The organism is Lelliottia jeotgali, from assembly GCF_016771845.1.
GTDB lineage: Bacteria > Pseudomonadota > Gammaproteobacteria > Enterobacterales > Enterobacteriaceae > Enterobacter > Enterobacter jeotgali.
In genome coordinates this window covers 1-113,929 of sequence record NZ_JAENMQ010000016.1, presented here as the reverse complement: position 1 = coordinate 113,929, position 113,929 = coordinate 1, and the positions used below count along the sequence as shown (strand labels likewise).

At 55.3% G+C, this 113,929-nt stretch carries 102 protein-coding genes, 1 rRNA gene and 1 riboswitch; of the genes, 51 read left to right on the top strand and 52 right to left on the bottom strand.

Translation table 11 applies throughout. The features are described from left to right. Positions 1–109: ribosomal RNA gene (gene rrf, locus JBO43_RS21455) — 5S ribosomal RNA — on the top strand; the annotation flags it as partial. A 91-nt stretch (positions 110–200) separates the two neighbouring features. Here the strand turns inward: rrf and mobB are convergent. Then, entirely contained in the window at positions 201–707 is a 507-nt protein-coding gene (gene mobB / locus JBO43_RS21450; protein WP_095284063.1) for a molybdopterin-guanine dinucleotide biosynthesis protein MobB, read from the bottom strand. Further along, positions 704–1,288: a molybdenum cofactor guanylyltransferase MobA gene (mobA, locus tag JBO43_RS21445; RefSeq protein WP_095284062.1), complete on the bottom strand. Its 585-nt coding sequence runs from the start codon at positions 1,286–1,288 to the stop codon at positions 704–706. Before mobA ends, mobB begins: the two co-directional genes overlap by 4 nt. A 68-nt stretch (positions 1,289–1,356) precedes the next feature. Here mobA and JBO43_RS21440 point away from each other — a divergent pair, with 68 nt between their 5' ends. The 3 genes from JBO43_RS21440 to dsbA all read left to right on the top strand — a co-directional run bounded on the left by JBO43_RS21440 (position 1,357) and on the right by dsbA (position 3,338). After that, positions 1,357–1,626, top strand: a complete 270-nt coding sequence (locus JBO43_RS21440; RefSeq protein ID WP_095284060.1) for a YihD family protein — start codon at positions 1,357–1,359, stop codon at positions 1,624–1,626. A 75-nt stretch (positions 1,627–1,701) separates the two neighbouring features. Next, entirely contained in the window at positions 1,702–2,688 is a 987-nt protein-coding gene (locus JBO43_RS21435; protein WP_202675009.1) for a serine/threonine protein kinase, read from the top strand. Between the two features lie 26 nt (positions 2,689–2,714). Beyond that, entirely contained in the window at positions 2,715–3,338 is a 624-nt protein-coding gene (dsbA, locus tag JBO43_RS21430; RefSeq protein WP_202675008.1) for a thiol:disulfide interchange protein DsbA, read from the top strand. Positions 3,339–3,353: 15 nt separating this feature from the next. Here the strand turns inward: dsbA and JBO43_RS21425 are convergent, their stop codons facing one another. Then, positions 3,354–4,262, bottom strand: coding sequence for a 1-acylglycerol-3-phosphate O-acyltransferase, YihG family (locus JBO43_RS21425; protein ID WP_095284056.1), 909 nt, complete (start codon positions 4,260–4,262; stop codon positions 3,354–3,356). 438 nt (positions 4,263–4,700) lie between these two features. Between JBO43_RS21425 and polA the strand changes: the two genes are divergently transcribed. Next, positions 4,701–7,493 (top strand): DNA polymerase I, encoded by a 2,793-nt coding sequence (gene polA / locus JBO43_RS21420; protein WP_202675006.1) that lies wholly within the window; start codon positions 4,701–4,703, stop codon positions 7,491–7,493. Positions 7,494–7,659: 166 nt separating this feature from the next. Next, positions 7,660–7,707: a small protein SpfP gene (locus JBO43_RS23300; RefSeq protein ID WP_071892919.1), complete on the top strand. Its 48-nt coding sequence runs from the start codon at positions 7,660–7,662 to the stop codon at positions 7,705–7,707. A gap of 101 nt (positions 7,708–7,808) precedes the next feature. Here JBO43_RS23300 and yihA read toward each other — a convergent pair whose 3' ends face one another. After that, complete coding sequence (yihA, locus tag JBO43_RS21415; RefSeq protein ID WP_095284052.1) at positions 7,809–8,435, bottom strand: ribosome biogenesis GTP-binding protein YihA/YsxC; 627 nt, start codon at positions 8,433–8,435, stop codon at positions 7,809–7,811. Positions 8,436–9,013: 578 nt separating this feature from the next. Between yihA and yihI the strand changes: the two genes are divergently transcribed. Both yihI and hemN read left to right on the top strand, forming a co-directional pair. Then, positions 9,014–9,529, top strand: coding sequence for a Der GTPase-activating protein YihI (yihI, locus tag JBO43_RS21410; RefSeq protein ID WP_103947804.1), 516 nt, complete (start codon positions 9,014–9,016; stop codon positions 9,527–9,529). A gap of 188 nt (positions 9,530–9,717) precedes the next feature. Continuing rightward, on the top strand, positions 9,718–11,091 hold the full coding sequence (gene hemN / locus JBO43_RS21405) for an oxygen-independent coproporphyrinogen III oxidase (RefSeq protein ID WP_095284045.1): 1,374 nt from the start codon (positions 9,718–9,720) through the stop codon (positions 11,089–11,091). A gap of 70 nt (positions 11,092–11,161) precedes the next feature. On the opposite strand, the gene glnG is transcribed toward hemN, so the two are convergent. From glnG to glnA, 3 genes are all read right to left on the bottom strand, one after another. Then, the gene (glnG, locus tag JBO43_RS21400; RefSeq protein WP_095284043.1) at positions 11,162–12,574 is read right to left on the bottom strand and encodes a nitrogen regulation protein NR(I); all 1,413 of its coding nucleotides are present in this window, start codon (positions 12,572–12,574) and stop codon (positions 11,162–11,164) included. A 10-nt stretch (positions 12,575–12,584) separates the two neighbouring features. Then, positions 12,585–13,634, bottom strand: coding sequence for a nitrogen regulation protein NR(II) (glnL, locus tag JBO43_RS21395; protein WP_095284042.1), 1,050 nt, complete (start codon positions 13,632–13,634; stop codon positions 12,585–12,587). Positions 13,635–13,819: 185 nt separating this feature from the next. Continuing rightward, the gene (gene glnA, locus JBO43_RS21390; RefSeq protein WP_095284040.1) at positions 13,820–15,229 is read right to left on the bottom strand and encodes a glutamate--ammonia ligase; all 1,410 of its coding nucleotides are present in this window, start codon (positions 15,227–15,229) and stop codon (positions 13,820–13,822) included. Between the two features lie 389 nt (positions 15,230–15,618). On the opposite strand from glnA, the gene typA reads away from it, so the two are divergent. From typA to fabY, 5 genes are all read left to right on the top strand, one after another. Then, positions 15,619–17,442, top strand: coding sequence for a ribosome-dependent GTPase TypA (gene typA, locus JBO43_RS21385; protein ID WP_095284037.1), 1,824 nt, complete (start codon positions 15,619–15,621; stop codon positions 17,440–17,442). 166 nt (positions 17,443–17,608) lie between these two features. Then, positions 17,609–18,208 carry a glucose-1-phosphatase gene (gene yihX, locus JBO43_RS21380; protein ID WP_202675004.1) on the top strand — a complete coding sequence of 200 codons (600 nt, stop codon included), beginning with the start codon at positions 17,609–17,611 and terminating at the stop codon, positions 18,206–18,208. Continuing rightward, a complete protein-coding gene (locus JBO43_RS21375; protein WP_095284034.1) occupies positions 18,202–19,074 on the top strand; it encodes a virulence factor BrkB family protein in 873 nt (290 codons plus the stop codon). The genes yihX and JBO43_RS21375 overlap by 7 nt, the downstream gene beginning before the upstream one ends. Continuing rightward, positions 19,071–19,508, top strand: a complete 438-nt coding sequence (dtd, locus tag JBO43_RS21370) for a D-aminoacyl-tRNA deacylase (protein WP_095284033.1) — start codon at positions 19,071–19,073, stop codon at positions 19,506–19,508. The genes JBO43_RS21375 and dtd overlap by 4 nt, the downstream gene beginning before the upstream one ends. Positions 19,509–19,552: 44 nt before the next feature. Further along, positions 19,553–20,494 carry a fatty acid biosynthesis protein FabY gene (fabY, locus tag JBO43_RS21365; RefSeq protein WP_157738432.1) on the top strand — a complete coding sequence of 314 codons (942 nt, stop codon included), beginning with the start codon at positions 19,553–19,555 and terminating at the stop codon, positions 20,492–20,494. Positions 20,495–20,507: 13 nt separating this feature from the next. On the opposite strand, the gene JBO43_RS21360 is transcribed toward fabY, so the two are convergent. Next, entirely contained in the window at positions 20,508–21,431 is a 924-nt protein-coding gene (locus JBO43_RS21360; RefSeq protein WP_202675002.1) for an alpha/beta hydrolase, read from the bottom strand. A 198-nt stretch (positions 21,432–21,629) separates the two neighbouring features. On the opposite strand from JBO43_RS21360, the gene JBO43_RS21355 reads away from it, so the two are divergent. Both JBO43_RS21355 and JBO43_RS21350 read left to right on the top strand, forming a co-directional pair. Further along, positions 21,630–21,872, top strand: a complete 243-nt coding sequence (locus JBO43_RS21355) for a ribbon-helix-helix protein, CopG family (protein ID WP_095284028.1) — start codon at positions 21,630–21,632, stop codon at positions 21,870–21,872. 3 nt (positions 21,873–21,875) lie between these two features. Continuing rightward, entirely contained in the window at positions 21,876–22,247 is a 372-nt protein-coding gene (locus tag JBO43_RS21350; protein ID WP_095284027.1) for a type II toxin-antitoxin system VapC family toxin, read from the top strand. A gap of 39 nt (positions 22,248–22,286) precedes the next feature. On the opposite strand, the gene fdhE is transcribed toward JBO43_RS21350, so the two are convergent. From fdhE to fdnG, 4 genes are read right to left on the bottom strand one after another with little or no spacing between them, the layout of a single operon-like run. Next, positions 22,287–23,216, bottom strand: coding sequence for a formate dehydrogenase accessory protein FdhE (gene fdhE / locus JBO43_RS21345; protein ID WP_202675000.1), 930 nt, complete (start codon positions 23,214–23,216; stop codon positions 22,287–22,289). Further along, positions 23,213–23,848, bottom strand: a complete 636-nt coding sequence (fdoI, locus tag JBO43_RS21340; RefSeq protein ID WP_095284024.1) for a formate dehydrogenase cytochrome b556 subunit — start codon at positions 23,846–23,848, stop codon at positions 23,213–23,215. The genes fdhE and fdoI overlap by 4 nt, the downstream gene beginning before the upstream one ends. After that, positions 23,845–24,747, bottom strand: coding sequence for a formate dehydrogenase subunit beta (gene fdxH, locus JBO43_RS21335; RefSeq protein ID WP_095284023.1), 903 nt, complete (start codon positions 24,745–24,747; stop codon positions 23,845–23,847). Before fdxH ends, fdoI begins: the two co-directional genes overlap by 4 nt. A 12-nt stretch (positions 24,748–24,759) precedes the next feature. After that, a complete protein-coding gene (gene fdnG / locus JBO43_RS21330; RefSeq protein WP_202674998.1) occupies positions 24,760–27,810 on the bottom strand; it encodes a formate dehydrogenase-N subunit alpha in 3,051 nt (1,016 codons plus the stop codon). A gap of 381 nt (positions 27,811–28,191) precedes the next feature. Here fdnG and fdhD point away from each other — a divergent pair, with 381 nt between their 5' ends. Further along, entirely contained in the window at positions 28,192–29,028 is an 837-nt protein-coding gene (gene fdhD / locus JBO43_RS21325) for a formate dehydrogenase accessory sulfurtransferase FdhD (RefSeq protein ID WP_202674996.1), read from the top strand. Between the two features lie 112 nt (positions 29,029–29,140). Continuing rightward, positions 29,141–29,353: a YdgH/BhsA/McbA-like domain containing protein gene (locus JBO43_RS21320; protein WP_095284019.1), complete on the top strand. Its 213-nt coding sequence runs from the start codon at positions 29,141–29,143 to the stop codon at positions 29,351–29,353. Between the two features lie 44 nt (positions 29,354–29,397). Here the strand turns inward: JBO43_RS21320 and JBO43_RS21315 are convergent, their stop codons facing one another. From JBO43_RS21315 to JBO43_RS21290, 6 genes are all read right to left on the bottom strand, one after another. After that, positions 29,398–31,080, bottom strand: coding sequence for a putative frv operon regulatory protein (locus tag JBO43_RS21315; RefSeq protein ID WP_202674994.1), 1,683 nt, complete (start codon positions 31,078–31,080; stop codon positions 29,398–29,400). Between the two features lie 9 nt (positions 31,081–31,089). Continuing rightward, positions 31,090–32,151, bottom strand: coding sequence for an aminopeptidase (locus tag JBO43_RS21310; RefSeq protein ID WP_202674992.1), 1,062 nt, complete (start codon positions 32,149–32,151; stop codon positions 31,090–31,092). Then, entirely contained in the window at positions 32,141–33,586 is a 1,446-nt protein-coding gene (locus JBO43_RS21305; protein WP_103947796.1) for a PTS fructose-like transporter subunit IIBC, read from the bottom strand. Before JBO43_RS21305 ends, JBO43_RS21310 begins: the two co-directional genes overlap by 11 nt. A gap of 10 nt (positions 33,587–33,596) precedes the next feature. Next, entirely contained in the window at positions 33,597–34,043 is a 447-nt protein-coding gene (locus JBO43_RS21300) for a PTS fructose transporter subunit IIA (RefSeq protein WP_095284015.1), read from the bottom strand. Between the two features lie 185 nt (positions 34,044–34,228). After that, a complete protein-coding gene (locus tag JBO43_RS21295; protein WP_095284014.1) occupies positions 34,229–34,552 on the bottom strand; it encodes a branched-chain amino acid transport AzlD family protein in 324 nt (107 codons plus the stop codon). After that, entirely contained in the window at positions 34,552–35,211 is a 660-nt protein-coding gene (locus tag JBO43_RS21290; RefSeq protein ID WP_202674991.1) for an AzlC family ABC transporter permease, read from the bottom strand. The genes JBO43_RS21295 and JBO43_RS21290 overlap by 1 nt, the downstream gene beginning before the upstream one ends. Before the next feature lie 102 nt (positions 35,212–35,313). Between JBO43_RS21290 and JBO43_RS21285 the strand changes: the two genes are divergently transcribed. The 4 genes from JBO43_RS21285 to JBO43_RS21270 all read left to right on the top strand — a co-directional run bounded on the left by JBO43_RS21285 (position 35,314) and on the right by JBO43_RS21270 (position 40,407). Then, entirely contained in the window at positions 35,314–35,862 is a 549-nt protein-coding gene (locus JBO43_RS21285) for a helix-turn-helix domain-containing protein (protein WP_095284012.1), read from the top strand. A 20-nt stretch (positions 35,863–35,882) separates the two neighbouring features. Continuing rightward, entirely contained in the window at positions 35,883–36,878 is a 996-nt protein-coding gene (locus JBO43_RS21280; RefSeq protein WP_202674990.1) for a substrate-binding domain-containing protein, read from the top strand. Positions 36,879–36,982: 104 nt separating this feature from the next. Then, positions 36,983–39,106, top strand: a complete 2,124-nt coding sequence (locus JBO43_RS21275; RefSeq protein WP_202674989.1) for an alpha-galactosidase — start codon at positions 36,983–36,985, stop codon at positions 39,104–39,106. A gap of 44 nt (positions 39,107–39,150) precedes the next feature. Further along, positions 39,151–40,407, top strand: a complete 1,257-nt coding sequence (locus tag JBO43_RS21270) for an MFS transporter (protein ID WP_202674988.1) — start codon at positions 39,151–39,153, stop codon at positions 40,405–40,407. Between the two features lie 52 nt (positions 40,408–40,459). Here the strand turns inward: JBO43_RS21270 and rhaM are convergent, their stop codons facing one another. From rhaM to rhaB, 9 genes are all read right to left on the bottom strand, one after another. Beyond that, a complete protein-coding gene (rhaM, locus tag JBO43_RS21265) occupies positions 40,460–40,774 on the bottom strand; it encodes an L-rhamnose mutarotase (protein ID WP_202674987.1) in 315 nt (104 codons plus the stop codon). Then, positions 40,771–41,919, bottom strand: a complete 1,149-nt coding sequence (gene fucO / locus JBO43_RS21260) for a lactaldehyde reductase (RefSeq protein ID WP_202674986.1) — start codon at positions 41,917–41,919, stop codon at positions 40,771–40,773. The genes rhaM and fucO overlap by 4 nt, the downstream gene beginning before the upstream one ends. A 123-nt stretch (positions 41,920–42,042) precedes the next feature. Further along, complete coding sequence (locus tag JBO43_RS21255) at positions 42,043–43,047, bottom strand: ABC transporter permease (protein ID WP_202674985.1); 1,005 nt, start codon at positions 43,045–43,047, stop codon at positions 42,043–42,045. Further along, positions 43,044–44,048, bottom strand: a complete 1,005-nt coding sequence (locus JBO43_RS21250; RefSeq protein WP_202674984.1) for an ABC transporter permease — start codon at positions 44,046–44,048, stop codon at positions 43,044–43,046. The genes JBO43_RS21255 and JBO43_RS21250 overlap by 4 nt, the downstream gene beginning before the upstream one ends. After that, on the bottom strand, positions 44,048–45,559 hold the full coding sequence (locus tag JBO43_RS21245; protein WP_103947788.1) for a sugar ABC transporter ATP-binding protein: 1,512 nt from the start codon (positions 45,557–45,559) through the stop codon (positions 44,048–44,050). The genes JBO43_RS21250 and JBO43_RS21245 overlap by 1 nt, the downstream gene beginning before the upstream one ends. Before the next feature lie 109 nt (positions 45,560–45,668). Continuing rightward, a complete protein-coding gene (rhaS, locus tag JBO43_RS21240) occupies positions 45,669–46,655 on the bottom strand; it encodes a rhamnose ABC transporter substrate-binding protein (RefSeq protein ID WP_095283999.1) in 987 nt (328 codons plus the stop codon). Positions 46,656–46,737: 82 nt separating this feature from the next. Beyond that, positions 46,738–47,574: a rhamnulose-1-phosphate aldolase gene (rhaD, locus tag JBO43_RS21235; protein ID WP_103947787.1), complete on the bottom strand. Its 837-nt coding sequence runs from the start codon at positions 47,572–47,574 to the stop codon at positions 46,738–46,740. Between the two features lie 313 nt (positions 47,575–47,887). Beyond that, on the bottom strand, positions 47,888–49,147 hold the full coding sequence (rhaA, locus tag JBO43_RS21230; RefSeq protein ID WP_202674983.1) for an L-rhamnose isomerase: 1,260 nt from the start codon (positions 49,145–49,147) through the stop codon (positions 47,888–47,890). Then, positions 49,144–50,613 (bottom strand): rhamnulokinase, encoded by a 1,470-nt coding sequence (rhaB, locus tag JBO43_RS21225; protein ID WP_202674982.1) that lies wholly within the window; start codon positions 50,611–50,613, stop codon positions 49,144–49,146. The genes rhaA and rhaB overlap by 4 nt, the downstream gene beginning before the upstream one ends. A gap of 301 nt (positions 50,614–50,914) precedes the next feature. Here rhaB and rhaS (JBO43_RS21220) point away from each other — a divergent pair, with 301 nt between their 5' ends. Beyond that, positions 50,915–51,751 carry an HTH-type transcriptional activator RhaS gene (gene rhaS, locus JBO43_RS21220; protein ID WP_103947784.1) on the top strand — a complete coding sequence of 279 codons (837 nt, stop codon included), beginning with the start codon at positions 50,915–50,917 and terminating at the stop codon, positions 51,749–51,751. A 72-nt stretch (positions 51,752–51,823) separates the two neighbouring features. Further along, complete coding sequence (gene rhaR, locus JBO43_RS21215) at positions 51,824–52,672, top strand: HTH-type transcriptional activator RhaR (RefSeq protein ID WP_202674981.1); 849 nt, start codon at positions 51,824–51,826, stop codon at positions 52,670–52,672. On the opposite strand, the gene rhaT is transcribed toward rhaR, so the two are convergent. Further along, the gene (gene rhaT, locus JBO43_RS21210) at positions 52,673–53,707 is read right to left on the bottom strand and encodes an L-rhamnose/proton symporter RhaT (protein WP_103950006.1); all 1,035 of its coding nucleotides are present in this window, start codon (positions 53,705–53,707) and stop codon (positions 52,673–52,675) included. Positions 53,708–53,996: 289 nt separating this feature from the next. Here rhaT and sodA point away from each other — a divergent pair, with 289 nt between their 5' ends. Both sodA and yiiM read left to right on the top strand, forming a co-directional pair. Further along, the gene (sodA, locus tag JBO43_RS21205; protein WP_063144341.1) at positions 53,997–54,617 is read left to right on the top strand and encodes a superoxide dismutase [Mn]; all 621 of its coding nucleotides are present in this window, start codon (positions 53,997–53,999) and stop codon (positions 54,615–54,617) included. A gap of 74 nt (positions 54,618–54,691) precedes the next feature. Next, the gene (yiiM, locus tag JBO43_RS21200; protein ID WP_202674980.1) at positions 54,692–55,366 is read left to right on the top strand and encodes a 6-hydroxyaminopurine reductase; all 675 of its coding nucleotides are present in this window, start codon (positions 54,692–54,694) and stop codon (positions 55,364–55,366) included. 313 nt (positions 55,367–55,679) lie between these two features. Here yiiM and cpxA read toward each other — a convergent pair whose 3' ends face one another. After that, the gene (gene cpxA / locus JBO43_RS21195) at positions 55,680–57,053 is read right to left on the bottom strand and encodes an envelope stress sensor histidine kinase CpxA (RefSeq protein ID WP_095283986.1); all 1,374 of its coding nucleotides are present in this window, start codon (positions 57,051–57,053) and stop codon (positions 55,680–55,682) included. Then, complete coding sequence (gene cpxR / locus JBO43_RS21190) at positions 57,050–57,748, bottom strand: envelope stress response regulator transcription factor CpxR (RefSeq protein WP_006179159.1); 699 nt, start codon at positions 57,746–57,748, stop codon at positions 57,050–57,052. Before cpxR ends, cpxA begins: the two co-directional genes overlap by 4 nt. Before the next feature lie 150 nt (positions 57,749–57,898). Between cpxR and cpxP the strand changes: the two genes are divergently transcribed. From cpxP to JBO43_RS21160, 6 genes are all read left to right on the top strand, one after another. Next, entirely contained in the window at positions 57,899–58,399 is a 501-nt protein-coding gene (gene cpxP, locus JBO43_RS21185) for a cell-envelope stress modulator CpxP (RefSeq protein ID WP_095284427.1), read from the top strand. A gap of 153 nt (positions 58,400–58,552) precedes the next feature. Next, positions 58,553–59,458 (top strand): CDF family cation-efflux transporter FieF, encoded by a 906-nt coding sequence (gene fieF / locus JBO43_RS21180; protein ID WP_095283982.1) that lies wholly within the window; start codon positions 58,553–58,555, stop codon positions 59,456–59,458. Positions 59,459–59,629: 171 nt separating this feature from the next. Then, the gene (gene pfkA / locus JBO43_RS21175; RefSeq protein WP_095283980.1) at positions 59,630–60,592 is read left to right on the top strand and encodes a 6-phosphofructokinase; all 963 of its coding nucleotides are present in this window, start codon (positions 59,630–59,632) and stop codon (positions 60,590–60,592) included. 311 nt (positions 60,593–60,903) lie between these two features. Further along, positions 60,904–61,893, top strand: a complete 990-nt coding sequence (locus tag JBO43_RS21170) for a sulfate ABC transporter substrate-binding protein (RefSeq protein ID WP_095283979.1) — start codon at positions 60,904–60,906, stop codon at positions 61,891–61,893. A 104-nt stretch (positions 61,894–61,997) separates the two neighbouring features. Continuing rightward, positions 61,998–62,741, top strand: coding sequence for a CDP-diacylglycerol diphosphatase (locus JBO43_RS21165; protein ID WP_103950008.1), 744 nt, complete (start codon positions 61,998–62,000; stop codon positions 62,739–62,741). A 73-nt stretch (positions 62,742–62,814) separates the two neighbouring features. Continuing rightward, complete coding sequence (locus JBO43_RS21160; RefSeq protein ID WP_095283976.1) at positions 62,815–64,119, top strand: SLC13 family permease; 1,305 nt, start codon at positions 62,815–62,817, stop codon at positions 64,117–64,119. A 110-nt stretch (positions 64,120–64,229) separates the two neighbouring features. Here JBO43_RS21160 and tpiA read toward each other — a convergent pair whose 3' ends face one another. Next, positions 64,230–64,997: a triose-phosphate isomerase gene (tpiA, locus tag JBO43_RS21155; RefSeq protein ID WP_095283972.1), complete on the bottom strand. Its 768-nt coding sequence runs from the start codon at positions 64,995–64,997 to the stop codon at positions 64,230–64,232. Positions 64,998–65,108: 111 nt separating this feature from the next. Next, on the bottom strand, positions 65,109–65,699 hold the full coding sequence (locus JBO43_RS21150) for a DUF1454 family protein (RefSeq protein ID WP_202674979.1): 591 nt from the start codon (positions 65,697–65,699) through the stop codon (positions 65,109–65,111). Positions 65,700–65,811: 112 nt separating this feature from the next. Here JBO43_RS21150 and JBO43_RS21145 point away from each other — a divergent pair, with 112 nt between their 5' ends. After that, a complete protein-coding gene (locus JBO43_RS21145) occupies positions 65,812–66,231 on the top strand; it encodes a DUF805 domain-containing protein (RefSeq protein ID WP_095283969.1) in 420 nt (139 codons plus the stop codon). Here the strand turns inward: JBO43_RS21145 and fpr are convergent, their stop codons facing one another. The 4 genes from fpr to JBO43_RS21125 all read right to left on the bottom strand — a co-directional run bounded on the left by fpr (position 66,232) and on the right by JBO43_RS21125 (position 70,622). After that, positions 66,232–66,978 (bottom strand): ferredoxin--NADP(+) reductase, encoded by a 747-nt coding sequence (fpr, locus tag JBO43_RS21140; RefSeq protein WP_202674978.1) that lies wholly within the window; start codon positions 66,976–66,978, stop codon positions 66,232–66,234. A 96-nt stretch (positions 66,979–67,074) separates the two neighbouring features. Beyond that, a complete protein-coding gene (gene glpX, locus JBO43_RS21135) occupies positions 67,075–68,085 on the bottom strand; it encodes a class II fructose-bisphosphatase (protein WP_202674977.1) in 1,011 nt (336 codons plus the stop codon). A gap of 161 nt (positions 68,086–68,246) precedes the next feature. Continuing rightward, complete coding sequence (glpK, locus tag JBO43_RS21130; protein WP_095283965.1) at positions 68,247–69,755, bottom strand: glycerol kinase GlpK; 1,509 nt, start codon at positions 69,753–69,755, stop codon at positions 68,247–68,249. A 21-nt stretch (positions 69,756–69,776) separates the two neighbouring features. Further along, on the bottom strand, positions 69,777–70,622 hold the full coding sequence (locus JBO43_RS21125; protein ID WP_095283963.1) for an MIP/aquaporin family protein: 846 nt from the start codon (positions 70,620–70,622) through the stop codon (positions 69,777–69,779). 395 nt (positions 70,623–71,017) lie between these two features. Here JBO43_RS21125 and zapB point away from each other — a divergent pair, with 395 nt between their 5' ends. After that, entirely contained in the window at positions 71,018–71,263 is a 246-nt protein-coding gene (gene zapB, locus JBO43_RS21120; protein ID WP_095283962.1) for a septal ring assembly protein ZapB, read from the top strand. A gap of 184 nt (positions 71,264–71,447) precedes the next feature. Here the strand turns inward: zapB and rraA are convergent, their stop codons facing one another. From rraA to priA, 7 genes are all read right to left on the bottom strand, one after another. Next, complete coding sequence (gene rraA, locus JBO43_RS21115; protein WP_095283960.1) at positions 71,448–71,933, bottom strand: ribonuclease E activity regulator RraA; 486 nt, start codon at positions 71,931–71,933, stop codon at positions 71,448–71,450. Between the two features lie 92 nt (positions 71,934–72,025). Then, complete coding sequence (gene menA / locus JBO43_RS21110; protein ID WP_103947774.1) at positions 72,026–72,946, bottom strand: 1,4-dihydroxy-2-naphthoate polyprenyltransferase; 921 nt, start codon at positions 72,944–72,946, stop codon at positions 72,026–72,028. Between the two features lie 67 nt (positions 72,947–73,013). Next, the gene (gene hslU / locus JBO43_RS21105) at positions 73,014–74,345 is read right to left on the bottom strand and encodes an ATP-dependent protease ATPase subunit HslU (RefSeq protein WP_095283957.1); all 1,332 of its coding nucleotides are present in this window, start codon (positions 74,343–74,345) and stop codon (positions 73,014–73,016) included. Between the two features lie 9 nt (positions 74,346–74,354). Further along, positions 74,355–74,885, bottom strand: a complete 531-nt coding sequence (gene hslV, locus JBO43_RS21100; RefSeq protein ID WP_095283956.1) for an ATP-dependent protease subunit HslV — start codon at positions 74,883–74,885, stop codon at positions 74,355–74,357. A 92-nt stretch (positions 74,886–74,977) separates the two neighbouring features. Next, positions 74,978–75,997 carry a cell division protein FtsN gene (ftsN, locus tag JBO43_RS21095; protein ID WP_103947773.1) on the bottom strand — a complete coding sequence of 340 codons (1,020 nt, stop codon included), beginning with the start codon at positions 75,995–75,997 and terminating at the stop codon, positions 74,978–74,980. 93 nt (positions 75,998–76,090) lie between these two features. After that, positions 76,091–77,116: a DNA-binding transcriptional regulator CytR gene (cytR, locus tag JBO43_RS21090; RefSeq protein ID WP_095283953.1), complete on the bottom strand. Its 1,026-nt coding sequence runs from the start codon at positions 77,114–77,116 to the stop codon at positions 76,091–76,093. Positions 77,117–77,247: 131 nt separating this feature from the next. Next, complete coding sequence (priA, locus tag JBO43_RS21085) at positions 77,248–79,443, bottom strand: primosomal protein N' (RefSeq protein ID WP_202674976.1); 2,196 nt, start codon at positions 79,441–79,443, stop codon at positions 77,248–77,250. 202 nt (positions 79,444–79,645) lie between these two features. Between priA and rpmE the strand changes: the two genes are divergently transcribed. Next, the gene (gene rpmE / locus JBO43_RS21080; protein WP_015960996.1) at positions 79,646–79,858 is read left to right on the top strand and encodes a 50S ribosomal protein L31; all 213 of its coding nucleotides are present in this window, start codon (positions 79,646–79,648) and stop codon (positions 79,856–79,858) included. Between the two features lie 48 nt (positions 79,859–79,906). Here the strand turns inward: rpmE and metJ are convergent, their stop codons facing one another. Beyond that, entirely contained in the window at positions 79,907–80,224 is a 318-nt protein-coding gene (gene metJ / locus JBO43_RS21075; protein WP_015960995.1) for a met regulon transcriptional regulator MetJ, read from the bottom strand. A gap of 274 nt (positions 80,225–80,498) precedes the next feature. Between metJ and metB the strand changes: the two genes are divergently transcribed. From metB to katG, 4 genes are all read left to right on the top strand, one after another. Next, on the top strand, positions 80,499–81,659 hold the full coding sequence (metB, locus tag JBO43_RS21070) for a cystathionine gamma-synthase (protein WP_095283949.1): 1,161 nt from the start codon (positions 80,499–80,501) through the stop codon (positions 81,657–81,659). 2 nt (positions 81,660–81,661) lie between these two features. Continuing rightward, the gene (locus JBO43_RS21065; RefSeq protein WP_202674975.1) at positions 81,662–84,094 is read left to right on the top strand and encodes a bifunctional aspartate kinase/homoserine dehydrogenase II; all 2,433 of its coding nucleotides are present in this window, start codon (positions 81,662–81,664) and stop codon (positions 84,092–84,094) included. Between the two features lie 269 nt (positions 84,095–84,363). After that, on the top strand, positions 84,364–85,254 hold the full coding sequence (metF, locus tag JBO43_RS21060; RefSeq protein ID WP_095283946.1) for a methylenetetrahydrofolate reductase: 891 nt from the start codon (positions 84,364–84,366) through the stop codon (positions 85,252–85,254). Between the two features lie 210 nt (positions 85,255–85,464). Continuing rightward, a complete protein-coding gene (katG, locus tag JBO43_RS21055) occupies positions 85,465–87,642 on the top strand; it encodes a catalase/peroxidase HPI (protein ID WP_095283944.1) in 2,178 nt (725 codons plus the stop codon). 108 nt (positions 87,643–87,750) lie between these two features. On the opposite strand, the gene gldA is transcribed toward katG, so the two are convergent. Genes gldA through ptsP form a run of 3 tightly spaced genes read right to left on the bottom strand, consistent with a single transcriptional unit; the run spans position 87,751 to position 92,045 of the window. Beyond that, positions 87,751–88,854 carry a bifunctional L-1,2-propanediol dehydrogenase/glycerol dehydrogenase gene (gldA, locus tag JBO43_RS21050; RefSeq protein WP_095283941.1) on the bottom strand — a complete coding sequence of 368 codons (1,104 nt, stop codon included), beginning with the start codon at positions 88,852–88,854 and terminating at the stop codon, positions 87,751–87,753. A gap of 12 nt (positions 88,855–88,866) precedes the next feature. Further along, complete coding sequence (fsa, locus tag JBO43_RS21045) at positions 88,867–89,529, bottom strand: fructose-6-phosphate aldolase (protein ID WP_202674974.1); 663 nt, start codon at positions 89,527–89,529, stop codon at positions 88,867–88,869. 14 nt (positions 89,530–89,543) lie between these two features. Further along, a complete protein-coding gene (ptsP, locus tag JBO43_RS21040; RefSeq protein WP_202674973.1) occupies positions 89,544–92,045 on the bottom strand; it encodes a phosphoenolpyruvate--protein phosphotransferase in 2,502 nt (833 codons plus the stop codon). A 315-nt stretch (positions 92,046–92,360) separates the two neighbouring features. Here ptsP and JBO43_RS21035 point away from each other — a divergent pair, with 315 nt between their 5' ends. From JBO43_RS21035 to JBO43_RS21015, 5 genes are read left to right on the top strand one after another with little or no spacing between them, the layout of a single operon-like run. After that, positions 92,361–93,440, top strand: a complete 1,080-nt coding sequence (locus JBO43_RS21035) for a PTS fructose transporter subunit EIIC (RefSeq protein WP_095283936.1) — start codon at positions 92,361–92,363, stop codon at positions 93,438–93,440. A gap of 14 nt (positions 93,441–93,454) precedes the next feature. Then, a complete protein-coding gene (locus JBO43_RS21030; RefSeq protein WP_023326311.1) occupies positions 93,455–93,775 on the top strand; it encodes a PTS fructose-like transporter subunit IIB in 321 nt (106 codons plus the stop codon). A gap of 51 nt (positions 93,776–93,826) precedes the next feature. Further along, entirely contained in the window at positions 93,827–96,121 is a 2,295-nt protein-coding gene (locus tag JBO43_RS21025) for a formate C-acetyltransferase (protein WP_202674972.1), read from the top strand. After that, the gene (locus JBO43_RS21020; RefSeq protein WP_202674971.1) at positions 96,087–96,962 is read left to right on the top strand and encodes a [formate-C-acetyltransferase]-activating enzyme; all 876 of its coding nucleotides are present in this window, start codon (positions 96,087–96,089) and stop codon (positions 96,960–96,962) included. Before JBO43_RS21025 ends, JBO43_RS21020 begins: the two co-directional genes overlap by 35 nt. A 1-nt stretch (position 96,963) precedes the next feature. After that, a complete protein-coding gene (locus tag JBO43_RS21015; RefSeq protein WP_202674970.1) occupies positions 96,964–97,320 on the top strand; it encodes a PTS fructose-like transporter subunit IIB in 357 nt (118 codons plus the stop codon). Here JBO43_RS21015 and JBO43_RS21010 read toward each other — a convergent pair. The 3 genes from JBO43_RS21010 to argE form a co-directional block, all read right to left on the bottom strand. Further along, entirely contained in the window at positions 97,307–98,155 is an 849-nt protein-coding gene (locus tag JBO43_RS21010; protein ID WP_202674969.1) for a helix-turn-helix transcriptional regulator, read from the bottom strand. The genes JBO43_RS21015 and JBO43_RS21010 overlap by 14 nt on opposite strands. 94 nt (positions 98,156–98,249) lie before the next feature. Next, positions 98,250–100,901, bottom strand: a complete 2,652-nt coding sequence (gene ppc / locus JBO43_RS21005; RefSeq protein ID WP_095283932.1) for a phosphoenolpyruvate carboxylase — start codon at positions 100,899–100,901, stop codon at positions 98,250–98,252. Positions 100,902–101,172: 271 nt separating this feature from the next. Continuing rightward, positions 101,173–102,324 carry an acetylornithine deacetylase gene (gene argE, locus JBO43_RS21000; protein ID WP_103947764.1) on the bottom strand — a complete coding sequence of 384 codons (1,152 nt, stop codon included), beginning with the start codon at positions 102,322–102,324 and terminating at the stop codon, positions 101,173–101,175. A gap of 88 nt (positions 102,325–102,412) precedes the next feature. On the opposite strand from argE, the gene argC reads away from it, so the two are divergent. From argC to oxyR, 4 genes are all read left to right on the top strand, one after another. Then, positions 102,413–103,417 (top strand): N-acetyl-gamma-glutamyl-phosphate reductase, encoded by a 1,005-nt coding sequence (argC, locus tag JBO43_RS20995; protein WP_202674968.1) that lies wholly within the window; start codon positions 102,413–102,415, stop codon positions 103,415–103,417. Between the two features lie 6 nt (positions 103,418–103,423). Further along, positions 103,424–104,200, top strand: coding sequence for an acetylglutamate kinase (argB, locus tag JBO43_RS20990; protein ID WP_095283929.1), 777 nt, complete (start codon positions 103,424–103,426; stop codon positions 104,198–104,200). A gap of 104 nt (positions 104,201–104,304) precedes the next feature. Continuing rightward, entirely contained in the window at positions 104,305–105,678 is a 1,374-nt protein-coding gene (argH, locus tag JBO43_RS20985; protein ID WP_095283928.1) for an argininosuccinate lyase, read from the top strand. Positions 105,679–105,981: 303 nt separating this feature from the next. After that, the gene (gene oxyR, locus JBO43_RS20980; RefSeq protein WP_095283927.1) at positions 105,982–106,899 is read left to right on the top strand and encodes a DNA-binding transcriptional regulator OxyR; all 918 of its coding nucleotides are present in this window, start codon (positions 105,982–105,984) and stop codon (positions 106,897–106,899) included. On the opposite strand, the gene sthA is transcribed toward oxyR, so the two are convergent. Then, positions 106,882–108,282: a Si-specific NAD(P)(+) transhydrogenase gene (gene sthA, locus JBO43_RS20975; RefSeq protein ID WP_095283926.1), complete on the bottom strand. Its 1,401-nt coding sequence runs from the start codon at positions 108,280–108,282 to the stop codon at positions 106,882–106,884. The genes oxyR and sthA overlap by 18 nt on opposite strands. 196 nt (positions 108,283–108,478) lie before the next feature. Between sthA and fabR the strand changes: the two genes are divergently transcribed. Beyond that, positions 108,479–109,123 carry an HTH-type transcriptional repressor FabR gene (gene fabR / locus JBO43_RS20970; protein WP_123429959.1) on the top strand — a complete coding sequence of 215 codons (645 nt, stop codon included), beginning with the start codon at positions 108,479–108,481 and terminating at the stop codon, positions 109,121–109,123. A gap of 3 nt (positions 109,124–109,126) precedes the next feature. After that, a complete protein-coding gene (locus JBO43_RS20965) occupies positions 109,127–109,486 on the top strand; it encodes a YijD family membrane protein (RefSeq protein ID WP_095283924.1) in 360 nt (119 codons plus the stop codon). A 101-nt stretch (positions 109,487–109,587) separates the two neighbouring features. On the opposite strand, the gene trmA is transcribed toward JBO43_RS20965, so the two are convergent. Further along, a complete protein-coding gene (trmA, locus tag JBO43_RS20960) occupies positions 109,588–110,688 on the bottom strand; it encodes a tRNA (uridine(54)-C5)-methyltransferase TrmA (protein ID WP_095283923.1) in 1,101 nt (366 codons plus the stop codon). 104 nt (positions 110,689–110,792) lie between these two features. Then, a riboswitch (cobalamin riboswitch) is annotated at positions 110,793–110,969 on the top strand. Positions 110,970–111,035: 66 nt separating this feature from the next. On the opposite strand from trmA, the gene btuB reads away from it, so the two are divergent. Together btuB and murI are read left to right on the top strand one after the other, a co-directional pair. Next, on the top strand, positions 111,036–112,880 hold the full coding sequence (btuB, locus tag JBO43_RS20955; protein WP_095283922.1) for a TonB-dependent vitamin B12 receptor BtuB: 1,845 nt from the start codon (positions 111,036–111,038) through the stop codon (positions 112,878–112,880). Then, complete coding sequence (gene murI / locus JBO43_RS20950; protein ID WP_095283921.1) at positions 112,825–113,676, top strand: glutamate racemase; 852 nt, start codon at positions 112,825–112,827, stop codon at positions 113,674–113,676. The genes btuB and murI overlap by 56 nt, the downstream gene beginning before the upstream one ends. Positions 113,677–113,929 lie beyond the last annotated feature (253 nt).

The following is a 113,929-nucleotide window of genomic DNA, read 5'->3' as shown; positions in this document are numbered from 1 at the left end:
GCTTTAGCGCGGTGGTCCCACCTGACCCCATGCCGAACTCAGAAGTGAAACGCCGTAGCGCCGATGGTAGTGTGGGGTCTCCCCATGTGAGAGTAGGGAACTGCCAGGCATCAATTAAGTGAAGAGGCCATCCGGAAGGATGGCCTTTTTGCGTTTTTGTTATTTATATAAATAAGCCATAAAACTGAAAAACCGCTCAATTATTTCCCCGCCATCCACGCCTGAATAAACTCGACGATCGCATTAGTATCATTTAAATCCAGCACTGGAACTTCAAGCGACAGCGAAACGTCAGTGGCCACTGCAATAACATGCTGATCCACAGTTAACTCATCGATCTCATGCCCCGCATCGCTTCTGAAAAGCAAAATCTTGGGCACTGATTCATGTTTAAACCCCTCGACCAGCACCAAATCCAGCGTTGAATGGTCCATTCGGCTTACAAGATAATTCAGATCCAAACTTTCTGTTTCGAGGGTCTCCGTCATTAATGCCCATCGCTGCGCGCTGGCTACCATAGTTTGCGCCGCGCCGGCTTTACGCAGCTCGTAACTGTCTTTCCCCGGCTTATCGATATCCATGTTGTGGTGAGTGTGCTTAATCAATCCTGGACGGATTCCCTTAGCACACAGAGCCGGGATCAACTTTTTGAGAAGCGAGGTTTTCCCGGTACCGCTCCATGCGGCGATCGCTAAAACAGGTTTCATTCTTTCCCCTGCATCATTTGCAAATCCTCAGTAGTGTTCACGTTAATAAAAGCAGATTTCAAATCACTAAAATCAACGGAATGGCCGCCAGACTGATGCATAAACACCATGACTCGTCGTTCTCCCGCAGCCAGATAAGCTTCTAATTCAGGGATTAATTTCCGGTTAACAAGCGCAATCGTTGGATGATCGCGCTCGCCGTCATGAACCCAGACAACGGGCGCATCTTCACGTTGATGAATCAGCCGCTCAGCAAGGCTGGAGGGGATAAACGGCGTATCACACGGACAAAAGAGGAACCATTCCCCGTCAGATTGCTGCATAACGCTCAGCATTCCGGCCAGTGGACCAAGGTAATCTTCTTGGTTATCCTGGTAGACCGGATTTCCGCTTTGCCGATAAATATCGATGTGGCGGTTAGCGCTGATAGCGATGGTTTCCACTTGATTACTAAGCGTAGCGGCAACATGCTGCCATAATGGCTTGCCATTAAGCTCTTGTAAGCCCTTATCTTTCCCGCCCATTCTCGTCGCTCTTCCCCCGGCTAGAACGACGCCGATCACTTCTCGGCACTGATTCACTAATGTCGCCTCTTTTATTGTGGGATTGACCCTGCTAACGTGTTCCTATCAATGAAAGGAGCACGACAATGAAATGTAAACGTCTGAATGAAGTTATCGAACTTCTCCAGCCAGCCTGGCAAAAAGAGCCAGAACTCAACCTGATGCAATTTTTACAGAAACTGGCGAAAGAGTCAGGTTATGACGGTGAACTGACCGACCTTTCTGATGACATCCTGATCTACCATCTTAAAATGCGTGATTCTGATAAAGATGCGGCCATTCCGGGCATTAAGAAAGATTATGAGGAAGATTTCAAAACTGCACTGCTGCGTGCCCGTGGCATAATTAAAGAGTAAAACCTTGTAAGCGGCGCCACCGAAATCGCTGTGAAATGATATCCTGAATCATTCGTATAATTTCCGGATGATCGGATGAACGACACGGCTTTTACTTTCCAGACATTAAACCCGGATACCATTATGGATGCCCTCTTCGAACAGGGTATTCGGGTGGATTCCGGGCTAACTCCCTTAAACAGCTACGAAAACCGCGTCTATCAATTCCAGGACGAGGATCGTCAGCGCTTCGTCGTCAAATTTTATCGGCCCCAACGCTGGTCGGCTGAGCAAATTCAGGAAGAGCATCAGTTCGCTCTCGATTTGGTCAACGATGATGTTCCGGTGGCCGCACCCATTCAGTTTAATAACCAGTCACTGCTCACGCATCAAGGATATTACTTTGCTGTTTTTCCGAGCCTGGGTGGCCGCCAGTTTGAGGCGGATAATATCGATCAGATGGAGTGGGTTGCTCGTTATTTGGGACGAATCCATCAGACGGGACGTAAAAAAGCCTTCAACGTACGCCCTACGATCGGGATTCAGGAATATTTGACGGAACCCCGCCAGGTATTCGAAACATCAACGCTGATTCCGAAAGCCTTGAAAGTGAATTTCCTGAAAGCCACGGATGCCCTTATTGCGGCGGTAACTGAGCGCTGGGACGATCAAACAGATATTCTGCGCCTTCATGGTGACTGCCACGCCGGGAATATTCTCTGGCGCGACGGCCCGCTATTTGTCGATCTCGACGATGCGCGTATGGGGCCAGCGATTCAGGATCTGTGGATGCTGCTGAATGGCGATAAAGCCGAACAGCGAATGCAGCTTGAAACTATCATTGAAGCCTACGAAGAGTTTAGTCCCTTTAATTCAGACGAAATCGCCCTGATTGAACCTTTACGAGCTATGCGACTTGTATATTATCTCGCTTGGCTAATCAGGCGTTGGGACGATCCCGCGTTTCCTAAAAACTTCCCGTGGTTGACCGGGGAAGATTACTGGCGTAGCCAGACAACCACCTTTATTCAGCAAGTTAAGGTTCTACAGGAACCGCCACTACAATTAACGCCAATGTATTAATCGGACACATCAGGAGAAATTTGATCATGAAAAAAATATGGCTGGCGCTGGCAGGTATGATTCTGGCATTTAGCGCATCTGCTGCTCAATTCAGCGATGGCAAACAGTTTACTACCATTGAAAAACCGGTCGCCGGTGAGCCTCAGGTGCTTGAGTTCTTCTCATTCTATTGCCCTCATTGCTATCAGTTTGAAGAAGTTCTGCACGTTTCTGATAACGTGAAGAAAAAGCTGCCTGAAGGCACCAAAATGACCAAGTATCATGTCGAATTCCTGGGTCCTTTGGGTAAAGATCTGACGCAAGCCTGGGCTGTTGCTCTGGCGCTGGGCGTGGAAGATCAAGTGACGGCGCCAATGTTTGAAGCCGTACAGAAAACCCAAACCGTTCAGACCGTTGCCGATATTCGTAAAGTTTTTGTTGATGCCGGCGTGAAAGGTGAAGATTACGACGCAGCATGGAACAGCTTCGTGGTGAAATCTCTGGTCGCTCAGCAGGAAAAAGCTGCCGCTGATCTTCAGTTGCAGGGTGTTCCTGCAATGTTTGTTAATGGCAAATATCAGGTTAACCCGCAGGGCATGGATACCAGCAGCATGGATATCTTCGTGCAGCAGTATGCCGAGACCGTGAAATATCTGGTTGAGAAGAAATAAAAGTGAAAACGCCGGTCAGAGACCGGCGTTTTTGTTTGTAGATTTTAAATCGTTTATGAGCACATCTTTATCATTCCACAACGTATTCAGCCACAGCTGGAAGCGACGTTTGAAATTCTTATCATTGATGTAATCACCGTGTAGCTCTTCATTCACGGGCACCAGATTTACTCTCACCACGATCCGCGTCAGCTTTCCGCTCAACATATCGTAGAACGGTGTTGCGTCATTTTCTGGATAGCACAGAGTGACGTTCAGCAATTTATCAAACTGCTCTCCAAGAACATTAAGCGCCATCGCAATCCCTGCCGCTTTAGGCGGCAATAAGTTTTTATAAGGGGAGCGAGTTTGCTGGCGCTTCATTTCCGTGAAGCGTGAGCCTTCCACGAAGTTAACGATCGTCGTCGGATGTGCGCGGAATTTTTCGCAGGAGCGCCGCGTCGTTTCAACATCTCGACCGCGACGTTCCGGGTGACGAATAAGATAGCCGCGAGAATAGCGTTTCATAAACGGCATATCCAGAGCCCAACAGGCCAGCCCGATAAACGGTACCCACGCCAGTTGCTGCTTAAGAAAGTATTTATTCATTGGGATATGTTTGCGAAACAGCACGCATAACACCACGATATCTGCCCAGCTATGGTGATTACACAGCAGCAAATACCAATTTTTCTTGTTCAGGCCTTCTAGCCCTTCGATATCCCATGTCAGATGCGGATTCAGACGCAACAACAGCGCCAGACCTTCACACCAGCAGTACATCATAAAATTGCAGAACGCAGATACCGCTCGCCAGACGCCAGGAACAGGCAATAGCAGCTTAATGATTCCGGCAATGATGATCGGAACAGAACAAGCGATGGTCACCAGGATGGTTAAAATGATGCTTAACAGTAATGTTATCGCAGCGAGTAATCTCGACATGATGAGCTTTTTCAGGTAGTTAGCTGGATTCTGGCGGCCAGATCGCTGCGCAGGGCGCTGATTTTACCAGAAAACGAATAAAAGCAGGCGGCTTTCACTCTGAGAGGGTCGGGCAAATGTGCCTCAACAGAGTATTTGTCTGCAAAACAGGATTCACCGTTTCTTATATCCACATAGAGCAAATAGTCATCAATTGGAAATATGCCAACAAGATCTATTAATAACATACTGATAAAATTGGATAAATAATTAAAACAAGATCCGGTAGTGACACGATTATTCATATGAATTAAAAGTATGCACAAACTTATCCACAGTTTGATTTTGCGAGCGATCCTGACGATCGCAAAATCTTTTCCTGTATTCCGAGCTAAAAACTGATGTTTTCATCCTTCTGTGGCATCCTTTAGCCATTAATTGATTAAAGGCACGGACATTATGGTTCAGATCCCAGAAAACCCTCTTATTCTCGTCGACGGCTCTTCATACCTGTATCGGGCGTATCATGCGTTTCCTCCTCTGACCAATAGCGCAGGAGAGCCAACCGGCGCGATGTACGGTGTGCTGAATATGCTACGCAGCCTGATCCTTCAATATCAGCCGTCCCATGCAGCCGTGGTATTCGATGCGAAAGGTAAAACGTTCCGCGATGAGCTGTTTGAGGATTACAAATCCCATCGTCCGCCAATGCCGGACGATCTGCGCGCGCAGATTGAACCACTGCACACTATGGTGAAAGCAATGGGCCTGCCGTTGCTGGCGGTCTCTGGTGTCGAAGCTGATGACGTCATCGGTACCCTGGCACGTGAAGCGGAGAAACTGGGCCGTCCGGTGCTGATCAGTACGGGTGATAAAGACATGGCGCAGCTGGTTACGCCTGGTATCACCCTGATCAATACCATGACTAACACCATTCTTGGGCCGGAAGAGGTCGTCACCAAATATGGTGTACCACCAGAACTGATCATCGACTTCCTCGCCTTGATGGGTGACTCCTCGGATAACATTCCGGGCGTGCCGGGCGTAGGTGAGAAAACCGCGCAGGCGCTGCTGCAGGGACTCGGTGGATTGGATACGCTGTATGCCGAATCAGACAAAATCGCCGGGCTGACGTTCCGGGGTGCCAAAACCATGGCCGCGAAGCTGGAGCAAAATAAAGATGTGGCTTACCTTTCCTATAAGCTGGCCACCATCAAAACTGACGTTGAGCTGGAACTCACCTGCGAACAACTCGAAGTTCAGCAGCCAGTTGCAGAAGAGCTCCTCGGCCTGTTTAAGCAATATGAGTTTAAACGCTGGATAACCGACGTCGAAGCCGGGAAATGGATGCAGGCGAAAGGCGCGAAACCTGCCGCTAAGCCAAAAGAGACCATCGTTGTTGATGCCGAAGAGGAAGTGGAAGAAGCAGCCAGTACGCTCTCCTTCGAAAACTACGAAACGGTACTCGAAGAAGTGCAGCTCGTCGCCTGGATTGAGAAACTGAAGAAAGCACCGGTCTTCGCATTCGATACCGAAACCGACAGCCTCGATAACATCTCTGCCAATATGGTCGGACTATCCTTTGCCACAGAGCCGGGTATCGCCGCCTATGTTCCTGTCGCGCATGACTATCTGGACGCGCCGGACCAAATCTCCCGTGACCGCGTGCTTGAGCTGCTCAAACCGCTGCTGGAAGATGACAAAGCGCTCAAGGTGGGGCAAAACCTGAAGTACGATCGCGGCATCTTGCAGAACTACGGCATCGAGCTGCGCGGTATCGCCTACGACACCATGCTGGAATCTTACATTCTGAACAGCGTGGCGGGCCGTCATGATATGGATTCGCTTTCCGATCGTTGGCTGAAACATAAAACCGTCACCTTTGAAGAAATTGCCGGGAAAGGAAAAAACCAGCTGACGTTTAACCAGATTGCCCTGGAAGAAGCGGGTCGCTACGCGGCTGAAGATGCTGACGTGACGCTACAATTGCACCTGAAAATGTACCCGAAACTGCAAAAGCAGGAAGGGCCGCTGAACATTTTCGAGAATGTCGAAATGCCGCTGGTGCCTGTGCTGTCGCGTATTGAGCGCAACGGCGTTAAAATCGATCCAGCCGTTCTGCACAAGCATTCGGAAAAGATTGCCCTGCGTCTGAACGAGCTGGAACTTAAAGCACACGATATTGCTGGCGAGCCCTTCAACCTGGCGTCGACCAAACAGCTGCAAACGATTCTGTTTGAAAAACAGGGTATTAAACCGCTGAAGAAAACCCCGGGCGGCGCACCATCGACGTCTGAAGAGGTGCTGGAAGAACTGGCGCTGGATTACCCGCTGCCCAAAGTCATTCTTGAATACCGTGGTCTCGCGAAGCTTAAATCGACGTACACCGATAAGCTGCCGCTGATGATCAACCCAAAAACCGGTCGCGTTCATACTTCTTATCATCAGGCGGTTGCCGCGACAGGACGATTGTCATCAACCGATCCAAACCTGCAAAACATTCCGGTGCGTAATGAAGAAGGGCGTCGTATTCGTCAGGCCTTTATTGCCCCGAATGACTACCTGATTGTCTCTGCCGACTACTCGCAAATCGAACTGCGCATCATGGCGCACCTGTCACGTGACAAAGGTTTGTTGGCCGCGTTTGCTGAAGGAAAAGACATTCACCGCGCGACTGCAGCTGAAGTCTTTGGTTTGCCGTTAGAGAGTGTCACTGGCGAACAGCGCCGCAGCGCGAAGGCGATCAACTTCGGCCTGATTTACGGCATGAGCGCTTTTGGCCTCTCCCGTCAGCTCAATATTCCGCGTAAAGAGTCGCAGAAGTACATGGATCTCTACTTCGAGCGTTATCCTGGCGTTCTGGAATACATGGAACGCACTCGCGCCCAGGCGAAGGAAAAAGGCTACGTTGAAACGTTGGATGGCCGTCGTTTGTATCTGCCTGATATTACGTCCAGCAATGCGGCTCGCCGTGCTGGCGCGGAACGTGCGGCAATCAACGCCCCGATGCAGGGGACAGCCGCGGATATCATCAAGCGCGCCATGATTGCGGTTGATGCCTGGCTGGAAAACGACAAACCACGCGTAAAAATGATCATGCAGGTTCACGATGAACTGGTGTTTGAAGTGCACAAGGATGATCTGGAAGCCGTCTCGAAAAAGATCCATGAACTGATGGAAAGCAGCATGAAATTAGATGTGCCATTGCTGGTGGAAGTGGGGAGTGGGGTGAACTGGGATCAGGCTCACTAAGGGTTAGACGACAAAGCGGCTGATTATGTAAGTAAGCAACATAACAGCCCGCTTTTTGTGACAATCATTAGATTTACCTATGTAAAGAGTGAAAAAAAACTACAAAAAGTGCTTTGTCCAGCGATAAAAAAAGAGTAGAGTTATCGATGTAGGGTACAGAGGTAAGATGTTCTATCTTTCAGACCTTTTACTTCACGTAATCGGATTTGGCTGAATATTTTAGCCGCCCCAGTCAGTAATGACTGGGGCGTTTTTTATTGCGGCAAAGAAAATATTTGGACCAAAAAAAAGCGCGGTCATCGCCGCGCTTTTTTATTACTCTTCCGCTTCTGTCGCGGGTTCTATGCCGTTATACCAGCTGTCGAGCTTGTGACGCAGTACATCCACGCCCTGCTTTTTCAGGGATGAAAACGTTTCGATCTGCACATCACCGCCAAATTCTACAGCCGCGTCCCGCACCATTTTCAGCTGTGCTTTACGCGCCCCACTCGCCAGTTTATCGGCTTTGGTCAGCAGCACCAGCACCGGGATTTCGCTCGCCACACCCCAGTGGATCATCTGTTGATCGAGATCTTTAAGCGGATGGCGGATATCCATGAGCACAACCAGACCTTTCAGGCACTGGCGTTTTTCAAGGTACTCACCCAGCGCACGCTGCCATTTGATTTTTACCTCTTCTGGCACTTCTGCATAACCGTATCCCGGTAAATCCACCAGGCGTTTGCCTTCGGCGACTTCGAAAAGGTTGATCAGCTGAGTACGACCAGGTGTTTTTGAGGTACGCGCCAGGCTTTTCTGGTTAGTGAGCGTATTCAGGGCGCTGGATTTACCCGCATTGGAGCGGCCAGCAAATGCCACTTCAATACCCGTATCGGGCGGTAAGTGGCGAATATCAGGCGCACTGGTGACAAAATGCGTCTGTTGGTAGTTCCAGTTAGTCACGGGGTCGTCTCCTAAAATCTTATTCTGAAGGGGAGTATACCTGAATGCAGACAAAAGGCTTTTCACTTCGCTCCTGGGCAAGATTAAAACCATTGGCATTGTAAGACATCGACCATCATCGCTATGGGAGATTTAAGAGAATCCTCATGCGAAAAAAAACACAAAGCATTTAAAATCAGTTGGTTGATTATCTGGAATTATCCGAAAGTTCTATTTTGGACTATTTAGCGGCTTGTCTGACGCACTGAAAAAGGTAAAGTAGCACCCACGGCGAGGATGCCAACAGGATAAAGACTTAAGGAAGAGGGTCAGGAGCGCCAGGAGGCGAAGACTCAGGACCACAAGGGATCGTACACGCCTGGAGGCGTTTAAAAGGGAAAAGGAACCGTATCACGGACGGTATCCGCTAAAGGATAAACAGGGCGAGTTGTTGGCAAACACGGAATGTTTGACCCGTTAAGGGTTGAGAGTCAGGAAAAAAGGCGACAGATTGCTCTGTCGCCTTTTTTCTTTGCTTGCTTTCTGCTAGATTTCGCCGCAATTCTATACTGAAGAAAACGGCTTAAAGACAAGGCATCATGAAAAAACCGACATCCACAGCGGGCGCTAAACGCCCGGCAAAAGCGCACCGCAAAACCCGTGAAGAACTGAATCAGGAAGCTCGCGATCGCAAACGTGCGAAAAAGCACAGTGGTCATGCTTCGGGTAGCCGTGCGACCGGTAGCAATGCATCCGGTTCTGCCGCGCAACAATCTAAACTAAAAGATCCGCGTATCGGGAGCAAAACTCCTGTTCCACTGGGCGTGACAGACACCCCGGTTACCAAGCAGCAAAAACCGAAGAAGAGCGAGAAACCTATGCTTTCACCGCAGGCTGAGCTGGATATGCTGGAAAATGATGAGCGCCTGGACGCGCTGCTGGAACGTCTTGAGGCAGGCGAATCCCTGAATGCTGAAGAGCAGAAATGGGTAGATGCCAAACTGGATCGTATCGATGAACTGATGCAGCAGCTCGGTCTCTCCTACGACGATGATGAAGACGAAGAAGAAGAAAAGCAGGACGATATGATGCGTCTGCTGAAAGGTGGAAACTAACATTTGCACCCGGCGGGCTTAATAGTCCTCCTTATAACCCTTCCGGTTATATGTTATCTGGTGTGGTTATTCGTTAAACTACGGCGGTTGTCGCGGCGACAGAAGTGGCTGCGCACCCGAGTTTTAGCCCGCAATGGGGTTAAAACGGGCCGCCGTATACGAACGCGACACCAACGGAAGGAGTGAGCATGTCTGTACCAAGCATCGACTGGGATCTGGCCCTGATCCAGAAATATAACTATTCCGGGCCGCGTTATACCTCATACCCGACCGCGCTGGAGTTCTCTGAATCCTTCGGCGAGGCTGATTTTTTGCAGGCGGTTGCGCGTTATCCTGAGCGCCCGCTTTCGCTGTATGTTCACATTCCTTTCTGTCATAAGCTCTGCTATTTCTGCGGCTGCAATAAAATCGTTACTCGTCAGCAGCACAAAGCCGATCAGTATCTGGATGCGTTAGAGCAGGAAATCCTGCATCGTGCACCGCTGGTGGCTGGCCGCAACGTGAGTCAGCTTCACTGGGGCGGCGGTACGCCAACCTATCTCAACAAAGCGCAAATCAGCCGTCTGATGAGCTTGCTGCGCGCTAATTTCCGTTTTGATGCCGATGCCGAAATTTCTATTGAAGTCGATCCGCGTGAAATAGAGCTGGATGTTCTCGATCACCTGCGTGCCGAGGGCTTTAACCGCCTGAGCATGGGCGTTCAGGATTTTAACAAAGAAGTTCAGCGCCTGGTCAATCGCGAGCAGGACGAGGAATTTATTTTTGCGTTGCTGAATCATGCGCGTGAAATCGGATTTACTTCCACGAATATCGACCTGATTTACGGCCTCCCTAAGCAAACGCCGGAAAGCTTCGCCTTCACTCTGAAACGCGTGGCTGAGCTGAATCCTGACCGCCTGAGCGTTTTTAACTACGCGCACCTGCCGACGCTGTTTGCCGCCCAGCGCAAAATCAAAGATGCTGACCTGCCCTCTGCGCAGCAAAAGCTGGATATCTTGCAGGAAACCATCACTTCTCTGACACAAGCTGGCTACCAGTTTATCGGCATGGACCACTTTGCCCGCCCTGATGACGAGCTGGCGATTGCCCAGCGTGAAGGCGTGTTGCATCGTAATTTCCAGGGTTATACCACTCAGGGTGATACGGATTTACTGGGGATGGGCGTGTCGGCGATCAGCATGATTGGCGACTGTTACGCGCAGAATCAAAAAGAACTGAAGCAGTATTATCAGCAGGTGGATGAAACCGGCAACGCTCTGTGGCGCGGTATTGCGTTAACGCGCGATGACTGCATTCGTCGGGATGTCATTAAGGCGCTGATCTGCAACTTCCGCCTCGATTTTGCGGACGTCGAGTCCCAGTGGAAACTCACCTTTACCGACTACTTTGCTGAAGATCTGAAGCTGCTTGCGCCGCTGGCGAAAGACGGGCTGGTGGAGGTGACGGATAAGGCGATTCAGGTGACGCCGAAAGGACGCTTATTGATTCGTAATATCTGCATGTGTTTCGACGCCTATTTGCGCCAGAAAGCGCGACTGCAGCAATTCTCTCGCGTGATCTAAAATTTCCCGGTGGTGCTGCGCTGACCTGGCTGACAATACGTAGGCCTGATAAGCGCAGCGCCATCAGGCGTTATTCCATCCCTAATTCTTTCAACTTCCGCGTCAGGGTGTTTCGACCCCAGCCTAACAAGCGAGCCGCTTCCTGTTTGTGCCCCTGCGTATGACGCAATGCCGTTGTCAGCAAAGTGCGCTCCATTTCAGGTTGCGCTTCGGAAAGCAGGTTTTGATGACCGGAACGCAGCGCGCGATCCGCCCACTGTGCCAGCAGCGTCGCCCAGCTATCGGGTAACGACTGTCCGGTACTGCTTTCTGGTGCGGTGGCTTCAAACAATTCGCTGGGCAGATCCTGAATCAACACCTCCTGACCGGCCGCCATCACCGTCAGCCAGCGGCAGGTGTTTTCCAGCTGACGCACGTTGCCCGGCCAGGCCAGACGCGTCAGCGCTGCATCCGTTTCCGGGTGCAGCAGTTTGGCTTCGACGCCCAGTTCGCGAGCGGCCACCTGCAGGAAGTGACGCGCCAGACGAGGAATATCTTCCCGACGTTCACGCAGCGGCGGGAGATGAACGCGAATCACGTTCAGGCGGTGGAATAAGTCCTCACGGAACTTACCTTCCTGCACGCGCTGCTCCAGATTCTGGTGGGTTGCGGCGATAATACGCACATCGACTTTCACCGGCGCATAGCCGCCGACGCGATAAAACTGCCCATCGGCAAGAACACGTAGCAGACGCGTTTGCACATCCATCGGCATATCACCGATTTCATCGAGGAAAAGTGTCCCGCCGTCAGCCTGTTCGAAGCGGCCCTGGCGAATGGTATTCGCGCCAGTAAACGCGCCTTTTTCATGACCAAACAGCTCCGACTCGATCAAATCTTTCGGGATAGCGGCCATATTCAGGGCGATAAACGGGGCTTTTGCGCGTGGGCTGTGGCGATGCAGCGCGTGAGCGACCAGCTCTTTACCGGTCCCTGATTCACCGTTGATCAGTACGCTGATGGACGAACGCGACAGACGACCGATGATGCGAAAGACATCCTGCATCGCGGGCGCTTCGCCAATGATATCGGTTGTCGGGCCAAACACCGGTGCGTTGCGCGGCTGTTGCTGTTCCTGATAATGGCTGATCGCACGTTCCACCAGGGCGACGGCTTCATCAATATCAAAAGGTTTTGGCAGATAATCAAATGCGCCCTGTTGATAGGCGCTGACGGCGGCATCCAGGTCAGAGTGAGCGGTCATTATGATGACCGGAAGCATCGGATGGCGTTGCTTGATTTGCTTTAACAGCGCAAGCCCGTCCATGCCCGGCATCCGAATATCTGAAAGCAGCACGTCCGGAGTTTTGGTGATGAGCGCATCAAGCACTTCGCTGCCGCTTTCAAAGGTGGTGCAGTTTAACCCTGCGCCCGTGAGCGCGCGTTCAAGCACCCAGCGGATGGAGCTATCATCATCGACTACCCAGACTATCCCTCGTTGCATCGTCGTCACCTTATTTTTTTATTGGCAGGTAAACCGAAAACTCGGTATGACCCGGCCAACTGGTAAATTCAATTTTGCCGGAGTGTTGGTCGATCAAATTACGGGCAATGGATAAGCCCAGCCCGGTTCCGCCTTCGCGCCCGCTGACCATCGGGTAAAACAGTGTGTCCTGCAGATGCGAAGGAATACCTGGCCCGTTATCTTCAACGTCGATTCGTGCGGCGAGGCGATAGCGCACGCCATGCAGCGTCAGTTGGAACGCGGTGCGTGTGCGCAGAATGATTTGCCCGCCTTCAGCGCCAAGCGCCTGCAGAGCATTTCGTACAACGTTCAATAGAACCTGTTCAATCTGATCTGGATCGTGTGGCAATTCCGGCAGGCTCGGATCGTAGTCTCGAATCAGCGTCACGTTGGACGGTAGCTCCATCGATACCAGCTTCACGACGCGCTCAGCCACTTTGTGGATGCTTTCCGTTACGTGCATACCCGGCTGTTGCGGGCCCAGCAGGCGATCCACCAGATTGCGCAGGCGATCGGCCTGTTCAATGATGACGTTGGTGTATTCGGCAAGTGCCGGGTCGGGCAGCGCTTTGGTTAACAGCTGTGCGGCGCCCCGCAGGCCACCCAGGGGGTTTTTAATTTCATGGGCAAGGCCACGTACCAGATCGCGGGCCGCGATTTGCTGAGCGTGCTGGAGCTGCTCCTGGCTGAGTCGACGGAGATTATCCATCGGTGCCATTTCCAGCAAAATTAATCCGTCCGGCAGGCGCTGTGCTGTTAGCGAGAGAATATGCGAACGTCCGTCGATGACCAGGGTGACTTCGTTGTCGGTAAAGCCCTGTCCGGCGGCTAAACTCTCCTGCATCAGCGCAATATTCAGCGAAAAATAACTCAACAGTTCCGGGAGCGGTGTACCAAATAATTTACGCGAGCTTTGGGCGAGCAATTGCTGTGCCGCAGGGTTGGCGTAATGCACCGCCAGCTCATCGTCGACCAGTAAGATACTGTTGATTAAAGAATTGAGGATCTGCCCAGCATCGGGCAGCGTGCCAGTTGCCATTAAGCAGTCTCCTGGAGTTGGGTGCACTAATTTAGTGCAGTATAGCTTTTTCAGTGTAAAAAGCGCGTGAGATCAGTTTGTTGGTGGAGAAAAAAGCCCATCCGGAGATGGGCTAAAAAGTTTCCACGGCAACAAAAAATCTGCTTTCGATTTCAGGCGTAAAAGGTCGCCTGAAATCGTCAAACTTAAACGCTGTAGTACAGTTCGAACTCAACCGGATGTGGAGTCATGCGCACGCGGTCGTTCTCTTCGATCCGCAGGGCGATGTAAGCATCGATGGCGTCGTCAGTGAACACACCGCCAGCCGTCAGGAACTCACGGTCGGCGTCCAGCGCGTTCAGCGCTTCTTCCAGAGAGCCGGCAACCTGTGGGATCTCTTTCGCTTCTTCTGGCGGCAGGTCGTACAGGTTTTTATCCATCGCTTCGCCTGGGTGGATCTTGTTCTTAATACCGTCAAGACCCGCCATCAGCAGCGCTGCGAAGCACAGGTATGGGTTAGCCGCTGGGTCCGGGAAGCGCACTTCGATACGACGCGCTTTTGGAGACGCAACCACTGGGATACGGATAGAAGCAGAACGGTTACGGGCAGAGTAAGCCAGCATAACAGGCGCTTCGTAGCCTGGGACCAGACGCTTGTAAGAGTTGGTGGTTGGGTTCGCCAGGGCGTTGATCGCTTTAGCGTGTTTGATAACACCACCGATGTAGAACAGCGCCTGCTCAGACAGACCCGCATATTTGTCGCCTGAGAACAGGTTGGTACCGTTCTTGGACAGAGACATGTGGCAGTGCATACCGGAACCGTTATCGCCGAACATCGGTTTTGGCATGAAGGTCGCGGTTTTGCCGAAGCGGTGGGCAACGTTGTGAACCACATATTTGTAGATCTGAATCTCATCCGCTTTTTTGGTCATGGTGTTAAAGCGGGTTGCGATTTCGTTCTGACCGGCTGTCGCCACTTCGTGGTGATGCGCTTCAACCACCAGGCCCATCTCTTCCATGATCAGACACATGGTAGAACGAATGTCCTGTGAAGAATCGACCGGAGGAACCGGGAAGTAACCGCCTTTCACGCCTGGACGGTGACCTTTGTTACCACCTTCGTATTTGGTGGAGGAGTTCCATGCGCCTTCGATATCGTCGATAGCCACGTGGGAACCGGAGATAGACGCACCAAAGCGGATGTCGTCAAACAGGAAGAACTCTGGCTCTGGCCCGAACAGCACGGTGTCCGCGATGCCGGTAGAACGCAGGTACTCTTCAGCGCGTTTAGCGATGGAGCGTGGGTCGCGGTCGTAGCCCTGCAGCGTGCCTGGCTCAAGGATGTCGCAACGGATAATCAGGGTAGACTCTTCGTAGAACGGGTCAATGAGCGCAGTGGTTGCGTCTGGCATCAGAACCATGTCGGATTCGTTGATGCCTTTCCAGCCGCCGATTGAGGAGCCGTCAAACATTTTGCCTTCTTCGAAGAATTCGGCATTTACCTGATGAGCAGGAATTGTGACGTGCTGTTCTTTGCCTTTGGTATCGGTGAAGCGCAGATCAACAAACTTCACTTCGTGTTCGTTCAGCATCGTCAAAACGTGTTCAGCGGACATACTTAACTCTCCCGGATTGGTCATTGTCGTCGTGGTAACGAGGTCTTCAATTCTGTTTAAGGCTGGCGTGGTCGCCATGTTTTTGCCGTATTTTTATAAAGCGAAATCTGTGCCAACTTTTAAATCACCCCAAAAAGGCGTTATCATGCACGTCATAGTGCAAATGAACTGCACCACGAAAGTCATCTTGCACCAGTATAGTGCTTCATTGTGAACATTGAGCACCATATTGGTGCAATTTTCGTTAAAGTGCACTTTTTACGCTGCGTGAAAGCGGTCACAAAGCAACTCTGCGATACTTGTTTGCGGAGGATGTTTGTGATCCTGTTTAGTCCTGCGATTAATCCGTGTACAATAACGCGCTATTTCTAAATGCCTGAGGCAAAGTTGTGATCGAAAATCTGCGTAATATCGCCATCATCGCGCACGTTGACCATGGTAAAACTACCCTGGTTGATAAGCTGCTGCAGCAATCCGGTACCTTCAGTAATGATCGTGCTGAAGCCACCGAACGCGTGATGGACTCCAACGATTTGGAGAAAGAGCGTGGGATTACCATCCTCGCTAAAAACACCGCTATCAAATGGAATGACTACCGTATCAACATCGTTGATACCCCAGGCCACGCCGACTTCGGTGGTGAAGTTGAACGTGTAATGTCCATGGTAGACTCCGTTCTGCTGGTCGTTGACGCAATGGATGGCCCAATGCCGCAGACGCGCTTCGTAACCAAAAAGGCATTTGCCCATGGTTTGAAGCCAATCGTGGTTATCAACAAAGTTGACCGTCCTGGCGCGCGTCCTGACTGGGTTGTGGATCAGGTGTTTGACCTGTTCGTAAACCTGGATGCGAGCGACGAGCAGCTCGACTTCCCAATCATCTATGCATCAGCATTGATGGGTATCGCGGGCAACGATCACACTGATATGGCGGAAGACATGACCCCGCTGTACCAGGCGATTGTTGACCACGTTAAAGCACCAAGCGTTGACCTCGATGGTCCGTTCCAGATGCAGATCTCCCAGCTGGATTACAACAACTACGTTGGCGTAATCGGTATCGGTCGCATCAAGCGCGGTAAAGTGAAGCCTAACCAGCAGATCACTGTTATCGACAGCGAAGGTAAAACCCGCAACGGTAAAGTCGGCAAAGTTCTGACTCACCTCGGTCTGGAGCGTATTGAATCCACCGAAGCCGAAGCTGGCGACATCATCGCGATCACCGGTCTGGGCGAGCTGAACATCTCCGACACCCTTTGCGATCCGCAAAACGTCGAAGCACTGCCAGCGCTGTCTGTCGATGAACCGACTGTAACCATGTTCTTCAACGTCAACACCTCTCCGTTCTGTGGCAAAGAAGGTAAATACGTTACCTCTCGTCAGATTCTTGACCGCCTGAACAAAGAGCTGGTGCACAACGTTGCACTGCGTGTTGAAGAAACCGAAGATGCGGACGCGTTCCGTGTATCCGGTCGTGGTGAGCTGCACCTGTCCGTTCTTATCGAAAACATGCGTCGTGAAGGCTTCGAACTGGCTGTGTCCCGTCCGAAAGTTATTAACCGTATGATCGATGGCCGTATGCAAGAGCCGTTCGAGAACGTGACTCTGGATATCGAAGAACAGCATCAGGGTTCTGTGATGCAAGCTATGGGCGAGCGTAAGGGCGATGTCAAAGACATGATCCCTGATGGCAAAGGCCGTATTCGTCTGGATTACCTGATCCCGGCACGTGGCCTGATCGGCTTCCGTACCGAGTTCATGACCATGACTTCCGGTACTGGTCTGCTGTACTCCACCTTCAGCCACTACGATGACGTTAAACCGGGTGAAATCGGCCAGCGCCAGAACGGCGTGCTGATCTCTAACGGCCAGGGTAAAGCAGTTGCGTTCGCACTGTTCAGCCTGCAGGACCGCGGTAAGCTGTTCCTGGGTCACGGTGCAGAAGTTTACGAAGGCCAGATCATCGGTATTCACAGTCGTTCTAACGACCTGACTGTAAACTGCCTGACCGGTAAGAAACTGACCAACATGCGTGCTTCCGGTACTGACGAAGCAACCACGCTGGTTCCAGCACAGAAAATGTCTCTTGAGCAGGCTCTGGAATTTATCGATGACGACGAACTGGTAGAAGTTACCCCTACCTCCGTACGTATCCGTAAACGTCACCTGACTGAGAACGACCGTAAACGTGCGGGCCGTGGCAGCAAAGACTAATACGATACCTCTCTGAGGTGCGTAGTGCGAAAAGCCGCTGAGTTTCAGCGGCTTTTTTATTTGTATAAATTCCAGGACTCTCTCTACCTTTAACCTGAATCTGGCGCATAGCCAAAGCCTCTCTTTCCCGCTACAGTTATTTCTCCACGGCGCGAAGGGGATAAACATGCTTTATATCTTTGACTTAGGAAATGTCATCGTCGATATCGATTTCAATCGAGTGCTGGGGGCATGGAGCGATTTTAGCCGTGTGCCGCTGGCGACGCTTAAGCAGAATTTCACTATGGGAGAGGCTTTCCATCAGCATGAGCGGGGTGAAATCAGCGATGAAGCCTTCGCTGAAGCCATGTGTCATGAGATGGACCTGCCTTTAAGCTACGAGCAGTTTGCTCACGGCTGGCAGGCGGTCTTTGTGGCGCTCCGCCCGGAGGTCATCGACACCATGAATAAACTGCGCGAGCAGGGGCATCGCGTGGTCGTGCTATCCAATACCAATCGTCTGCACACCACCTTCTGGCCAGGTGAATATCCGCAAATCCATGACTCCGCAGATAAAATATACCTGTCGCAGGAGATGGGGATGCGCAAACCCGAAGCACGAATTTACCAGGCAGTATTGCAGGTAGAAGGTTTCTCGGCTGCCGATACGGTCTTTTTTGACGATAACGCCGATAATATAGAGGGAGCTAACCAGTTAGGTATCACGTCGATCCTGGTGACCGGGAAAGAGACGATACCGAACTACTTTGCGAAGTTGTTATGCTAAAAACCGTTCATCAAAAAGCCACTCATCATACGCGTCCATTTCGGGCGTGGATAAAACTGCTCTGGCAGCGCATTGATGAGGACAATATGACCACGCTGGCGGGTAATCTCGCCTATGTGTCGTTGCTCTCGTTAGTGCCGCTGGTAGCGGTGATTTTCGCGTTGTTCTCTGCCTTTCCGATGTTTGCCGACGTGAGCCTGCAACTGCGTCATTTCGTTTTTGCGAACTTCATTCCCGCTACCGGGGATGTGATTCAGGGATATATCGAGCAGTTCGTCGCCAACTCCAGCAAGATGACCGCCGTGGGCGCGTGCGGATTAATTGTCACCGCGCTGCTGCTGATGTATGCCATCGATAGCGCGCTGAATACTATCTGGCACAGTAAAAAGGCGCGGCCCAAAGTGTACTCCTTTGCGGTGTACTGGATGATTCTGACGCTGGGGCCGCTGCTGGCCGGGGCCAGTCTGGCAATCAGTTCTTATCTGCTCTCGTTGCGCTGGGCGAGCGATCTCAACAGCGTTATCGACAACGTGTTACGCATCTTCCCACTGATTTTGTCCTGGCTCTCTTTTTGGCTGCTCTATAGCGTGGTGCCGACCACGCGTGTTCCGAATCGAGATGCCATTGTCGGGGCGCTGGTCGCCGCTGTTCTCTTCGAACTGGGTAAAAAAGGCTTCGCGGTTTACATCACTATGTTCCCGTCGTATCAGCTGATTTATGGCGTGCTGGCGGTGATCCCGATTTTGTTTGTCTGGGTCTACTGGACCTGGTGTATCGTCTTGCTAGGTGCCGAAATAACTGTCACTCTCGGTGAATATCGCAAACTCAAACAAGCCGCAGAACAAGAAGAAGCAGACCAACTATGATTGCATTGATTCAGCGCGTAACCCGTGCCAGCGTCACCGTGGAGGATGAGGTGACGGGTGAAATTGGCCCAGGACTTTTGGTGTTATTAGGTGTCGAAAAGGATGATGACGAACAAAAAGCGAACCGTTTAACCGAGCGTGTGCTGGGTTATCGCATCTTCAGTGACGCTGAAGGGAAGATGAATCTTAACGTACAGCAGGCGGGTGGCAGCGTGCTGGTGGTGTCTCAGTTTACCCTGGCCGCCGATACGGAACGCGGAATGCGTCCTGGGTTCTCCAAAGGGGCAGCTCCTGAGCGTGCAGAAGCGCTCTATGAATATTTTGTTGAACGTTGTCGCCAGCAGGAAATGAATACGCAAACCGGACGATTCGCTGCAGATATGCAGGTTTCGCTGGTGAACGATGGCCCCGTCACGTTCTGGCTCCAGGTATGAGCCAGCTGGCGGCATGGCCGCGGGTAACAAGAGAGAGTACAGCTATGTATCACCTTCGAGTACCGCAAACAGAAGAAGAATTAGAGGTTTACTATCACTTCCGCTGGGAAATGCTGCGTAAACCGTTGCATCAGCCAAAAGGCTCCGAGCGCGACGCCTGGGATGCGATGGCGCATCATCAGATGGTGGTCGACGAAGAGGGCAACCTGGTTGCCGTCGGGCGTTTGTACATCAACGCGGATAGCGAAGCCTCAATTCGTTTTATGGCCGTGCATCCTTCGGTGCAGGATAAAGGTCTTGGGACCCTGATGGCGATGACACTCGAATCCGTTGCCCGCCAGGAGGGCGTCAAGCGCGTCACCTGTAGCGCCCGTGAAGATGCGGTGGAGTTCTTCTCCAAACTGGGTTTCGTCAACGAAGGCGAAATCACTGCGCCGCAGACTACCCCGATTCGTCATTTTTTGATGATCAAACCCATCGCCACCCTCGATGATATTCTCCACCGTGCCGACTGGTGCGGTCAGTTGCAGCAGGCCTGGTATCAGCATATCCCGCTGAGCGAAAAGATGGGCGTGCGCATCCAGCAATACACTGGGCAGAAATTCATTACTACTATGCCGGAAATCGGCAATCAGAACCCGCACCACACTCTGTTCGCCGGTAGCCTGTTCTCACTGGCCACCCTGACCGGCTGGGGCCTTATCTGGTTGATGCTGCGCGAAAGGCATCTCGGCGGTACGATTATCCTCGCCGATGCCCATATTCGCTACAGCAGTCCCATCAGCGGAAAGCCGAGCGCGGTGGCGGATTTAGGCTCGCTCAGCGGCGATCTGGACCGTCTGGCTCGCGGACGCAAAGCGCGCGTGCAGATGCAGGTTGAGCTGTTTGGCGATGAGATCTCCGGTGCGATCTTCGAAGGTACTTATCTTGTACTGCCTGCAAAACCCTTCGGCCCGTATGAAGAGGGTGGAAACGAGGAAGAGTAAGCTCCATTCCTGATTAATCCTTACGGCCTGGTGAGCTCACTCGCCAGGCGATATCTCTCATTACATCTCGCGCAGCCTGGCTTACACCGCCCAGTTGAAAGAATCCGTGGATGACACCAGACCAGCGCTGACACGTACAGTCAACGCCCTGGTCCGTCATACGTTGATACATCGCTTCGCCTTCATCGCATAGCGGGTCGAACTCGGCAGTAATGATGTGCGTTGGCGGTAGTCCACTAAAATCATCACGCCATAATGGACTGGCCTCCGGATGATGGCGATCGGTTCCAGCAAGGTAGAATTCATAGCCACTGAGGAGCGTATCGCGAGTAATGACATAATCCGCGCCGTTACGGGTGTAGCTTTCAAAGTACGCCGTCGCATCGAGCATCGGATAGATCAGGAGCAACTGTGCCGGTTGCCATTCTCCGACTGCTTTTAACCGCATAGAGGTCACCAACGCCAGATGCCCGCCAGCACTGTCACCGGCAAGGGTGATCCGATTTTTATCTGCACCAAATCTTTCGGCATATTGCCAGATCAGACGGGCGGCTTTCTCTGCATCATCATGAGCGGCGGGGAAGGTGTGTTCTGGTGCCAGCCGATACTGAACGGCAATGACCCGACAGCGACTGTAATACGCCAGCTGACGCAGCTGGTTATCGTGCGTGTCAAAGCCACCGCTGATAAAACACCCGCCGTGAAAATAGAGGACTGCCGGTAGCGTTTCGGCGGAATCCAGCGGCGAGTAAACTCGGAACAGCAGTCCTTCGAGTTCAGTCGTTTCAATGTGAACACGGGTTTCCGTCACGCCCGCCAGTACCGTGCTGGCAACATACCCTGCGCGCCGGTCATCAATACTCTGCTTCCTGGCAGATGGCCGCCCGGAGGAAACAAAATCTTGAACCAGTTCAGCAATTCCTTTTTCCAGAGCCATAACCATTCCTGATAACTGTTTGGATATACAGTGTTATAACCTGGTTTTTGGCAGAAGAAAATGATGGATTTTAGTGGGCATGAAAATCTGGAAAGAGGCTCGCAAAATTGATCATACCTGCAAAATTACGCTTTAAAACCCTATTGCTGGTGTGTACTTTGTCGGTTAAATAACCACGATGATATACTAAGGGTATATATGAGCATAATGGTTGGAATCGATATGGGTAGAATACTCCTCGACTTGTCAGACGATGTCCTTCAGCGGCTTGATGATCTCAAGCAACTCCGTAATAAGCCGCGCGCCGAATTACTACGGGAAGCAGTTGAACAGTACCTCGACAGGCAAAGTACCTCGGTGATTCGCGAGGCTCTGGGATTATGGGGCGATAAACTGGAAGATGGGCTTGAGTATGAACGTAAGCTGCGTGAGGAGTGGTAAAGCATGGAGCGCATGGCGGTATTCGATACCAATATTCTGATCGATCTTCTGAACAATAACGCTGACGCAGCGGATGCTATTGAAAAAGGGGCTGCTCATCGGGCAATCAGTATCATCACCTGGATGGAGGTGATGGTCGGTGCACGAAAGCATAACCAGGAAGAGAAAACAGCTGCGGTATTGGGAGCATTTGAACTTATTGATGTCTCGCGGGATGTGGCGGAGCGGAGCGTGCAGCTGCGAGCAGAATTTGGCATGAAGCTGCCAGATGCCATTATTCTTGCCAGCGCCCAGATTAGACATTGCCAGCTGATCACGCGCAACACGAAAGATTTTGCCGGCATTCATGGAGTCAAAACGCCCTACTTTCTGTAGGCCGGGCAAACAAGCTATGCCCGGCAATATCACAGAAAATTACTCCCCTTCACCCGGGAACAGGAACGGGTTGATGGAGCTGCGGGCGAAGCCCTCTTGTTCCATGCGTGCGTCGAGTACCAGGGTAGCGAGATCGTCGGCGACAGCTTCCACTTTTGGGTCCTTTTCCTGATAGAGAATCTTCAGGTAAGTCCCGCAGTCACCGCAGCTTTCTGCTTTAACCGCCGCATTCTCGTTTTCCAGAGACCAGTAGTTCAGATCACGGGTCTGCTCGCAGTTACTGCATTTGATGCGCACCACGTGCCACTCGGTCTCACACAGGTTGCAGTGCAAATAGCGCAAACCTTGTGTGGTGCCAATTTGCACCATGCTGGTCACCGGCATCGAGCCGCACACTGGGCAGAACTGACGCGCTTCACCGTATTCGGCGCGGGCTTTACCTGGAATCAGGCTGGCCATTTGCGCCCAGTAAAGAGAAAGAGCGGCCCAGATAAATGGCGCTTTATCGCTGCTCACCAACGCGAAGTCGGATGCAAACAGCGCGTTCGCCATCTCTTCCAGCTCCAGTTCGGAGGCTTTTTCCAGGTTCTCGATAACCGCTAATGCGGGACCGCTCATCTCAGGTTTTAGCTCAGCAATCAGCGAGTGCAGCAGCTTCTGCCAGTGCTTATCACGCGGCAGCACGTGGATATCCAGCGGCGGCTTACCTTGCTCGTTGGCTTCTTTGATGCGCGCAGCCAGTTCCATTTGCAGCGGATGGTCGTACAGCACCACTTCCTGCGCGTGGGCGATCAGTGCAGCAAAGCGAAGAAATTCACCGAGTGGATTGTTCTCTGCCAGCTCGCGCAGACGCTCTGCGCGGCGGTTGTAGAGGTTTTTGAGTCTGGGGAATAGCAGCGGCGGAATGTATTCCGCCGTGCGTTTCTCGCTCGAACCCAGCTCATCTTGCGGGATTATGCGAATACTCATTCAGATGACTTTTCCTGTTTCTGGCGGACTTCACGGTACCAGCGCGGGTGATGCTTTTTCGCCCACGTGCTGGTTACCCATCCTTCCACCATCGCGGTAATGGTGCCTTTCACCCAAAGGGCGGCGTAGATATGCACCATGATAACCACAATTAATGCTACTGCGGCAAATGAATGCAGCATCAGCGCAAATCGGATCACCGGGATTGAGAAAGCAGGCGCAAAATACGGACGCCAGATGATCACGCCGCTTGCCAGCAACAGGACCAGGAAGATAATCGCCGCCCAGAATACGCATTTCTGGCCGAAGTTATAACGCCCGGTATCACCCACTTCCTCGTTGACGACGATCTTACGAATATTCTTCGCCCAAAAGATATCATCCCGATTGATTAGGTTATGGTGCCAGTAACGGAAAAACATGATGATAAACGAGGCAAACATAATCACACCGACAAACGGGTGCAGAATACGTGCCAGCTGCGGAGTGCCCATAATTTGCATCAACCAGTTGAAGGACGGGAAGAAGAACCCCAGCCCGCTTATCGCCGCCAGCATGAAGCAGAAGGCGGTGACCCAGTGGTTGATACGTTCCGGCGCCGTATAGCGCACGATGGTGTCACGTCTTTTCATTTGCGCACCTCGTCTTTCTCTTCATGCAGATTATCGTCTTCCTCTTCCGCACGGTTCGGACCGACGCCGACGTAATGGAAGATACTGGCGGCAAAGGTCGCAGCAAAGCCAACGGCGGCCAGCGGTTTCCAGATGCCTTTCCAGAATTTCACCGTGGCGCTGATTTCCGGGTTCTCCGGCAGGCCGTGATACAGATTCGGCTTGTCGGCGTGGTGCAGCACGTACATCACGTGCGTCCCGCCAACGCCCGCTGGATCGTACAGACCGGCGTTATCGTAACCACGGGTTTTCAGCTCCGACACACGTTCTCCCGCCAGGGTTTTCATATCCTCTTTAGAGCCAAAGTGGATAGCACCCGTCGGGCACGTTTTCACGCAGGCCGGTTCCTGGCCGACGTTCACGCGGTCGACGCACAGCGTACATTTGTAGACGCGGTTGTCTTCCGGGTTCAGTCGCGGCACGTTGAACGGACAGCCGGCAATGCAGTAGCCGCAGCCGATGCACTGCTCAGACTGGAAGTCGACGATGCCGTTGGCATACTGAATGATAGCCCCTTCTGACGGACACGCCTTCAGGCAGCCCGGATCGGCGCAGTGCATGCAGCCATCCTTACGGATCAGCCACTCCAGTTTGTCGTTCTGCTCCACTTCCGAGAAACGCATCACCGTCCAGGATTTGGCGGTCAAATCGGCGGGGTTGTCGTACACCCCGACGTTATGACCCACTTCGTCACGGAGATCGTTCCACTCCGAGCACGCCACCTGACAGGCTTTACAGCCGATACAGGTGGTCACGTCGATGAGTTTCGCCACTTCCTGCTGGTGGTCCCGCGCCTGAGGCGCGGGCGTGAGACCGTTAGTCGCGGAACGACGAATGATGTCTTGCGATTGATAAGCCATAAGTCGTCTCCGTTACACCTTTTCCACGTTCACGAGGAAAGCTTTGAACTCCGGCGTCTGCGTGTTCGCATCACCGACGAACGGCGTCAGAGTGTTGGCGATAAAGCCTTTCTTCGCCACGCCCTCGTAACCCCAGTGAATCGGGATACCGATGGTGTCCACCTGTTGCCCATGTACATTCAGCGTGCGAATACGTTTAGTCACCACTGCCTTGGCCTTAATGTAGCCACGGTTAGACGAGACTTTCACCGTATCGCCGTGCGCGATACCGAGCTTGTTCGCCAGCTTCTCACCGATTTCCACAAACTGTTCCGGCTGCGCGATGGCGTTAAGCAGCGCGTGTTTGGTCCAGTAGTGGAAGTGTTCGGTCAGACGGTACGTGGTGCCGACGTACGGGAACTTATCTTTTTTACCCAGCGCGTCAAAATCGCCTTTAAAGATACGGGCAGCCGGGTTAGAGATAACGTTCGGGTGCAGCGGGTTGGTGCCCAGCGGCGTCTCAAACGGCTCGTAGTGTTCCGGGAACGGACCTTCTGCCATCTTGTCGATCGCAAACAGGCGGCCCATGCCTTCTGGCTGCATGATAAACGGCCCAACGTCGCTACCTGGTGCGGCTGCGCTGTAGTCCGGAATATCCACGCCGCCCCATTTCGCGCCGTCCCATTTCAGGAGCTGACGCTCCGGATCCCACGGTTTACCCTGCGGGTCAGCGGATGCGCGGTTATACAGAATGCGGCGGTTCAGCGGCCACGCCCATGCCCAGCCCAGCGTATTGCCGAGGCCCGACGGATCGGCGTTATCGCGGTTCGCCATCTGGTTGCCTTTCGGCGTCCAGCTTCCGGCGAAAATCCAGCAGCCGCTGGCGGTTGAGCCGTCATCACGCAGATGCGCAAAGGTGCTCAGCTGATCGCCTTTCTTCGCCAGCACGGTGCCGGTGGCCGGATCAATCACATCCGCCAGCGCTTTACCGTTGCTCTCCATCGCCACTTCTTCAGGGGCTGGATTGTCAGGCGTCGAATAGTTCCAGGTCATGTTCAGAACCTGCTCTGGATTCGCACCGCCTTCTGCCGCGTACATCTTGCGCAGACGCAGGAAGATACCGGCCAGGATCTCGCCGTCGTTCAGGGCGATGCCCGGGGCGTCCGCGCCTTTCCAGTGCCACTGCAACCAGCGACCGGAGTTGACGATTGAGCCGTTCTCTTCCGCGAAGCAGGTGGAGGGCAGACGGAACACTTCGGTCTGAATCTTGGACGGATCGACGTCGTTCGATTCGCCGTGGTTCTGCCAGAACGTTGACGTTTCGGTATTGAGTGGGTCAATTGTCACCAGGAACTTCAGCTTCGACAGCGACTCCACCACCTTGTTCTTGTTCGGGAACGAGGCGACCGGGTTAAAGCCCTGGCACAGATAGCCGTTCACTTTTCCCTGATGCATCATGTCGAAATACTGCAGCACGTCGTAACCCTTGTCCCACTTCGGCAACCAGTCAAAGCCCCAGCTGTTTTCCGCCGTCGCTTTATCGCCGTAGAAGGCCTTCATCATTGAGACGAAGAATTTCGGGTAGTTGCCCCAGTAGTTCACCTGGCCTTCCAGCAGCGGTTTCGGCGTGTTGGCGGTCAGGTAGGTCTGGATGTCGGTCTGCTTTTCGCTTGGCAGCGTCATGTAGCCCGGCAGGCTCTGCGACAGCAGGCCAAGGTCCGTCAGGCCCTGAATGTTGGAGTGACCGCGCAGGGCGTTTACGCCGCCGCCTGCCATCCCCATATTGCCAAGCAACAGCTGAACCATTGCCATAGTGCGGATGTTCTGTGCGCCGACGGAGTGCTGCGTCCAGCCCAGCGCGTAGAGGAACGACGCGGTTTTGTCATGAGCGCTGGTTTCGGCGATATACTCGCAGACTTTCAGGAAGTCGGCTTTCGGTGTGCCGCAGATGTTCTCGACCACTTCTGGCGTGTAGCGGGAAACGTGCGTTTTCAGCAGGTTCCATACACAGCGCGGATGGGTCAGCGTGGTGTCGCGTTTCGCAAAGCCGTTTTCATCCAGCTCGTAGTTCCAGCTGGTTTTGTCGTATTTGCGTTTATCCGCGTCGTAGCCGCTGAACAGACCATCTTCAAAGCTGTAATCCTCACGCACGATCAGGCTGGCGTTGGTGTAAGCCTCGGTATATTCGCGGTTATATTTTTCGTTAGTTAACAGATACAGCAGTACGCCTGACAGGAAAGTAATGTCAGTACCTGAACGAATAGGGGTGTAGAAATCCGCCACTGACGCCGTACGCGTGAAGCGGGGATCGATAACAATCAGTTTCGCGCCATTGTGGATTTTGGCTTCCATCGCCCAGCGGAACCCGACTGGATGCGCTTCTGCCGCGTTTCCACCCATCACGATGATGAGGTTAGCGTTTTTGATGTCGACCCAGTGGTTGGTCATCGCACCGCGACCAAATGTTGGAGCAAGACTTGCTACCGTTGGTCCGTGTCAGACACGCGCCTGGTTGTCGACCGCGAGCATACCGAGTGCGCGCGTAAATTTCTGGGTTAAATAGCCGGTTTCGTTGCTGGATGCCGAAGCACAGAGCATGCCGGTGGAGAGCCAGCGGTTAACGGTGACGCCGTCGGCATTCTGCGCGACATAGTTGGCATCACGATCTTCTTTCATTAGTTTAGCGATACGATCAAACGCCGTTTCCCAGCTGATTTGCTGCCATTTATCAGAGCCAGGAGCGCGATATTCAGGGAATTTCAGGCGGCTTTCGGAGTGGATGAAATCCACCAGACCGGCCCCTTTCGGGCACAGCGCGCCACGGTTGACCGGATGGTCCGGATCACCTTCGATATGGAAGATAGATGCTTTAGCGTTTTTCGCGCCGTCGCCGAGGCTATACATTAACAGCCCACAACCGACAGAACAGTACGTACAGGTATTACGGGTTTCACGGGTGCGCAGCAGTTTGTACTGCCGTGTCTCCGCCAGCGCTACACCAGGGGCAAAGCCCAGCGCCGCTGCCGTCGTGCCTGCCATACCGCCAGCGCAGATCTTAAAGAACTGCCTTCTGCTGACCTGCATGGGTCACTCCTTGTTTCGACATTACTCGTTTTTTGTTTTTGCGCATGATTGCAAAGTAACCATAACGCTCAAAATTTGATGTATTCCCTCAATTCCACGAGGGATATGATTTGAGAATACCACAATGTCGGTAAGCCTGTTCCGATGGGGTTAATACAAAGTGAACGTATTATCACTCTGATGATTATAAAGTGTGATATTGATCACATTTCGGTCCTGGCTTGTTAAAGAGCTGTATCAGCGCTTCAGTTGTGCCACTCCCAAATGAGTAGGTAAACTTGATGAGTATGGCTGCCGAAAAGTTGATCCATACTATGCGTAAGGCCTGCGGTTTGTGGTGCAATAGCAGGCTCACCTTTGTGGTTGCTCAGGAATACCGTTGTGTCTAAACAAAATCGTGATACCCAGTCGTCTCCACTGCCTGTGGGCGTAGTGGAACATTCGGTACATCGACCCCCTCACATTGCGCACGCCGTCCCTGATTTTTTGGCGGAGGAAGTGCCTGTTGCCCTGGTTTACAACGGTATTTCACATGTCGTGATGATGGCCTCGCCAAAAGATCTTGAGCTGTTCGCGATGGGCTTTTCTCTCTCCGAGGGCATTATCGAGCGCCCGCAGGAAATTTACAGCATGGACGTGGTGAAGGTCTGTAACGGCCTCGAAGTGCAAATCGAGCTTTCCAGCCGCCGTTTTATGAATCTTAAAGAGCGCCGTCGTGCACTCGCAGGGCGCACGGGCTGCGGTGTGTGTGGCGTCGAGCAGCTCAACGATATCGGCAAGCCGATAGTCCCGCTGCCTTTTACCCAAACCTTTACGCTTAAACACCTCGATCACGCGCTCGAGCATCTCAATGACGTCCAGCCAATCGGCCAGTTGAGCGGCTGTACGCACGCAGCGGCGTGGGTTTTGCCTTCCGGGAAAATTGCCGGTGGTCACGAAGATGTCGGGCGTCATGTTGCGCTGGATAAACTGCTCGGGCGTCGCGCCGGAGAGAGTGAAGCCTGGCAGCATGGCGCGGCGCTGGTGTCCAGCCGGGCGAGCTATGAGATGGTGCAAAAAGCGGCTATGTGCGGCGTTGAAATATTGTTTGCCGTCTCGGCGGCGACCACCCTCGCGGTGGAAGTGGCGCAGCGCTGCAACCTGACGCTGGTGGGGTTTTGTAAGCCAGGAAGAGTGACCATTTATACCCATTCTCAGCGTCTTATTTTTGATCAATAAATTTGAATGACGTGAGCAAATCCTTCCGCTTTTAGTTGTCAGTGATGAAGCCTATTATTATCACATCAAGGCACAACGCCTTATCTAAACAACTTACTGAAGGATTTACATCATGAAAAACATCAAAACTTTTGTTGCAGTTATCGCTCTGGCCGCTTCTTTCGGTTCATTCGCTGCACAGACCGTGACAGCAACTTCTTCCACCATTGATGGTGCAGAAGCCAAAATCGCCGCTCAGGCTCAACAAGCTGGCGCATCGTCTTACACCATTACCCAGGCTTTCTCCGGTAACCGTGTGCACATGACCGCTGAACTGAACAAATAAGAACAGTAGCCACTGTCCCCTGCTCTTCGGAGCAGGGACAGGTCTTAGCGCAGTAACGCAATAAACCCCTCGTAGTCTGCAATTTTCTCGATTGTCTCCACCGAATGGCCGTTCAGTACGTTGGCCAGAAAGCTAAAAATTTTCAGCTCCTGTCGATTCGCCGCGCTGGCGCAAGCCATCACCAGATGCTGCACCTCTTCACCGTTCACCAGCAGTCCGCGTTCAAGCGTAATGAAAAATCCGCGAAACGGTTTTTGCCGATCGCTCCAGCAGTGGGGAATCGCGATGCGATTCACGATAAGATTTTCACCTTCCTGCTCTCGCTGACACATCCGCTGTGATTCTTCGGGCGTTAACCGCTTTTCGGCACACAGACGCGTTGCGATCGCCTCGACAATCTGCGCCCAGCTTTCGCCCGCCGCGTTGTGATAATGAAAATAGCCCTCAGGTGGGAAAAAGCGTTCCGGCTGCTGGCGAATAAACGCCGAGGCGAGGAAGTCTTTAATCTGATCGATGCCTGCTGAAGTGATGATATTGCGGATGGTCAAGACGTGACGCGGCCCGCCATCAAGTGTGTAAGGACCGTTGTTGACGATAAGCGCTGGCGTCAGCTCTTCACAGATGGCTTCAACGTCATCAGGATTGCGCGCCACAATCACCCGGCAGTTCAGCACCTCGCGCTCAATCGCCATTTTGTTGATAGCGGCAATGGCGTTCTGGTCAGCCAACAGGATCACCGGCGTCGCTTCGTGCTGATGGCGCTCCAGCGCACAGGCGAAGTAGAGTCCCGGAAGATCGCTGTCAATCAGCGGAATATCCATCACCGTTCGCAGATGATTGATAAATTTCACGCTCATATCAAATGCGGCTGGCCACGCGGTCTTAAGGTTATTCATCGATCCCTGACGATTTTCCACCAGCCACTGCGGCATCGCCACGCAGCGCTTAAGATGGCCGGTCAGATCGTCAATCAGCTGCGCATCTACCACATGCGGTGAGCCCGGGCTGGAACTGGCGGTGAGTAACTCCCTGACATACTCGGGCGTCATACTGTCGGCCTGGTCCTGCAAATGATTGAGCCGTTCCCGCACTTTCTCTGGAATCGTTGGGCCGGGGCATTGTGGACATTCCCGCAGCGCACAGGCTGCAAGGATCATACTCACCCGATAATCAGCGGAGATATTCGGCCAGCCTGTCTGCCGACGACCCTCTTCCAGCAGTCGGGCGTAAGCGTCAGGCGTGATACCCGGCAGAGGATACACAAAGGGGTCTTTGCGAAAGACATTGGCGAGCAGGAGAAAACGTTTTGCTTCATCAACTGCCACGAAATGGCCCGCACCGGGACGGCTCGCCAGGTTGAACGCCCTCTGGTGGCGAATTTTCAGTCGGGGTAGGCGCTCGGCGACCCAGCTATCAGGCAACTTGAGCGCGTCGGCTAATTGAGCGCGGGTAATCACCGGATGGATCAGCAGCAGGGCCAGCATCCGGTCATCATTATCATGGCGCTGTAAAAGCTGGAAATAGCTTTTGCGATCAACGATATCCAACTGATACAGGGCGTTGCCCGCCGTGCGAATGTGCGCCTTGCCGCTCAGGGTAAAGTTCAGATAATCAATATCACGCAGAATAGTGCGCGCCGAAACGCCAGTCTGCCGCGCCAGCACGCTGAGCGACACGGGCTGTGATTCAATGGCATCGAGCAGGGAAAACTGACGTTCATTCAACATGCTGCATCCTTAGCGAAACTGCGTAAACGCGGCGACGTGCTCCTCGTCGAGGGACATCAACAGCTCATGGACAATGGTGAATGCCGCGTTGTAATCCGTTGCTGAAATCATACCGCTGTTGGCGTGCAGATAACGTGTCGGCAGGCAAAGCGCCACCACCGGTCGCCCGCCGCCCATCACGTTATACCGCCCGCCGTCAGTGGCACCGGTTTTCATGGTGCTAAATTGCAGCGCCGCTTCCTGTTTTTCTGCGCTCGCTTTCAGCGCCGCCAACAATTTCTGATTCGGGAAGTAGCGTTTGTCGAACAGCATCACCCCCGGCCCATAACCCAGTTTCAGCGGATATTTCACCGCGTCGATGCCCGGAACATCGCCCGCTACGGCGGTGTCCAGCACGATCACCACGTCCGGTTTAATCGACTCGGCGGAGGTTTGTGCCCCACGAAGCCCAACCTCTTCTTCCACACTCCCGACGCCATAAAGGGTGATATTCGGGTTATCAACGCGCTGGAACAGCTCCGCCATCAGCGCACAGCCGACGCGATTATCCAGCGCCTTGGCGACGATTTTGTCCTCGCCCCATTGGGCGAAATTGGCTTCCGGGCTGATGAAATCACCCATCGCGATGCCGCATTTAACAACCTCTTCGCGGCTGTTCGCGCCAATATCGACAAACATCTCGTCAAAGGGCATCGGCTGCTGCTTCTGCTTTTCGCTCAGCGCGTGCGGCGCGACAGAGCCGATCACGCCGGGGATTTTGCGCCCGCTGCGGGTACGAAGGGTCACGCGATGATTCAGCATCGACTGGCTCCACCAGCCGCCGATGGTGTCGAAGCGGATAAACCCCTCGTCGGTAATATGAGTCACCATAAAACCCACTTCGTCCATGTGCCCGACGATGGCGACTTTCGGGCCGCGCGCGCCTTTGCGGGCGATAAAACTCCCCAGCCCATCAAAGCGGATTTCATCAGCGTGTTCTTCGAGGGTGTCGATAAGCACATCGCGCACCTCCTGCTCATCCCCGCTAACCGCGCTGCAATCGCACAATGTTTTCAGTAACTCAATGTTCATGAGACATCTCCAGACGGGCGGCCTGACGTTTCAGCCACCAGCCTTTCAGTAAAATAATCAGTGAGATATTCAGCGCCAGCCCAATCGCCAGCACCAGATAGAAAGAGCCTGCCGGAGACATCAGGCCGATCAGCGGATCGAACACGCCCAATCCCGGCGCCAGACGCTGAATGCCAAACGAAATCGTCAGCATCCCCGCAATACCGCCGCTCAGGGTATTCGCGGTCAACATCGGCAGCGGCGCGGCGAGGGCGTAAGGAATGGCCGGTTCGGTGGCGACGGTCGCGCCCACCACAATCGCGCTACTGGCTGCCGCTTTTTCCTGGGCGGTAAAGAGTTTCGGCGCGAGATAGGTCGCAATACCCGCCGCGACAGGCGGCATCAGGGCAACCACGCCGACGATGGCGTACCAATCGTAGATATGTTTTTCCAGCAGGGAGAAGCAGAAGAACCACGCGGTTTTGTTGACCGGGCCGCCCATATCAAAGGCCAGCATCGCGCCGACCAGGAAGGCCGCGCCGAGCTTCATCGACGGCGGAATGGTGTTCAGGAAATGCAGCAGGCCGCCCATTAAATCGGACATCAGCGGGCCAATCACGTAATACGTCAGCACGCCAAATACCAGCAGGGTAACAAACGGGATCAGCATCGACCCCAGCAGCGGTTGCAACGCCTTGCCCAGTTTCACCTTGCGGAACCACAGTACGAAATAACCGATTGCCAGCCCCAGCACCACCGCACCGAGAAACCCCGCGCCGGACTGGGTGCCGAGCAGCCCTTTGTCGTTCGCCAGATAGCAGACCAGAAACGCCGGGGCGAACGCCGGTTTATCGGCAATCGACAGGGCGATGTACGCGCCCATAATCGGGATCATAAAGGTGAACCCCAGATAACCGATGGACTCGATAACCCAGGTAAACGACGGTGCGCCCTTCGCCATATCGGTGTACGGCAGGCCAAACTGCACCAGCATATTGGCGAGGGCGACGAGAATACCGCCGCCAATCACAAACGGCAGCGCCGCTGAAACACCCGCCATCAGGTGGCTCATCACGCTGCCCTGCGGCACATCCTGCTTACCCAGCTTCACGCTGTTATCGGCGGCAAACCTCTGCGATTGCGTGGGTAAATTTTCAAAAATGGCGTCGATATTTTTCAGCGCCTGGGATATGGGAATCTGATAAACCTGCTTGCCCGCAAAGCGCGCGCGGTCGTCGGCGCTTAGGCCGCGGCCGGTCGCCAGAATCACATAATCGGCGGCAAGAATGGCGGCGTCGCTGAGGTGATTCTCCACGCCGCTCGACCCCTGGGTTTCCACCTGAATAGTGTGACCCAAATTGCGTGCTTTACGTTCCAGCGCTTCCGCCACCATATAGGTGTGGGCGATGCCTGCCGGGCAGTTGGTGATCGCCACCAGGCGTAAGGATTTTTCCATGATTGACCCCTTATTGGCTGAGCGTCTGGTTTAGCAGCGTCAGAATCTGGTCGGCATCGCCTTGTTTGAGTTGGGCGATAAAATCGGCGTGGATAATTTTGCGGCACAGGCTGCCGATCACTTTTACCTGATCGTCCTCGCCCTCCTGCGGCACACCGAGGCAAATCCAGCAGGTGACGGCCTCGTTATCGCTGGCTTTCCAGTCCACCCCTTCGGTTTGACGGGCAAAGAGAACAAAAGGCTGTTTGACGGCGACACTTTTGCCGTGTGGCACCGCAATGCCCGAGCCAAACCCGGTGGAATGCAGTTTTTCGCGCAGTAACAGTGTTTGCAAAAAGGCGCTGCGATCGGTGATAAAGCCATTCTGAAAGGCCATATCGGACAGCGCTTTCAGCACAGAATAGGGACTGTTGCCGCGAATGTTGAGGTCAATACAGTGAGGCGTAAGAAGGGCCATGATGCCACTCCATCAGAGAATGTCTGCTGCCATTCTACGGGGGCGATGCGCTGGCTATGAGAGGTAATATGTCAGTGAAAAGTGACAACAGAACAGGGAAGCAAAGCGGCGTTTTGTGGGCGAAACCACACTTTGACGTGTGAGGTTTCCCTGATGAATCTTTCATCATCAGGGAATGTGTTTTATCAATGGATGCCCGCTATGCGCAGCAGTGCCGTCACTACTGCCGCCGCGATAATCACCACGATCAGCGGCACTTTGCGCCACGCCAGGAACACCGCAAACGCCACGCCCAGCACCCGAGCCATTCCGGCAAAATGTTCGCCTTCGTAGAAAGTGGTCGCCAGCGCCACGGAAAACAGCAGAACCGTTGCGGCATCTGAGAGCAACGCCTGGGACCGCTCAGAGAGCGCCAAACGGTTGCCGAGTTTCGCCCCGCCGAGGCGCATCAGATAGGTTCCTGCCGACAAAATGGCGATGCCGAGGATAAAGACCGTCATGTTTTCCATTATTTCTTCCTTGCTGCCAGACCGAGTAACGACAGCAGTACCGGTAAACCGACCGGCGCGAACGGTACCGCGGCCAGCGACAGCGCCGCCCCGCTACAGGCGCGGACAAGCGTAGTACGGTTTTTAAACGCCGGGACCACTAACGCCAGCAAAATTGCCGGGAACACGGCATCGAGACCGATGGTTTCAGGCGCTGGCAGCAGTTTGCCGACCATCGCGCCTAAAAGCGTGCCGAGTGGCCAGATAATCGCCACGCCCATGCCGCACAGCCAGTAGGCGGCTTTGCGCTGCTCGGGCGTTTTTTGCGACAGGCCAAACACCACGCTTTCGTCGTTCATGATGTGGCAGCCGAGGAAGCTCAGTCCGCGTTTCCCCACCAGTTCGCGCACCGTCACGCCGAACGGTACGTGGCGTGCATTCACCAATAAACCCGCCGCCGCTGCCGCAAGCGGATTACCGCCGCTGGCGACAATGCCGATAAACATAAATTCCGACGCGCCCGCGAGAACGGTAATCGAGAGTAAAAATGGCACCCAAAACGGGAAGCCGTAAGCCATCGCCAGCGAGCCGTAGGACATGCCGACGACGCCCACGGCGAGGCACACCAGCACGATCGCTTTTATCGTGTCGCCTTTCAGGCAGGAGAGGGAGTTCTTCATACAATTTTAGCCATATCGAACGAGATTCCATTATAATGAACGCATCAGTATCGTTTTTCAAGATGAACGATTCGTTCGATTTATAGAACAAGAGGCCGTTTTATGACGCAGCCAATCAGCGTGATTGCCAAAAGCCTGGTGCGGGAACGCCTGCGGACCGGGCTGTCGCTGGCGGAGATCGCGCGCCGTGCCGGGATCGCCAAATCCACGCTGTCCCAACTGGAATCAGGCAATGGAAATCCTAGCCTGGAAACGCTCTGGTCGCTGTGCGTGGCGCTGGGTATTCCTTTTGCCCGGCTATTAGAGCCGCAGCAGCCGACCACGCAGGTGATCCGCCGGGGTGAAGGGACGAAGGTGATTGCCGAGCAGGCGAACTACCAGGCGATTTTGCTGGCGTCCTGTCCGCCTGGTGCGCGTCGGGATGTCTACCTCCTGATGACCCAGCCGGGCGCAGACCGCATTTCGCAGCCGCACCCGCCGGGCTCTGTGGAGCATATTATCGTCACTCAGGGCCGCGCGTTAATTGGCCTGACGGACGCACCGGAAGAGTTAGGTCCGGGCGATTACATCTGCTATCCCGCCGATCAGCCGCATATCTTCAAAGCGCTGGAGCCGGATACCCACGCGCTTTTAGTGGCGGAACAAAACTAACTTCTTCGGACCCGGAAATCATGTCGCTCAAAGCCATTGCCAAAGAACTGGGGCTGTCTGTTACCACGGTCAGCCGCGCCCTCAACGGATATGATGACGTTTCTCGTGAGACGCGTGCGCGCGTGGAAGACGAAGCGCAGCGCCGTGGCTATCGACCGAACACCTTTGCCCGTCGTCTGAAGATGGGCAAAATCGACGCCGTCGGGCTGGTGTTCCCCGTCCATCCGGTTCCGCTTAATAACAGCGTGTTTATGGACATGGTCGGCGAAATTAGCCACGAACTGGCGCGACATGAGATTGATTTGCTGCTGATCGCCGACGATGATCTTGCCGACAAACACAGCTACATGCGCATGGTGCAAAGCCGCCGCGTGGATGCCCTGATTGTCGCCCATACCCTCGATCAAGACCCGCGCCTCACGCAGCTGCAAAACGCCGGTTTTCCGTTCCTCGCCCTGGGTCGTAGCCAGCTGCCGAAACCCTACGCATGGTTTGATTTCGATAACTACGCGGGCACCTATCGCGCCACGCGCTGGCTGATCGACAAAGGCCATCAGCGCATCGCTCTGTTAGGCGAAAACAACAGTCAGGCGTTTATCACCCAGCGCCGTTTAGGTTATCTCGACGCCCTGCGCGAAGCGGGGTTGTCCAGCGAATGGCTGCGCGCCATGCCGCCGTCACGCCGCGCGGGCTATACCGCGACGCTTGAGCTGTTGTCGCTGCCCAACCCGCCCACCGCCATTGTCACCGACTGCAACACCCACGGCGACGGAGCCGCGATGGCGCTGGCCCAGCAGGGGCGACTCACCGGTCGCGATGCGGTTTCGCTGGTGGTGTACGACGGTCTGCCGCAGGACAGCATTGTCGAGGCCGATGTGGCGGCGGTGATCCAGTCCACCCGCGAGGGCGTAGGCAAGCAAATCGCCGACATGGTGCGCCAGCTGATTAATGGGGATGATATTTCCCAGCTGCAGGTGCTGTGGCAGCCTGAATTCTCACCGGGCCAGACGGCCTAAATCTCCGCAAAATTCAAAAGTCGATCACAGATCCGAAACGTTTGGGTTGGTATCCGAAACGTTTCGGATCAACACTCAGGACATCCGATGACAGGAGATGTCCGATGCAAGATTCCATTTTACGACTCACAAGCCCGACGACGGACGTGGTGATCAAAACTCACCCGTTCGCCGAAATTGTCTACTGGGGGCCACACCTTCACCACTTTTCGCCGCAGGATGCGCAAAGCCTGATTCGCCCGGTCGCCAACGGCAGAATGGATGTCGATATTCCACTGACGCTGATGGCCGAGCTGGGCCACGGTCTTTTCGGCGCGCCGGGCATCGAAGGCCACCGTCAGGGGCTGGACGGGTCGCCGGTTTTTAAGACCGTTGCCGTCGAGCAGCAGCGCCAGAGCCTGTCTATCACCGCAGAAGACGAACACGCCGGGCTACGCCTGACCAGCGAACTCGCCCTCGATAAGAGCGGCGTGCTGGTGGTGCGCCACGGTTTGACTAACCTGCGGGTGCAGCCGTGGCAGGTGGATCGCCTGGCCGTGACGCTGCCGGTGTCGGAGCGCGCAAAAGAGGTGATGGCGTTTCATGGCCGCTGGATCCGCGAATTCCAGCCGCATCGTCTGACCCTCGAGCACGACAGTTTTGTGATTGAGAACCGCCGCGGGCGCACCTCTCACGAACATTTCCCGGCGCTGATGACCGGCACACCGGCGTTCAGTGAAATGCACGGCGACGTGTGGGGCGTGCATCTTGGCTGGAGCGGTAACCATCGTCTGCGCGCCGAAGTCAAAACCGATGGCCGCCGCTACGTGCAGGCCGAAGCGCTCTATCTGCCGGGAGAAATGGCGATCGCCGAGGGCGAAACCCTCTGGACGCCGAAGCTCTACGCCAGCTACTCCGCGCAGGGGCTGAACGGGATGAGCCAGCAGTTCCACCGCTATCTGCGCGACAATATTATTCGCTTCCCGGAAAACAAACCGCGCCCGGTGCATCTCAACACCTGGGAAGGGATTTATTTCAACCACGACCCGGAATACATCATGCGCATGGCCGACGAAGCCGCGGCGCTGGGCGTGGAGCGTTTCATCATCGACGACGGCTGGTTTAAAGGGCGCAACGACGACCACGCCGCCCTCGGTGACTGGACCCTCGACGAGGAAAAATACCCTGACGGCCTGATGCCGGTGATCAATCACGTCAAAAATCTCGGGATGGAGTTTGGCATCTGGGTTGAGCCGGAGATGATTAACCCGGACTCCGATCTCTACCGCGCACACCCTGACTGGGTGTTGGCCCTGCCGGGGTATCTGCAGGCGACGGGGCGACATCAGCTGGTGCTGAATCTGAATATTCCTGAAGCCTTTGAGTATCTGCTGGAGCGCATGAGCTGGCTGCTGGGCGAGCATCCGGTGGACTACGTGAAATGGGACATGAACCGCGAGCTGGTGCAGCCGGGCCATCTCGGTAAAGCGGCGGCGGACGCGCAAACGCGCCAGTATTATCGTCTGCTTGAGACACTGGGCCAGCGCTTCCCGCAGGTGGAATTTGAATCCTGCTCGTCCGGCGGCGGGCGCATTGATTACGAAGTCCTGACCCGCTGCCATCGCTTCTGGGCGTCCGATAATAACGACGCGCTTGAGCGCAACACCATCCAGCGCGGAATGAGCTACTTCTTCCCGCCGGAGGTAATGGGTGCGCATATCGGTCATCATAAATGCCACGCCACGTTCCGCCAGCACAGCATTGAATTCCGTGGGCTGACGGCGCTGTTTGGACATATGGGACTGGAGCTGGACCCGCTTACCGTCGACGAGCACGAGCGCGAAGGTTACCGCCGCTATGCCGCGCTGCACAAACAGTGGCGCGAGGTGATTCACCACGGCACCCAGTGGCGCGTGGATATGCCGGATGCCAGCACCCAGGCACAAGGTATAGTGAGTGAAGACCAGCGACAGGGGCTGTTTATCGTCAGCCAGCTGGCGATGCCGGATTACACCCTGATGATGCCGCTGCGCATGCCGGGCCTGGCGCCAGATGCGCAGTACCGCATCACGTTGCTCGATCACCCGAATATCCGCCTGACCGGCGAAGGGGGCCACACCATGCGCAAACTGCCGGCATGGATGGAAGCGCCGCAAACGGTGAGCGGCGAATGGCTGATGCAGGCGGGGATCGTCCTGCCGATTCTGGACCCGGAAACCGCCATTCTGATTGGCGTTGAACGCGTGTAAGGGTGATGGGCCGGGCGACCGGCCCTGAGTTGAGGATAAAAATAATGAACACGACTGCCTGTACCCACAAAGACAACCCTAATTTCTGGATTTTCGGGGCGTTCTTCTTTCTCTACTTCTTCATTATGGCCACCTGCTTTCCGTTCCTGCCGATCTGGCTGTCGGATATCATCGGCCTGAATAAAACCCATACCGGGATTGTCTTCTCCTGCATCTCGCTCTCGGCGATTGCCTTCCAGCCGGTGCTGGGCGTCATTTCCGACAAGCTGGGGCTGAAAAAACACCTGCTGTGGATTATCGCGGTTCTGCTGTTTTTGTTCGCACCGTTCTTCCTCTACGTTTTCGCGCCGCTGCTGAAAATGAATATCTGGCTCGGGGCGCTAAGCGGCGGGCTGTATATCGGCTTTGTCTTCTCGGCGGGATCGGGTGCGATTGAGGCCTATATTGAGCGCGTGAGTCGCAACAGCTTCTTCGAATACGGCAAAGCGCGGATGTTCGGCTGTCTGGGCTGGGGGCTGTGCGCTTCAACGGGCGGCGTGTTGTTCAGCATCGATCCGTCGTATGTCTTCTGGATGGGCTCCGGCGCGGCGCTGCTGCTGATGCTCCTGCTGGTGGTCGCCAAACCTAAGCCAAACCAGACCGCTGAAGTGATGAACGCGCTGGGCGCGAACCAGCCGCAAATCACCGCCAAAACCGTTTTCACTCTGTTCCGTCAGCGCAAAATGTGGATGTTTATTCTGTACGTGATTGGCGTGGCCTGCGTGTATGACGTGTTCGACCAGCAGTTTGCCACCTTCTTCAAATCGTTCTTTGCGACGCCGGAAGAGGGAACGCGCGCCTTTGGTTTTGCGACTACGGCCGGGGAAATGTGTAACGCGATCATCATGTTCTGCTCGCCGTGGATCATTAACCGCATCGGCGCGAAAAACACTCTGCTGATTGCCGGGCTGATAATGGCGACGCGCATTATCGGTTCGTCCTTCGCCACCACCGTGACGGAAGTGATCGCCCTGAAAATGCTGCATGCGCTGGAAGTACCGTTCCTGCTGGTGGGGGCGTTTAAATACATCACCGGCGTGTTTGATACCCGTCTTTCAGCGACCATCTATCTGATTGGCTTCAACTTTGCCAAACAGTCGGCGGCCATTTTCCTGTCGGCGTTCGCCGGGAATATGTATGACCGAATCGGTTTCCAGGACACCTATATGATGCTCGGATGCTTCGTGCTGGCGGTGACGGTAATCTCGGCGTTTACGCTGAGCAGCAGGCAGGAAATCGCTGCCGCAAGGGCGGCAGCATAATCTTTCGTAGGCCGGGTAAGGCGCAGCCGCCACCCGGCAATCACACAACACCTTACTCGAGGAAAAACACCTCTTTCAGCTCCGCACTCACCGGGCTATTGTCCGCATTCGCGGGCATCACGTCACGCATGTGTTTCCACCAGCGCTGGCACACGTCGGTATTCGCCACCGCGTTCCAGCGCTCTTCCGATTCAATCTCCACGGTCGCAAACAGCAGGTTACGATCCTTGTCGAGATAAATGGCGTAGTGGTGCGCGCCGTGGTCTTTCAGCACCGATTCCAGTTCTGGCCAGATCGGGGTGTGGCGGCGCTGATACTCCTCGTGGGCGTCCGGGTTTACCTGCATTACAAAAGCTTTGCGAATCATAATGCCTCCAGATACAGCTCGCGCACGTCGTCGCGGCTGGCGGTGCGCGGGTTGCACGGCGCACACGGATCGGCGAGGGCTTTGTCCAGCCAGCCTTCGATGTCCGCTTTGGTGACGCCGAGTTTGCTGAAACCGGATGGAATTCCGACGCGCGTGCTCAGGGCGCGAATGGCGTTGATCGCCTCCATGCTCGCCGCTTCATCGCTCATCCCGCGCGTCTCCACGCCCATCGCCTGCGCCACGCGGGCAAAACGAGTGACCGCATTCGGACGGTTAAAGTTTTCGATGATCGGCAGCAGGATGGCGTTGCACACGCCGTGCGGCAGGTTGTGCGTTGCACCCGGCTGATGCGCCAGGGCGTGAACCAGGCCCAGACCGGCGCTGTTAAAGGCCATACCCGCCAGATACTGGCCGAAGGCCATTTGCTCGCGCGCTTCCAGATTATGTCCGTCGTCGACCGCTTTCGGCAGCCAGAGGCTGATCAGGCGAATCGCTTCCAGCGCGTTAGCGTCCGTGAGCGGGTGCGCGCCAACGGAAACATAGGCTTCAATAGCGTGGGTCAGGGCGTCCATCCCCGTAGCGGCGGTAACGGAGGCGGGAATATCGAGCATCACGCTGGCGTCGTCCACAGCGATATCCGGGATGATATTCGGGTCGATAATTACCTCTTTCACCTGGCGCTCGCTGTCGATGATCACCGCGTTGCTGGTCATCTCCGCCGCGGTGCCTGCCGTGGTGTTGATCGCCACCAGCGGCACACCAGCGTTTTTCACCTTGCCGACGCCGGAATAGGCGGTCGACGGGCCAGGGTTGGCGGTGAGGATTTTAATCGCTTTCGCCGTATCAATCGGGCTGCCGCCGCCGAAGGCAATCACGTAATCACATTCAGCGCTCTGATACGCCGCAAACCCCTTCTGCACCAGCGCTTCCGTCGGATTCGGGAACACCTCGTCAAACAGGTGATACGACATCTGATGGGCGTCCAGGGCGGTAAACAGGCTGTCGAGCAGGCCCATTTTCACCAGCTGGCCGTCGGTGACAATCAGCGCTTTGCCCCACTGTTTGCTCGCCACCAGATTAACCATATCGCCGATAGCACCTGCGCCGTGCAGGCTGATTTTCGGAAGTGCCAACATAAAGCTCATGATAATTCTCCTTAATGATTTTTTGGGTAATCCTTGCCCCTCACCCCAGCCCTCTCCCCAAGGGAGAGGGGGGGAAAGGCCGCACCGTGCAGTCCCCTCTCCCTGTGGGAGAGGGTGAGGGCATCAAATCCGTTTTCGCTGCAAAACCCGGCGGGTGATAATCGGCAGCGAAATCACCACAATCAGCATCGCGCCGATGATCACCGACATCACAATGCCGGGCACGTTGAGCAGGCTCAGTCCAAAGGTCACCAGCCCCATCAGGAAGGCGGCGATAATCACGCCCACCATGCTGCCGGACCCGCCGAGAATATTGACGCCGCCGAGCACCGCCATCGTCACCACCGCCAGCTCCCAGCCCATCGCAATGGTCGGGCGCGTGCTGCCGAGGCGTGAGGTGAGTAGCACCGAGGCCAGGCCCGACATCAGCCCGACCAGCGCAAACAGCAGCAGGTTGTGACGCTTCACGTTGATGCCCGAATACCACGCCCCGGTCGGGTTATTGCCGATGGCGTAAGTCCGGCGACCAAAGTTGGTGCGATGCAGCACGAAGGCAAACACCGCCGCCAGCAAGATAAACAGCGCGAACTCAAACGACAGCGCGCCCCACACGTAGCCCTGCCCGAACCAGGCGAAGCTCTCCGGCCAGCTGTTCAGCGCCTGATCGCCGAGCAAAATGTAGGTAATGCCGCGATACAGACTCATGGTGCCGATGGTCACCACGATCGACGACAGGTTAAAGCGCGTCACCAGAAAGCCGTTGAACAGCCCGCACAGCAGCCCGACGCCTAATCCCACGCCGACCAGCAGCGGCGTATCCACCCCCGCCGCCGCGCAAAAGCCCATCGCCGTGGAGCTGAGCGCGATGGTCGAGGCCACCGACAGGTCGATCTCGCGGGCGATAATCAGCATCGCCATCGGCAGCACGATGATCGCCTTTTCGGTGAAGTTGAAGGTGGCATCCGACAGGTTCCAGATATCGAGGAAATATGGCGAAGCCATCGCATTGACGATAAACACCGCCAGCGTCACCGCCAGCAGGAAGCCCTCCCAGCACAGCAGGCGCTGGAAAATGCCCGTCGGGGCGGGACGATTGTTGATCTCTTCGGTAGTCATCATTTTGCTCATGAGTTCACCGCCTGTTTCTGCTGCTGCCGCGCGGCATCGCGCAGAATTAACCGCCCTTTGCGTTTGTTGCCGCGCTCATTGAGCAACACCGCAATCACGATCACCGTTCCGGAAATCGCCATCTGCCAGAACGGCGAAACGCCGATCACCGGCAGCGCGTTGTTGATAACGCCAAGGAACAGCGCGCCGAACAGACAGCCCAACACTCGGCCCGTGCCGCCCATCGTGCTGATGCCGCCGATCACGCACGCGGCAACGACCTGCAATTCAAAACCGTTGGCGACATCGACGTAGGCCACGGCGAAGCGAGAAATCCACAAATAGCCGCAAAATCCGGCCAGCGCGCCCGAGAGGCAGAAGCTGACGAACTGCATTTTGCCGGCGTTGATCCCGGTGTAATACGCCGCCGTGGCGTTGCCGCCTGCGGTGTAGAGGGCGCGCCCGGTGCGGCTGTAGCGCAGGAAATAGCCGACCAGCAGCAGGGCGGCAATCGCGCACCAGCTCAACACCGGCAGACCGAGGAGCGCGGCGCGCGGCAGGGCGAGGAAATCTGCCCCCATCTGGTTGGAGTTCACCCAGCCGCCGCCGGTGAGTAAAAAGATAATTCCGCGATAAATGCTCATGGTGCCGAGCGTCACCACAATCGCCGGAATCCCCAGTTTCCACACCAGCAGACCATTGATGGCGCCCATCAGCAGGCCGAGTGTGGTCGCCAGAAACAGCAGAGCCCAGACCGGCACGTCGGGATAGTGGAAGTTAATCAGCGCGACAATCATCCCCGTTAGCGCCAGATTGGCCGCCATCGACAGATCGATGCCTTTGGTCAGCAGGACCATCATCTGGCCCAGCGCGAGGATTATCAGAATCGAGGTGTCGTTAAACATCTCCACCAGATTTCCCGGCGCGATAAACGACGGCACGCGGCTGCCGATGGCGATTATCATCAGCACGATGACCCCGCCCAGCAGGGCTTCGCGGTGTTTCAGGAGTGACTTGAACATTACGCGGCCTCCTGTTTGGCGCCGCTGGCCGCGCTGACGATGGTTTCCGCCGTCGCGCCGCCAGCCGGGTATTCCGCCACCATCAGCCCCTCGTGCATGACGATGATGCGATCGGCCATGCCCATCACTTCCGGCAGTTCCGATGACACCATGATCACCGCCAGCCCCTGGCCGACCAGTTCGGACATAAACTGATGAACGGCGGCTTTAGAGCCAATATCGATGCCTTTTGTTGGCTCATCGAGGATGATCACCTCAGGATGCGTCGCCAGCCATTTGCCAATAACGACCTTTTGCTGATTGCCGCCGGAGAGCGTCTCGACCGGCTGTTTCCAGCTAAAGGCCTTCACCTGCAAGCGTCGGGCGTACTCATCGGCCAGCGCCCATTCGCGATCGTGATTCAACACGCCGCCGGGATTGAGTTTGCTCAGCTGCGGCAGGCTGATGTTCTGCGCAATCGACAGCTCGATAATCGCCCCTTGCTTTTGCCGCTCCTCCGGCACGCAGACAATCCCCGCGCGAATGGCGTCGGCAGGCTGGCGGAAACGCTGCGCATTGCCGTTCAGCACAATTTCGCCGGAAGAGGGGCGCGTGACGCCGGAAAGCGCCTGCATCAGTTCGGTTCGCCCGGCTCCGACCAGCCCGTAAAAGCCGAGAATTTCGCCTTTGCGCAGAGAAAACGAGATGTGCGCGAACTCGGTGGGATGACAGAGATCTTTTACCTCCAGCACCGTCTCCCCTTTTTCGCACGCCACTTTCGGGAAGGTCTGGGTGATTGCCCGACCCACCATCATCGCCACCATCCGCTCTTCGGTGATGTCGTTGATCGCCCCCGCGCCGACAAATACGCCGTCGCGCAAAATGGTGTAGTGGTCCGCCAGCTCAAAAATCTCGTCGAATTTGTGCGAGATAAACAGGATCGCTTTCCCGTCCTGCTTGAGGCGCTCAACGATCTGATAAAACTCGAGGATTTCGTGCTGCGACAGGGCGGCGGTGGGCTCGTCGAGGATCACCACCTGTGCCTCAAACGACAGGGCGCGGGCAATGGCGACCATATGGCGTTGGGCGATGCTCAGAGTTTTAAGTGTCGCTCGTGGGTCGATTTGCACCTCGAGGCGCGTGAGGATCTCCTGCGCCCGGCGGTGCATCTGGGGCCAGTCGAGCTTTTTGAACAAGCCCTTATGCAGGTACTGGCCGACAAAAATGTTTTCGGTCACCGACAACTCATCGAACAGCACGGTTTCCTGATGAATCGCGGTTATCCCGACCTTGTGCGCCGATTCCGGCGTCGGGAGATGAATGGGGATCGCTTTATAAAGGATTTCGCCCTCTTCGGGCTGGTAAATCCCGGTCATCACTTTGACCAGCGTCGATTTGCCTGCGCCGTTTTCACCAATAAGGGCGGTAACTTTGCCGGGCCAAAGCTCAAGCTGCACGTTCTCAAGGGCGCGCACACCAGGGAAAATCTTGGTGATGCCCTTGAGCTCCAGCAGCGGGGTGGATGCGGTCATGAGAGTTCTCCGGATAATCCCCTCTCCCCCCGGGAGAGGGTTAGGGTGAGGGGACGTGCGGCCTGATGCCCTCACCCCGGCCCTCTCTCACAGGGAGAGGGAGAAGGGATTAAAAGATCTTCGAGAACTTATCAATATTGCTCGCATCGTAGACGAACGGCTCGGCCATTGCGCCGCTGCCGTCGGCATCAAGCTTCACTTTGCCCAGTTTGCCCATGCTGGCTTCGTCTTTGGTGGCGGTGCCTTTCACCAGGTCGTCGGCTAAATAGGTGGCGGCGTAACCCAGGTCAATCGGGTTCCAGATAGCGAAGCTTTTGCTCGCCCCGGATTTCACCGCGCCGGCCATTTCAGACGGCAGACCGAGGCCGGTGACGTACACTTTGCCAATCTTGCCCTGATCCTTCACCGCCTGCGCAGCGGCCACGATCCCGACCGACGACGGAGAGACGATCACTTTCAAATCCGGGTAGGTTTTCAGCAGGCCGACCGCTTCGCGGTAGCTCTTGTCCGAGAGATCGTCGCCATAGGCCACGGTCACCAGATTGACGGACGGGTACTGCGGCAGCACCTTTTTCATCTCGGCAATCCAGGTATTCTGGTTGGTGGAGGTCGGGGTGGCGCTCAGAACTGCCACTTCGCCTTTGTCGACGTTCAATGCTTTCAGCGCCTCGGCGGCCAGCTTGACGTTGGTTTCACCGATCAGCGCGTTATTCGATGGATTGAGGTGGATCTGACGCCCGGCTTTCGCCACGCCGGAATCCCAGGAAACGACTTTGATCCCGCGCTGCATCGCTTTTTTCAGCACCGGCACCAGCGCATCGGGATCGTTGGCGGAGATGGCGATCGCATCTACGCCCTGGGCGATCAAACCGTTCAGCACTTCGATCTGCGCTTCGGCGGTGGTGGTGGTCGGGCCGGTATAAATCACTTTCACATCACCCAACTCTTTGGCCGCCTCTTGTGCGCCAACGTTCGCTGCCTCGAAGAATCCATTTCCGAGAGATTTCGCCACCAGGGCGATTTTCACTTCTGCAAGTGCGGAACCGGACAACGCCAGAGCGGCAACGGTGAGGATTAAGCTTGTCTTTATTTTCATTGCTTTGACTCCACTTAGGATGACATGTGTAGGGTTTGCAGGTGTTTTTTCGCCCCGTCTCAATGAGCGGGGCGCGATGTTGTTATTTGTACAGCTCTAACGCCGATTTCAGCGGGGTGACGCCGAAGCGTTTACCCAGCGCGATCAGCTCTTCCTGAGTGATGGTCTGCTTCATTCCGCCCATGGAATAGACCTTCACCAGCACTTCAGCCGACTTCTCGGCGGTATCGATCAGGCCAAACGCTTCATCAAGCGTCGGGCCACTGCCGAACACGCCGTGGAATGGCCACAGTACCAGGGAATGTTTTTGCATCTCTTGCGCGGTGGCTTCGCCGATTTCATCGGTGCCTGGCACCATCCACGGCAGAATGCCTACGCCGTCCGGGAACACCACCAGACACTCGGTGCTGCCTTCCCACAGTTTGCGGGTGATGAAGTCGGTGCTGTTTTCCAGCACGTAGGTCAGGGCGATCAGGTTGGTCGCGTGGCAGTGCATGATCACGCGGTCTTTGCCGTCCGTCGCCTTGATGCGCTCGCAATGGGAGAGGAAGTGCGCCGGGAGCTCAGAGGTCGGCACCGCTTCGTTCGTCAGCCCCCAAAGAATGTGGTAGCCCGCGCCGTCGCTGTCCACTTTTACGATGCCTAAATTGGCGGCGGGATCGAGCTGCACGTTACGGAAGAATTTGCCGGAACCGGTGACGATAAACGGCGTGTTGGCGAGCAGCGGCATCGGCTGGCTCAGGGCGATATAGCGCGGCTTCTGGTGGAAATCGGCTTCGAACGGCGCGATATCGGCGTCGTCGAGGCGCAGCGTCAGGTTGCCGCCGTTGCGCTCGTCCCAGCCTTTCAGCCAGGCGTCGGTGGTGGCTTTGATCATGCCCTGGACGAACCAGGCGTTGGTGATGGTGATGGTGTGCATAGTGTTCATGTTCCTGTTAATTCGGCGAGGCCTGATGCCCTCACCCTAACCCTCTCCCACAGGGAGAGGGGACTGTTCGGAGCGCTGGTTTTCTCCCTCTCCCACAGGGAGAGGGGACTGTTTGGAGCACTGGTTTTCTCCCTCTCCCACAGGGAGAGGGGACTGTTCGGAGCACTGGTTTTCTCCCTCTCCCACAGGGAGAGGGGACTGTTCGGAGCGCTGGTTTTCTCCCTCTCCCTCAGGGAAAGGGGACTGTTCGGAGCGCTGGTTTTTCTCCCTCTCCCTCAGGGAGAGGGCAGGGGTGAGGGTTGTTTTACCCGCGCTGACTCAACACCTCTTTCTCATACGCCCGCACGTTGTCCAGCCACTGGCTGCCTGCTGGCGCATCGTTGCGCTGGCAGTACATTTCCCACACGGCCTGCCACGGCAGGGATTTTTGCTCTTCGAGCAGCGCCAGACGCGCGGTGTAGTCGCCTTGCTCTTCGAGCGTACGCAGGGCCGCCGTCGGCTCCAGCAGAGCGCGCAGCAGGGCTTTTTTCATGTTGCGTGTGCCAATCACCCACGCCGCGATGCGGTTGATCGAGGCGTCAAAGAAGTCGAGGCCGATATGCACGCGGTCGAACAGATCGTGGCGAATGATTTCGCTGGCGATGGCCTGGGTTTCGTCATCCAGCAGCACCACGTGGTCGCTGTCCCAGCGCACCGGGCGGCTGACGTGCAGCAGCAGGCGTGGGACGTAAAGAATGGCAGCAGAGATTTTGTCGGAGATAACCTCAGTCGGGTGGAAGTGGCCCGCGTCCAGGCACAGGGCGGTCTGGCGGCTGGTGGCGTAACCCATGTAGAACTCGTTCGAGCCAACGGTATAGCTTTCTGCACCGATGCCGAACAGTTTGCTTTCCACCGCATCAATGTGATGCGCCGGATTCAGTTTTTCACTGATCACCTCGTCGAGCGCCTCCAGCAAACGCTGGCGCGGAGCCAGACGGTCCACGGTGATGTCTTTCATGCCGTCCGGGATCCAGATGTTCATCACCGACGGCGTGCCAAGCTGTTCACCGAAGTAGGCCGATACGCGGCGGCTGGCTTTGACGTGGTCGATCCAGAACTGACGGATTTCGTCGTCGGCGTGGGAGAGGGTAAAACCGTCGGCGCTCAGCGGATGCGAGAAGCAGGACGGATTAAAATCAAGCCCCAGTTTGTTGGCTTTGGCCCACTCCACCCAGTTCTTAAAGTGTTCCGGTTTGATTTCGTTACGTGCGACCGGCTTGCTGGCTTCATGATAAATCGCGTGCAGATTCAGGCGTTTTGGACCAGGAATTAAACTCAAGGCCAGTTCCAGATCGGCGCGCAGTTCGGTGGCATTACGCGCTTTACCCGGATAATTGCCGGTCGCCTGAATGCCGCCTGTCAGCGCGCCGCCACTGTTTTCAAAACCCGCGACATCATCGCCTTGCCAGCAGTGCATGGAGACCGGCAGACGGTCGAGCTGACGCAGCGCCTCTTCGACATCCACGCCCACGGCGGCGAAACGCTGTTTAGCCAGTTCCCAGGCTTGTTCAAGTTGAGTGGTCATGCGCAAAGCTCCTTTGTCAGTCGTTTTTGCAGAAACTGCGCCTGATAGCGGGCAATTTCATGGCAGGGATTAGGGGTAAAAGTGGTGAGCGGGTAGTTGTGGGTCACAACCGCCCGGAAATCGTCAACGTTGGATAGCTCGTCCAGGGTCATCAGCTGAATGCCGATATTGCCCAGCGTCGAGGCCTCCACAGGGCCGGCAACCACAGTGATGCCGCAAGCGTCGGCGCAAAGCTGGTTCAGCAGCTGGTTCTGACAGCCGCCGCCAACGATGTGCAGTTGGCTAAACGGTTTTCCGCGCAGCGTCGCCAGCTCGTTCAGAACATCGGCGTAAAGCAGGGCGAGGCTGTCGAAAATGCAGCGTGCCAGCTCTGCCGGAGTTTGCGGCACGGGCTGCGCGCTCTCGCGGCAGGCTGTCTGAATTTCAGCGCTCATGTTGTGCGGATTGATAAAACGGTCGTCGTTCGGGTTGATCACGAAACGGCAGGCTGGCAGTTTTTCCGTGTCGGCAATCAGACGTGCCAGGTCGGTGATGTTCTGCTCTTTCAGCACTCGCTGGAGCAGCCATAGCCCCATGATATTTTTCAGCACCCGGTAGCGGCCTTCCGCACCGCCCTCGTTGGTGATGTTCGCCGCCAGCGATTTTTCACAGGTGTAGGGCGTTTTGCTCTCAAAGCCCATCAGCGACCAGGTGCCGGACGAGAGATACGCCGCGTCTTTGTCGGCCAACGGCGAGGCAATCACCGCGCTGGCAGTATCGTGGCTGGCCACGGCGACAACCGGGATTTCATTCTTCTGCGGGCAAATCCAGTGACCGATCACATTACCGGGATGGGTCGGCGTGCCGAACCAATTGGCGGAGGCGCCTGTCCAGTTGAGCAGGTTTTCGTCCCAGTTATCGGAATTGATGTTCACCAGTTGGGTGGTGGTGGCGTTGGTGTATTCCCAGTTCATTTTCCCGGTCAGGCGGTAGCTGAAGTAGTCCGGGATCAGCAGGGCGTGGGCGACGTTCGCCACCAGTTCCGGCTGCTGTTCCACCAGGGCGCGCAGCTGATAGAGAGTATTAAAGGGCAAAAACTGGATGCCGCTGCGCCCGTAGATGTCGGCTTTGCCGAGCTGTTCAATAGCGCGGGCCATCACGCCGTCGGTCCGGCTGTCGCGATAGGCAACGGGCAGGCCGACGCGATCGCCGCTGGCATCCAGCAGGACAAAATCGACGCCCCAGGTATCGATGCCGATGCTGTCGATTAAAATGCCTTCGTCGCAGACCTTGTTCAGCCCGGTGCGGATTTCCGCTTCCAGACTGTCAATATCCCAGGTCTCCACGCCGTCCTGCTTTTGCAGGCAGTTACCGAAGCGATGGATTTCACGAAGCGAAAGTGCACGCTGTGCAGGCACGTAGCTGGCGAGCATTACGCGCCCGCTGGATGCGCCTAAATCGACAGCCACACAATGGCGAGAGGTCATAATTCGGTCCTTCTTGAAGTCATTGCGAAACAGTCTAAGAAAGGGAAGAAAAACGCACCTTCTCGCCACTGACAGGCAAAATCCCGCGCTGGCAAGAAAGCAAAGATGAACGTGAGGAAGTTCACAGTTTCCAGTAATGACGGGGATTTCAGGCCATGTGACCGTTGCCGCATTTCCCGATCTTTCCCGCTGTTTCTTGAAAAACTGACAGGCTTTGCACGGTTTGATGTCGAAAATTGAAGGTGAGAAACCCGGCCCTTAATTACTATTTTGAGAACATTTCTCATTGGTGGTGGCCGTGATGACCGTACTGCACAGCGTGGATTTTTTCCCTTCAGGAAGTTCGCCGGTGGCGATCGAGCCGCGGCTGCCTCAGGCGGCCTTTCCGGAACATCATCATGATTTTCATGAAATTGTGATTGTTGAGCACGGGACGGGCATTCATGTGTTTAACGGCCAGCCCTACACCATCAGCGGTGGAACGGTGTGCTTTGTGCGCGATCACGACCGGCACTTGTACGAACATACGGACAATCTGTGCCTGACCAATGTGCTGTACCGTTCCCCGGATGCGTTCCAGTTTCTCTCCGGGCTGAACCAGCTGCTGCCGCAGGAGCAGGACGGGCACTATCCGTCGCACTGGCGGGTGAATCAGTCGACGCTGCAACAGGTGCGTCAGCTGGTGGGGCAGATGGAAAACGCGGAAGAAAATACTGAAACCCATGCGCGCGCCAGCCGTGAACTGTTGTTCATGCAACTGCTGGTCCTGCTGCGCCGCAGCAGCCTGGTGGAAGGGGCGGAAAACAACGACGCGCGCCTCAATTTGCTGATGGCGTGGCTGGAAGATCACTTTGCAGAAGATGTGAGTTGGGAAACGGTGGCGGACAGGTTTTCACTTTCGCTGCGCACCCTGCATCGTCAGCTCAAGCAGCACACGGGCCTGACGCCGCAGCGCTATCTGAACCGGCTGCGTCTGATCAAAGCCCGGCACTTGCTGCGCCACACGGACGATAGCGTTACGGATATCGCGTATCGCTGTGGATTTGGCGATAGTAACCACTTTTCGACGCTTTTCCGCCGGGAATTTAGCTGGTCGCCGCGCGAAATCCGCCAGGGAAGGGATGCGTCACTTCAGTAACGCGAGGACAATCACCGTTTTTTCGGCGCAAAACAGCTAATAATGTCAGGTTATTAGCTGTTGAGGTGTGTTGTGGGCGCTCCGTTAATCCTTCGCAAAACCGATTTCTTTGCTAACGCCGTGCAGGCCGTGGCGGTGGCCGATCGCTATCCGCAAAACGTCTTTGCCGAGCACACGCACGAGTTTTGCGAGCTGGTGCTGGTGTGGCGCGGCAACGGCCTGCACGTCCTCAACGACCGCCCGTATCGCATCACCCGCGGCGATCTGTTTTATATCCGCGCGGAAGACAAACACTCCTATGCCTCGGTCAACGATCTGGTTTTACAGAACGTGATTTACTGCCCGGAGCGGCTCAAACTCAACGTCGACTGGGCGGGGCTGATCCCCGGATTTCGTGAAGCACATTCCGCGCCGCACTGGCGTTTGAGCAGCAACGGCATGACCCAAGTGCGACACGTCATCACCCAGCTTGAACAGGAAAGCCTGAAAGCTGAACCGGGCGCGAATGAGATGGCCGAGTTGCTCTTTGCCCAGCTGGTGATGACTCTCAAGCGTTACCGCTACGCGATTGATAACCCGTCTGCCAATGAGCAGGAAGCGCTGCTCGACAGGCTGATTACCACGCTGGCGGGCAGCCTGAATCGCAGCTTTGTGCTGGAGAAGTTTTGCGAGCAGGAGCAGTGCAGTGAGCGCGCGTTGCGCCAGCAGTTTCGCACCCAGACGGGGATGACGGTGAACCACTATCTGCGCCAGCTGCGGATTTGCCACGCGCAGTATCTGCTGCAACATACGGAGCTGATGGTGAGTGAAGTTTCGACGCGCTGTGGCTTTGAGGACAGTAACTATTTTTCGGTGGTGTTCAATCGCGAGATCGGGATGACGCCGGTTCAGTGGCGTCATCACAGTCGAAAAGCAGCGTGATTAATTTGCCATGCCAAGTCCGACAATGTTGGCCGCAATAATAATCACTACGCAACCCAGACTCAGCACGCTCACCGGACGCCGTCCGGCGTTGTTCCACTCTTTCAGCACCAGCCCGACAATCCCGCCGCACAGCACGTAGAAGCTCATGTGCAGCATCCAGCTCATATAGTCATACTGCGGTGGAATGCTGGCGTGGCCCCAGGCGTAGAAGAAGAACTGCAAATACCACATCAGGCCGCCGAGTGCCGACAGCAGCACGTTGGTGATGATCAGGTTTTTTGCCAGCGAGAAGTCGGCTTTTACCGACAGATTCTTCACTTTTGCCAGACGAATGAAGCAGAAGCCGAGGTTAACCAGCGCACCGCCTCCCATGATGACTACGTAGCTTGGCAACGCGACGTACAGCGGGTCCACGCCAAGCGCAGCGGCAGCTTCATGCATCGGTTTGGCGGCGTTCATCGCAAATGACATCCCGGCGGAGAAAATACCGCACATTACCGCCAGGATCAGACCTTTCTTCAGATTGAACTCTTCCGCGCGAATCCCCATTTTGCGCTCTTTCAACTGACCTGCGCGGGTGACAATCCCCACGCCGACCACCGCCACCAGCACGCCCAGCAGCGTCATCTGGCCGCCTTTGGTGTTGATCAGCACGTCGAAATTACCGTTCAGGATTGGCGTCATCAGGGTGCCGACAATCAGGGTGATGCCAATCGCAATCCCGATGCCCATCGACATGCCGAGATAGCGCATGGTCAGGCCATAGTTGATATTGCCGATGCCCCACATCGCGCCGAACAGAAACACCGGCAGCAGCGTCGAGGCGCTAAAGGAGGAGAAATATCCCCAGAAATCGGGCAACAGCATGGCACTGATAGTCCACGGCAGGATCAGCCAGGAAACCGTACCGCCGACAGACCACATGGTTTCCCATGACCAATGTTTGACCTTTTTAAACGGGGCATAGAAACAGGCTGCACTGGCTGCGCCTATCAAATGCCAGAAAATACCCATCGTAATCGCATGATTCATTTTTACATCCTCATCGTTTTTATAGGCCGGTGGCTTCCCTCCGACTCCGATGAGTTTAAAAATTAAGCGGCGAGCGAACCTTCAGAAGGTTGCCGTACTTTTCTTGTCTATGGCAATCAGCGCGTTAACCGCGTGAGCAGACTCACAAATTCGCGTTTGCAGCAAAATGAATAACCTTATAAAAACTACGGCATTGATAATCATTTTCAATATCATTTAATTAACTATAATGAACCAACTGCTTACGCGGCATTAACAGCTGTGCCGCCCGACAATAATGGAGAGGATTATGAGTTATACACTGCCATCCCTGCCGTATGCCTATGACGCACTGGAACCGCATTTCGACAAGCAGACGATGGAAATCCATCACACTAAACATCACCAGACTTATGTGAACAACGCGAACGCAGCGCTGGAAAGCCTGCCAGAATTCGCCAGCCTGTCTGCTGAAGAGCTGATCACCAAACTGGATCAACTGCCGGCTGACAAGAAAACCGTTCTGCGTAACAACGCGGGCGGTCACGCTAACCACAGCCTGTTCTGGAAAGGCCTGAAAACCGGCACTACCCTGCAGGGCGATCTGAAAGCCGCTATCGAGCGCGATTTCGGTTCCGTGGACAACTTCAAAGCAGAATTCGAAAAAGCGGCAGCGACCCGTTTCGGTTCTGGCTGGGCTTGGCTGGTACTGAAAGGTGACAAACTGGCTGTGGTTTCTACCGCGAACCAGGATTCCCCGCTGATGGGTGAAGCAATCTCTGGTGCGTCTGGCTTCCCAATCGTGGGTCTGGACGTGTGGGAACACGCTTACTACCTGAAGTTCCAGAACCGTCGCCCGGACTACATCAAAGCCTTCTGGGATGTCGTCAACTGGGACGAAGCAGCCGCGCGTTTCGCTGCTAAAAAATAAGGTTGCACTAGCGCCTGCGAGAAGCGAGTCTGATGACTCGCTTTTTTTGTATCTGCAGAAAGGAGCCACGATACATGCAGCATCCGGTGAATGTGTTTACAGGCAAGATCAGGGACTACGACGGCAGCCGGCCGAGCGCGATTGCTAAAGTGCAGGTCGACGGCGAACTGACTCTGACCGAGCTCGGGCTGGCGGGGGATGAGCAGGCCGAGAAAAAAATCCACGGCGGGCCGGAGCGCGCGCTGTGCCATTATCCGCGTGAGCACTACTCGCACTGGGCGCGGGAATTCCCCGAGCAGGCAGAGCTTTTTGTTGCGCCAGCATTTGGTGAGAATCTGTCGACCGAGGGTCTGACCGAGAAAAACGTCTTTATCGGCGACATTTTTCGCTGGGGCGATACGTTGATTCAAGTCACGCAGCCGCGCTCGCCGTGCTTTAAGCTGAACTACCACTTCGGCATCAGTGATATGTCCGCGCAGCTGCAAACGGCAGGTAAAACCGGCTGGCTGTATCGGGTGATTCTGGCTGGGAAAGTGTCGGCGGATGCGCCACTGGAGCTGGCCTCCAGGCTCAGCGATGTGTCGGTTTATGATGCCTGCGCGATTGCGTGGCATATGCCGTTTGATGATGAGCAGTATCGTCGTTTGTTGTCGGCGGCGGGGTTATCGACCAGCTGGACGAGAACGATGCAGAAGCGGCGCATTAGCATGCAGATCGAGGATAATTCGCGGAGATTGTGGGGGAAGTAGGGGTTTCCGTGCGGCCAGTGTCGCCCGGTGGCGCTACGCTTACCGGGCCTACGATTAGGTTTTGTAGGCCCGGTAAGGCGAAGCCGCCACCCGGCACAAAGCCCACACAGAATTCGTAGGCCGGGTAAGGCGTAGCCGCCACCCGGCACAAAGCCCACACAGAATTCGTAGGCCGGGTAAGGCGTAGCCGCCACCCGGCATAAAGCCCACACAGAATTTGTAGGCCGGGTAAGGCGAAGCCGCCACCCGGCATAAAGCCCGCACAGAATTCGTAGGCCGGGTAAGGCGTAGCCGCCACCCGGCACCACAGCGACTACGAACGCTTATACAGCGGCAACCACAGCGTTAAGCGCAATCCACCCAGCGGGCTATCATCGGCTTTCACCCAGCCGCGATGCTGCTGAATGGCGGTCTCGACAATCGCCAGCCCCAGCCCTGTCCCACCGGATTCGCGATCGCGCGCTTCATCGGTGCGATAGAATGGGCGGAAAATCTGCTCGCGGTCTTCCGGGCTCACGCCTGGACCGTCATCATCCACGTTGATGGTGATGCCGTCTTTATCGACCGAGAACGCCACCTCAATCTTCGTATGCGAGTAGCGCAGGGCGTTACGCACGATATTCTCCAGCGCGCTCTCCAGCGTGTTGGGGTTACCGTACAGCGGCCACGGGCCAGGCGGGAAGTTGACGGTGAAGGATTTCCCCATCTGCTCCGCTTCGAACGCCGCGTTGTCCAGCACCTCATGCCACAGGTGGTTGGCTTTCACCGTTTCGCTCACCAGCGCGTTTTTCTGCTGATTGCGCGACATCACCAGCAGATCGTTGATCATGCTGTCCAGACGATGCGCTTCCATCTCGATACGCTCCAGCTCTTTGCTCTCTCCGCTGCGACGACGCAGTAATGCGGTGCCCAGCTGTAAGCGCGTCAGCGGTGTGCGCAGCTCGTGGGAGATGTCCGACAGCAGGCGTTGCTGGGTGGTCATCATCCGCTCAAGTGCGGTCACCATCTGGTTAAAGCTGGCCCCGGCGGCGAGAAATTCTTGCGGCCCGGCTTCCAGTTCCGGGTGCTGTCGCAGGTTGCCCTGCGCCACTTCATCGGCGGCATTTTTCAGCTTACGCGCCGGTTTTGCCAGGCTCCACGCCAGCCATAACAGCAAGGGAGAACTCAGCAGCATGGTGACAATCAGCAGCAGCAGCGGTCGGTCAAACAGCAGGTTGATAAAGTCGGTCTGGGAGCTGCTCGCCGGTCGAATCAGATAGAGTTGGTAATTATCTTCCCCATCCTTGATGGAAAATGGCCCTACCATTTCTACCCGACCGTATTTCTTTTTCTGCGGGTGATCGGCGTTATCCGCCTGGCCAATGAAGTTGCGGATGATCTGCATTTCATTGCGTTCCGCACCGATCACGCGGCCTTCGCTGGTGACCAGCAGCAGGCGTTGTCCGGGCGGCGCCCACTTGTCGATAGCGCGAAACAGCCTGCGCCACCACATCAAATCGTTAGGCGGGTCGTTTGCCAGTTCGGCTTCCACGTGTTGCTCGATCATCACGCCCTGACGCTGCTCGCTGTCGAGAAGCTCCGTCATCTGGCGTGAGTCGAGTTTGGGCAACATCAAAACCAGCATTAAAACCAGTGCCAGCGTCAGCCAGAAAATGGCGAAGATGCGGGCGGTTAAACTGCCTATCATGAAGCGGAAACCATCAGATAACCGCGACCACGCAAGGTTTTAAACCACGGGTGACCGTCTTTGCGCTCCGGCAGCTTACGGCGCAGGTTAGAGATGTGCATGTCGATGGCGCGGTCAAACGGCGTAAGACGCTTGCCGAGCACTTCCTGGCTTAAGTGTTCACGCGATACCACCTGGCCGAGATGCTGTGCCAGCAGATACAGCAGGGTGAACTCGGTGCCGGTTAGCTCCAGCGTCTGGCCGTCGAAGCTCGCTTCCTGACGACCTGGGTTCAGGCTCAGGGAGTCCACTTCCAGGGTCGGAGAGCTGTTGTCGGTATTCTGCTGCTGCTCGCTCCAGTGGGAACGGCGCAGGATCGCGCGAATACGGGCCACCAGTTCACGGTCGTTGAACGGTTTAGGTAAATAGTCATCCGCGCCCAGCTCAAGGCCGAGAACGCGATCCAGTTCGCTGCCGCGCGCGGTCAGCATAATTACAGGCGTCTGGTGTGTCTGGCGTAATTCTTTCAACGTATCAATACCGTTTTTCTTCGGCATCATCACGTCAAGCAAAAGTAAATCGATGCTGTCATCAAGCAGACTTAGCGCTTGTTCCCCGTCGTGGGCAACCAGAACATTAAAGCCTTCCATGTCGAGCAACTCTTTCAAAAGAGAGGTGAGCTCTCGGTCATCATCAACTAACAGGATTTTATTCATTGTTTAAATACCTCCGAGGCAGAAATTACGACATCAAGGCTATCTAATCCATGACTTTACGTTGTTTTACACCCCCTGACGCATGTTTGCAGCCCGAATCGTAAGATGTCTCTCGTTGAATCGCGACACGAAAGATTTTGGGAGCAAGTGATGCGCATAGTTACCGCTGCCGTCATGGCCTCAACACTGGCGTTTAGTGCTCTTAGCCAGGCTGCTGGAGTCATTACCGGCGATAACGGTCCCTCGGTAGAGGGCACTACGCAGCACAGTGGCCAAAGTAATATGTTTGACGGCATAAGTTTAACCGAACATCAGCGTCAACAGATGCGAGATCTGATGCACAGGGCACGACACGATCGACTCCCTGTTAATGTTAGCGAAATGGAGACAATGCATCGCCTTGTCACCGCAGAAAATTTTGACGAAAGCGCTGTACGCGCTCAGGCAGAAAAGATGGCGCAGGAGCAAGTTGCCCGCCAGGTCGAAATGGCCAGGGTCCGCAACCAAATGTTCCACCTGTTATCGCCCGAGCAGCAAGCGGTTTTGAACGACAAACATCAGCAACGGATGGACCAGTTGCGTGAGGTTGCCCGGATGCAACAAAGCTCTGAGACAAAGTTTTTCAGTAGCAATACCCGTAGTAACCAGTAGACCCTGTTTTCCTTGCCATAGACACCATCCCTGTCTTCCCCCACATGATGTGGGGGTTTTTTTTGCCCTTCATTCAAGTTTGTTAACCGTTTATTCATCCTTTGACTCCTTTTCCATCCGTTATACTAGCGGCATGGCATGACAGGAGTGTTTATGAATCAATCCTATGGCCGGCTGGTGAGCCGTGCCGCAATCGCCGCGACGGTTATGGCGTCGTGTTTGCTGCTAATCAAAATTTTTGCGTGGTGGTATACCGGCTCGGTCAGTATTCTGGCAGCGCTGGTGGACTCGCTGGTGGATATTGCCGCATCCCTCACCAACCTGCTGGTGGTGCGCTATTCGCTGCAACCGGCGGATGAAGAACACACGTTCGGCCACGGCAAAGCGGAATCGCTGGCGGCGCTGGCGCAAAGTATGTTTATTTCCGGTTCGGCGCTGTTCCTGTTTTTGACCGGCATTCAGCATCTGGCGTCACCGACACCGATGAAAGATCCCGGCGTTGGCGTGGTGGTCACCGTTATCGCACTTATTAGCACAATTGTTCTTGTAACGTTCCAGCGCTGGGTGGTTCGCAAAACGCAAAGTCAGGCAGTACGGGCGGATATGCTTCATTATCAGTCTGATGTTATGATGAATGGCGCGATTCTTATTGCGCTCGGACTGGCGTGGTACGGATGGCATCGTGCCGACGCGTTGTTCGCGTTAGGGATTGGGGTTTATATTTTATACAGCGCCTTACGCATGGCGTATGAAGCGGTGCAATCACTTCTGGACCGCGCGCTTCCCGATGCTGAACGAGAAGAAATCTTTGAAATCGTGACCTCCTGGCCCGGCGTCAGCGGTGCTCACGATCTTCGTACGCGGCAGTCAGGGCCGACCCGCTTTATTCAGATTCATTTAGAAATGGAAGACAACTTACCGCTGGTTCAGGCGCATTTAGTGGCTGAACAGGTAGAGCAGGCGATTTTGCGACGTTTCCCTGGTTCAGACGTGATTATTCACCAGGACCCCTGCTCAGTCGTACCCAAGGAAGGCAAAGGACATTTTGAGCTTTCGTAATTCGTTGTAAAAAAGTGAGCCAGGCCAGCATTTTGTGGATAAATTACCGCCATTGGGTCTGACCTGAATCAATTCAGCTGGAAGTGATTGATATACTATTTGGAGTATTGGTCGAATAGATGTCTTCCGGCAACAGATTTCATTTTTGCATTCCTAAGTTCAGAGGTAGTCATGATTAAGAAAATCGGTGTGTTAACAAGCGGCGGTGATGCGCCAGGCATGAACGCCGCCATTCGTGGAGTGGTTCGTGCAGCGTTGACCGAAGGTCTGGAAATTTTTGGCGTGTATGACGGTTACCTGGGTCTGTACGAAGACCGCATGGTTCAACTGGATCGCTACAGCGTATCTGACATGATCAACCGTGGCGGTACCTTCCTCGGTTCCGCACGCTTCCCGGAATTCCGCGAAGAGCACATCCGTCAGGTGGCTATCGAAAACATGAAAAAACGCGGCCTGGACGCGCTGGTGGTTATCGGCGGTGACGGTTCGTATATGGGTGCAAAACGTCTGACTGAAATGGGCTTCCCGTGCATCGGTCTGCCGGGCACCATCGACAACGATATCAAAGGCACCGACTACACCATCGGCTTCTTCACCGCGCTGGGTACCGTTGTTGAAGCGATTGACCGTCTGCGTGACACCTCTTCTTCTCACCAGCGTATCTCCATCGTTGAAGTGATGGGCCGCTACTGTGGCGACCTGACCCTGGCGGCAGCGATTGCGGGCGGCTGCGAGTTCATCGTGGTGCCAGAAGTTGAATTTAGCCGTGAAGATCTGGTTAACGAAATCAAAGCCGGTATCGCGAAAGGCAAGAAACACGCTATCGTCGCTATCACCGAGCACATCTGCGACGTTGACGAACTGGCGAAATACATCGAGACCGAAACCAAACGCGAAACGCGCGCCACGGTTCTGGGCCACATTCAGCGCGGCGGCTCTCCGGGTCCTTACGACCGTATTCTGGCTTCCCGTATGGGCGCTTACGCGATCGATCTGCTGCTGCAAGGCCACGGCGGTCGTTGCGTGGGTATTCAGAACGAGAAACTGGTTCACCATGACATCATCGACGCGATTGAAAGCATGAAGCGTCCGTTCAAAGGTGACTGGCTGGACTGCGCGAAAAAGCTGTACTAATTAGCTCTCGCGAACATCGTAGGCCCGGTAAGCGTCAGCGCCACCGGGCAAAAAAGGCGGATGGCGCTGCGCTTATCCGCCCTACGAAACACCGGGGTTCAATGCGGCCTGATGCCCTCACCCCAACCCTCTCCCACGGGGAGAGGGAGCCAACACTAAAAACGGTAACCTTTGGGTTACCGTTTTGCTTTTACCTCCGCTGAACATTTTTTATTCCACTCCGTTATAGCCAATCTTTTTTTATTCTTTAATCATTGGTTCGCTTTCTGGCACGCTGCATTCATCAAACACAACATAATGAGAGTTGGAAGATGAATAAATGGGGCGTGGGGTTAACGTTATTGCTGGCATCAAGCAGCGTTCTGGCGAAGGATATCCAGCTACTGAACGTGTCGTACGATCCGACGCGTGAGCTTTACGATCAATACAACAAAGCCTTTGCGGCCCACTACAAACAAGAAACCGGCGATAACGTGGTGATTCGCCAGTCGCACGGTGGCTCGGGCAAACAAGCGACGTCTGTCATCAACGGCATTGAAGCCGACGTGGTCACGCTGGCGCTGGCCTATGACGTGGACGCCATTGCAGAGCGCGGTCGTATTGATAAGAACTGGATTAAACGCCTGCCGGACAACTCTGCGCCGTACACCTCGACCATCGTCTTCCTGGTGCGTAAAGGCAACCCGAAACAGATTCATGACTGGAACGACCTGATTAAACCGGGCGTTTCGGTCATCACCCCGAACCCGAAAAGCTCCGGCGGCGCACGCTGGAACTACCTGGCGGCGTGGGGCTACGCCCTGCATCACAACAACGGCGACCAGGCCAAAGCGCAGGAGTTCGTCAAATCCCTGTTTAAAAACGTTGAAGTGCTGGACTCCGGCGCACGTGGCGCAACCAATACCTTCGTCGAACGCGGTATCGGTGATGTGCTGATTGCATGGGAAAACGAAGCGCTGCTGGCGACCAACGAACTGGGCAAAGACAAGTTTGAAATCGTGACGCCAAGCGAATCGATTCTGGCGGAACCGACCGTTTCCATCGTCGACAAAGTGGTCGAGAAGAAAGACACCAAAGCGGTGGCAGAAGCCTATCTGAAATATCTCTACTCGCCGGAAGGCCAGGAGATCGCCGCGAAGAACTTCTACCGTCCGCGTGATGCGGCTGTGGCGAAAAAATACGACGGCGAGTTCCCGAAACTGAAGCTGTTTACCATCGACGAGGAGTTCGGCGGCTGGGCGAAAGCGCAGAAAGAGCACTTCTCTAACGGCGGTACCTTCGACCAGATCAGCAAACGCTAATCAACGCATGACACGGTGGCCCGGCGCGAGAAATCCGCCGGGCTTTTTTATTTGTCATGATTTTGCGTTACTCTTTCGCCTCTTACGAAAACAGGGAACGCGTTATGAAGAAGATCATTGCCCTCATTGCGGCTGTCGTTGTCCTCGCCGCTGGCGGCTGGCTGTGGATGAAGACCGGCAATCCGGACGCGTTGCGCCATATCGTTCTCGACCAGTGTCTGCCGAATCAGCTGAACAACCGCCAGCCCGCGCCGTGCGCGCAGGTCAAACCGGACGCCGGGTATGTCGTGTTTAAAGACCGCAATGGCCCGCTGCAGTATCTCCTGATGCCAACGTACCGCATCAACGGCACCGAAAGCCCGTTGCTCACTGAGCCGCAAACACCTAACTTTTTTTGGCTGGCGTGGCAGTCGCGCAATTTTATGAGCATGAAGCGCGGCGCGGATGTGCCTGACAGCGCAGTCTCCTTGACCATCAACTCCCCGACCGGGCGCACGCAAAATCACTTCCATATCCACATCTCCTGCCTGCGCGCCGATGTGCGGGAAAAGCTGGATGCGAATCAGGGGCAGATCAGCACCCAGTGGCTGCCGTTCCCCGGCGGGCTGGAAGGGCATGAATATCTGGCGCGACGAGTGACGGAAAACGAGCTGGTGCAGCGCAGCCCGTTTATGATGCTGGCGGATGAACTGCCGGAAGCGCGCGAGCACATGGGCCGCTTTGCGCTGGCGATGGCCCAGCAGTCCGACGGTTCTTTTGTGCTGCTGGCGACGGAGCGCAATCTGCTGCTGCTTAACCGCGCCTCCGCTGAGGAATTGCAGGATCATCAATGCCGTATCCTCCAGTAACCCCACTATAAATCGCGTTTACTCGCGCTGCCTGTCGCCGTAGACTTGCTGAAAAAATCTACAGGAGACAGGTATGTCGCTCTGGTTTACCCACCCTCTGTTCCTGCCCTCGGTTATCGTTGGCGTCACCATCGTGCTGTGGGCGACCTCGCTCCTGCCGGAATTTATCACCGCGCTGCTGTTCTTCACGGCGGCGATGACCGCCAAAATCGCGCCGCCAGATGTGATTTTTGGCGGCTTTGCTTCCTCGGCGTTTTGGCTGGTGTTCAGCGGATTCGTGCTCGGCGTGGCGATCCGCAAAACGGGTCTGGCGGACAGGGCCGCGCGGGCACTCTCAGCGAAGCTTACCGATTCGTGGCCGCTGATGGTGGCAAGCGTGGTACTGCTGAGTTATGCCCTGGCGTTTGTGATGCCGTCGAACATGGGACGCATCGCGCTACTGATGCCAATTGTGGCGGCGATGGCGAAACGGGCCAACATCGCGGACGGCTCGCGGGCGTGGTATGGCCTGGCGCTGGCCGTTGGGTTCGGCACTTTCCAGCTCTCTGCGACCATCCTGCCCGCTAACGTCCCGAACCTGGTGATGAGCGGCGCGGCGGAAGGCTCTTACGGCATCCACCTGAATTACGTGCCGTATCTGCTGCTGCACACGCCGGTGCTCGGCATTCTCAAAGGCCTGATTCTGATTGGTCTGATCTGCTGGCTGTTTCCGGGTGCGCCGAAACCCGCGCGAGATCTCGCTCCCGCAGAGCCGATGGGGCGCGACGAAAAGCGTCTGGCATGGCTGCTGGCGGTGGTGCTGGTGATGTGGGTGACGGAGAGCTGGCACGGCGTTGGTCCGGCCTGGACGGGGCTGGCGGCGTCGGTGATCGTGATGCTGCCGCGCATTGGCTTTATCACCGGCGAGGAGTTTTCGGCGGGGGTGAATATGCGCACCTGTATCTACGTAGCGGGGATTTTGGGGCTGGCGATCACGGTGACGCAAACGGGTATCGGCAGTGCCGTCGGCGAAGCGCTATTGCGCCTGATGCCGCTTGATGCGGATAAACCGTTCACCAGTTTCCTCGCCCTGACCGGCATCACCACGGCGCTCAATTTCATTATGACCGCCAACGGCGTACCCGCGCTGTACACCACGCTTGCGCAAAGTTTCTCGGATGCAACCGGTTTTCCGCTGCTGTCGGTGATTATGATTCAGGTGCTGGGATATTCCACGCCGCTGCTGCCGTATCAGGCGTCGCCGATTGTGGTGGCGATGGGGCTGGGGAAAGTGCCTGCGAGAGCGGGAATGTTGCTGTGTCTGGCGCTGGCGGTAGCGACGTATGTGGTGCTGCTGCCGCTGGATTATCTGTGGTTTAGTGTGTTGGGACGGTTGTAAAAAAAAGCCCGGTGGCGGCTTCGCCTTACCGGGCCTACGATTCAGTGCGGTCTGATGCCCTCACCCTAACCCTCTCCCTTTGGGAGAGGGCCGGGGTGAGGGGAAACCAATTACGCCTGTTTAGCTGCTTCTGCTGCTTTAACGATTACCGCGAAAGCGTCTGCTTTCAGGGATGCGCCGCCAACCAGCGCGCCGTCGATGTCCGGCTGGGTGAACAGCTCTGCTGCGTTCGCTGCGTTAACGGAACCGCCGTACTGGATGATCACTTGCTCAGCCACTTTCGCGTCGGCTTTAGCAATGTGGTCACGGATAAATTTGTGAACAGCCTGTGCCTGCGCTGGAGTCGCAGATTTGCCGGTACCGATCGCCCAAACTGGCTCATAAGCGATAACCACGCCTTCGAACGCCGCTGCGCCCTGAGTTTTCAGCACAGCGTCGATCTGACGTGCACACACTTCTTCGGTTTTGCCTGCTTCGTTTTCTGCTTCGGTTTCACCGATGCACAGAACTGGAGTCAGACCCTGCTCTTTCAGCACAGCGAATTTCTTGGCGATGAATTCGTCGGATTCTTTGTGGTAAGTACGACGCTCAGAGTGACCGATGATGATGTACTGTGCGCCGATGTCTTTCAGCATTTCTGCTGAGGTTTCACCGGTGAATGCGCCAGACAGGTTAACGTCAACGTTCTGCGCGCCCAGCACGATGTGGCTGCCGTCAGCGGCGTGTTTAGCCAGATCCAGATAGATGTCTGGTGGAGCGATCGCTACCGCACAGCCGGTCACGCCAGCCAGCTCTGTACGCAGGTTGGCAATCAGCTCGTTTACCATGTGGCGGCTGCCGTTCAGTTTCCAGTTACCCATCACTAAAGGATGTCGCATTTCAATTCTCCACGCTCAATAAGCGAATTAAGGATTATGGCCGCCCGTGAGAGCAGCATGGTCTGTGAATCAGTATAGAGATTTTCCCTCGAAAGGCTTTGCTTTTTGTCATTAATTCGCCCCTCCGAGTGCGTCAGATAGTGCCAGCTTAATCGGTTCAACAGCGAAGGTCAGTCCCTTTTCGCCGTTATCTGCGACAACATAGCGAATCGCGCCTTCCGTTTCGGCGTAGTAACGCTTGTTTTTGCCGCTGGTCAGCAATTTTTGCAGCTTTTGCTGGCTCTGGGCTTTGGTCAGAACCGGGGTGAACGCACGCAGAATGGCGCTCATGTACTCCAGCGCTTTGGCTTTCGCGGCTTTTTGCTCCGGGCCCTGGATCGGCAGCCAGGTGATTTGCATGCTTTTGATTTTCAGCGTGCCGCGCTCCAGCGCCGTGGAGGCGTAGAGATTTTCGTTAATTTTGCTGGCGGCACGCGTCAGCGTTGGCGTATCGCGCGCACTGTCGATAGCACGAAATTCACCGAGAGGGAGTTTCGGATTGTCGTGGTTAAACGTTTCGCGAAACTGGCTGATCGACTGATCAAAAGATGGCGCACCCTGTAAAAGATAGGGCGCGGTCGCGGGCGCGTCGGCGGCGAACAGGGAAAAGCTGGCGCTCAGCAAGGTAAAACAAAGCAAAAAAGGGTGAGCCCAACGTTTCATGAAAATTGTCCCTGTAGGTAACTGTTCATGATTAAAACGATATCCGGTCTGCTTGTCAAAAGGTCACAACTCCAGGGTAAACTACGCGGCATACAATAAAAAGGAACCTTACATGACCATACAGCAGTGGTTGTTTTCATTCAAAGGGCGTATTGGACGCCGTGATTTTTGGATTTGGATTGGCACGTGGATTGTCGCGATGCTGGTGCTTTTCGGTCTGGCCTACAGCAACTGGCTAGGCACCCAAACGGCGGCGTTTGCGCTGGTGTGTCTACTCTGGCCAACGGCGTCAGTGATGGTTAAACGTCTGCACGATCGCGGACGCTCAGGCCTGTGGGCGCTGCTGATCATTCTGGCGTGGATGCTGGTTGCAGGAAACTGGTCAATGTTGCCGTCAATACTGCCGTGGGTGGTGGGTAAACTGATCCCGACGGTGATTTTTGTGATGACCGTTATCGACCTGGGCGCATTTGTCGGCACCCAGGGCGAGAATAAATACGGGAAAGACACGCTGGACGTGAAGTATCTCTGATCACCAGTAGTGTTCAGCGGTCATATGGCCCGGTCGGCGGCGCAAGTGTTTGGTCATCTGCCGGGAGTCTTTCAGCAACTGCTGGGTATCGCGCACCATCTGCGGGTTACCGCACAGCATCACATGACTGTTTTCGGTGGTCATGGTTAGCCCAACGGCTGCTTCAAGTTCTCCGCTCTCAATCAGCGCCGGTACTCGCCCGGTCAGCGAACCCTCCGCCGTTTCACGACTCACCACAGTCTGGATTTTCAGCTTCCCTTCGTAACGCTTTTCCAGTTCCTGCATCAGCGGGAGATAGCTCAGGTCGGCGGCATAACGCGCGGCGTGAACCAGTACGATATTGTTGAAACGCTCCAGATCCTTCCCGTACTGCAAAATCGACAGATAAGGGCCGATGGCGGTACCGGTGGCTAACATCCAAAGAGTGTCGCAATCAGGAATTTCCTCCAGTACGAAGAAACCCGCCGCTTCGCTAACAATTTGAATATCATCGCCCGGTTTCAGCGCTGCCAGACGCGGGCTTAATTTACCGTCAGGAACGGTGACCAGATAAAACTCCAGATCCGGATTATCGGGCGCATTGACGTAGGAATAGGCGCGCTGCACGCGTTCACCGTCAATTTCCAGCCCCAGCTTGGCGAATTGCCCGGCGGTAAAAGGGTGAATGGGGGCATGCACGGTGAGGCTAAATAGTGCATCGGTCCAGAACTCTACCTTTGTGACTTTTCCTGTTACCCACTCCGCCATAACCTTCTCCTGAGCTGTTTTCTTACGCTATCTTCCATTCTTGCGAGGGAGATTTCCAGCCTGTTGCGGCTGGAAAGCTCATTCGAACAAATTGCCTTACAGAATGTGCGTCTGTACGTTCGGGTCTTTGCGATCGAGATAGTGAATCGACTGAATGCGGCGGATGGTGCGGGACTTGCCGCGAATCAGCAGCGTTTCGGTGGTCGCCATGTTGCCCTTGCGGGTAATGCCGTCCAGCAGATCGCCTTTGGTGATGCCGGTGGCCGAGAAGATGACGTTATCGCTGCGTGCCATTTCATCGAGACGCAGCACTTTGTTGGCCTCAATGCCCATCGCTTTGCAGCGGGCCAGCTCATCTTCACCGATATGACGGTTCTCTTCGTTGTCGCCTTTAACGTCATGACGCGCCAGCAGGCGGCCCTGCATATCGCCATCCAGCGCGCGAATGACCGCGGCGGACACCACGCCTTCCGGTGCGCCGCCGATGCCGTACAGCACGTCGACTTCGCTATCGGGCATACAGGTCAAAATAGACGCGGCTACGTCACCATCGGGAATCGCAAACACGCGCACGCCCAGTTGCTGCATCTGCGCAATGGTCGCGTCGTGGCGCGGTTTCGCCAGAATCGTTACGGTGAGTTCGCTCAGCGGTTTACCCAGCGCGGCGGCAACATTGCGCAGGTTCTCTTCCAGCGGAAGATTGAGATCGATAGACCCTTTTGCACCCGGTCCGACAATCAGCTTTTCCATGTACATATCGGGTGCGTTGAGGAAGCAGCCTTTATCGCCGACGGCCAGAACCGCCAGCGCGTTAGCCTGGCCCATCGCGGTCATGCGGGTACCTTCGATCGGGTCGACGGCGATATCCACCGCGTCGCCGTTGCCGGTCCCGACTTTTTCACCGATGAAGAGCATCGGCGCTTCGTCGATCTCGCCTTCGCCGATGACGATGGTGCCGTCAATGTTGACCTGGTTGAGCATAATGCGCATCGCGTGGACGGCAGCGCCGTCAGCGATATTTTTATCGCCGCGGCCTAACCACTTATAGCCTGCCAGTGCGGCGGCTTCGGTTACGCGGGAAAATTCGATAGCAAGTTCACGTCTCATCAGATACTCGTGCAGTCAAAAGGAATTGCACGAAGTTTATCACAGAGTGGGGAGGGGTGCGGTTTGATGCCCTCACCCCGGCCCTCTCCCACGGGAGAGGGAGAAAACCGGCGAGTACCCTCTCCCTTTGGGAGAGGGTTAGGGTGAGGGGAATGGTCGAATTACTCGTCGTGATCTTCCCACGCCAGCGCGCGTTTCACCGCTTTTTTCCAGCCGCTGTAGCGAACGTTACGCTCGGTGGTTTCGATGCCTGGGCGGAATTCACGTTCGATGACCGCTTTCTCCTGCAGCTCGTCCAGGTTCTGCCAGAAGCCCACCGCCAGACCGGCCAGGTACGCTGCGCCGAGCGCCGTCACTTCACGCACTTCAGGGCGCTCCACGCGGGTGCCCAGAATGTCGGACTGGAACTGCATCAGGAAGTTATTCGCCACCGCGCCGCCATCCACGCGCAGAGCGTGCAGGCGAATGCCGGAGTCAGCCTGCATCGCTTCCAGCACGTCGCGCGTCTGGTAGGCGATGGATTCGAGTGTGGCACGGATGATGTGGTTTGAGTTCACACCGCGCGTCAGGCCGAAGATCGCACCACGGGCATACGGGTCCCAGTACGGCGCGCCCAGACCGGTGAATGCCGGTACCACGTACACGCCGTTGGTGTCTTTCACTTTGGTCGCGAAATATTCGGAATCGAACGCGTCGCTGATCAGCTTCATTTCGTCGCGCAGCCACTGAATGGATGCACCCGCCATGAATACTGCGCCTTCCAGGGCATAGTTCACTTCACCTTTTGGACCGCAGGCGATGGTGGTCAGCAGGCCGTTTTCTGATTTCACCGCTTTCTCGCCGGTGTTCATCAGCATAAAGCAGCCAGTACCGTAGGTGTTTTTCGCCATCCCTTCTTTCACGCACAGCTGGCCAAACAGCGCCGCCTGCTGATCACCGGCGATGCCGGAGATAGGAATACGCGTGCCGCCTTTACCGCCAATGTTGGTCTGACCGTAGACTTCGGAAGACTTGCGCACTTCCGGCAGCATGGCGCGTGGAATATCCAGCGCGTCCAGCATCTTGTCATCCCATTCGAGGGTGTTGATGTTGAACATCATGGTACGTGAGGCGTTGGTGTAATCCGTCACGTGAACGCGCCCCTGCGTCATCTTCCAGATAAGCCAGGTGTCCACAGTACCGAACAGCAGTTCGCCGCGTTTTGCACGCTCACGTGAGCCTTCCACGTGGTCCAGAATCCACTTCACTTTGGTGCCGGAGAAGTACGGGTCAACCACCAGGCCGGTGGCGCTGCGAATGTACTCTTCCATGCCGTCGCGCTTGAGCTTTTCGCAGATGTCCGCGGTACGGCGGCACTGCCAGACGATGGCGTTATAAATTGGCTTACCGGTTTCGCGTTCCCAGACAATCGCCGTTTCACGCTGGTTGGTGATACCAATTGCGGCAATTTCGTCGGAGCTGATGTCGGCTTTCGCCAGCACTTCGACCAGCGTGGAGCTCTGGGTCGCCCAGATCTCCATCGGGTCGTGCTCTACCCAGCCTGGCTTAGGATAAATTTGTTCGAATTCGCGCTGTGACACGCTGACGATATTCGCGTCATGATCCATTACGACAGCGCGGGAGCTGGTAGTGCCCTGGTCGAGCGCAACGATATATTTTTTGTCGGTCATAGTAAGTGTCCCGTAGTCAGATTACAGCGAAGCATTTTGTTGTGCGGTAGAGGTCGTTTCCTTCTCTTCTTCCACACAGGTGTCGCACGGTAAGTGGCGACCAATTAATTTACGATAGCCGAATGCACCCAGCGCAGCCCCTACAATCGGGCCGAACAGCGGCACCAGGAAGTAAGGAATATCTTTCGCGCCGGTGAAGGCCACGTCGCCCCAGCCTGCGAAGAAGGCGAAGGTTTTCGGTCCAAGGTCACGCGCCGGGTTCATCGCAAAGCCAGTCAGCGGCCCCATCGATGCGCCGATCACCGCAATCAGCAAGCCGATCAGCAGCGGTGCCAGCGGGCCACGTGGGATGCCGTTGCCATCATCGCCCAGCGCCATGATGACGCCCATCAGAATAGCGGTAATCACCATTTCAACCGCGAACGCCTGCACAAAATTGATATGTGGGTTCGGATAAGTGGAGAAGATACCCGCCAGATCAAGACTTTCGACACTGCCGCGCACCATATGATGCGTCTGTTCGAAGTCGATGAAAAGATTGTAATAAAGCCCGTAAACTAATGCCGCTGCGCAAAAGGCGCCGGCAAATTGTGAAATGATGTAAGGTACGACTTTGCGTTTATCGAAGCACGCGAACAGCCACAATGCGATGGTCACCGCCGGGTTAAGATGTGCGCCGGAAACCCCTGCGGTCAGGTAGATGGCCATCGCCACGCCCAGACCCCAGATGATGCTGATTTCCCACTGACCGAACGTAGCACCCGCCACTTTCAGTGCAGCAACACAGCCTACCCCGAAGAAAATCAACAACCCGGTACCAAGGAACTCGGCGATGCACTGGCCTTTTAAGGTTGATGTCTGACTCATAATCGGAATCCTGAAGAAAGATGAATGTTATTGTTAGCGCAGCGACAACGGACAGCCGCGATGTCCTGTAGACATGGTGTTAATTTATCGTTAACGAGCAAAAACGAGAAATATCGAAATCAAAATGTGTGGTCTGCGTCAATAAAATGAGCGTTATCGCGCCATAAAGCGCGTTTTTGCATCATCCTTAAAATGAGAGCTGAATCATTTCATTAACTAAAGTATTAACAATTTAGGGGTATATGCAGCGAACGCACCAGGACCAGGATGAAAAGTGTTGCAAACCGCAATCTGCGCGGCGTGCCGCTGGACAGGGACGGCGGCGCTCCATACAATCGACAACTATATGTTGTGCGCGTTTTCGTTAAAGCGTCGCCTTGCAATTCAGGAGAGGTATGACCATGTCATTAGAAGTGTTTGAGAAACTGGAATCGAAAGTACAGCAGGCGATTGACACCATCACGCTGCTGCAGATGGAAATCGAAGAGCTGAAAGAAAAGAATAATTCGCTGTCGCAGGAAGTGCAGTCTGCTCAACACGGCCGCGAAGAGCTTGAGCGTGAAAACAGCCAGCTGCGTGAGCAGCAGAGCGGCTGGCAGGATCGTCTGCAGGCACTCTTAGGGCGTATGGAAGAAGTCTAATTCCCTGACATCTTTCGCGCCGTAGCGGCGTTGGCTGCGCACATTCACCCCAGTCACATAGGTTTCTATGTTCCTGGGGATTCATTCGCTTGCCGCCATGCTACAACGCGAAATCTTTAGGGGAATGAAGAGTCGTGACGCAGAAAAGTAGGCCGGGTAAGCGCTAGCGCCACCCGGCTTTTTATTACTCGATATCCAGCGGATCTTCGGAAAGGATGATGCCGGTATTGTCGGCGTAAAGATGGTCACCGGAGAAGAACGTCACGCCGCCGAAGTTGACGCGCACATCGCTTTCGCCGATGCCGTCACCCGCCGCGCCGACCGGAATCGCCGCGATGGCCTGGATGCCAATATCCAGCTCTTCCAGATCGTCCACCTGGCGCACAGAACCGTACACCACCAGGCCTTCCCACTCGTTCTGCACGGCAAGACGGGCAAGATCGGCGTCGATTAACGCGCGGCGCATAGAACCGCCACCGTCGACCAACAGAATGCGACCCCGGCCGTTCTGTTCGAGAAGTTCATACAGCAACCCGTTATCCTCGAAACATTTTACCGTGATGATCTGTCCGCCAAACGAAGACCGTCCACCAAAGTTGGAGAACAGCGGTTCCACGACGTTGACATCTTCCTGATAGATGTCACAAAGCTCGGAAGTATCGTATTTCATAGGTTTACTGTCTGGTTGCTGCGAATGTGTTCAGTATATCGCGCGAATCGCATTGTTTGCAAAATCATCAATTGTTAATTGATATTTGTCAGTTAACCCAGCGTCTGGCTCATCACAATCCCAATGACGAACAACAGGTTAGTCAATAACGCGCCTTTTACCGTGCGTTCGAGCATCGGGGGCATCGCGGCAGGGCTTTTCTCGCGCATCACGAAACGGGCCTGTTTGATCAGTAGCGGTGCGGCCAGGACAAACAGCCAGCCCCAGATGCTGTGCAGAGAAATCAGGTTAAACAGCGCCAGGCATACCAGCGCACCCATCAGCAGGCCGGTGTGATAGCGACGCGCATTCACCGGGCCTAAGCGTACCGCCAGGGTATTTTTGCCGTTCAGACGATCGCTGTCGATATCGCGTAGGTTATTGATGTTCAACACCGCCGCTGCGAGCAAACCGCAGGCGGTCGCCGGGAGGAACAGCGCGGGAATCAGCGTATGAGCCTGCAGATACCAGCTGCCCATCACGCTCAGCCAACCGAAGAAGACCAGCACGGAGATATCACCCAGACCGATGTAACCGTAAGGACGTGTACCGACGGTATAGGTGATTGCCGCCACAATGGCTAACAGGCCTAACACCATAAAGCCGATGAAATCAGCGGTCGTTTTACAGGCCACGGAGACCAGCGCCAGGCCCGAAAGGCAAATCAGCGCGACAGTGATAATCAGCGCGCGCTTCATTTGCGCCTGGGTAATCACCCCTTTTTGCATCCCGCGCAATGGCCCGATACGGTCGGGTTTGTCGCTGCCTTTCACCGCATCGCCATAGTCGTTAGCAAGGTTAGAGAGGATTTGCAGCAAACCGGCGGTGATCAGCGCAAGGCCAGCGACCAATGGATCGAAATGCCCCTGCCACCAGGCCAGGGCAGAACCCACAACAATCGCGGCAAATGCCAAAGGTAATGTCTTAGGGCGAAGGCTTTCGAGCCACGCCTGAGTACGGCTGATTTCAGTCATAGTATTTAGCCAATAAAAATGGGGGCAGTAGCCCCCATCAATGATGATGAAATTACATTAAGCGCGATTATAGGATAAAACGGCTCAGATCTTCATCTGCCACTAACGCATCCAGATGTTTACTCACATAATCTGCATCAATGGTAATACTCTGACCGTTCAGATCGCTGGCTTCATACGAGATATCTTCCACCAGGCGTTCAAGCACGGTATGCAGACGACGCGCACCGATGTTCTCGGTGGTTTCGTTCACCTGCCACGCGGCCTGGGCGATACGTTTGATGCCGTCTGCGGTGAACTCGATGTTCACACCTTCGGTCGCCATCAGCGCTTTGTACTGCACGGTGATGGAGGCATTTGGCTCGGTCAGGATACGTTCGAAATCTTCGGTGGTCAGCGCCTGGAGTTCAACACGAATCGGCAGACGACCCTGCAGTTCCGGGATTAAATCGGACGGTTTAGCCACCTGGAATGCGCCGGAAGCGATAAACAGGATGTGGTCAGTTTTGACCATGCCGTGTTTGGTCGATACGGTGCAGCCTTCAACCAGAGGCAGCAGGTCGCGCTGAACGCCTTCACGAGACACGTCCGGGCCGTTGGATTCGCCGCGCTTACAGATCTTGTCGATTTCGTCGATAAACACGATGCCGTGCTGCTCAACGGCGTCGATCGCGTCTTGTTTCAGCTCTTCCGGGTTCACCAGTTTCGCCGCTTCTTCTTCAATCAACAGCTTCATCGCATCTTTGATTTTCAGCTTACGCGGTTTTTGCTTCTGGCCGCCCAGGTTCTGGAACATGGACTGCAGCTGGCTGGTCATCTCTTCCATGCCCGGAGGGGACATGATTTCGACGCCCATTGGCGCTGCGGCCAGATCGATCTCAATCTCTTTGTCGTCCAGTTGGCCTTCACGCAGTTTTTTGCGGAATGCCTGGCGCGCGGCGGATGGCTCCTGCGGCTGCTCTGACTGGCCCCAGTTGTTTTTAGCCGGTGGGATCAGCGCGTCGAGAATGCGCTCTTCAGCCATCTCTTCGGCGCGGTAGCGGTTTTTCTCGATTGACTGAATGCGCACCATTTTAATTGCGGAGTCGGTCAGATCGCGGATGATGGAATCCACTTCTTTACCGACATAGCCCACTTCGGTGAATTTAGTCGCTTCGACTTTGATGAACGGTGCGTTGGCGAGTTTTGCCAGACGACGGGCGATTTCGGTTTTACCGACACCGGTCGGGCCGATCATCAGAATGTTTTTCGGGGTCACTTCATGGCGCAGCTCTTCGTCGAGCTGCATGCGGCGCCAGCGGTTACGCAAGGCAATGGCAACGGAGCGTTTGGCGTTATCCTGGCCAATGATGTGTTTGTTCAGCTCGCTGACAATTTCGCGTGGGGTCATTTCAGACATGGGAGATCCTTACGCTTTAGAGGTCAATTCTTCGATGGTATGGAAGTGGTTGGTGTAGATGCAGATATCACCTGCAATACCCAACGCCTTCTCGGCAATTTCGCGAGCGCTCAAATCAGTATTTTCAAGCAGAGCACGCGCTGCGGCCTGGGCGTAAGGACCGCCGGAGCCGATAGCAATCAGATCATTTTCTGGCTGAACGACGTCGCCATTACCGGTGATGATCAGAGAGGCGTTTTCATCGGCAACGGCCAGCAGCGCTTCAAGTTTGCGCAGCATACGGTCGGTACGCCAGTCTTTCGCCAGCTCAACGGCGGCTTTGACCAGATGGCCCTGATGCATTTCCAGTTTGCGTTCAAACAGTTCAAACAGCGTGAACGCGTCAGCGGTGCCGCCAGCGAAACCGGCAATCACTTTGTCATTATACAGACGGCGGACTTTTTTCACGTTGCCTTTCATGACGGTATTACCCAGCGTGGCCTGGCCGTCACCGGCGATTACCACATGGCCGTTACGGCGTACACTTACAATTGTTGTCACGAGCAGACCCCCTGGTTACAAATTGGGAACAGATACCCCGAGCCTGTGCTCGGGGCTGAATAGAATGATAGATGGGGGAGATTTTGGGGGTTTCAACCCCCGGAGGCGAGTCGAATGCAGTTTGTGTGACCAGCGACTTTAAGACGGCTGATTGTGCCATCAGCATTATCTTTGCCTTTAACTGGCCCAATGACCACGCGATTCCAGCCGTTGTTGGTGGTAATGCGTGAGTCAAATCCTTCGAACGCGAGCTGTGCACGCACGGTCTCTGCCTGGTCAGCACCTTTAAACGAACCGCACTGTACCATCCAGCGACGCTCGTCTTTTTTCTCAGCCGTTGGTTTCGGTGCTTCGGTGGCTTGCGCTACCGGTGCGCTCTGCTGTGGCTGCGCTTTAGGCTGCTGCGCGGCAGTATGAGCAGGCGTTTGCAGCAGATCCTGATACGGCTGGGTCGAGGTTGCAGGCTTTTGCGGCTGCGTTTTCGGCTGTTGCTGTACTGGCTGTGTCTGCACCGTGCGCGTTGGCTGCTGTGGCTGCTGATAAGGCTGTTCCGTTACACGCGGCTGGGTGCGAGGCTGCTGCACCGGCTGGGTTTGCGCCCACTGCTGTTGTTGCTGCTGCTGCACTTGCTGCTGAACCTGACGCTGACGTTGCAGGGTTTGCTGACGCTGCTGTGGTGTCTGTTCGTTCCACGGCACTTCGTTTAGCTGCGTCGGCTGCTGGCGCATATCGGCCTGCATCTGGGCCAGCAACTGGCGTTGTTCGTTGGTTAACTGATCGGCGTTTTTCACCTCACCACCGGCAGAAGGCTCGGTGGGCGCACGCACGCCAGGCTGGCGGCTTTCCAGCTCTTTAATATAGCGCCAGCGCTCTTCCGGTTTTGGCGGCAAACCATTTCCGGCCACCTTATTGCCCTGAAGGGCTTCAGCATCTTCTTTCTTGTGGTGAGTAATAAAGTACAGACCACCGATGAAGGCCACCAGAACGGCGGCAGCAATCGCGACCATTGCTGGCGAGACAGAAGGCAGGCTACGCTGCTTGCTCCGTGAGGTGCTCTTTTTGCGTCGCGAAGGTGCCGGCTGGCCGCGACGTACATAATCTCGTTGTGCCACTATCGTTTCGCTGTATTTATTCGTTCGTCAGCCCGCCATGTTACTTAAGCGGCGGGCCTTTGACCAGATAAGGGAGTCTGAAAGGCATTTACTTTAAGTAAGCGCCTGTGTGGAACCTCGAACGATCAGTTCGCAATCAAGTAAACGCGAGCCGCTGCTGACCACCTGACCGTGCAGTTGATCGAGAAGCAACAGCATCGCTTCACGGCCAATTTCGTAGCGCGGCTGTGACACTGTTGAAAGTGGCGGATCGCAAAACTCAGAGAGCGAAATGTTATCGAAACCTATGATCGACAAGTCTTTTGGCACCTGCAAACCGCGACGTTTGGCGTAGGACAACGCGCCCAGCGCCATTACATCGCTATGGCAGAATACGGCGGTGGGTGGCTCTGGCTGCGCGAGTAATTTTTCCAGCGCGAGACCACCGGCTTCGAGAGTGAAATCGCCCCGAGCAATATAGTGAGGATCGACCGTCACGCCCGCACGACGCAATGCCTGAACGTAGCCTTGCAGACGATAATGACACAGCGGCATCTCTTCCGGCCCGGCGATACAGCCAATGCGCTTATGCCCCAGTTCCTGAAGATAGTTCACGGCGTTAAAGGCGGCGGTCAGGTTATCGATGTGGACAGTTGGCAGCTCAAGTTCTGGCGCGAACTCATTCGCCATCACCATCGGTGGCAGATTGCGCTGTTCTTCAATGCTGGCATCAAAAGGCAGGCGCGACCCGAGCAGTAACATACCGTCAATCTGCTTGGTGATAATCAGGTCAATAAAGGTTTTTTCTTGCTGGTTCTGGTGGGCGCAATCGCCGATCAGTACCAGATAGCCTTGTTCGGCAGCAGTCACTTCAATCCCGCGAATAATCTCGCTGAAGAACGGATCGCAAATATCCGGCACGATAACCAGAATCGTGCGCGATTCGTTGCGCTTTGCATTACGTCCCAAGGCTTGCGGTAAATAACCGACTTCCAGCGCCGCCTGCTCTACCCGATTGCGCGTCGCCTGAGAGACTTTATCCGGGTTCATTAATGCGCGGGACACCGTTGCCGTGGAAACTTTCGCTTTCTGGGCAACGTCTTTCATGGTCGCTGAAGCAACCTCTTTCCTGGACTTCAACGTCTTCTCCTCGCAGGACCACCGAACTTCTGACTGAATTCATTTTTACAGATAGTGTGTGGAAGCGGTTACAGAATTTTCATAAAAAGTGTGAGGTGCGTTAAATTTTTCGATCACTCTCGCACCTTTCTCTAACCCTCAATCGGATCGACGTCGAGAACCCACTTCACCTTACGTGCTTCTGGCAAGGTATTAATGAGTACCAGCGCGCCGCTGATCACGTGTTGCAGACGCACACGAGACGGGTGCTGGAGCAAAATCTGCCAGCGATAGCGGCCCCCGCGTTTAGGCGCCAGCGCCGGAACAGGGCCTAAAATCCACAGCTGATTGTCCACCAGTGGGCTGGCCTGCAGCAAATTGCGCAGCTGCTGTAAGAAAAGCGGGGCCTGCTGATTATTATGATCTTCTGCACGAATAATGACGTGGCTGGTCCACGGTGGTAATTGTAGCGTCTGACGCTCGGCGAGCGCCTGCTCGGCAAAGGCGTCATAGCCTTTATGCAGCAAGGTTTGCAGCAGTGGATGCTCAGGGTGATGGGTTTGCAGCACCACTTCGCCCTGTTTCCCTGCGCGTCCGGCGCGACCCGCGACCTGGGTATAAAGCTGGGCAAAGCGCTCGGCGGAGCGGAAATCAGCGGAAAACAGCGCGCCATCGACATCCAGCAGAGCGACCAGCGTGACGTCGGGGAAGTGGTGACCCTTCGCCAGCATCTGCGTGCCAATGAGAATACGCGCGCCGCCACGATGAACTTCTGCCAGTTGCTCCTCAAGTGCCCCTTTACGGCTGGTCGTGTCGCGATCGATGCGCGACAGCGGCACGCCGGGGAAAAACGGCGCAAGCGACTGCTCAAGCTGCTCGGTGCCCAGCCCGACCGGCACCATATGTGTGGAGCCACACGACGGGCACTGGCGCGGCACAGGGCGCTGGCTGTCGCAGTGGTGACAGCGCAGATGATGCTGCGCCTGATGCAGGGTGTAATAGTGATCGCAGCGCGGGCACTCGGCAATCCAGCCGCAGTCATGGCACAGCAAGGTTGGCGCGAATCCGCGGCGGTTGAGGAAGAGAATCACCTGATTATCGGCCTGCAAATGCTGGCGCATACGGCCAATTAAGGCCGGAGCTAATCCCGCCTGCACTGGCTGACCTTTCAGATCCAGCACGTGCTGCGTGGCCGGGCGCGCATTCCCCGCGCGGCGCGTCAGGCGCAGCATGTGATATTTCCGCTGCCGCACATTGTGCAGCGTTTCCAGCGCGGGCGTTGCCGAGCCAAGAATGATCGGAATCTGTTCGCTATGGGCGCGATACACCGCCAGGTCACGGGCGTGATAGCGCCAGCCTTCCTGCTGTTTATAGGAACTGTCGTGCTCTTCGTCGATAACGATGACGCCGAGATTTTTAAACGGCGTAAAGAGTGACGAGCGAGTGCCAATCACAATCGCCGCCTCGCCGTTTTTGGCTTTGAGCCAGGCGCTCAGGCGTTCCGTGTCGTTTAGACCGGAGTGCAGCACTTCAACCGGGGCGTTAAAACGCTCACGGAAACGGGCGATGGTTTGTGGCGTCAGCCCGATTTCCGGGACCATCACCAGCGCCTGTTTGCCCTGGGCGAGCACGTTTTCAAGAACGCTCAGATAGACTTCGGTCTTACCGGAGCCGGTAACGCCCGCGAGTAGCCACGCGGAAAAATGGTCAGACGCGCTATGAATTGCGCCGACGGCGGTCGCCTGTTCGGTATTGAGACGCAGCCTGTCGCCCGCCACGGAAAATCCGTCGCGCCAGTCCACCAGGGCGGGGGCTTCGCTGGCGAGCTCGCACAGACCTTTCTTACGTAAACTCTGTAACGCGGCGTCGTTAAAATCCAGTTCGGTCACCTGATGACGCCAGATCCGACCCTGACGCAGCGCGGCCAGCGCCTGCTGCTGTTTGGGGGAGCGCTTCAGGCTGTTGATATCCACGGCCTGGCCCTGCTCAGTGGCAAACCAGTACCACGACGGTGCGTGGCTGGCGCTTTTTCCCTGGCGCAGCAAAATCGGCAGAGCGTGGAACAGCACGTCGCCAATCGGATGATGATAGTAATCGGCGGCCCACAGCAGCAGACGCCAGACGCTGGCGGAGTAGACCGGTTCATCGTCCAACACCTCAACGACGGCTTTCAGTTCGTTGAGGGGCAGCTCACTTTTATCGCTCACCGACACCACGATCCCAATGCGCTGCTGTTTGCCAAACGGCACGCTGACGCGACAGCCCGCTTTGGCGCTCATGCTGTCGGGCAGCAGGTAGTCAAAGGTGCGGGGAAGCGGAACGGGCAGGGCAACGTGAGCGACGGGCATCGAATCTTCCTGACTTGAAAAGTGGCGCGTTAGTATACACATTAGATGCTGTAGGTGTGCGGATCAGTTTGCAACCGCTGGCTGGATTCTGTATGATTCGCCGCCTTTGGTGCATTTTGCTTCAAAGAACATACATTCAACATCGCGTGGTGTCTGGCGTTAGGGCTGGAAGAGCGACGCGGCCTTAACTGAGGTTCTCCCCATGAAAAAAGATATTCACCCGAAATACGATTTTATTACTGCAAACTGCTCTTGCGGTAACGCGATCAAAATCCGCTCTACAGTGGGTCACGATCTGAACCTGGACGTATGTGGTCAGTGCCACCCGTTCTACACTGGCAAGCAGCGTGACGTTGCTACCGGTGGCCGTGTTGACCGCTTCAACAAGCGTTTCAGCATCCCGGGCGCTAAATAAGCTACCCGAAAAAAAAGCGCCGAAAGGCGCTTTTTTTGTATCTGCAATTCAGTATTCCCACGTATCCGGGTCGATACCCAGTTCACGCATGATCACTTTCGCCGCTTCCGGGATTTCATCGCTACGCTCTTTGCGCAGGTCTTCATCGTTCGGCAACGGCTGACCAGTAAACGCATGCAAAAATGCTTCGCACAGCAGTTCGCTGTTGGTCGCGTGACGCAGGTTGTTCACCTGACGACGCGTGCGTTCATCGGTGAGGATCTTTAACACTTTCAGAGGAATGGAAACCGTAATTTTCTTTACTTGCTCACTCTTCTTACCGTGCTCAGCGTATGGGCTGATATATTCGCCGCTCCATTCAGCCATGAGACCTTTAATCCTCTTATTCATTAATAAAGGCTAAAACCCTACTCTTGATAAGGCTTTCAACCGTAATCTGGCGTAGTTTACCGTAGAGACGATACCGTGACACGGATATTGCGACTGCGGCGTGCACTAAAGCATGTAATTTTAACGGCTATTCTCGCATTGCTCAATCTATACGCAAAGAAGTTTAGATGTCCAGATGTATTGACGTCTATAGTTTCAGTGTTTACTCTGGTGCCTGACTTTTCACCTCATTAGCCAGGAAGCCTTCACCATGACGCGTAAACAGGCCACTATCGCAGTGCGTAGCGGATTGAATGATGACGAGCAGTACGGCTGCGTTGTCCCGCCGATTCATCTTTCCAGTACTTACAATTTCACCGGATTTAATGAACCCCGTGCGCATGACTACTCGCGTCGTGGCAACCCTACGCGTGACGTGACCCAACGCGCACTGGCGGAGCTTGAAGGCGGAGCAGGTGCAGTATTGACCAATACCGGTATGTCGGCCATTCACCTGGTGACGACGGTATTCCTGAAACCTGGCGATCTGCTGGTGGCCCCGCACGACTGTTACGGCGGCAGCTACCGTCTGTTCGACAGTCTGGAAAAACGCGGCTGTTACCGCGTTTTATTTGTCGATCAGAACGACGAACAGGCGCTTAAACAAGCGCTTGCAGAGAAGCCAAAGCTGGTTCTGGTGGAAAGTCCAAGCAATCCATTGTTGCGCGTCGTCGATATTGCGAAAATTTGTCAGCTCGCAAGGGATGCGGGAGCGATAAGTGTAGTGGATAATACGTTTCTCAGTCCGGCGCTGCAGAACCCACTTTCCCTGGGTGCGGATCTGGTATTGCATTCATGCACCAAATATCTGAACGGCCACTCTGACGTGGTCGCCGGGGTGGTGATTGCCAAAGATCCTGATGTTGTCACCGAACTGGCATGGTGGGCCAATAACATTGGCGTCACTGGTAGCGCGTTCGACAGCTATTTGCTGCTGCGCGGTCTGCGTACGTTATCGCCGCGTATGGAAGTGGCGCAGCGTAACGCCCAGGCGATTGTCGAGTTCCTGAAAAACCAGCCGCTGGTGAAAAAGCTGTATCACCCGTCGCTGCCGGAAAATCAGGGCCATGAGATTGCCGCGCGCCAGCAGAAAGGTTTTGGCGCGATGTTAAGTTTTGAACTGGATGGCGATGAGCAAACGCTGCGTCGCTTCCTGAGCGGGTTGTCACTGTTTACGCTGGCGGAATCCTTAGGGGGAGTCGAGAGCTTGATCTCCCACGCCGCGACCATGACGCACGCAGGCATGGCGCCAGAGGCGCGTGCCGCCGCCGGAATTTCTGAGACGCTGTTACGCATCTCAACCGGTATTGAAGACTGTGAAGATTTAATTGCCGATCTGGAAAATGCCTTCCGGGTCGCAGCCAAGGGGTAATCATGAGTGTGATAGCGCAGGCAGGGGCGAAGGGTCGCCAGCTGCACAAGTTTGGTGGTAGTAGTCTTGCTGATGTGAAATGTTACCTGCGTGTCGCGGGGATCATGGCGGAGTATTCGATGCCGGGCGACATGATGGTTGTCTCGGCGGCAGGCAGCACTACCAACCAGTTGATTAGCTGGCTGAAATTAAGCCAGACCGATCGCCTTTCTGCGCATCAGGTTCAACAAACATTACGCCGTTATCAGAGTGATTTGATATCTGGCCTGCTGCCTGCGGAAGCGGCAGACACGCTTATCAGTGCTTTTGTGCACGATCTGGAGCGTCTGGCCGGACTGCTGGACAGCGGCATTACCGATGCGGTTTACGCTGAAGTGGTCGGCCACGGTGAAGTCTGGTCTGCACGTCTGATGGCGGCGGTCCTCGAACAGCAAGGGCTTGAGGCCGCATGGCTCGACGCGCGTGATTTCCTGCGTGCTGAACGTGCGGCACAGCCCCAGGTCGACGAAGGCCTCTCGTATCCGCTTCTGCAACAATTGCTGGTCCAGCATCCGGGCAAACGCATTGTCGTGACGGGCTTTATCAGCCGCAGCAATGCAGGCGAAACTGTGCTGCTGGGCCGTAACGGTTCGGACTACTCGGCAACGCAAATCGGTGCGCTGGCGGGTGCGTCACGCGTCACCATCTGGAGCGACGTGGCCGGGGTTTACAGCGCCGATCCGCGCAAAGTAAAAGATGCCTGTCTGCTGCCGCTGCTGCGTCTCGACGAAGCCAGCGAGCTGGCGCGACTGGCGGCACCAGTCCTGCACGCCCGTACCTTACAGCCGGTTTCGGGCAGCGATATCGACCTGCAACTGCGCTGTAGCTATACGCCAGATAAAGGCTCAACCCGTATCGAACGCGTGTTGGCTTCAGGCACAGGCGCGCGTATTGTCACCAGCCACGATGATATTTGCCTGATCGAATTCCAGGTGCCTGCCGGACAAGATTTCAAACTGGCGCACAAAGATATCGATCTGATCCTCAAGCGCGCCCAGGTGCGTCCGCTGGCCATTGGCGTACACAATGACCGCCAGCTGCTGCAGTTCTGCTACACCGCTGAAGTGGCCGATAGTGCGCTGAAAATTCTTGATGAAGCCGGTCTGCCGGGCGAACTTCGCCTGCGTCAGGGGCTGGCGCTGGTGGCGATGGTCGGCGCGGGCGTCACCCGTAATCCGCTGCATTGCCACCGTTTCTGGCAGCAGCTGAAAGGCCAGCCGGTGGAGTTCACCTGGCAGTCGGAAGAGGGCATTAGCCTGGTCGCCGTGCTGCGCAAAGGCCCAACCGAGAGCCTGATTCAGGGGCTACACACCACCCTGTTCCGCGCTGAAAAACGCATCGGTCTGGTGCTGTTCGGGAAGGGCAACATTGGTTCCCGCTGGCTGGAGCTGTTTGCCCGTGAGCAAACTACGCTCTCTGCGCGCACCGGTTTTGAATTTGTGCTAGCGGGGGTGGTGGATAGCCGCCGCAGCCTGCTGAATTACGACGGGCTGGACGCCAGCCGTGCGCTGGCCTTCTTCAACGATGAAGCTATTGAACAGGACGAAGAGTCTTTGTTCCTGTGGATGCGTGCGCACCCGTACGACGATCTGGTGGTGCTGGATGTGACCGCCAGTGAACAGCTGGCCGATCAGTATCTCGATTTTGCCAGCCACGGTTTCCACGTCATCAGCGCCAACAAACTGGCGGGTGCGAGCAGCACCGATAAATACCGCCAGATCCACGACGCGTTTGAAAAAACCGGTCGTCACTGGCTGTATAACGCCACCGTGGGTGCCGGTTTGCCGGTCAACCACACCGTGCGCGACCTGATCGACAGCGGCGACAGCATTCTGGCGATCAGCGGAATTTTCTCCGGCACGCTCTCCTGGCTGTTCCTGCAGTTCGACGGCACGGTTCCGTTTACGGACCTGGTGGATCAGGCGTGGCAGCAGGGGCTGACCGAGCCTGACCCGCGCGTGGATCTTGCCGGGAAAGACGTCATGCGCAAGCTGGTGATTCTGGCGCGTGAGGCGGGTTACGACATCGAGCCGGGCCAGGTACGCGTGGAATCGCTGGTACCGTCGGGCTGCGAAGAGGGATCTGTCGATCACTTCTTCGAGAACGGCGACGAGCTGAACGAACAGATGGTGTCACGCCTGGAAGCCGCGCGTGAAATGGGGCTGGTCTTGCGTTACGTGGCCCGTTTTGACGCCAACGGCAAAGCCCGTGTTGGTGTTGAAGCGGTTCGCCCTGAGCATCCGCTGGCGGCGCTGCTGCCGTGCGATAACGTCTTCGCCATCGAAAGCCGCTGGTATCGCGATAATCCGCTGGTGATTCGTGGTCCAGGCGCAGGACGCGACGTCACTGCCGGGGCGATCCAGTCGGATATTAATCGTCTGGCGCAACTGCTGTAGGTTTTGTCTGTGCCCGGTGGAGCTTCGCTTACCGGGCCTACAAGATCAACGCCGGTTTTCTCCCTCTCCCTTTGGGGTGAGGGCCTCAGACCGCGCTCACCCACCCCACCATCATGAACCTTCTTCATCTTCCCTGAACATTCCTCACCGTATTTGCCGATGATTTCTGTTGACGGCATCCCGCTTTTCCGTCATTTTTACATCTAGACGTCTAAACGTATAGCAGTTCACAACACAACAACAATGACACGCGATTGATGAGGTAAGGTATGAGCTTTTTTCACGCCAACCAGCGGGAAGCCCTGAATCAGAGCCTGGCTGAAGTGCAGGGCCAGATTAACGTCTCTTTTGAATTCTTTCCGCCGCGCACCAGTGAAATGGAGCAAACCCTGTGGAGCTCTATCGATCGCCTGAGCAGCCTGAAGCCGAAGTTTGTCTCAGTGACCTACGGCGCGAACTCCGGTGAGCGCGACCGGACGCACAGCATTATTAAAGGCATCAAGGATCGCACGGGTCTGGAAGCGGCACCGCATCTGACCTGTATCGACGCGACACGCGACGAACTGCGCACCATCGCTCAGGATTACTGGAACAACGGCATTCGTCATATTGTGGCCCTGCGCGGTGACCTGCCACCGGGCAGCGGCAAGCCGGACATGTACGCAACCGATCTGGTGGCGCTGCTGAAAGAAGTCGGTGATTTTGACATCTCCGTTGCGGCGTATCCGGAAGTACACCCGGAAGCGAAAAGCGCGCAGGCGGATCTGCTCAACCTGAAACGTAAAGTCGATGCCGGAGCAAACCGCGCGATTACGCAGTTTTTCTTTGATGTCGAAAGCTATTTGCGATTCCGCGATCGCTGCGTCACTGCGGGCATCGATGTTGAAATTATTCCAGGCATCCTGCCGGTTTCCAATTTCAAGCAGGCGAAAAAATTTGCCGACATGACCAACGTGCGTATTCCGCTGTGGATGTCGAAAATGTACGAAGGGCTGGACGATGACGCCGAAACCCGCAAGCTGGTGGGAGCCAACATCGCGATGGACATGGTGAAGATTTTGAGCCGCGAAGGGGTAAAAGATTTCCACTTCTACACCCTGAACCGCGCCGAAATGAGTTACGCCATCTGTCACACCCTCGGCGTTCGGCCTGGCCTGTAATACAAAAGCCCTCTTCGGAGGGTTTTTTGTTTTAGGCCATCTCCACTTTCCCTGCCATATCAACGCTCCCGCCCTCGCCAAATAATGAGCTTATAATTTCAGTGGTTAATTAAACGGAAATAACTATCGAATCCGTGCGTTATCTCAACTATACCTTCTAAGCATACGTGTATATCTTTAAGGTAAATACAGTAGAGGGAGCAAAGAAATATGAGCACAGACGATACCCATAACACGTTATCAACCGGACAGTGCCCTTTTCATCAAAGCGGGCCTGACCAAAGCGCCGGAGCGGGTACCAACACTCGTGACTGGTGGCCAAAACAACTTCGCGTTGATCTTTTAAACCAACATTCCAACCGTTCGAACCCGCTGGGTGAAGACTTCGACTACCGCAAAGAATTCAGCAAACTTGATTACTCCGCCTTAAAAGGCGATCTCAAAGCCCTTCTGACCGATTCCCAACCGTGGTGGCCTGCCGACTGGGGCAGCTACGCGGGCCTGTTTATTCGTATGGCATGGCATGGTGCAGGTACCTACCGCTCAGTTGACGGACGCGGCGGTGCAGGACGCGGTCAACAGCGTTTTGCTCCTCTGAACTCCTGGCCTGACAACGTCAGCCTTGATAAGGCGCGTCGTCTGTTATGGCCAATTAAACAAAAATACGGCCAGAAAATTTCCTGGGCTGACCTGTTTATCCTGGCGGGTAACGTGGCGCTGGAAAACTCCGGTTTCCGTACCTTTGGTTTTGGTGCCGGGCGTGAAGATGTCTGGGAACCGGACCTGGATGTGAACTGGGGTGACGAAAAAGCCTGGCTGGCGCACCGCGATCCTGAAGCGCTGGCGAAACGTCCATTAGCGGCCACCGAAATGGGGCTGATTTACGTCAACCCGGAAGGGCCAAACGCCAGCGGTGAACCGCTGTCAGCGGCGGCGGCTATCCGTGCTACCTTTGGCAACATGGGTATGAATGACGAAGAAACCGTGGCACTGATTGCCGGTGGTCATACGTTGGGTAAAACGCACGGCGCGGCATCAGCCTCGCATGTGGGCGTCGACCCTGAAGCGGCGCCAATTGAAGCGCAAGGCTTAGGCTGGAGCAGCACCCACGGCAGCGGTGTCGGCGCAGATGCCATCACCTCTGGTCTGGAAGTGGTCTGGACGCAAACGCCAACCCAGTGGAGCAACTACTTCTTCGAGAACCTGTTCAAATTCGAATGGGTACAGACTCGCAGCCCGGCAGGGGCGATTCAGTTTGAAGCCGTTGACGCGCCAGAGATGATTCCTGACCCGTTCGATCCATCGAAAAAACGCAAGCCAACCATGTTGGTCACCGACCTGACGCTGCGCATGGACCCGGAATTCGAGAAAATTTCTCGTCGCTTCCTCAACGATCCGCAGGCATTTAACGAAGCCTTTGCCCGCGCATGGTTCAAACTGACGCATCGGGATATGGGGCCGAAAGCACGGTATATCGGCCCAGAAGTGCCGAAAGAAGATCTGATCTGGCAAGACCCGCTGCCGTATCCGTTCTTCCAGCCAACGGCTGAAGACATTGAAAGCCTGAAAGCCGATATCGCTGCATCCGGGTTGACGGTCAGTGAGCTGGTGTCTGTTGCCTGGGCTTCAGCGTCTACCTTCCGTGGCGGTGATAAGCGTGGCGGTGCTAACGGAGCACGGCTGGCGCTGGCTCCGCAGCGCGACTGGGATGTGAACGCGACGGCGGCCAGGGTTCTTCCGGTACTTGAAGGTATCTACAAAGCTGCCCATAAAGCCTCGCTTGCGGACATCATTGTACTGGCCGGTGTAGTGGGTGTTGAACAAGCCGCGAAAGCCGCTGGCGCGTACATCACCGTGCCGTTTACACCGGGTCGCGTAGATGCGCGTCAGGATCAGACCGATATTGAAATGTTTGATCTGCTCAAGCCGGTTGCCGATGGTTTCCGTAACTATCGCGCCCATCAGGATGCAGCGACAACGGAATCTCTGCTGATCGATAAAGCGCAACAGCTGACGCTGACCGCACCAGAACTGACTGCGTTGGTAGGCGGTATGCGTGTGCTGGGTACCAACTTTGACGGCAGCCAGAATGGCGTCTTCACCGATCGCGTGGGCGTGCTCAGCAACGATTTCTTCGTCAATCTGCTGGATATGAATACCCAATGGAAAGCCACCGACGCCTCAAACGAACTGTTTGCAGGCAGCGATCGTCAAAGCGGAGAGGTGAAATACACCGCAACGCGTGCCGATCTGGTGTTTGGTTCTAACGCGGTGCTGCGTGCGCTGGCGGAAGTTTATGCCAGTCAGGATGCCAATGAGAAGTTCGTGAAGGACTTTGTTGCGGCCTGGGTGAAAGTGATGAACCTGGATCGTTTCGACGTTCAGTAATCTTGTGCTCATAAAAATCCCCGCATTGGCGGGGATTTTTTTTGCCCGGCGGCGCTACGCTTGCACGGACCTACGATTTTTTTAGGCCGTGCCACCCGGTACTTTCAGCTATTCCCACTCATGCAAAAAACGCTGCCCATATTGGTCGGCAACTAACAATGCTGCGTACACCTGATCCGGTATCACACCGCCCGGCATGTTGTGAATCGTCTCGCCTTCCGCACAGGACGCCTCTGCCACCAGACGCATTTTCCCCGGAATATCCTCTTTAATATCCAGCTGCGCCAGGGTAATTGGCAAGCCCACACTGTGACACAGCGCGGCAACCGTTTCGATCTCGTCAAGCGGGGCGTTTTCCAGCACCAGTTGAGTGAGCGTGCCAAATGCGACTTTTTCACCGTGATAATAGTGGTGGGCATCCGGGATGGCGGTCAGGCCGTTGTGAATCGCATGGGCCGCGGCTAATCCGCCGCTTTCAAAGCCCACACCGCTCAGGTAGGTATTGGCTTCAATTACGCGTTCGAGGGCGGGCGTCACCACATGCTGCTCGGCCGCAAGCATTGCTTTTTCACCCTCTTCGAGAAGTGTGTTGTAGCACAGTTCGGCCAGCGCCAGTGCGGCTTGGGTGCATTTTCCCCCCGCCATAGTCGTAGCCCCGCTACGGGAACATGCGCGGGCTTCAAACCAGGTTGCCAGCGCATCGCCAATCCCCGCCGCCAGTAAACGTGCAGGCGCACCGGCCACCACTTTGGTGTCGACGATGACCATGTTTGGGTTATGCGGCAGCATCAGATAACGGTCGAACTCACCGCTGTCGGTATAGATAACTGAAAGGGCACTGCACGGCGCATCCGTGGAGGCAATAGTTGGCGCGATGGCGACCGGCACATCCATAAAGTGGGCCAGTGCTTTGGCGGTATCCAGCGTTTTACCACCGCCGATACCCAACACCGCCTGGCAATCGGCACCTTTCGCCAGCTTGCGCAGGCGGTCGATTTCATTCTGGGAGCATTCGCCGCCAAAGGGTGCAATTTCGACATGCAGTTCAGCATCTTTGAAGCTTTTACGCAGAGTCTCTTCAGCAAAACCGAGAACGAATTTATCGCCGACGACGAGCCAACGTGCGGCCAGGGGCTTTAAGTAGTCGCCGAGGCGAGTGAGAACATCCGCGCCCTGAATGTATTTACCAGGGGATTGAATGATACGGTCCATAACGTTTCTCCTTTAGAGATTGAGGTTACCAAACGCGTTTTTCCAGTCGTGCTCGAACTTCTCTATGGCTGACTCTACCGCGGGTGTACCGAGCATTTGTTGCGCTACATCTAAAGGAAGGGTTATTGCCTCACATCCGGCAAGCAGACAGTCGAGGGCCTGGCGTGGGGTTTTGAAACTGGCGGCCAGCACTTTGCTCTCTGGCGCGTGAAGTTCCAGCAGGGATTGCAGTTCCTGAACCATGCGAATGCCGTCTCCTCCTTGCGCGTCAACGCGATTCACGTAAGGCGCAACGTATTTCGCGCCAGCAACCGCCGCCAGTAAACCCTGCGCCGCGCTATAAACGGCGGTGCCGAGTGTCGTAATACCTTCTTTTTTCAGGATCTTGATTGCCGCCAGACCCTCTGCGGTTACCGGGATTTTCACCACGATACCCGCAAACTCATTGTTCAGGCGTTTAGCTTCGGCCACCATACCGTCGGCGTCGCGAGCTAAGGTCTGCGCAAACAGAATGCCCTCCGGACCGATGGCTTGTTGCAGGCGTGGCAGCACATCCCAGAGGGGTTCGCGGCTCGCAGCGACTATGCTCGGGTTGGTGGTGACGCCAGCAATCGGAAAAATACGGGCCAGACGTTCAACTTCCGCCACGTTGGCGGTATCCAGATACAGTTCCATGACTCTTCCTCTGTTTACAGTTCTAATTCACGTTGCAGCAGGGCCGCGATGGCCTCTTCGGAGCTGGCGTTCACCAGCGCGTTGCGGAAATCTGCGTGCATGATGCGCCGCGCCAGACGCGAGAAAATACGCATGTGCTGATCGCCCGCCGCGTGCTTATTGAGGGTCAGCATGATGATGAATTGTGCCTCTTCATCGCCCCACTGCACGGGGGCTTTAAGGCGCGCGACGCTGATGGTGGATTGTTCAATGTGTTCGGATTTGCTGTGTGGAATGGCAAAACTGAAACCCAGACCGGTCGAGAACACGGCTTCACGCGCCCACAAATCGGCTTCCAGTTTGCGTGGATAACGGCAGCGTCCGGCGAGCAGCAGCTTATCGGTCATGCCTTTCATGACCTCTTCCTTGCTGGCCCAGTCGTTATCCAGAGAAATGCAGTGCGGCGTCACCAGCGGCGTATCCTGATGATTCATGCGGAACTGGGCGAGCAGATGCTCCACTTCCAGCGAGGTGCGACACGCCATTGCCTGATTGAGCAACTGGCGGCACGCGCGGCTGTCCAGCTGTGCCAGGCGCGCTTTGGTCGCGGGAATCGACGGTGATCCCATGCTGAGTTCATCCAGCCCCAGCCCGACCAGCAGCGGCAGCACCGACCCTTTTGCCCCCAGCTCACCGCAAAGACCAATCCATTTTCCCTCGCGATGCACGGCCTGCACGGCGAAATCGAGCGCCCGCAGGAACGCCGGATTCAGGCTGTTGTAATGACGCGTCACTTTGGCGTTATCCCGGTCGACCGCCAGCAGATATTGCGTCAGGTCATTACTGCCGATGCTAAAGAAATCAATCTCTTCACAACACTGGTCGATGATGAACATCACCGACGGCACTTCGAGCATGATGCCGAGCGGGATCTTCTCTTCGAACGGAATATGCTCGGCACGCAGTTGTTGTTTGGCTTCGGCGAGTTTTTCTTTCACCCATAGGATCTCTTCCATCGAGGAGATCATCGGGATCATGATCTTGAGACTGCCGTGGGCAGAGGCGCGGAGGATCGCCCTGAGCTGAGTGGTGAACAGCGCGGCGTACTCTTCGTAAATACGTACCGCGCGATAGCCGAGGAACGGGTTGTTCTCTGCCGGAATGTTGAGGTATTCAACAGGTTTGTCACCGCCAATATCCATAGTGCGCACGATGATGCTGCGCCCGTTCGCATTCTCCAGGGCCTGACAAAAAATGTTGTACAGTTCGTTTTCACAGGGGGCGCTGGCGCGGTCCATGTACAGCATTTCGGTGCGGAACAGGCCAACGCCCTCGGCCCCGTTGCCAAATGCGGCCTGCGCTTCAGCTGAATGGGCAATGTTGGCTGCAATTTCAATGCGTAGACCGTCTGCGGTTCTCGCTTCGCGATTGAGCCAGACGCTCTGCTGTTCGCGCAGCATCTGCTGTACGTCGCGTTCCTGCTGGTAATAACGCTCAACGGCGATGCTGGCATTCACCACCACCACACCGGCGTTCCCGTCTATAAATACCGGCTGGTCGCGCCACGAAAGCAGGCTGTCGCTGTCGACGCCGACCAGCGTTGGGATGTTAAAGGAACGCGCCAGAATCACAGTGTGTGAAGTGGTTCCGCCGCTTTTCAACAGCAGACCTTTCAACAGCGTTTTATCCAGTTCGAGGAACTGGCCTGGCGTGAGGTCGTCGGCAAGACAAACGGACGGCTGCGTGAGTTGGCCCGGAGCCGGAAAGCGCTCCTCGCTGTAGATTTGCTGTAACAGCTGATAGCAGACATCGCGCACGTCGAGCACACGCTCCTGTAAATAGCTGCTGCTGGAGCGCGAAAACTCGGCGCAGAAATGATTTGCCGTGGCGATGACCGCTTGCGCGCAACTCAATCCCTGGTTGACGCCCGCCAGCAGATGTTGGCGCAGAGAGGTGTCTGTCGCCAGCGAGCGGTGGGCATCCAGAATCGCATTCGCGGTGCTGTCGCTATCCAGCGCGCGCAGCCCAATGTTTTTTACCAGCAGCGTCAGGCCCTGATCCAGCGCAGACTGTTCCTCTTCTCTGCACCGGACATCAGGAAGAGAGGTGAGCGCGTTGAGATCGAGTGAAGTGAGTAACGTCAGTACGCCGCGATCGCTCCCGCTGCACACGGGCAAAGCGCGAAACAGCGTTGGATTCAGGCGAGTCAGGGATTCCGGCAGTGGGTTGAGATCGGTGCTGATGGCAGCGGCCAGCGGCGCATCACAGTGGGGGAATTCCACTTTTAGCCACTGTGCCAGACGTTCAAAGGCGCTTTGCTCATCTTCGCCCGTGATAATCAACCGGCAGGAGTCACCTGTTAGCGTATCGGTACCAATCAGGGCCAGCGCACTTTTAGCATCACCTGTGCGGTCAGTGCGCAGGTTATGCCACTCAATTTTCGATGAAAATGTATTGCACAGCGTTTCAACGCAACTTGCCGGGCGGGCATGTACGCCATTAGGTAACTCACAGATAAATTCCACTACCAGAGACATACGCTCACTCCTGAAATCCAAAACCATCATTAGTGGAAAGCATACGAGCGTGACGGTGAAGCGCGCCATGTGACAAAACTGCCAAAAGCTGGACAAATGTAATGTCTGGTGAAAAGTGAGATTTAACTCACAGGTTGGCTGTTTTTGCTCATTGCTACGCGGGGCGTAAATTTCGAGGCGGATCGCATTTTTCTTTCTACATTACAAAAATCCAGCAAATGGCCTTTTTGTCCACTGTCAGGCCGCTTCCCGATTGCCTATTGTTTGCCACAACATCTCTATGGATAAGGGCGAGCATAAGCTCAGGAGCGACACATGAAAGAGTTGGTGCATATTCTCAAGAACACGCGGCAGCATCTGATGACGGGGGTGTCGCACATGATCCCCTTCGTCGTCGCAGGCGGTATTTTGCTGGCTATTTCGGTCATGCTCTACGGCAAAGGGGCTGTCCCGGACGCTGCCACCGATCCTAATCTGAAAAAATTGTTCGATCTCGGCGTGGCAGGTTTAACGCTGATGGTGCCTTTTCTGGCGGCCTATATCGGTTACTCCATTGCTGAACGTGCGGCGCTAGCGCCCTGCGCTATCGCGGCATGGGTTGGTAACAGCTTCGGCGCAGGCTTCTTCGGCGCGATCATCGCCGGGATACTCGGCGGTATTGTTGTCTTCTATCTGAAAAAACTGCCGGTGCCGAAAGTGCTGCGCTCGGTGATGCCAATTTTCATTATTCCTATCATCGGCACCTTCATCACTGCAGGCATCATGATGTGGGGACTAGGCGAACCGGTCGGCGCGCTCACCAGCGGTTTAACACACTGGCTGCAGGGCATGCAGCAGGGAAGCATCGTGGTCCTCGCCGTCATCATGGGGCTGATGCTGGCCTTCGACATGGGCGGCCCTATCAACAAAGTGGCCTACGCCTTCATGCTGATTTGCGTGGCGCAGGGGGTTTATACGGTGGTCGCCATCGCGGCGGTCGGAATCTGTGTTCCACCGTTAGGTCTCGGGCTGGCGACGCTGATAAACCGCAAGAATTTCAATGCAGAAGAGCGTGAAGCGGGTAAAGCGGCGCTGGTTATGGGCTGCGTTGGCGTGACGGAAGGGGCGATTCCCTTTGCCGCCGCCGATCCGCTGCGCGTGATTCCCTCCATCATGCTTGGCTCCGCCTGTGGCGCAGTCACCGCCGCCGTGTTTGGTGCGCAGTGCTATGCCGGATGGGGCGGCCTGATTGTTCTGCCGGTAGTGGAAGGCAAACTCGGGTATATCGCCGCCGTCGCCGTGGGTGCGGTAGTCACTGCGGTCAGCGTCAACGTGCTCAAAAGTATGGCGCGAAAGAACACGAAACAGGTCGAGGAAAAAGAAGACGACCTGGATCTGGATTTTGAAATTAACTGAGTGAGGAAGAAAACATGGCCCGAATTATTGCTGTCACCGCCTGTCCGTCTGGTGTTGCCCACACCTACATGGCCGCCGAAGCGCTGGAAAGTGCCGCCAAAGCCAAAGGCTGGGAAGTCAAAGTCGAAACTCAGGGCTCTATCGGCCTGGAAAACGAACTGACCGCCGAAGACGTTGCGGCGGCGGATATGGTCATCCTGACCAAAGATATCGGCATTAAGTTTGAAGAGCGCTTCGCCGGGAAAACCATCGTACGCGTCAACATCAGCGATGCGGTAAAACGCGCAGACGCCATCATGAACAAAATTGATGCCCACCTGGCGCAAACCGCCTGACATCCTCCCACCCTTCGGGGTGGGCTTGTTTTCAGCTACAGGAGTTCCCTCATGACGAATCGTATTCAGCGCCTGAAAGACGCCTTGTTCGCCAGCCCACGTGAAATATCTCTTGAACGCGCGCTGCTCTATACCGAAAGCCATCAGCAGACGGAAGGCGAACCGGTCATTCTGCGTCGGGCGAAAGCGACAGCGTATATTCTCGACAAGGTTGAGATCGCGATTCGTGATGACGAACTGATTGCCGGTAATCGCACGGTCAAACCGCGCGCCGGGATTATGTCGCCCGAAATGGACCCATACTGGCTACTGAAAGAGCTGGAGCAATTCGCCACCCGACCGCAGGATCGCTTTACCATCAGCGAAGAGGACAAACGCCTCTACCGCGATGTGCTTTATCCGTACTGGGAAAAACGGTCGATGAAGGACTTCATCAACAGCCAGATGACGGATGAAGTGAAAGCGGCGGTGAGCACGCAGATTTTCAGCGTTAACCAGACGGACAAAGGCCAGGGACACATCATCATTGATTACCCGCGCCTGCTCAATAACGGGCTGGGGGCGCTGGTGGCAGAAATGGACGAACACTGTCAGCGCGAGCCGCAGAATCATTTCTATCAGGCCGCGCTGCTCCTGCTTGAAGCCTCTCAGCGCCATATTCTGCGCTACGCAGCGCTGGCGGAGGCGATAGCGGAACGCAGTGACGAACCGCGTCGCCAGGAATTGCTGACCATCGCCGCAAATTCGCGCCACAACGCGCGGTATAAGCCGCAAACTTTCTGGCAGGCCTGTCAGCTGTTCTGGTACATGAACGTCATTTTGCAGTATGAATCCAACGCCAGCTCGCTCTCTATCGGGCGCTTTGACCAGTATATGCTGCCGTTTTATCAGGCCTCTCTGACTCAGGGCGAAGACCCTGCGTTCCTCAAAGAACTATTAGAATCCCTGTGGGTAAAATGCAACGATATCGTGCTGCTGCGCTCGACCAGCAGCGCCCGCTATTTTGCTGGTTTCCCGACCGGTTACACCGCGCTGTTAGGTGGCCTGACGGAGAATGGTCGCAGCGCGGTTAACGTGCTCTCATTTCTGTGTCTCGATGCGTATCAGAGCATCCAGCTTCCCCAGCCGAACCTCGGCGTGCGGGTGAATGAGTTTATCGACAGACCCTTCCTGCTCAAGACGGCAGAAACCATCCGTCTGGGCACCGGTATTCCGCAGATTTTCAATGACGAAGTGGTGGTGCCTGCGTTCCTGAACCGCGGCGTGTCGCTGGAAGACGCGCGCGATTACGCGGTGGTCGGCTGCGTGGAACTCTCCATTCCGGGCAAAACCTACGGACTGCACGATATCGCCATGTTTAACCTGCTGAAAGTGATGGAAATCGCCATGCAGGAGAACGAAGGCAATGCTGATCTCAGTTATGACGGGCTGCTCGAACATATCCGCCATAAAATTAACCACTACATTGCGTTGATGGTGGAGGGCAGCAATATCTGCGACATCGGCCATCGCGACTGGGCGCCGGTTCCGCTGCTCTCTTCGTTTATCAGCGATTGTCTCGTTAATGGTAAAGACATCACGGAGGGCGGAGCACGGTATAACTTCTCCGGCGTTCAGGGCATTGGTATCGCCAATCTGAGTGACTCACTTCATGCGCTGAAAGGGTTGGTGTTTGAACAGCAGCGCTTAAGTTTTGATGAACTGCTGGCGGTACTAAAGGCAAACTTCGCTACGCCGGAGGGCGAAAAGATTCGTGCAAGGATGATCAATCGCTTTGAAAAGTATGGCAATGATATCGATGAAGTCGACAATATCAGCGCTGAACTCCTGCGTCATTACTGCAAAGAGGTCGAGAAATATCGAAACCCACGCGGAGGGCAATTCACGCCGGGGTCGTACACCGTCTCAGCGCACGTGCCGCTTGGCGCTGTCGTTGGAGCCACGCCAGATGGACGCTTTGCCGGTGAACAGCTGGCCGACGGTGGGCTATCGCCTATGCTCGGTCAGGACATGCAGGGCCCGACGGCAGTGCTGAAATCTGTGAGTAAGCTGGATAACTATCTGCTCTCGAATGGCACCTTGCTGAACGTGAAATTCACACCGGCGACGCTAGAAGGGGATGCAGGATTACAAAAACTGGCTGATTTCCTGCGCGCTTTTACTCAGCTCAAGCTCCAGCATGTGCAGTTCAACGTGGTGAATGCGGATACGCTTCGCGAAGCGCAGCAGCGCCCGCAAGATTTCGCCGGGCTGGTGGTCCGCGTCGCCGGGTACAGCGCCTTCTTTGTCGAGCTGTCGAAGGAGATTCAAGATGACATTATCCGCCGCACCGCGCATCAGCTGTGAAGTGATCGAAACTCGCGCCGATGTGGCGCGGATTTTCAACATCCAGCGTTACTCCCTGAACGATGGGCAGGGCATACGTACTGTCGTGTTTTTCAAAGGCTGCCCCCACTCCTGCCCGTGGTGTGCGAACCCGGAATCCATCTCGCCAAAGATTGAAACCGTGCGCAGAGAGAGTAAATGCCTGCACTGTGCGCCCTGTCTGCGGGATGTCGAGGAGTGTCCTTCCGGTGCGTTTGAGCACATTGGGCGTGATGTGACGTTGGATGAACTCGAACGCGAGGTGATGAAAGACGAGGTCTTCTTTCGCTCATCCGGCGGGGGGGTGACGCTCTCCGGTGGTGAAGTCCTGATGCAGGCCCCGTTTGCCACTGCGCTTTTGCAGCGACTGCGTCGATGGGGGATTCACACCGCCATTGAAACTGCAGGCGATGCGCCGATTTCCCGCCTGTTACCCCTCGCAAAGCAGTGCGATGAAGTGCTGTTCGATCTAAAAATCATGGATGCAGACCAGGCGAAAACGGTGGTGAAGATGAATTTACCACGGGCGCTGGATAACCTGCTGCGTCTGGCGGAAGAGGGTATCAGCGTGATCCCACGCGTGCCGCTCATCCCCGGTTTTACGCTGAGCGAAGCGAATATGAATCGCGTGCTGGCATTTCTGATACCCTCAGGAATACGGCAGTTGCATTTGCTGCCCTTTCATCAGTACGGGGAACCGAAATATCGGCTGCTCGGACACGAATGGACGATGAGTCAGGTGGCTGTACCCACGGAAGAGGAGATCGTCACAATGCAACAGATGGCCGAACGGGCAGGATTTTTGGTTACCCTTGGAGGTTAACATGACAGCGAACGCAGGGCACCGTATCGCCGCCGTCACCGCCTGCGTCAGTGGTGTCGCTCATACCTACATGGCTGCCGAACGGCTGGAAAAACTCTGTTCACAGGAAAAATGGAACGTTCGGATTGAAACTCAGGGCGCTCTGGGCATTGAGTGTGAACTGACTGACGAAGACATTCGTCAAGCGGAGGTCGTTCTGCTGATTACCGATATAGAGCTGTCTGGAATGGAACGCTTCGAACAGTGTCGCTATGTGAAGTGCGGTATCAACGCGTTCCTGCGCGATCCGCAAAAAGTGATGAGCGCAGCGCGTAAGATGCTATCGGCCCCGCAGCACACCCAGCTTATTCTGGATTAGCCGTCTTGCCGGTAAGCTGGCTGTGGTACTGGCGGCGATACTCCGACGGCGAACGCTCTGTATTCTTGCGAAACAGTCGGCAAAAATAGTTACTGTCTACAAACCCGCAGCTGTGCGCGATCTCTTTGACCTTCAGATCATAGCCTTTCAGTAACTGACGCGCGTGCTCCAGCCGGGTATGTGTCAGATATTCGTTAAACCCTACCGCACCGGTCTTCTGGAAAAGATGCGACAGATAGTTGGGCGAGATATAGAACGCTTTGGCGACGGATTCACGCGTGAGCGGTGAGGCGTAGTGCTCGTCAATATAGTCGCGCACGGCGCCGAATAAGGCTTCGCTGCGAGAGGCGGTCTGGATCTGGCTGCCGAGCAGGTCGGTACAATGGCTGAGCAGGCTTAACGTTATCAGGCGCGCGGTGTGTTGTTCCTGCGGTTGCATCTGCATTTCATGCAGCGTTTGTAACAGGAAAGAGCCAATACGCGGGCCACGGCGTGCAACGTGCTGCTTGGCCAGATTGCGAAGGACGACGCCGTCCCATTGCACCAGGCTAAATCCAAGCTGCTGCTTGCCGAACAGAATACTCAGGGCGGTTGCAGGCTGCTGCCATTGTGGAAAGTTCCAGCCACCCGCCGGGACGTACAGAACATCATTCGGGTGCAAAACTCCCGTTGATGTATCCTGCACTGAGCCTTCCAGCACGATCTCCAGACGCGGAAAATCGACCTGCAGTGCCAGCTCGGGTGCGAGAGAGGTGGGGTTAGCGAAATGCACCTGCCGCAGTGATGTCGGAGCATTTATCAATCCGGCCAGGATCTGACTGATATCTTGCTGCATGGTGTTTCCTTCCACGTTGACCAAAGAGAAAACCTTACCTGCAGGCATAAAAAAAGGCCACAAAGGGTGTGGCCTGATGGGTATAAAACAGATATTAGCCCGTATTACGCATCCCAGCGGCGACGCCAGCGATGGTGACCATCAGCGCTTGTTCCACGCGTGGGTCCGGCTCTTTACCTGCCTCTTCCGCCTGACGGGAGCGGTGTAAAAGCTCTGCCTGCAGTACGTTCAGCGGGTCGGTGTAGATATTACGCAGCTGAATGGACTCGGCAATCCACGGCAAATCTTCCATCAGATGTGAATCGTTAGCGATGGCCAGTACGACTTTGATGTCGCCTTCCAGCAGCTCGCGCAACTCTTTGCCCAGACCCCAGAGTTCCTGTTTAACCAGGCGCTGGTCGTAGTATTCCGCCAGCCACAGGTCGGCTTTCGAGAACACCATCTCCAGCATTCCCAGACGGGTAGAGAAGAACGGCCAGTCGCGGCACATGGTTTCCAGCTCGCTTTGCTTACCGTCTTCGACCACTTTTTGCAGCGCGGCACCGGCACCCAGCCAGGCGGGCAGCATCAGGCGGTTTTGCGTCCAGGCGAAGATCCACGGAATGGCGCGCAGGGACTCGACACCGCCGGTAGGACGACGTTTCGCCGGACGTGAACCGAGCGGCAGTTTGCCCAGCTCCTGCTCAGGCGTTGCCGAGCGGAAGTACGGCACGAAGTCTTTATTTTCACGCACGTAGCCACGGTACAGGTCACAAGAGATGTCTGACAGCTCGTCCATGATATGACGCCACGCGTCTTTCGGCTCCGGTGGCGGCAGTAAGTTAGCTTCCAGAATCGCGCTGGTATAGAGCGACAGACTGCTGATTGTCACTTCCGGCAGACCGTATTTAAAGCGAATCATTTCGCCCTGCTCGGTCACGCGCAGGCCGCCTTTCAGGCTGCCCGGCGGTTGGGAGAGCAGTGCCGCATGAGCCGGTGCACCGCCGCGACCGATAGAACCGCCGCGACCGTGGAACAGGGTCAGTTCGATACCCGCTTTTTCGCAGGTTTTGATCAATGCGTCCTGCGCCTGATATTGCGCCCAGGAGGCCGCCATCACGCCCGCGTCTTTTGCGGAATCGGAATAGCCAATCATCACCATCTGTTTGCCCTGAATAAAGCCGCGATACCAGTCGATATTCAGCAGCTGGGTCATCACGTCGTTAGCGTTATTCAGGTCGTCGAGGGTTTCAAACAGCGGGGCAACCGGCAGCGCAAAGCTGATACCCGCTTCTTTCAGTAACAGATGTACGGCCAGCACGTCGGATGGGGTTTTGGCCATTGAGATCACATAGGCGGCCACCGATCCTTTCGGCGCATCAACGATCGCTTTGCAGGTGTTGAGCACTTCGCTGGTCTCTTCGCTCGGCTCCCAGCTGCGTGGCAGGAGCGGGCGCTTGGAGTTCAGCTCGCGGATCAGGAAGGCCTGTTTGTCGGCTTCTGACCAGCTTTCATAGTCGCCGATGCCGAGGTAGCGGGTCAATTCACCCAGCGCTTCGGTGTGACGGGTACTTTCCTGGCGCACATCGATACGCACCAGCGGCACGCCGAAACACTTCACGCGACGCAGAGTGTCGAGCAGTTCGCCGTTGGCGATGATGCCCATGCCACAGGCCTGCAATGACTTATAGCAAGCGTAGAGCGGGTCCCACAGCTGTTCGTTCTGGCTCAACAGCCCCGCCGGTTTTGGCAGGCGCTGGCCTTTCAGGCGCGCTTCCAGCCAGGCTTGTGTCGCCAGCAGCTGACTGCGCAGATTTTTCATCAGATAGCGGTACGGCTCGCTGGCACCCTCTTCGCCGACCAGTTCCAGCAGTTCTGGCGTAGCATCGACCATCGACAGTTCAGAAATCAGGATCTGAATATCTTTCAGGAACAGGTCGGTGGCTTTCCAGCGGCTCAGGAGCAGGACGTGGCGGGTGATTTCAGCGGTGACGTTCGGGTTACCGTCGCGGTCGCCGCCCATCCAGGAGGTGAAACGGACCGGGACAAAATCTACTGGCAGGCGATAACCCAGGTTCTCTTCGAGCTGTTCATTTAGCTCGCGCAGGTAGTTCGGTACGCCTTCCCACAGGCTGTTTTCCACGACTGCAAAGCCCCATTTGGCTTCATCAACCGGGCTTGGGCGATATTTACGGATTTCATCCGTGTGCCAGGACTGGGCAATCAACTGGCGGAGACGACGCATCAGTTGATTACGCTCGTAATCCGCGATGTCTTTGTTGTCCAGTTGTTTCAGGCAGTTGTTCACTTCCACCATTTTGTGGATCAACGTGCGGCGGGTGATCTCGGTCGGGTGCGCAGTCAGCACCAGTTCCAGCGAGAGGGATTCCACCGCTTTTTTGATGGTGTCTTCATTGAGATCGGGCTGGTCTTTGAGTTTTCTGAGCGTGCGGGCAATCACTTCCGGGTTGCTGGCAGCTTCGCCGTTTGGCGAAATGCTGTGATATTGCTCAGCGGTGTTAGCCAGGTTCAGGAACTGGCTAAACGCGCGTGCGACGGGCAGCAGCTCGTCGTTGGACAGGTTCTGCAAAGTGGTGAGCAGCTCCTGGCGGTTCGCTTCATTTCCTGCACGGGAGGATTTGGACAGCTTACGGATAGTTTCAACGCGGTCGAGGATGTTCTCTCCCAGCGCGTCCTTGATGGTATCTCCCAGCACTTTGCCGAGCATACTGACATTACTACGCAACGCGGAATATTGTTCGTTCATATAAACCCAGACACCCCATCATTTTCGTTTATGCCCATTCAGAAATCTTTTGGACATTTATTTGTCATCTCCCTTTATAAAGCCACGTAAAACCCCTGTCGTCAATTGCTGCGAAAACGGTTCAGCAAACGAATAAATGTGGGTAATTTACGAAATTTAATTCGCTTCGCGTCAGATAAGCGATGCTTATGAGAATGTGATGGGGATCATGCGTTTTGGTGCCCTCACGCTAACCCTCTCCCACGGGGAGAGGGAATAAAAGCGGGGGGAGTTAATGCCAGCAGAAATGGTGCACAACCTGGGTAATTAACTCGCGCGTCGGCTTAATAAAGCGGGTTTCCAGATATTCATCCGGCTGGTGCGCCTGATTGATCGAGCCAGGGCCGAGTACCAGCGTTGGACACAGGGTCTGAATAAACGGTGCTTCGGTGCAGTAGTTCACTACGTCGGTTTGCGCACCGAGCAGTTTTTCCACCACCTGCACCAGCTGGTGATCCGGCGGGCATTCGTAGCCTGGAATCGGTGGATGCAGTTCGGACACGGTCAAACGGCCAGGCCAGCGCTCGCTGACGGGGGCCAACGCTTCTGTCAGCAGACCGTCCAGATCGCTCAGGGTCATTCCCGGCAGGGGGCGGATATCCATATGCAGTTCGCAGCAGGCACAGATGCGGTTGGAGGCATCACCGCCGTGCAGGCTGCCGAGGTTCAGCGTCGGATAAGGCACGGTAAACGAATCGTGGTGATAACGCTCTTTCAGCGAATCGCGCAACTGCATGATGCGGCCAATCGCATCGTGCATCAGTTCGATGGCGTTCACGCCACGGGCCGGATCGCTGGAGTGACCGGACTGACCCATCACGCGCACCGCCGTTGAGATGTGACCTTTATGCGCGCGAATCGGTTGCAGAGACGTTGGCTCACCGATAATGGCGCAATCCGGGCGCAGGGCGGTGTTTTCAGAAAAATAGCGCGCCCCCGCCATGCTGGTCTCTTCATCGGCGGTCGCCAGAATATAGAGCGGCTTTTTCAGGGTTTTCACGTCCACGTCACGTAGCGCATCCAGAATAAAGGCGAAGAAGCCTTTCATGTCCGCCGTGCCCAGACCGTAGAGCTTGTTGTCGTGCTCGGTCAGGGTGAAAGGATCGCGCGTCCAACGGCCATCATCAAAGGGAACGGTATCCGTGTGCCCGGCAAGCAGCAGGCCGCCTGCACCTTCTCCGGTACTGGCCAGCAGGTTGTATTTATTGCGAGTGCCTGGAACGGGTTGAACTTCCACCTTAAACCCGAGTTCACTAAACCAGCCAGCCAGTAAATTGATTAAAGACTCATTGCTCTGGTCGAGCGATTCTTCGGTCGCACTGATGGATGGCGTGGCAATCAGGGCGCGGTAAATCTCGATAAAGGGTGGTAAATTCATTTTCATTGTTGACATACCTTAGGTCGTGATAGTATCAATATTCATGCACTAAATGTGAATAAAAATACACTAACGTTGATCGTAAAGGAACCCGATGTTGAATACGCTGATTGTGGGCGCTAGCGGTTATGCGGGCGCAGAGCTTGTAAGCTACGTGAATCGCCATCCTCATATGACCATAACCGCTTTGACCGTATCAGCGCAAAGCAATGATGCGGGAAAATTAATTTCCGATTTGCATCCGCAGCTTAAGGGAATCGTCGATCTCCCGTTGCAGCCGATGTCCGATATCAGCGAGTTTACTGAAGGCGTGGACGTGGTGTTTTTGGCCACGGCACACGAAGTCAGTCATGACCTCGCGCCGCAGTTCCTTGCAGCCGGTTGCGTGGTATTTGACCTCTCTGGCGCGTTCCGCGTCAACGACAGTGCTTTTTATGAAAAATATTACGGCTTCACTCACCAGCACCCGGATCTGCTTAAAAAAGCGGTTTATGGCCTGGCGGAGTGGAGTGTGGATAAGCTGAAAGAAGTGAATTTGATTGCCGTGCCAGGGTGCTACCCGACGGCGGCGCAGCTTTCTCTTAAGCCGCTGATCGACGCGGGCCTGCTGGATCTCAATCAGTGGCCGGTGATCAACGCCACCAGTGGCGTCAGCGGTGCCGGACGTAAAGCGGCGATTTCCAATAGTTTCTGCGAAGTGAGCTTGCAGCCGTATGGCGTGTTCAACCACCGTCATCACCCAGAAATCACCACCCATCTGGGCGCGGAGGTGATTTTCACCCCGCATCTGGGCAACTTCCCACGCGGGATTCTGGAAACTATTACCTGCCGCCTGAAACCGGGTGTGAGCAAAGAACAGGTGCATGCCGTCTTTACTCAGGCGTACGCCGACAAACCGCTGGTGCGTCTTTATGAAAAAGGCGTTCCGGCGTTGAAAAACGTCGTCGGTCTGCCGTTCTGCGATATCGGCTTTGCCGTTCAGGGCGAGCACCTGATCGTGGTTGCTGCGGAAGATAATCTTCTTAAAGGTGCAGCCGCTCAGGCGGTGCAGTGCGCCAATATTCGTTTTGGCTTCGCTGAAACGCAGTCTCTTATTTAAGGTGTGATGATGAATCCATTAATTATCAAACTCGGTGGTGTTCTGCTGGACAGCGAAGAAGCGCTGGAGCGTCTGTTTACTGCCCTGGTGAACTATCGTGAATCACACCAACGTCCGCTGGTGATTGTGCATGGCGGCGGCTGCGTGGTGGATGAGCTGATGAAAGGGCTGAATCTGCCGGTGAAGAAGAAAAATGGCCTGCGTGTGACGCCTGCCGATCAGATTGACATCATTACCGGTGCGCTGGCGGGAACGGCGAACAAAACGCTGCTGGCGTGGGCGAAGAAGCATCACATCGCCTCCGTGGGGTTGTATCTGGGTGACGGTGACAGCGTAAATGTGACTCAGCTCGACGAAGAACTGGGCCACGTTGGACTGGCGCAGCCGGGTTCACCTAAGCTGATTAACACCCTGCTGGAAGGTGGTTTCCTGCCGGTTGTCAGCTCTATCGGGGTGACCGAAGAGGGACAACTGATGAACGTGAACGCTGACCAGGCGGCCACGGCACTGGCGGCGACGCTGGGCGCGGATCTGATTCTGCTCTCTGATGTGAGTGGGATTCTGGACGGAAAAGGCCAGCGCATTGCCGAGATGACGGCGGCGAAAGCCGAGCAGCTGATCGATCAGGGCATTATTACCGACGGCATGATTGTGAAAGTGAACGCTGCGCTGGATGCCGCGCGCACGCTGGGCCGTCCGGTGGATATCGCCTCGTGGCGTCACGCAGAGCAACTCCCGGCGCTGTTTAACGGCACGCCGATTGGCACGCGTATTCTGGCTTAATATTCAGTGCCGGATGGCGTTTCGCTTATCCGGGCTACCTGAGTTTGTAGGCCCGGTAAGCGAAGCGCCACCGGGCAAAAATTACATTATCAAGGAAAATTGTTATGGCACTTTGGGGTGGGCGTTTTACACAGGCAGCGGATCAGCGGTTCAAACAGTTCAACGACTCTTTGCGCTTCGACTACCGCCTGGCCGAACAGGATATCGTCGGCTCTGTGGCCTGGTCTAAAGCGCTGGTCACCGTTGGCGTACTTACGGCGGACGAACAATTGCAGCTTGAAGAGGCGCTGAATAATCTGCTGGAAGAGGTTCGTCTGAACCCGCAGCAGATCCTCGAAAGCGATGCCGAAGATATTCACAGCTGGGTGGAAGGCAAACTGATCGACAAAGTCGGCCAGTTGGGCAAAAAGCTGCATACCGGGCGTAGCCGTAATGACCAGGTCGCAACGGATCTGAAACTGTGGTGTAAAGACACCGTCGTTGAATTGCTGTCGGCCAATCGCCAGTTGCAGAGTGCGCTGGTGGAAACCGCGCACAGTAATCAGGACGCCGTGATGCCGGGTTACACCCACCTGCAGCGCGCGCAACCGGTAACTTTTGCGCACTGGTGTCTGGCGTATGTTGAGATGCTGGCGCGTGATGAAAGCCGTTTGCAGGATACCCTGAAGCGTCTGGACGTGAGTCCGCTGGGCAGCGGTGCGTTGGCAGGAACCGCGTATGAAATCGATCGTGAGCAGTTGGCCGGCTGGCTGGGCTTTGCTTCTGCCACCCGTAATAGTCTGGACAGCGTGTCCGATCGCGACCACGTGCTAGAGCTGCTGTCGAACGCTTCTATTGGCATGGTGCATCTGTCGCGCTTTGCTGAAGATCTGATTTTCTTCAATTCTGGCGAAGCTGGATTTGTTGAGCTGTCAGACCGTGTGACCTCCGGTTCTTCCCTGATGCCACAGAAGAAAAACCCGGATGCGCTGGAGCTGATTCGCGGTAAATGTGGCCGCGTGCAGGGCGCGCTGACCGGCATGATGATGACTCTGAAAGGCCTGCCTTTGGCTTACAACAAAGACATGCAGGAAGATAAAGAAGGGCTGTTCGACGCCCTCGATACCTGGCTTGACTGCCTGCACATGGGCGCGCTGGTGCTGGACGGCATTCAGGTAAAACGTCCTCGCTGCCAGGAAGCGGCGCAGCAGGGATATGCCAACTCCACCGAGTTAGCGGATTATCTGGTTGCCAAAGGTGTGCCGTTCCGTGAAGCGCACCATATCGTGGGCGAAGCGGTGGTGGAGGCGATTCGTCAGGGCAAACCGCTGGAAGACCTTACGCTGGCTGACTTGCAGAAATTCAGCGCGGTGATTGGCGACGATGTGTATCCGATTTTGTCGCTGCAATCTTGTCTGGATAAGCGTGCGGCGAAAGGTGGCGTGTCGCCTAAGCAGGTAGCGCAGGCGATTGCGGATGCGAAAGATCGGTTGATTTAATGACGTGCGGGCTGATGCCCTCACCCCGACCCTCTCCCACCGGAGAGGGAGAAAAACCAGGCTCGGCTTTTGCCGGGCTTTTTTTACGCAAAAAAAATGCGGACACGGGGTCCGCAAAAGTTCACGTTGGCTTTAGTTGTTCGAGTTTTGAGAGAAACTCGTATGACGCTGCAGCGCTTCAAGGGTCAAACAGTCACCGCCTCGTCTATGTGGTGTATTATTCAACAGAATGCTTGATAGGGATAATCGTTCGTTGCTATGCTATCTATCGCCATGAACTATCGTGGCGACGGAGGATGAATAATGAATATTCGTGATCTTGAATACCTGGTAGCGTTAGCTGAGCATCGTCATTTTCGCCGCGCGGCAGATTCCTGCCACGTCAGCCAGCCCACGCTGAGCGGTCAAATCCGCAAGCTTGAGGATGAGCTGGGCGTGATGCTGTTGGAGCGCACCAGTCGTAAAGTGCTGTTCACCCAGGCTGGTTTGCTGCTGGTGGATCAGGCGCGCACCGTGCTGCGCGAGGTCAAAGTGCTCAAGGAAATGGCAAGCCAGCAGGGGGAAGCCATGTCCGGCCCGCTGCATATTGGCCTGATCCCAACCGTTGGCCCGTACCTGCTGCCGCAAATTATTCCGATGTTGCACCAGACCTTCCCGAAACTCGAAATGTATCTGCACGAAGCCCAGACCCATCAACTGCTGGCGCAGCTGGATAGCGGTAAGCTCGACTGTGCCATTCTGGCGCTGGTCAAAGAAAGCGAAGCCTTTATCGAAGTGCCGCTGTTTGATGAGCCGATGATGCTGGCGATCTATGAGGATCACCCGTGGGCGAATCGCGATCGTGTGCCGATGTCCGATCTGGCCGGTGAAAAGCTGCTGATGCTGGAAGACGGTCACTGCCTGCGCGATCAGGCGATGGGCTTCTGCTTTGAAGCGGGTGCGGATGAAGATACCCATTTCCGCGCAACCAGCCTGGAAACGCTGCGCAATATGGTCGCGGCGGGAAGTGGTATTACGCTGCTGCCTGCACTGGCCGTACCGCGCGAGCGTAAACGTGATGGTGTGGTCTATCTGCCGTGCATCAAACCTGAACCGCGTCGTACCATAGGTCTGGTTTATCGTCCAGGATCACCGCTGCGCAGCCGCTATGAGCAGCTGGCAGAGGCCATCCGTAGTTCGATGGATGGCCACTTTGATGGTGCGTTAAAACAAGCGGTTTAAGCCGTTCAGCGCCGCTACCCGATAGGCTTCAGCCATCGTCGGGTAGTTGAAGGTGGTGTTAACGAAGTACTCGATCGTGTTACCGCCACCTTTTTGCTCCATGATTGCCTGACCGATATGAATGATTTCCGCCGCGCGTTCACCGAAACAGTGAATACCGAGGATCTCTTTGGTCTCGCGATGGAACAAAATCTTCAGCGTTCCCACGCTCATTCCCACGATTTGCGCCCGCGCCAGATGCTTAAACTGCGCACGACCCACCTCGTAAGGCACCTTCATTGACGTCAACTGCTGTTCGGTTTTGCCTACCGAGCTGATCTCCGGAATGGTGTAAATCCCGGTAGGAATATCTTCGATCAGATGGGCGGTGGCTTCGCCTTTGACCAGTGCCTGAGCGGCAATGCGGCCCTGATCGTAAGCGGCAGATGCCAGGCTCGGATAACCAATCACGTCACCCACAGCATAGATATGCGGCAGGGCGGTCTGGTACATGCTGTTGACCTTCAACTGACCACGGCTGTCGGTCGCCAGACCGATATTTTCCAGCGCCAGCGAATCGGTGTTACCCGTACGGCCATTGGCATACAGCAGGCAGTCGGCTTTGAGTTTTTTGCCGGATTTCAGGTGCATGATCACGCCGTCATCGCAGCCTTCGATTTTCTCGTACTCTTCGTTGTGGCGAATGACCACGCCGCTGTTCCAGAAGTGGTAGGAGAGCGAGTCAGACATCTCTTGATCGAGAAACGCCAGCAGCCGGTCGCGGGTGTTGATCAGATCCACTTTCACGTCCATTCCACGGAAGATGGACGCATATTCGCAGCCAATCACCCCTGCGCCGTAGATCAGCACGTGGCGCGGTTCGTGGTGCAGGCTCAGGATCGAGTCGCTGTCGTACACGCGCGGATGGGAAAAATCGACATCGGTCGGATGGTACGGACGTGAGCCGCAGGCGATGACAAATTTCTCAGCGGTGATCGTTTCGACGGAACCGTCCTGGCATTTAAGTGCCAGCGTATGTTCGTCAACAAAGTGCGCGTCACCTTGCAATATTTCGCAGTGGTTGCGTTCGTAGAACCCCTGGCGCATCCGCGTTTGCTGATTAATCACGTTGTCAGCATGGTTGAGGATGTCGGCAAAGGAAGAACGAAGAAGTCGGGAATGGTCGCTGTAAAGAGGGTTCTGGTTAAATTCAATAATGCGGCTAACGGCGTGGCGGAGGGCTTTGGACGGGATGGTACCCCAGTGGGTGCAACCGCCGCCAACATTATGGTAGCGCTCAATGACCGCTACTCTGGCTCCCTGTTTCACCAGCCCCATAGCAGCGCCTTCGCCGCCGGGGCCGGAACCAATAACTATTGCGTCGTAATCGTAGGTGTGTGACATGGCAAGGCTTACCTGTTCTTATACATAAAAGCAACAGAATAGTAACATCATTAGCGGGATAACCCAATTATCGTTGTGCTCTTTTCGGGCTTTGGAGCACAAACCTCGCGTAAACAATCATTCACAAAGCGATGCAAACAGATTAATTTTATTCTCTGGTATAGTGCCTGAAGGCCTTTGGAAGGATTCAACTATTGTGATGGGCGTAAGAGCACAACAAAAAGAGAAAACCCGGCGTTCGCTGGTGGAAGCGGCATTCAGTCAACTGAGTGCTGAGCGAAGTTTTGCCAGTTTGAGCCTGCGCGAAGTTGCGCGAGAGGCCGGGATTGCGCCAACGTCCTTCTATCGTCATTTTCGTGATGTGGATGAACTGGGTCTGACCATGGTGGATGAGAGCGGCCTGATGCTGCGCCAGCTCATGCGCCAGGCGCGTCAGCGTATCGCTAAAGGCGGTAGCGTGATCCGCACGTCCGTATCGACTTTTATGGAATTTATCGGCAACAACCCTAACGCCTTTCGCCTGTTACTGCGCGAACGGTCGGGGACATCGGCCGCGTTTCGTGCCGCCGTGGCGCGCGAAATTCAGCATTTTATTGCGGAACTTGCCGACTATCTCGAAATCGAAAACCATATGCCGCGAGCCTTCACGGAAGCGCAGGCCGAGGCGATGGTGACCATTGTTTTCAGTGCGGGTGCCGAAGCACTGGATGTAGGCGTTGAGCAACGCAAACAACTCGAAGAGCGACTGGTATTGCAGCTGCGGATGATTTCCAAAGGGGCGTATTACTGGTATCGCCGGGAACAAGAAAAGTCGGCGCATCACATCGACGAAGGTGAGTGAGTCATGAAACAGTCAGGGCAGGATAAGGGTACGTTGTTGCTGGCATTGATCGCTGGCTTGTCTATCAACGGAACGTTTGCAGCGGTGTTTAGCTCGATTGTGCCGTTTTCAATCTTTCCGATTATTGCGCTGGTGCTGACGGTTTACTGTCTGCATCAGCGCTATCAGAATCGCACCATGCCGGTCGGTTTACCGGGCCTGGCTGCCGCGTTCTTTATTCTGGGTGTTCTGCTGTATAGCACTGTGGTGCGTGCGGAATATCCGGATATCGGCTCTAACTTCCTGCCGGCGGTGCTGTCAGTAGCGCTGGTGTTTTGGATTGGCATCAAGATGCGTAACCGTAAGCATCAGATCCAGGAATAACGGGTTTTGTGGTTTTTTGGTTTTTGTAGGGCTGGTAAGCGTAGCGCCACCTGCCAAAAAATGCCGGATGGCGCTTCGCTTACCTGCCCTACGAAAACCTTTTACTTCGCCGTTAACAGCACGCCGCACTCCATGTGGTGCGTGTACGGGAACTGATCGAACAGAGCCAGACGTTCAACGTTGTGTGTCTGGCTTAATGTTTCCAGATTCTTGCACAAGGTTTCCGGATTGCAGGAGATGTACAGAATCCGCGGATACGCCTGCACCATCTTCTCGGTTTCGCTGTCCAGCCCGCTGCGCGGCGGATCGACGAAAATCGTCTCACACTGATAGCTCTTCAGATCGATTCCCTGCAACCGGTTGAATTCACGCACGCCGTTCATCGCCTGAGTAAACTCTTCTGCCGCCATACGGATAATCTGCACGTTATCGATGTGGTTTGCTGCAATGTTGTATTGCGCGGCAGCCACGGACGGTTTCGCGATTTCGGTGGCCAGAACGCGCTCAAAGTTGCGCGCCAGAGCCAGCGAGAAGTTACCGTTTCCGCAGTACAGTTCGAGCAAATCTCCCGTTGAACCTTCGGTGGCGCTCAGCGCCCACTCCAGCATCTGCACGTTCATCGCCGCGTTCGGCTGGGTGAAGCTGTTCTCGACCTGGCGATAAATCATCTCTTTACCGGCCACCGGCAGACGTTCATCAACATAGTCCTGATCGAGCATGATTTTGGTTTTGGTCGCCCGGCCAATCAGATGCACATTAATGTTCTGCGCCCGCAGCGCGTCGCGTAGTGCTTCCGCTTCCTGGCGCCATTCGTCGTTCAGGGTTTTGTGATACAGCAGGGAGACGATCGCCTGGTTGCTTTGCGTTGTCAGGTAATCAATCTGGAACAGTTTGTGGCGCAAAATCGGGTTTTCACGCACACCGTCGATCATCAGCGTCATCAATTGGTTAATTAATTCACTCGCCGCCGGGAAACTGTTTACGCGGATGCGCGACTTGGTCTGCTGATCGAAAATGATGTGGTACAGGTCGTCGCCATCGTGCCAGATGCGGAATTCGGCACGCATGCGATAGTGACTGACCGGCGAGCGGAACACCTCGGGAACGGGCGCCGCGAAAGGCGTCATCATACTTTGCAGGCGGACCACTTTCTCTGCCAGCTGCGCGTCGTACTGTTCTGTCGGGAGGTGTTCTGGGGTCATGATGCATCCTGAGTGGTAAACAATTTCGCGGGGATTGTAAGCACTGTACAGGGGATGTCCAGATTTAATCATGCATAGCTGTCTGGACATCCATACGTTTCTAATTGTAGCATTCTGTTTCCGGTCTCCTTTAAGTGAAAAGGGAATCCAGTGTAAATCTGGAGCTGACGCGCAGCGGTAAAGACTGGCGGGATGAATGTTGTAGACACTGCTTTCGAGTGGGAAGTCTTCATCCGCACACGCCACCAAGCCCGAAGACCTGCCGGTATTACGTCGCATTTGGTTTCATCATCGCGTGCTATAGATGACGCCTGCGGCATCCTTCTTATATTGTGGATGCTTTAACAATGATTAAAAAAGTATCGCTGATGACGGCGCTTTCCGTCACGGCATTTTCGGGCTGGGCGCAGGAAAGCGCTGACTCGTTGGTGGTGACAGCAAACCGTTTTGAGCAACCGGCAAATACCGTTCTGGCGCCAACGTCTGTTGTAACGCGTGAAGATATCGAGCGCTGGCAGGCAAAGAGCGTCGTTGAAGTTATGCAGCGTTTACCGGGTGTAGATATCGCCCAGAGCGGTGGCATGGGGGCTAACGCTTCTACTTTTATACGCGGAACGGAATCACGCCACGTTCTGGTGCTGATTGACGGTATCCCGCTGAACAACGCCGGGATCAGTAACGTTGCCGATCTCAGCCAAATCCCGACCTCTCTCATCCAGCGTATTGAATACATTCGTGGCCCTCGTTCGGCGCTGTATGGTTCCGATGCAATTGGCGGCGTGATCAACATTATTACCGGGCGAGATCAGCCTGGCGGTGAGATCACTGCGGGCGTAGGGTCGAAGGGCTACCAGTCCTACGACGGTTCATTCCAGCAGGTATTCGATAAAACCAAAGTCACTCTGGCGGGTAACTATACCTATACCCGTGGTTTTGATATCGATGCGCAAGACGCACCGCGTCAGCCGGATCGCGATGGTTTTATGAGTAAGTCTCTGTACGGCTCCGTGGAGCAGCAGATCACTGACAGCGTGAGCGGTTTCTTCCGTGGCTTTGGCTATGACAACCGTACCGCCTATGACGGCTATGATAGCTATGACGATAACTTCAACATGACCGGTACGCCGGACACCCGTCAGCTGTATAGCCAGAACTGGGACACCGGGCTGCGCTATAACCAGGGCATTTATCAGTCTCAGCTGGTGGCGGGTTATGGTCGCAGCAAAGATCTGAACTACGATCCGAGCAAAGGGCGCTATGCGGCATCCTCCAGCATGGATGATGTGAAACAGTACACCACGCAGTGGATGAATACCTTCACCGTTGGCCACGGCAATATCGGTGCAGGTCTGGACTGGCAGAAACAGAAAACCGAAGCGGGGACGGCTAGCCTGAAAAATGGCTTTGAACAGCGCAACACCGGCGTGTTCCTCTCCGCGATGCAGCAATTTGATAGCGTCACGCTTGAAGCGGCTGCGCGTAACGACGATAACTCTAACTTTGGCAATCACAGCACCTGGCAAACCAGCGCCGCGTGGGAATTTGTCGAAGGCTATCGCATTATCGGATCTTACGGCACTGCGTATAAAGCACCAACCATGAGCCAGATCCATAGTGAGAAGTATGGCAACCCAGATTTGAAGCCTGAAGAGAGCAAGCAATGGGAAGGCGGCTTTGAAGGTCTGACGGGGCCAGTGAGCTGGCGTGTGAGTGCGTATCGCAACGATGTCGACAATCTGGTGGGCTACGATCCAAACAACCGCCCTTATAACGTCAACAAGGCCCGAATTGAGGGTATTGAAGCGACGGCGCAGTTTGATACTGGTCCTGTCGGCCATCAAATCTCATACGATTATGTTGATCCGCGCAACGCGAAAACCAACGAAGTGCTGAAGCGCCGCTCCAAACAGCAGGTGAAATACCAGCTGGATACGCAGGTGTGGGATTTCGACTGGAATCTTGCCTATCGTTATCTGGGGACGCGTTACGATGATGACTTCAGCTCTTTCCCGTCTCGTGAAGTGAAAATGGGCGGTGTAAGTTTGTGGGATGTCGCAGTTTCATATCCTGTCACCTCACACCTGACAGTTCGTGGTAAAATAGCCAACCTGTTCGATAAAGATTACGAGACAGTTTATGGCTACCAAACTGCAGGACGGGAATACACCTTGTCTGGCAGCTACACCTTCTGATCCACGTCCCACCGTGCTGGTGTTTGACTCCGGCGTCGGTGGGCTTTCGGTCTATGATGAGATTCGGCATCTTCTGCCGGATCTTCATTACATCTATGCCTTCGATAATGTGGCTTTTCCTTATGGGGAAAAGAGCGAAGACTTTATCGTTGAGCGCGTCGTGGAAATCGTCACCGCCGTACAACAGCGTTACCCTTTAGCGCTGGCCGTGATTGCTTGTAATACCGCAAGCACCGTTTCCCTTCCTGCATTACGCGAAAAATTCCCGTTCCCGGTTGTAGGCGTCGTTCCTGCGATTAAACCAGCGGCCCGTCTGACGGCCAATGGCGTTGTCGGCTTGTTGGCCACGCGCGGAACGGTAAAGCGTCCTTATACGCGTGAGCTAATCGACCGTTTCGCCAATGAATGCCAGATAGCCATGCTCGGCTCTGCTGAACTGGTGCAAATGGCGGAAGCGAAGCTGCACGGTAAGCCGGTGTCGCTGGAAGAGCTGCGTCGTATTTTGCGACCGTGGCTGCGAATGGCTGAACCGCCGGATACGGTTGTACTGGGTTGCACGCATTTCCCTCTATTACAGGAAGAGCTGCTTGAGGTATTACCGGAGGGGACACGTCTGGTCGATTCTGGCGCCGCGATTGCCCGACGTACAGCCTGGTTACTTGAGCACGAAGCGCCGGATGCCAAATCCAGCGATGAGAATATTGCTTTTTGCATGGCGCTCACGCCTGAGACTGTGCAACTTTTGCCCGTTTTACGTCGGTATGGCTTTGAAACGCTCGAAAAACTAGCGCTGTAGCACGATTTTGAGCAAAAAAAAGGCGGTTGAAAGTTTTTTTTAAAAGAGGGGTTGTCAACGTCTGAGAACTCCCTATAATGCGCCTCCACTGACACGGAACAACGGCACGCAAGCCGCCGTAGCAGCAGGGGTTCAGCGATGAACGCCGACAGAGAAAAGCGAAATTAAACGCTTGACTCTGAATGAGGAAAACGTATTATACGGGACCTCGCAACGGTGAGCGAAAGCCGCGTTGCACTGCTCTTTAACAATT

What these genes read in the sequence shown, in the direction of transcription:
- JBO43_RS21145 (WP_095283969.1), top strand. Translation starts at nt 65,812, where the DNA reads ATGACCATACAGCAGTGGTTGTTTTCATTCAAAGGGCGTATTGGACGC.
- murI (WP_095283921.1), top strand. Translation starts at nt 112,825, where the DNA reads ATGGCTACCAAACTGCAGGACGGGAATACACCTTGTCTGGCAGCTACA.
- JBO43_RS21360 (WP_202675002.1), bottom strand. Translation starts at nt 21,431, where the DNA reads ATGGCTCTGGAAAAAGGAATTGCTGAACTGGTTCAAGATTTTGTTTCC.
- JBO43_RS21310 (WP_202674992.1), bottom strand. Translation starts at nt 32,151, where the DNA reads ATGAACATTGAGTTACTGAAAACATTGTGCGATTGCAGCGCGGTTAGC.
- fabY (WP_157738432.1), top strand. Translation starts at nt 19,553, where the DNA reads ATGTATCACCTTCGAGTACCGCAAACAGAAGAAGAATTAGAGGTTTAC.
- priA (WP_202674976.1), bottom strand. Translation starts at nt 79,443, where the DNA reads ATGCCCGTCGCTCACGTTGCCCTGCCCGTTCCGCTTCCCCGCACCTTT.
- fpr (WP_202674978.1), bottom strand. Translation starts at nt 66,978, where the DNA reads ATGGCGGAGTGGGTAACAGGAAAAGTCACAAAGGTAGAGTTCTGGACC.
- zapB (WP_095283962.1), top strand. Translation starts at nt 71,018, where the DNA reads ATGACCATGTCATTAGAAGTGTTTGAGAAACTGGAATCGAAAGTACAG.
- JBO43_RS21020 (WP_202674971.1), top strand. Translation starts at nt 96,087, where the DNA reads ATGACATTATCCGCCGCACCGCGCATCAGCTGTGAAGTGATCGAAACT.
- glnG (WP_095284043.1), bottom strand. Translation starts at nt 12,574, where the DNA reads ATGCAACGAGGGATAGTCTGGGTAGTCGATGATGATAGCTCCATCCGC.
- hslU (WP_095283957.1), bottom strand. Translation starts at nt 74,345, where the DNA reads ATGTCTGAAATGACCCCACGCGAAATTGTCAGCGAGCTGAACAAACAC.
- JBO43_RS21440 (WP_095284060.1), top strand. Translation starts at nt 1,357, where the DNA reads ATGAAATGTAAACGTCTGAATGAAGTTATCGAACTTCTCCAGCCAGCC.
- fdoI (WP_095284024.1), bottom strand. Translation starts at nt 23,848, where the DNA reads ATGAAAAGACGTGACACCATCGTGCGCTATACGGCGCCGGAACGTATC.
- rpmE (WP_015960996.1), top strand. Translation starts at nt 79,646, where the DNA reads ATGAAAAAAGATATTCACCCGAAATACGATTTTATTACTGCAAACTGC.
- JBO43_RS21035 (WP_095283936.1), top strand. Translation starts at nt 92,361, where the DNA reads ATGAAAGAGTTGGTGCATATTCTCAAGAACACGCGGCAGCATCTGATG.
- rhaT (WP_103950006.1), bottom strand. Translation starts at nt 53,707, where the DNA reads ATGAATCATGCGATTACGATGGGTATTTTCTGGCATTTGATAGGCGCA.
- tpiA (WP_095283972.1), bottom strand. Translation starts at nt 64,997, where the DNA reads ATGCGACATCCTTTAGTGATGGGTAACTGGAAACTGAACGGCAGCCGC.
- JBO43_RS21315 (WP_202674994.1), bottom strand. Translation starts at nt 31,080, where the DNA reads ATGTTGAATGAACGTCAGTTTTCCCTGCTCGATGCCATTGAATCACAG.
- yiiM (WP_202674980.1), top strand. Translation starts at nt 54,692, where the DNA reads ATGCAGCATCCGGTGAATGTGTTTACAGGCAAGATCAGGGACTACGAC.
- gldA (WP_095283941.1), bottom strand. Translation starts at nt 88,854, where the DNA reads ATGGACCGTATCATTCAATCCCCTGGTAAATACATTCAGGGCGCGGAT.
- JBO43_RS21275 (WP_202674989.1), top strand. Translation starts at nt 36,983, where the DNA reads ATGCAAGATTCCATTTTACGACTCACAAGCCCGACGACGGACGTGGTG.
- argB (WP_095283929.1), top strand. Translation starts at nt 103,424, where the DNA reads ATGATGAATCCATTAATTATCAAACTCGGTGGTGTTCTGCTGGACAGC.
- glpX (WP_202674977.1), bottom strand. Translation starts at nt 68,085, where the DNA reads ATGAGACGTGAACTTGCTATCGAATTTTCCCGCGTAACCGAAGCCGCC.
- argC (WP_202674968.1), top strand. Translation starts at nt 102,413, where the DNA reads ATGTTGAATACGCTGATTGTGGGCGCTAGCGGTTATGCGGGCGCAGAG.
- ptsP (WP_202674973.1), bottom strand. Translation starts at nt 92,045, where the DNA reads ATGTCTCTGGTAGTGGAATTTATCTGTGAGTTACCTAATGGCGTACAT.
- hemN (WP_095284045.1), top strand. Translation starts at nt 9,718, where the DNA reads ATGTCTGTACCAAGCATCGACTGGGATCTGGCCCTGATCCAGAAATAT.
- cpxA (WP_095283986.1), bottom strand. Translation starts at nt 57,053, where the DNA reads ATGATAGGCAGTTTAACCGCCCGCATCTTCGCCATTTTCTGGCTGACG.
- dsbA (WP_202675008.1), top strand. Translation starts at nt 2,715, where the DNA reads ATGAAAAAAATATGGCTGGCGCTGGCAGGTATGATTCTGGCATTTAGC.
- JBO43_RS21305 (WP_103947796.1), bottom strand. Translation starts at nt 33,586, where the DNA reads ATGGAAAAATCCTTACGCCTGGTGGCGATCACCAACTGCCCGGCAGGC.
- JBO43_RS21290 (WP_202674991.1), bottom strand. Translation starts at nt 35,211, where the DNA reads ATGAAGAACTCCCTCTCCTGCCTGAAAGGCGACACGATAAAAGCGATC.
- metB (WP_095283949.1), top strand. Translation starts at nt 80,499, where the DNA reads ATGACGCGTAAACAGGCCACTATCGCAGTGCGTAGCGGATTGAATGAT.
- JBO43_RS21280 (WP_202674990.1), top strand. Translation starts at nt 35,883, where the DNA reads ATGTCGCTCAAAGCCATTGCCAAAGAACTGGGGCTGTCTGTTACCACG.
- JBO43_RS21300 (WP_095284015.1), bottom strand. Translation starts at nt 34,043, where the DNA reads ATGGCCCTTCTTACGCCTCACTGTATTGACCTCAACATTCGCGGCAAC.
- JBO43_RS21170 (WP_095283979.1), top strand. Translation starts at nt 60,904, where the DNA reads ATGAATAAATGGGGCGTGGGGTTAACGTTATTGCTGGCATCAAGCAGC.
- argE (WP_103947764.1), bottom strand. Translation starts at nt 102,324, where the DNA reads ATGAAAATGAATTTACCACCCTTTATCGAGATTTACCGCGCCCTGATT.
- fdxH (WP_095284023.1), bottom strand. Translation starts at nt 24,747, where the DNA reads ATGGCTTATCAATCGCAAGACATCATTCGTCGTTCCGCGACTAACGGT.
- fucO (WP_202674986.1), bottom strand. Translation starts at nt 41,919, where the DNA reads ATGAGCTTTATGTTGGCACTTCCGAAAATCAGCCTGCACGGCGCAGGT.
- JBO43_RS21250 (WP_202674984.1), bottom strand. Translation starts at nt 44,048, where the DNA reads ATGTTCAAGTCACTCCTGAAACACCGCGAAGCCCTGCTGGGCGGGGTC.
- trmA (WP_095283923.1), bottom strand. Translation starts at nt 110,688, where the DNA reads ATGACCCCAGAACACCTCCCGACAGAACAGTACGACGCGCAGCTGGCA.
- JBO43_RS21030 (WP_023326311.1), top strand. Translation starts at nt 93,455, where the DNA reads ATGGCCCGAATTATTGCTGTCACCGCCTGTCCGTCTGGTGTTGCCCAC.
- btuB (WP_095283922.1), top strand. Translation starts at nt 111,036, where the DNA reads ATGATTAAAAAAGTATCGCTGATGACGGCGCTTTCCGTCACGGCATTT.
- JBO43_RS21270 (WP_202674988.1), top strand. Translation starts at nt 39,151, where the DNA reads ATGAACACGACTGCCTGTACCCACAAAGACAACCCTAATTTCTGGATT.
- rraA (WP_095283960.1), bottom strand. Translation starts at nt 71,933, where the DNA reads ATGAAATACGATACTTCCGAGCTTTGTGACATCTATCAGGAAGATGTC.
- JBO43_RS20965 (WP_095283924.1), top strand. Translation starts at nt 109,127, where the DNA reads ATGAAACAGTCAGGGCAGGATAAGGGTACGTTGTTGCTGGCATTGATC.
- fdhE (WP_202675000.1), bottom strand. Translation starts at nt 23,216, where the DNA reads ATGAGTATTCGCATAATCCCGCAAGATGAGCTGGGTTCGAGCGAGAAA.
- JBO43_RS21435 (WP_202675009.1), top strand. Translation starts at nt 1,702, where the DNA reads ATGAACGACACGGCTTTTACTTTCCAGACATTAAACCCGGATACCATT.
- JBO43_RS21320 (WP_095284019.1), top strand. Translation starts at nt 29,141, where the DNA reads ATGAAAAACATCAAAACTTTTGTTGCAGTTATCGCTCTGGCCGCTTCT.
- JBO43_RS21065 (WP_202674975.1), top strand. Translation starts at nt 81,662, where the DNA reads ATGAGTGTGATAGCGCAGGCAGGGGCGAAGGGTCGCCAGCTGCACAAG.
- metJ (WP_015960995.1), bottom strand. Translation starts at nt 80,224, where the DNA reads ATGGCTGAATGGAGCGGCGAATATATCAGCCCATACGCTGAGCACGGT.
- glnL (WP_095284042.1), bottom strand. Translation starts at nt 13,634, where the DNA reads ATGGCAACTGGCACGCTGCCCGATGCTGGGCAGATCCTCAATTCTTTA.
- JBO43_RS21425 (WP_095284056.1), bottom strand. Translation starts at nt 4,262, where the DNA reads ATGTCGAGATTACTCGCTGCGATAACATTACTGTTAAGCATCATTTTA.
- ppc (WP_095283932.1), bottom strand. Translation starts at nt 100,901, where the DNA reads ATGAACGAACAATATTCCGCGTTGCGTAGTAATGTCAGTATGCTCGGC.
- JBO43_RS21245 (WP_103947788.1), bottom strand. Translation starts at nt 45,559, where the DNA reads ATGACCGCATCCACCCCGCTGCTGGAGCTCAAGGGCATCACCAAGATT.
- rhaA (WP_202674983.1), bottom strand. Translation starts at nt 49,147, where the DNA reads ATGACCACTCAACTTGAACAAGCCTGGGAACTGGCTAAACAGCGTTTC.
- JBO43_RS21160 (WP_095283976.1), top strand. Translation starts at nt 62,815, where the DNA reads ATGTCGCTCTGGTTTACCCACCCTCTGTTCCTGCCCTCGGTTATCGTT.
- JBO43_RS21255 (WP_202674985.1), bottom strand. Translation starts at nt 43,047, where the DNA reads ATGAGCAAAATGATGACTACCGAAGAGATCAACAATCGTCCCGCCCCG.
- polA (WP_202675006.1), top strand. Translation starts at nt 4,701, where the DNA reads ATGGTTCAGATCCCAGAAAACCCTCTTATTCTCGTCGACGGCTCTTCA.
- fsa (WP_202674974.1), bottom strand. Translation starts at nt 89,529, where the DNA reads ATGGAACTGTATCTGGATACCGCCAACGTGGCGGAAGTTGAACGTCTG.
- JBO43_RS21350 (WP_095284027.1), top strand. Translation starts at nt 21,876, where the DNA reads ATGGAGCGCATGGCGGTATTCGATACCAATATTCTGATCGATCTTCTG.
- JBO43_RS21025 (WP_202674972.1), top strand. Translation starts at nt 93,827, where the DNA reads ATGACGAATCGTATTCAGCGCCTGAAAGACGCCTTGTTCGCCAGCCCA.
- sodA (WP_063144341.1), top strand. Translation starts at nt 53,997, where the DNA reads ATGAGTTATACACTGCCATCCCTGCCGTATGCCTATGACGCACTGGAA.
- JBO43_RS21125 (WP_095283963.1), bottom strand. Translation starts at nt 70,622, where the DNA reads ATGAGTCAGACATCAACCTTAAAAGGCCAGTGCATCGCCGAGTTCCTT.
- JBO43_RS21285 (WP_095284012.1), top strand. Translation starts at nt 35,314, where the DNA reads ATGACGCAGCCAATCAGCGTGATTGCCAAAAGCCTGGTGCGGGAACGC.
- glpK (WP_095283965.1), bottom strand. Translation starts at nt 69,755, where the DNA reads ATGACCGACAAAAAATATATCGTTGCGCTCGACCAGGGCACTACCAGC.
- yihI (WP_103947804.1), top strand. Translation starts at nt 9,014, where the DNA reads ATGAAAAAACCGACATCCACAGCGGGCGCTAAACGCCCGGCAAAAGCG.
- rhaM (WP_202674987.1), bottom strand. Translation starts at nt 40,774, where the DNA reads ATGATTCGCAAAGCTTTTGTAATGCAGGTAAACCCGGACGCCCACGAG.
- sthA (WP_095283926.1), bottom strand. Translation starts at nt 108,282, where the DNA reads ATGTCACACACCTACGATTACGACGCAATAGTTATTGGTTCCGGCCCC.
- dtd (WP_095284033.1), top strand. Translation starts at nt 19,071, where the DNA reads ATGATTGCATTGATTCAGCGCGTAACCCGTGCCAGCGTCACCGTGGAG.
- cpxP (WP_095284427.1), top strand. Translation starts at nt 57,899, where the DNA reads ATGCGCATAGTTACCGCTGCCGTCATGGCCTCAACACTGGCGTTTAGT.
- JBO43_RS21375 (WP_095284034.1), top strand. Translation starts at nt 18,202, where the DNA reads ATGCTAAAAACCGTTCATCAAAAAGCCACTCATCATACGCGTCCATTT.
- yihX (WP_202675004.1), top strand. Translation starts at nt 17,609, where the DNA reads ATGCTTTATATCTTTGACTTAGGAAATGTCATCGTCGATATCGATTTC.
- JBO43_RS21010 (WP_202674969.1), bottom strand. Translation starts at nt 98,155, where the DNA reads ATGCAGCAAGATATCAGTCAGATCCTGGCCGGATTGATAAATGCTCCG.
- katG (WP_095283944.1), top strand. Translation starts at nt 85,465, where the DNA reads ATGAGCACAGACGATACCCATAACACGTTATCAACCGGACAGTGCCCT.
- JBO43_RS21355 (WP_095284028.1), top strand. Translation starts at nt 21,630, where the DNA reads ATGAGCATAATGGTTGGAATCGATATGGGTAGAATACTCCTCGACTTG.
- rhaS (WP_095283999.1), bottom strand. Translation starts at nt 46,655, where the DNA reads ATGAAAATAAAGACAAGCTTAATCCTCACCGTTGCCGCTCTGGCGTTG.
- rhaS (WP_103947784.1), top strand. Translation starts at nt 50,915, where the DNA reads ATGACCGTACTGCACAGCGTGGATTTTTTCCCTTCAGGAAGTTCGCCG.
- mobB (WP_095284063.1), bottom strand. Translation starts at nt 707, where the DNA reads ATGAAACCTGTTTTAGCGATCGCCGCATGGAGCGGTACCGGGAAAACC.
- argH (WP_095283928.1), top strand. Translation starts at nt 104,305, where the DNA reads ATGGCACTTTGGGGTGGGCGTTTTACACAGGCAGCGGATCAGCGGTTC.
- JBO43_RS21015 (WP_202674970.1), top strand. Translation starts at nt 96,964, where the DNA reads ATGACAGCGAACGCAGGGCACCGTATCGCCGCCGTCACCGCCTGCGTC.
- oxyR (WP_095283927.1), top strand. Translation starts at nt 105,982, where the DNA reads ATGAATATTCGTGATCTTGAATACCTGGTAGCGTTAGCTGAGCATCGT.
- fieF (WP_095283982.1), top strand. Translation starts at nt 58,553, where the DNA reads ATGAATCAATCCTATGGCCGGCTGGTGAGCCGTGCCGCAATCGCCGCG.
- pfkA (WP_095283980.1), top strand. Translation starts at nt 59,630, where the DNA reads ATGATTAAGAAAATCGGTGTGTTAACAAGCGGCGGTGATGCGCCAGGC.
- JBO43_RS21165 (WP_103950008.1), top strand. Translation starts at nt 61,998, where the DNA reads ATGAAGAAGATCATTGCCCTCATTGCGGCTGTCGTTGTCCTCGCCGCT.
- JBO43_RS21295 (WP_095284014.1), bottom strand. Translation starts at nt 34,552, where the DNA reads ATGGAAAACATGACGGTCTTTATCCTCGGCATCGCCATTTTGTCGGCA.
- menA (WP_103947774.1), bottom strand. Translation starts at nt 72,946, where the DNA reads ATGACTGAAATCAGCCGTACTCAGGCGTGGCTCGAAAGCCTTCGCCCT.
- cpxR (WP_006179159.1), bottom strand. Translation starts at nt 57,748, where the DNA reads ATGAATAAAATCCTGTTAGTTGATGATGACCGAGAGCTCACCTCTCTT.
- rhaB (WP_202674982.1), bottom strand. Translation starts at nt 50,613, where the DNA reads ATGACCTCTCGCCATTGTGTGGCTGTCGATTTAGGCGCATCCAGCGGG.
- JBO43_RS21150 (WP_202674979.1), bottom strand. Translation starts at nt 65,699, where the DNA reads ATGAAACGTTGGGCTCACCCTTTTTTGCTTTGTTTTACCTTGCTGAGC.
- glnA (WP_095284040.1), bottom strand. Translation starts at nt 15,229, where the DNA reads ATGTCCGCTGAACACGTTTTGACGATGCTGAACGAACACGAAGTGAAG.
- rhaD (WP_103947787.1), bottom strand. Translation starts at nt 47,574, where the DNA reads ATGCACACCATCACCATCACCAACGCCTGGTTCGTCCAGGGCATGATC.
- metF (WP_095283946.1), top strand. Translation starts at nt 84,364, where the DNA reads ATGAGCTTTTTTCACGCCAACCAGCGGGAAGCCCTGAATCAGAGCCTG.